Annotated in this window: 99 protein-coding genes (1 of these 99 running past the window's edge); 44 read left to right on the forward strand and 55 right to left on the reverse strand. The window is 69.0% G+C overall.

Going from position 1 to position 113,459, the window contains the following annotated elements; genetic code table 11:
* Window positions 1–29: 29 nt before the first annotated feature.
* The 5 genes from Q664_RS61995 to msrB form a co-directional block, all read right to left on the reverse strand.
* On the reverse strand, window positions 30–1,904 hold the full coding sequence (locus tag Q664_RS61995; RefSeq protein ID WP_043388330.1) for a sensor histidine kinase: 1,875 nt from the start codon (window positions 1,902–1,904) through the stop codon (window positions 30–32).
* Between the two features lie 10 nt (window positions 1,905–1,914).
* Complete coding sequence (locus tag Q664_RS00015) at window positions 1,915–4,230, reverse strand: hypothetical protein (RefSeq protein WP_152621807.1); 2,316 nt, start codon at window positions 4,228–4,230, stop codon at window positions 1,915–1,917.
* A 15-nt stretch (window positions 4,231–4,245) separates the two neighbouring features.
* A complete protein-coding gene (locus Q664_RS00020) occupies window positions 4,246–6,504 on the reverse strand; it encodes an Ig-like domain-containing protein (protein ID WP_152621808.1) in 2,259 nt (752 codons plus the stop codon).
* A 132-nt stretch (window positions 6,505–6,636) separates the two neighbouring features.
* Window positions 6,637–7,131, reverse strand: coding sequence for a DUF6748 domain-containing protein (locus Q664_RS57180; RefSeq protein ID WP_043388334.1), 495 nt, complete (start codon window positions 7,129–7,131; stop codon window positions 6,637–6,639).
* An 86-nt stretch (window positions 7,132–7,217) separates the two neighbouring features.
* Window positions 7,218–7,682, reverse strand: coding sequence for a peptide-methionine (R)-S-oxide reductase MsrB (gene msrB / locus Q664_RS00030; RefSeq protein ID WP_052517474.1), 465 nt, complete (start codon window positions 7,680–7,682; stop codon window positions 7,218–7,220).
* Between the two features lie 274 nt (window positions 7,683–7,956).
* Between msrB and dnaN the strand changes: the two genes are divergently transcribed.
* The 3 genes from dnaN to Q664_RS00045 all read left to right on the forward strand — a co-directional run bounded on the left by dnaN (window position 7,957) and on the right by Q664_RS00045 (window position 13,522).
* Entirely contained in the window at window positions 7,957–9,063 is a 1,107-nt protein-coding gene (dnaN, locus tag Q664_RS00035) for a DNA polymerase III subunit beta (RefSeq protein WP_043388335.1), read from the forward strand.
* Between the two features lie 30 nt (window positions 9,064–9,093).
* Entirely contained in the window at window positions 9,094–10,287 is a 1,194-nt protein-coding gene (locus Q664_RS00040) for an acyltransferase family protein (protein ID WP_052517475.1), read from the forward strand.
* A 91-nt stretch (window positions 10,288–10,378) separates the two neighbouring features.
* Window positions 10,379–13,522, forward strand: a complete 3,144-nt coding sequence (locus tag Q664_RS00045) for a sensor histidine kinase (RefSeq protein ID WP_043388337.1) — start codon at window positions 10,379–10,381, stop codon at window positions 13,520–13,522.
* 4 nt (window positions 13,523–13,526) lie between these two features.
* On the opposite strand, the gene Q664_RS00050 is transcribed toward Q664_RS00045, so the two are convergent.
* The 5 genes from Q664_RS00050 to Q664_RS00070 all read right to left on the reverse strand — a co-directional run bounded on the left by Q664_RS00050 (window position 13,527) and on the right by Q664_RS00070 (window position 20,401).
* The gene (locus tag Q664_RS00050; protein ID WP_043388340.1) at window positions 13,527–13,928 is read right to left on the reverse strand and encodes a hypothetical protein; all 402 of its coding nucleotides are present in this window, start codon (window positions 13,926–13,928) and stop codon (window positions 13,527–13,529) included.
* A 44-nt stretch (window positions 13,929–13,972) separates the two neighbouring features.
* Window positions 13,973–15,253, reverse strand: coding sequence for an EF-hand domain-containing protein (locus Q664_RS51330; protein WP_052517476.1), 1,281 nt, complete (start codon window positions 15,251–15,253; stop codon window positions 13,973–13,975).
* Window positions 15,254–15,319: 66 nt separating this feature from the next.
* Entirely contained in the window at window positions 15,320–15,787 is a 468-nt protein-coding gene (locus Q664_RS00060) for a hypothetical protein (RefSeq protein WP_043388341.1), read from the reverse strand.
* Between the two features lie 364 nt (window positions 15,788–16,151).
* Window positions 16,152–19,949: an nSTAND1 domain-containing NTPase gene (locus Q664_RS00065; RefSeq protein ID WP_063934633.1), complete on the reverse strand. Its 3,798-nt coding sequence runs from the start codon at window positions 19,947–19,949 to the stop codon at window positions 16,152–16,154.
* Window positions 19,946–20,401, reverse strand: a complete 456-nt coding sequence (locus Q664_RS00070; protein ID WP_043388343.1) for a response regulator — start codon at window positions 20,399–20,401, stop codon at window positions 19,946–19,948. The genes Q664_RS00065 and Q664_RS00070 overlap by 4 nt, the downstream gene beginning before the upstream one ends.
* A 165-nt stretch (window positions 20,402–20,566) precedes the next feature.
* Between Q664_RS00070 and Q664_RS00075 the strand changes: the two genes are divergently transcribed.
* The gene (locus Q664_RS00075) at window positions 20,567–21,454 is read left to right on the forward strand and encodes a hypothetical protein (RefSeq protein ID WP_152621809.1); all 888 of its coding nucleotides are present in this window, start codon (window positions 20,567–20,569) and stop codon (window positions 21,452–21,454) included.
* Here the strand turns inward: Q664_RS00075 and Q664_RS00080 are convergent.
* The 9 genes from Q664_RS00080 to Q664_RS00115 form a co-directional block, all read right to left on the reverse strand.
* Entirely contained in the window at window positions 21,442–22,131 is a 690-nt protein-coding gene (locus Q664_RS00080; protein WP_043388348.1) for a TetR/AcrR family transcriptional regulator, read from the reverse strand. The genes Q664_RS00075 and Q664_RS00080 overlap by 13 nt on opposite strands.
* A gap of 88 nt (window positions 22,132–22,219) precedes the next feature.
* The gene (locus Q664_RS00085; RefSeq protein WP_075207263.1) at window positions 22,220–23,026 is read right to left on the reverse strand and encodes a hypothetical protein; all 807 of its coding nucleotides are present in this window, start codon (window positions 23,024–23,026) and stop codon (window positions 22,220–22,222) included.
* 53 nt (window positions 23,027–23,079) lie between these two features.
* Window positions 23,080–24,006 carry a hypothetical protein gene (locus tag Q664_RS00090; protein WP_160174294.1) on the reverse strand — a complete coding sequence of 309 codons (927 nt, stop codon included), beginning with the start codon at window positions 24,004–24,006 and terminating at the stop codon, window positions 23,080–23,082.
* 38 nt (window positions 24,007–24,044) lie between these two features.
* Window positions 24,045–25,109, reverse strand: coding sequence for a cysteine synthase A (locus Q664_RS00095; protein ID WP_043388357.1), 1,065 nt, complete (start codon window positions 25,107–25,109; stop codon window positions 24,045–24,047).
* Between the two features lie 188 nt (window positions 25,110–25,297).
* Entirely contained in the window at window positions 25,298–26,302 is a 1,005-nt protein-coding gene (locus Q664_RS57185) for a hypothetical protein (RefSeq protein ID WP_152621811.1), read from the reverse strand.
* 78 nt (window positions 26,303–26,380) lie between these two features.
* A complete protein-coding gene (locus Q664_RS57190; protein WP_152621812.1) occupies window positions 26,381–28,621 on the reverse strand; it encodes a tetratricopeptide repeat protein in 2,241 nt (746 codons plus the stop codon).
* 468 nt (window positions 28,622–29,089) lie between these two features.
* A complete protein-coding gene (gene yjjJ / locus Q664_RS00105; protein ID WP_043388360.1) occupies window positions 29,090–30,400 on the reverse strand; it encodes a type II toxin-antitoxin system HipA family toxin YjjJ in 1,311 nt (436 codons plus the stop codon).
* A gap of 164 nt (window positions 30,401–30,564) precedes the next feature.
* Window positions 30,565–32,139 carry an aromatic amino acid hydroxylase gene (locus tag Q664_RS00110; protein ID WP_043388362.1) on the reverse strand — a complete coding sequence of 525 codons (1,575 nt, stop codon included), beginning with the start codon at window positions 32,137–32,139 and terminating at the stop codon, window positions 30,565–30,567.
* A gap of 68 nt (window positions 32,140–32,207) precedes the next feature.
* On the reverse strand, window positions 32,208–33,143 hold the full coding sequence (locus Q664_RS00115) for a LysR family transcriptional regulator (protein ID WP_043388364.1): 936 nt from the start codon (window positions 33,141–33,143) through the stop codon (window positions 32,208–32,210).
* Window positions 33,144–33,393: 250 nt separating this feature from the next.
* On the opposite strand from Q664_RS00115, the gene Q664_RS00120 reads away from it, so the two are divergent.
* Both Q664_RS00120 and recF read left to right on the forward strand, forming a co-directional pair.
* Complete coding sequence (locus Q664_RS00120; protein WP_043388366.1) at window positions 33,394–34,611, forward strand: ATP-binding protein; 1,218 nt, start codon at window positions 33,394–33,396, stop codon at window positions 34,609–34,611.
* Window positions 34,612–34,658: 47 nt separating this feature from the next.
* Window positions 34,659–35,825, forward strand: a complete 1,167-nt coding sequence (gene recF / locus Q664_RS00125; RefSeq protein ID WP_043388369.1) for a DNA replication/repair protein RecF — start codon at window positions 34,659–34,661, stop codon at window positions 35,823–35,825.
* A gap of 131 nt (window positions 35,826–35,956) precedes the next feature.
* Here recF and Q664_RS00130 read toward each other — a convergent pair whose 3' ends face one another.
* The 3 genes from Q664_RS00130 to Q664_RS00140 are packed head-to-tail and all read right to left on the reverse strand — an operon-like array spanning window position 35,957 to window position 38,576.
* Window positions 35,957–36,694: a hypothetical protein gene (locus tag Q664_RS00130; RefSeq protein ID WP_043388371.1), complete on the reverse strand. Its 738-nt coding sequence runs from the start codon at window positions 36,692–36,694 to the stop codon at window positions 35,957–35,959.
* 3 nt (window positions 36,695–36,697) lie between these two features.
* Window positions 36,698–38,257 (reverse strand): AAA family ATPase, encoded by a 1,560-nt coding sequence (locus Q664_RS00135; RefSeq protein WP_200883637.1) that lies wholly within the window; start codon window positions 38,255–38,257, stop codon window positions 36,698–36,700.
* A gap of 22 nt (window positions 38,258–38,279) precedes the next feature.
* Window positions 38,280–38,576, reverse strand: coding sequence for a YiaA/YiaB family inner membrane protein (locus tag Q664_RS00140; RefSeq protein ID WP_043388374.1), 297 nt, complete (start codon window positions 38,574–38,576; stop codon window positions 38,280–38,282).
* Between the two features lie 116 nt (window positions 38,577–38,692).
* Between Q664_RS00140 and Q664_RS00145 the strand changes: the two genes are divergently transcribed.
* From Q664_RS00145 to Q664_RS00160, 4 genes are all read left to right on the forward strand, one after another.
* Complete coding sequence (locus Q664_RS00145; protein WP_043388375.1) at window positions 38,693–39,571, forward strand: LysR family transcriptional regulator; 879 nt, start codon at window positions 38,693–38,695, stop codon at window positions 39,569–39,571.
* A gap of 561 nt (window positions 39,572–40,132) precedes the next feature.
* A complete protein-coding gene (locus Q664_RS51335) occupies window positions 40,133–41,857 on the forward strand; it encodes an eCIS core domain-containing protein (protein ID WP_160174295.1) in 1,725 nt (574 codons plus the stop codon).
* 155 nt (window positions 41,858–42,012) lie between these two features.
* Window positions 42,013–42,225: a hypothetical protein gene (locus Q664_RS00155; protein ID WP_043388512.1), complete on the forward strand. Its 213-nt coding sequence runs from the start codon at window positions 42,013–42,015 to the stop codon at window positions 42,223–42,225.
* A gap of 12 nt (window positions 42,226–42,237) precedes the next feature.
* Window positions 42,238–44,259 (forward strand): ATP-binding protein, encoded by a 2,022-nt coding sequence (locus Q664_RS00160; RefSeq protein WP_043388378.1) that lies wholly within the window; start codon window positions 42,238–42,240, stop codon window positions 44,257–44,259.
* 17 nt (window positions 44,260–44,276) lie between these two features.
* Here the strand turns inward: Q664_RS00160 and Q664_RS00165 are convergent, their stop codons facing one another.
* The 19 genes from Q664_RS00165 to Q664_RS00250 all read right to left on the reverse strand — a co-directional run bounded on the left by Q664_RS00165 (window position 44,277) and on the right by Q664_RS00250 (window position 63,364).
* A complete protein-coding gene (locus Q664_RS00165; RefSeq protein ID WP_043388380.1) occupies window positions 44,277–45,863 on the reverse strand; it encodes a hypothetical protein in 1,587 nt (528 codons plus the stop codon).
* A 12-nt stretch (window positions 45,864–45,875) separates the two neighbouring features.
* The gene (locus Q664_RS00170; protein WP_043388383.1) at window positions 45,876–46,520 is read right to left on the reverse strand and encodes a phage tail protein; all 645 of its coding nucleotides are present in this window, start codon (window positions 46,518–46,520) and stop codon (window positions 45,876–45,878) included.
* A complete protein-coding gene (locus Q664_RS00175) occupies window positions 46,499–48,172 on the reverse strand; it encodes a LamG-like jellyroll fold domain-containing protein (protein WP_043388386.1) in 1,674 nt (557 codons plus the stop codon). Before Q664_RS00175 ends, Q664_RS00170 begins: the two co-directional genes overlap by 22 nt.
* On the reverse strand, window positions 48,147–51,224 hold the full coding sequence (locus tag Q664_RS00180; protein ID WP_043388388.1) for a baseplate J/gp47 family protein: 3,078 nt from the start codon (window positions 51,222–51,224) through the stop codon (window positions 48,147–48,149). Before Q664_RS00180 ends, Q664_RS00175 begins: the two co-directional genes overlap by 26 nt.
* Window positions 51,225–51,230: 6 nt before the next feature.
* Entirely contained in the window at window positions 51,231–51,620 is a 390-nt protein-coding gene (locus Q664_RS00185) for a GPW/gp25 family protein (RefSeq protein ID WP_043388392.1), read from the reverse strand.
* A 36-nt stretch (window positions 51,621–51,656) separates the two neighbouring features.
* Complete coding sequence (locus tag Q664_RS51340) at window positions 51,657–53,393, reverse strand: VgrG-related protein (RefSeq protein WP_052517478.1); 1,737 nt, start codon at window positions 53,391–53,393, stop codon at window positions 51,657–51,659.
* A gap of 10 nt (window positions 53,394–53,403) precedes the next feature.
* Window positions 53,404–54,171, reverse strand: coding sequence for a CIS tube protein (locus Q664_RS00195; protein ID WP_052517479.1), 768 nt, complete (start codon window positions 54,169–54,171; stop codon window positions 53,404–53,406).
* Complete coding sequence (locus tag Q664_RS00200) at window positions 54,168–55,346, reverse strand: hypothetical protein (protein ID WP_152621814.1); 1,179 nt, start codon at window positions 55,344–55,346, stop codon at window positions 54,168–54,170. Before Q664_RS00200 ends, Q664_RS00195 begins: the two co-directional genes overlap by 4 nt.
* Before the next feature lie 9 nt (window positions 55,347–55,355).
* Window positions 55,356–55,889, reverse strand: coding sequence for a phage tail protein (locus Q664_RS00205; RefSeq protein ID WP_043388400.1), 534 nt, complete (start codon window positions 55,887–55,889; stop codon window positions 55,356–55,358).
* Between the two features lie 10 nt (window positions 55,890–55,899).
* On the reverse strand, window positions 55,900–56,076 hold the full coding sequence (locus Q664_RS57195; RefSeq protein ID WP_200883638.1) for a DUF6760 family protein: 177 nt from the start codon (window positions 56,074–56,076) through the stop codon (window positions 55,900–55,902).
* A complete protein-coding gene (locus Q664_RS00210) occupies window positions 56,073–56,441 on the reverse strand; it encodes a hypothetical protein (protein ID WP_043388402.1) in 369 nt (122 codons plus the stop codon). The genes Q664_RS57195 and Q664_RS00210 overlap by 4 nt, the downstream gene beginning before the upstream one ends.
* Before the next feature lie 7 nt (window positions 56,442–56,448).
* A complete protein-coding gene (locus tag Q664_RS00215; RefSeq protein ID WP_043388404.1) occupies window positions 56,449–56,889 on the reverse strand; it encodes a phage tail protein in 441 nt (146 codons plus the stop codon).
* 32 nt (window positions 56,890–56,921) lie between these two features.
* Complete coding sequence (locus Q664_RS00220) at window positions 56,922–58,058, reverse strand: phage tail sheath family protein (protein WP_160174296.1); 1,137 nt, start codon at window positions 58,056–58,058, stop codon at window positions 56,922–56,924.
* A 72-nt stretch (window positions 58,059–58,130) separates the two neighbouring features.
* Complete coding sequence (locus tag Q664_RS00225; protein WP_043388407.1) at window positions 58,131–59,303, reverse strand: phage tail sheath family protein; 1,173 nt, start codon at window positions 59,301–59,303, stop codon at window positions 58,131–58,133.
* A 41-nt stretch (window positions 59,304–59,344) separates the two neighbouring features.
* Window positions 59,345–60,076, reverse strand: a complete 732-nt coding sequence (locus tag Q664_RS00230; RefSeq protein ID WP_084609429.1) for a carboxypeptidase regulatory-like domain-containing protein — start codon at window positions 60,074–60,076, stop codon at window positions 59,345–59,347.
* On the reverse strand, window positions 60,073–60,738 hold the full coding sequence (locus tag Q664_RS00235; protein ID WP_084609430.1) for a Pvc16 family protein: 666 nt from the start codon (window positions 60,736–60,738) through the stop codon (window positions 60,073–60,075). The genes Q664_RS00230 and Q664_RS00235 overlap by 4 nt, the downstream gene beginning before the upstream one ends.
* A 154-nt stretch (window positions 60,739–60,892) precedes the next feature.
* Window positions 60,893–61,945, reverse strand: a complete 1,053-nt coding sequence (locus Q664_RS00240) for an eCIS core domain-containing protein (protein ID WP_268811359.1) — start codon at window positions 61,943–61,945, stop codon at window positions 60,893–60,895.
* A gap of 61 nt (window positions 61,946–62,006) precedes the next feature.
* A complete protein-coding gene (locus tag Q664_RS00245; RefSeq protein ID WP_043388414.1) occupies window positions 62,007–62,189 on the reverse strand; it encodes a hypothetical protein in 183 nt (60 codons plus the stop codon).
* 92 nt (window positions 62,190–62,281) lie between these two features.
* Window positions 62,282–63,364, reverse strand: coding sequence for a hypothetical protein (locus Q664_RS00250; protein WP_235216496.1), 1,083 nt, complete (start codon window positions 63,362–63,364; stop codon window positions 62,282–62,284).
* Window positions 63,365–63,543: 179 nt separating this feature from the next.
* Between Q664_RS00250 and Q664_RS00255 the strand changes: the two genes are divergently transcribed.
* On the forward strand, window positions 63,544–63,903 hold the full coding sequence (locus Q664_RS00255) for a hypothetical protein (RefSeq protein ID WP_043388415.1): 360 nt from the start codon (window positions 63,544–63,546) through the stop codon (window positions 63,901–63,903).
* Between the two features lie 65 nt (window positions 63,904–63,968).
* On the opposite strand, the gene Q664_RS00260 is transcribed toward Q664_RS00255, so the two are convergent.
* Window positions 63,969–64,343, reverse strand: coding sequence for a hypothetical protein (locus Q664_RS00260; RefSeq protein WP_052517481.1), 375 nt, complete (start codon window positions 64,341–64,343; stop codon window positions 63,969–63,971).
* Window positions 64,344–64,534: 191 nt separating this feature from the next.
* On the opposite strand from Q664_RS00260, the gene Q664_RS00265 reads away from it, so the two are divergent.
* The 10 genes from Q664_RS00265 to Q664_RS00310 all read left to right on the forward strand — a co-directional run bounded on the left by Q664_RS00265 (window position 64,535) and on the right by Q664_RS00310 (window position 75,030).
* Window positions 64,535–65,053: a hypothetical protein gene (locus Q664_RS00265; RefSeq protein ID WP_043388418.1), complete on the forward strand. Its 519-nt coding sequence runs from the start codon at window positions 64,535–64,537 to the stop codon at window positions 65,051–65,053.
* A gap of 74 nt (window positions 65,054–65,127) precedes the next feature.
* Window positions 65,128–65,895, forward strand: coding sequence for an MlaE family ABC transporter permease (locus tag Q664_RS00270; RefSeq protein WP_052517498.1), 768 nt, complete (start codon window positions 65,128–65,130; stop codon window positions 65,893–65,895).
* 1 nt (window position 65,896) lies between these two features.
* Entirely contained in the window at window positions 65,897–66,715 is an 819-nt protein-coding gene (locus Q664_RS00275; protein ID WP_043388419.1) for an ABC transporter ATP-binding protein, read from the forward strand.
* Complete coding sequence (locus Q664_RS00280; RefSeq protein WP_043388421.1) at window positions 66,712–67,962, forward strand: MlaD family protein; 1,251 nt, start codon at window positions 66,712–66,714, stop codon at window positions 67,960–67,962. Before Q664_RS00275 ends, Q664_RS00280 begins: the two co-directional genes overlap by 4 nt.
* A 110-nt stretch (window positions 67,963–68,072) precedes the next feature.
* Entirely contained in the window at window positions 68,073–69,515 is a 1,443-nt protein-coding gene (locus Q664_RS00285; protein WP_052517482.1) for a ferritin-like domain-containing protein, read from the forward strand.
* Window positions 69,516–69,549: 34 nt separating this feature from the next.
* On the forward strand, window positions 69,550–70,953 hold the full coding sequence (locus Q664_RS00290) for a hypothetical protein (RefSeq protein ID WP_043388424.1): 1,404 nt from the start codon (window positions 69,550–69,552) through the stop codon (window positions 70,951–70,953).
* Entirely contained in the window at window positions 70,950–71,822 is an 873-nt protein-coding gene (locus Q664_RS00295) for a hypothetical protein (RefSeq protein WP_043388426.1), read from the forward strand. The genes Q664_RS00290 and Q664_RS00295 overlap by 4 nt, the downstream gene beginning before the upstream one ends.
* Entirely contained in the window at window positions 71,806–73,194 is a 1,389-nt protein-coding gene (locus Q664_RS00300; RefSeq protein WP_052517483.1) for a radical SAM/SPASM domain-containing protein, read from the forward strand. Before Q664_RS00295 ends, Q664_RS00300 begins: the two co-directional genes overlap by 17 nt.
* Before the next feature lie 5 nt (window positions 73,195–73,199).
* A complete protein-coding gene (qhpG, locus tag Q664_RS00305) occupies window positions 73,200–74,651 on the forward strand; it encodes a flavin-dependent monooxygenase QhpG (protein ID WP_043388429.1) in 1,452 nt (483 codons plus the stop codon).
* A gap of 46 nt (window positions 74,652–74,697) precedes the next feature.
* On the forward strand, window positions 74,698–75,030 hold the full coding sequence (locus Q664_RS00310) for a MazG nucleotide pyrophosphohydrolase domain-containing protein (RefSeq protein ID WP_043388430.1): 333 nt from the start codon (window positions 74,698–74,700) through the stop codon (window positions 75,028–75,030).
* A gap of 2 nt (window positions 75,031–75,032) precedes the next feature.
* Here Q664_RS00310 and Q664_RS00315 read toward each other — a convergent pair whose 3' ends face one another.
* Window positions 75,033–76,283 (reverse strand): hypothetical protein, encoded by a 1,251-nt coding sequence (locus tag Q664_RS00315; RefSeq protein WP_043388433.1) that lies wholly within the window; start codon window positions 76,281–76,283, stop codon window positions 75,033–75,035.
* Between the two features lie 22 nt (window positions 76,284–76,305).
* The gene (locus Q664_RS00320) at window positions 76,306–77,238 is read right to left on the reverse strand and encodes an AraC family transcriptional regulator (protein ID WP_052517484.1); all 933 of its coding nucleotides are present in this window, start codon (window positions 77,236–77,238) and stop codon (window positions 76,306–76,308) included.
* Between the two features lie 166 nt (window positions 77,239–77,404).
* Here Q664_RS00320 and Q664_RS00325 point away from each other — a divergent pair, with 166 nt between their 5' ends.
* Window positions 77,405–78,142 carry an SDR family oxidoreductase gene (locus Q664_RS00325; protein WP_043388435.1) on the forward strand — a complete coding sequence of 246 codons (738 nt, stop codon included), beginning with the start codon at window positions 77,405–77,407 and terminating at the stop codon, window positions 78,140–78,142.
* Between the two features lie 38 nt (window positions 78,143–78,180).
* On the opposite strand, the gene Q664_RS00330 is transcribed toward Q664_RS00325, so the two are convergent.
* The 4 genes from Q664_RS00330 to Q664_RS00345 form a co-directional block, all read right to left on the reverse strand.
* Window positions 78,181–78,435, reverse strand: a complete 255-nt coding sequence (locus Q664_RS00330; RefSeq protein ID WP_043388437.1) for a hypothetical protein — start codon at window positions 78,433–78,435, stop codon at window positions 78,181–78,183.
* Between the two features lie 74 nt (window positions 78,436–78,509).
* Window positions 78,510–78,836 (reverse strand): hypothetical protein, encoded by a 327-nt coding sequence (locus tag Q664_RS00335; protein WP_043388440.1) that lies wholly within the window; start codon window positions 78,834–78,836, stop codon window positions 78,510–78,512.
* 166 nt (window positions 78,837–79,002) lie between these two features.
* Window positions 79,003–80,472 (reverse strand): ELWxxDGT repeat protein, encoded by a 1,470-nt coding sequence (locus tag Q664_RS00340; RefSeq protein WP_043388442.1) that lies wholly within the window; start codon window positions 80,470–80,472, stop codon window positions 79,003–79,005.
* A gap of 204 nt (window positions 80,473–80,676) precedes the next feature.
* Window positions 80,677–81,795 (reverse strand): Kelch repeat-containing protein, encoded by a 1,119-nt coding sequence (locus Q664_RS00345; protein ID WP_052517485.1) that lies wholly within the window; start codon window positions 81,793–81,795, stop codon window positions 80,677–80,679.
* A gap of 135 nt (window positions 81,796–81,930) precedes the next feature.
* Here Q664_RS00345 and Q664_RS00350 point away from each other — a divergent pair, with 135 nt between their 5' ends.
* Genes Q664_RS00350 through Q664_RS00365 form a run of 4 tightly spaced genes read left to right on the forward strand, consistent with a single transcriptional unit; the run spans window position 81,931 to window position 84,736 of the window.
* On the forward strand, window positions 81,931–82,701 hold the full coding sequence (locus Q664_RS00350) for an SDR family NAD(P)-dependent oxidoreductase (RefSeq protein WP_043388444.1): 771 nt from the start codon (window positions 81,931–81,933) through the stop codon (window positions 82,699–82,701).
* Between the two features lie 34 nt (window positions 82,702–82,735).
* Window positions 82,736–83,266 (forward strand): hypothetical protein, encoded by a 531-nt coding sequence (locus Q664_RS00355; protein ID WP_043388445.1) that lies wholly within the window; start codon window positions 82,736–82,738, stop codon window positions 83,264–83,266.
* Between the two features lie 55 nt (window positions 83,267–83,321).
* Entirely contained in the window at window positions 83,322–84,005 is a 684-nt protein-coding gene (locus Q664_RS00360) for a hypothetical protein (RefSeq protein ID WP_200883639.1), read from the forward strand.
* The gene (locus Q664_RS00365; RefSeq protein ID WP_043388446.1) at window positions 84,002–84,736 is read left to right on the forward strand and encodes a hypothetical protein; all 735 of its coding nucleotides are present in this window, start codon (window positions 84,002–84,004) and stop codon (window positions 84,734–84,736) included. Before Q664_RS00360 ends, Q664_RS00365 begins: the two co-directional genes overlap by 4 nt.
* Before the next feature lie 24 nt (window positions 84,737–84,760).
* Here Q664_RS00365 and sitI6 (Q664_RS00370) read toward each other — a convergent pair whose 3' ends face one another.
* Together sitI6 (Q664_RS00370) and sitA6 (Q664_RS51345) are read right to left on the reverse strand one after the other, a co-directional pair.
* Window positions 84,761–85,504 (reverse strand): SitI6 family double-CXXCG motif immunity protein, encoded by a 744-nt coding sequence (gene sitI6, locus Q664_RS00370; protein ID WP_043388448.1) that lies wholly within the window; start codon window positions 85,502–85,504, stop codon window positions 84,761–84,763.
* A gap of 22 nt (window positions 85,505–85,526) precedes the next feature.
* Entirely contained in the window at window positions 85,527–86,213 is a 687-nt protein-coding gene (sitA6, locus tag Q664_RS51345) for a SitA6 family polymorphic toxin lipoprotein (protein WP_052517486.1), read from the reverse strand.
* A 218-nt stretch (window positions 86,214–86,431) separates the two neighbouring features.
* Here sitA6 (Q664_RS51345) and zwf point away from each other — a divergent pair, with 218 nt between their 5' ends.
* The 3 genes from zwf (at window position 86,432) to Q664_RS00390 (ending at window position 89,408) form a co-directional block, all read left to right on the forward strand.
* A complete protein-coding gene (gene zwf / locus Q664_RS00380) occupies window positions 86,432–87,865 on the forward strand; it encodes a glucose-6-phosphate dehydrogenase (protein WP_084609433.1) in 1,434 nt (477 codons plus the stop codon).
* A gap of 100 nt (window positions 87,866–87,965) precedes the next feature.
* The gene (locus Q664_RS00385) at window positions 87,966–88,547 is read left to right on the forward strand and encodes an HdeD family acid-resistance protein (protein ID WP_052517487.1); all 582 of its coding nucleotides are present in this window, start codon (window positions 87,966–87,968) and stop codon (window positions 88,545–88,547) included.
* A gap of 42 nt (window positions 88,548–88,589) precedes the next feature.
* A complete protein-coding gene (locus Q664_RS00390; protein WP_235216497.1) occupies window positions 88,590–89,408 on the forward strand; it encodes a class I SAM-dependent methyltransferase in 819 nt (272 codons plus the stop codon).
* A 37-nt stretch (window positions 89,409–89,445) separates the two neighbouring features.
* Here Q664_RS00390 and Q664_RS00395 read toward each other — a convergent pair whose 3' ends face one another.
* The gene (locus tag Q664_RS00395; protein WP_043388452.1) at window positions 89,446–90,333 is read right to left on the reverse strand and encodes a hypothetical protein; all 888 of its coding nucleotides are present in this window, start codon (window positions 90,331–90,333) and stop codon (window positions 89,446–89,448) included.
* 371 nt (window positions 90,334–90,704) lie between these two features.
* On the opposite strand from Q664_RS00395, the gene Q664_RS00400 reads away from it, so the two are divergent.
* Window positions 90,705–93,839, forward strand: a complete 3,135-nt coding sequence (locus Q664_RS00400; RefSeq protein WP_043388544.1) for an ATP-binding protein — start codon at window positions 90,705–90,707, stop codon at window positions 93,837–93,839.
* Window positions 93,840–93,857: 18 nt separating this feature from the next.
* Here Q664_RS00400 and Q664_RS00405 read toward each other — a convergent pair whose 3' ends face one another.
* Entirely contained in the window at window positions 93,858–96,590 is a 2,733-nt protein-coding gene (locus tag Q664_RS00405) for a M1 family metallopeptidase (RefSeq protein WP_043388454.1), read from the reverse strand.
* A gap of 465 nt (window positions 96,591–97,055) precedes the next feature.
* Between Q664_RS00405 and Q664_RS00410 the strand changes: the two genes are divergently transcribed.
* The 8 genes from Q664_RS00410 to sitI6 (Q664_RS00445) all read left to right on the forward strand — a co-directional run bounded on the left by Q664_RS00410 (window position 97,056) and on the right by sitI6 (Q664_RS00445) (window position 103,115).
* Window positions 97,056–97,493 carry a GNAT family N-acetyltransferase gene (locus tag Q664_RS00410; RefSeq protein WP_043388457.1) on the forward strand — a complete coding sequence of 146 codons (438 nt, stop codon included), beginning with the start codon at window positions 97,056–97,058 and terminating at the stop codon, window positions 97,491–97,493.
* Window positions 97,494–97,550: 57 nt separating this feature from the next.
* A complete protein-coding gene (locus tag Q664_RS00415; protein WP_043388546.1) occupies window positions 97,551–98,699 on the forward strand; it encodes a pyridoxal-phosphate-dependent aminotransferase family protein in 1,149 nt (382 codons plus the stop codon).
* A 35-nt stretch (window positions 98,700–98,734) separates the two neighbouring features.
* Complete coding sequence (sitA6, locus tag Q664_RS51350; protein WP_481954989.1) at window positions 98,735–99,415, forward strand: SitA6 family polymorphic toxin lipoprotein; 681 nt, start codon at window positions 98,735–98,737, stop codon at window positions 99,413–99,415.
* A gap of 3 nt (window positions 99,416–99,418) precedes the next feature.
* Window positions 99,419–100,135 carry a SitI6 family double-CXXCG motif immunity protein gene (gene sitI6 / locus Q664_RS54330; RefSeq protein WP_075207265.1) on the forward strand — a complete coding sequence of 239 codons (717 nt, stop codon included), beginning with the start codon at window positions 99,419–99,421 and terminating at the stop codon, window positions 100,133–100,135.
* 69 nt (window positions 100,136–100,204) lie between these two features.
* Window positions 100,205–100,885 (forward strand): SitA6 family polymorphic toxin lipoprotein, encoded by a 681-nt coding sequence (gene sitA6, locus Q664_RS00430; protein ID WP_052517489.1) that lies wholly within the window; start codon window positions 100,205–100,207, stop codon window positions 100,883–100,885.
* A 21-nt stretch (window positions 100,886–100,906) separates the two neighbouring features.
* Entirely contained in the window at window positions 100,907–101,623 is a 717-nt protein-coding gene (gene sitI6, locus Q664_RS00435; RefSeq protein ID WP_043388554.1) for a SitI6 family double-CXXCG motif immunity protein, read from the forward strand.
* A 70-nt stretch (window positions 101,624–101,693) separates the two neighbouring features.
* Window positions 101,694–102,374, forward strand: a complete 681-nt coding sequence (gene sitA6, locus Q664_RS00440) for a SitA6 family polymorphic toxin lipoprotein (RefSeq protein ID WP_052517490.1) — start codon at window positions 101,694–101,696, stop codon at window positions 102,372–102,374.
* A 24-nt stretch (window positions 102,375–102,398) separates the two neighbouring features.
* Complete coding sequence (sitI6, locus tag Q664_RS00445; RefSeq protein WP_043388461.1) at window positions 102,399–103,115, forward strand: SitI6 family double-CXXCG motif immunity protein; 717 nt, start codon at window positions 102,399–102,401, stop codon at window positions 103,113–103,115.
* A gap of 22 nt (window positions 103,116–103,137) precedes the next feature.
* Here the strand turns inward: sitI6 (Q664_RS00445) and Q664_RS00450 are convergent, their stop codons facing one another.
* Window positions 103,138–103,716, reverse strand: coding sequence for a hypothetical protein (locus tag Q664_RS00450; protein WP_043388463.1), 579 nt, complete (start codon window positions 103,714–103,716; stop codon window positions 103,138–103,140).
* A gap of 33 nt (window positions 103,717–103,749) precedes the next feature.
* Window positions 103,750–105,846, reverse strand: a complete 2,097-nt coding sequence (locus Q664_RS00455; protein ID WP_152621820.1) for a serine/threonine protein kinase — start codon at window positions 105,844–105,846, stop codon at window positions 103,750–103,752.
* A gap of 309 nt (window positions 105,847–106,155) precedes the next feature.
* Between Q664_RS00455 and Q664_RS58765 the strand changes: the two genes are divergently transcribed.
* Genes Q664_RS58765 through Q664_RS00475 form a run of 4 tightly spaced genes read left to right on the forward strand, consistent with a single transcriptional unit; the run spans window position 106,156 to window position 110,043 of the window.
* Complete coding sequence (locus Q664_RS58765) at window positions 106,156–107,580, forward strand: sensor histidine kinase (protein ID WP_052517491.1); 1,425 nt, start codon at window positions 106,156–106,158, stop codon at window positions 107,578–107,580.
* The gene (locus Q664_RS00465) at window positions 107,577–108,029 is read left to right on the forward strand and encodes a response regulator (RefSeq protein ID WP_043388468.1); all 453 of its coding nucleotides are present in this window, start codon (window positions 107,577–107,579) and stop codon (window positions 108,027–108,029) included. The genes Q664_RS58765 and Q664_RS00465 overlap by 4 nt, the downstream gene beginning before the upstream one ends.
* On the forward strand, window positions 108,026–109,675 hold the full coding sequence (locus Q664_RS00470) for a hybrid sensor histidine kinase/response regulator (RefSeq protein WP_043388470.1): 1,650 nt from the start codon (window positions 108,026–108,028) through the stop codon (window positions 109,673–109,675). The genes Q664_RS00465 and Q664_RS00470 overlap by 4 nt, the downstream gene beginning before the upstream one ends.
* Window positions 109,672–110,043: a response regulator gene (locus Q664_RS00475; RefSeq protein ID WP_043388472.1), complete on the forward strand. Its 372-nt coding sequence runs from the start codon at window positions 109,672–109,674 to the stop codon at window positions 110,041–110,043. The genes Q664_RS00470 and Q664_RS00475 overlap by 4 nt, the downstream gene beginning before the upstream one ends.
* Before the next feature lie 17 nt (window positions 110,044–110,060).
* Here Q664_RS00475 and Q664_RS00480 read toward each other — a convergent pair whose 3' ends face one another.
* A complete protein-coding gene (locus Q664_RS00480; protein WP_043388475.1) occupies window positions 110,061–110,825 on the reverse strand; it encodes a GNAT family N-acetyltransferase in 765 nt (254 codons plus the stop codon).
* A 99-nt stretch (window positions 110,826–110,924) separates the two neighbouring features.
* Here Q664_RS00480 and Q664_RS00485 point away from each other — a divergent pair, with 99 nt between their 5' ends.
* Window positions 110,925–111,383, forward strand: a complete 459-nt coding sequence (locus Q664_RS00485) for a hypothetical protein (RefSeq protein WP_043388477.1) — start codon at window positions 110,925–110,927, stop codon at window positions 111,381–111,383.
* Between the two features lie 126 nt (window positions 111,384–111,509).
* Window positions 111,510–113,459, forward strand: partial view of a DNA topoisomerase (ATP-hydrolyzing) subunit B gene (gene gyrB / locus Q664_RS00490; protein ID WP_075207267.1) — the 5' portion only. 504 nt of this gene lie beyond the right edge of the window; only the first 1,950 of its 2,454 coding nucleotides appear in the window; it begins with the start codon at window positions 111,510–111,512; its stop codon lies beyond the right edge, outside the window.

A 113,459-nucleotide genomic window follows, 5' to 3' on the forward strand; every position in this document is an offset into this window, starting at 1 on the left:
CTGCTCGCTCAGGCCGGCGCTCTCGCGAATCAGACCAGGCCGCTCGAGGCGGGCGCCGCGGGCAGCACGAGGGTCACCGTTGTCCCCACTCCCTCGACACTGTCCAGGGTGATGGTGCCGCCGTGGTCCTCGATGACACGGTGGCATACGGCCAACGACAGGCCCTTCCCCGTCCACTGCTGCTTCGTGGTGAAGAAGGGGTTGAAGATGCGCTCCAGGTGCTCGCGCGCAATCCCTCGGCCCGTGTCCTTCATCTCCACCCGCACCACCTCCGCGTCCACCACCTGCGTGCTCAAGACGAGGTTGCGCTCCGGTCTGTCCCTCATGGCATTGAGGGCGTTGCCCAGCAGCCGGCCCAAGACATCTCCCAATGCCTGGGTGTCGCCCAGCACCTTCACCTCTCCCGGGTGGAAGCGGCAGTCCACGTGCACCCCCACCTGGCTCAGCTCCGCGCACCGTGACTCCAGTACGCGCTGCAGCATCCGGTGCAGGTCCAGCGGCAGCCGCCCCAATTGCTGGCGCTCGGAGAGCAGCTGAAGCTCTCGGACGATGCTGGCGATGCGTTGCGCCTGCTGGTGCACCGTGCCGAGCATCCGGTGCGAGGGGTCCTCCTTCGGCAGATCCATCAGCATCAGCTGCACGTTGCCCAACACCGCCGCCAGTGGGTTGTTCATCTCGTGCGCCATCCCCGCCGCCAGGTCTCCCATGGCCGCCAGTCGCTGGCTGCGCGAGAGCTGCACCTGGGTCTGTTGAAGCTCCCGCGTGCGCTCCTCCACCTGCGCCGCGAGTTGCTCGTTGAAGCCCAGCAGCTCCCGGTGCGCCTGCTCCAGCGCCTGCCCCATGTCGTTGAATGCTCGCGCCAGGTCTCCCAACTCGTCCCGGCGCTTGAGCGAGATCCGGTGGGCGAGGTTTCCCCGGGCCAGCGCGCGCGCGCCCTCGGCCAGCCGGGCGATGGGACGGGCCAGCGCTCGCGCCAGCATCAGCGCCAGTGCCAGCACTCCCAGCAGCGTCAGGCCCAGCACTCCGTAGGTGCTCCGCGCCAGGGCATGCAGCGGCGCGAGCGCGGCCTCGCGCGGACGGGCCACTACCGCCACCCAGCCCAGCTCCGGCACCGGACTGTAGGCCGCCAGCCATGCACGCCCCTCCTCCTCGTACGCCGCCAACCCCGTCTGCCTCGCGCCCACCGCCCCCGGCAGCTTCCCGGTGAAGTCTTCATGACGCTCGCGCTCCGGCTCACCGTCCAGCAGCAGCCGGCCCGCTCCATCCAGCAGGAAGACGCGCTCGTCGCCCACGCCTCGCGCGGCCAGCCGCTGGGAGAGTTCCTCCAGGCCCAGTTCGGCGGCGAGTCCTCCCGTCCGCGTCCCCGGGGCTCGCGCCGCCACCACCACCGCGGGCCGGCGTCGCACCCCTGTCAGGTAGGGCGCGGAGATGGCGTACGCTCGGCCCTCGGGCACCTGCGACAACAGCTCCGACGCCCGTCGCTGGAAGTCCTCCACCTCTCCGGCTGCCACCGTGTCGTGGCGGCGGAACTGCGGCTCCTGCCGCGCGAAGGCCTCTGGATCATCCACGAAGACGGAGGCCGTCAGCTGGCCCCGGGCGTCGAAGAGCCCCACCTGGGCAATGCGGTCGCGCCGCAGGAAGACCCGGATGAGGAACTCCTGGGCCTCCGACGGGCCCAGCTCGAGCGGCTCCTGGTGCACCAGCGCTCCTCCCAACTCCGTGGCCAGCGACAGGACATGGGTGGCCGCATGCTCGGCCTCGGCCAGGGCGGTACGCCGGTGCTGCTCGGCCACCGCCTCCGAGAGTGCCCGCTCCGCGTCTCGCCAGGCCAGCAAGCCCACCGCCAGGGTGGGCACCGCCGCGGTGACGATGAGCAGCAGCAGCAGCCGGGTGCGGATTCTCATGGGCTCGGGCTCATCGATGCTTGGGACAGCTCAGCTGCAGGTTGAGGCACTGTCTGACCGTCTTCCTCGCGTCCTCGCTGTCGGTCACGATGAGCTCCAGACAGGATTGCGGCTCGCGGCCGGCCACGTCGCTCCACGTGACATTGGGAAGGGTGACGGTGCCTCCCGTGAAGGCGGGCGTGGTGCTCGGGCTGATGGTGCCGAACGGAGAGAGCGCGAGCCGGGCCGCCCCCGAATAGGACGTCACGGCGTTGTTCCAGTTGTCCACGGCTTGCAGGCTGAGTTTCCAGCGGTCCGACGACGTGATGCAGGGCGGCACCTGCGCCTGGAACCGCACGACAGGACCCGGATTCACGGCGAACGTGCCGGGCTGCTGTCCCTTGGCCGTGCCGGATACGACGCTCAGCCGTGTGCTGGGCAGCGCCAGCAACACCGTGACGTCCACGTCGGCCTGGCCCTGGAAGCCGGAGAAGTGCGCGGGCGCGAACTGGTGCGCATGGACGCCCTGGGCATCCAACTCCAGTTCGTGCACGTCCCGCGTGGTGTTGCCGTAGGTATCCACCGCGCGGATGCGCACCCGGAAGGGCACTCCCGCCGTCTGGGCTCCGGTGGTGTCCTCCACCACGAAACGCTGCGTGGCTCCGGGCAGCACGGCGAAGCCTCCCGTGGTGGCTCGCAGCGCTCCCGGGCTCGTGGCGGTCCCCTCCACCAGGCTGATGCGCGTCTCCTCCACCGCGGCCGTGAGCGTCACCGGAAAGGTGATGGCGCCCGTGAAGGTGCCACTCGTGGTGGGGCTCAGCGCCCCCTCGGGAACCCCCGAGGCGGAGAGCGTCACGGACAGCGGCGTCTCCGCCCGGTTGCCGAAGCGATCCAGCGCCTCGAGCGTGAGGAGGAAGGCCTCGCCCGCCCACCGCGGCCCCACCACCGGCGACACCGCCAGGTGCGTGGGGAGCCCCGCCTGGATGGTGAACTCCGGCGTGGCACCCCGCACGTTCGACGCGTGGGGATCCTCCGCCACCACGGATACCCGCTGCACGCGGGAGAACTCGGCGTTGAACGCGGCCATGCCCACCTCCATTTCAACCTCGCCGGGCGAGAAGCCCGGGTCCGGTGGCAAGGTGTCCAGCCGCACCGTGCCGGTGTACGGCGTGCGGTTGTTCCAGGCGTCGAGCGACGTGAGGATGAAGCGCTCGGGGACTCCCGCCTGCAGGGGCCCGGTGCCGGTGCGCAGCACCTCGAGGCGCTGGGTGGTGCCGGGTTGCACCGCGAGGCTCACCGAGTGGGGTGTCAGCGCGCCGTACGTGTCCCGGTTGAAGCCGCTGGCCGACAGCCACACCTCCGCCCCGCTCCGCGTGTCCTTGTAGAGCAGCGGCAGGCGGCCCTGGGCGCCCTGCAACACGAGCGTGAGGTCCGGGTGGTAGGGGTCGCCCTCACTGACGGCCAGCCCTCCCGCGGACGAGGTGGTGCGCAGCGTCAGCTGGATGCCGGTGGCGGGCAGCGAGGCCGGGCCTCCACTGGAGTCCAGCACATCCACGGTGAGGGCCACGGGCTCTCCGGCCACCAGCGGCGAGGTGGGCACGCGGGTGAAGCGCACCGCCGTGGGCGGGCCGAGCCGTCCCACCGCCACCGTCTGGGCAATGGAAGGCAGGTCATGGCTGCTGGACTCCAGCGTGTGATAGCCCGGTGTGGTGTCCCGGTAGAGCACGTCCACTCCGGACTCCCCCGGGGCGAGCGGCACCTCCAACTCGCGCCACGCCTCGTCCTCCTGCCCGAGCCGGGTGAAGTGGCCCGTCTCCGAGTCACTGGTGATGTGCAGCACACGCGGCGTGGGGGTGGGGGCGGGCTGGCCCGAGGGATCTCTCAGCTCGATGCGGATGGGCTCCGTCCACTCCCCCGGGCGGGCCGCGCGCATCGAGGTGACGAAGACGAGCCGGTGCACGCCCCGGTCGATGACCTCGAAGGCCTCGGAGAGCGTGGAGGAGCGGCCCTGGGCGTCGGTGACGGTGACGTCGTGGCGGCCAGGCGGCAGGGTGGCCGGGGCGGTGGCCTCCAGCGCGTCGCGTGAGCGGAAGCGCACGCCATACGCGCGCTCGGAGCCGATGCGCACCTCGAAGCGGTTCTCCAGCGAGGGCGGGGTCTCCGAGCCCAGGTCCACCGCGACGTCCGGCGCGAAGGCGCCACTGAGCAGCAAGCGCTCGGGCGTGCCGAACGCGGTGCGCTCCGGGGACACCGCCTGGAGGCGCGGTGTGTCCGGCGAGGCGCTGCAGGAAATCACCCAGGCCAGCAGGGCCAGGGCGAGGGGGTGCATGCCAGTACGGGAACGCATCCGAGCCTCCATTCGTCAGAGCGCGAAGCGGTAGCCGAGCGAGGTGGAGAGCCCGCCAATGGGGCCCTGGAAGGTGCCGCCCTCGGGGAGCCGGGCGAGGCCATAGCGCCCCTGCCACAGGAGCTCCCCGGGGCCGAGCGAGTACGCCACCCCGAGCCGCACGTGGCCGCCGAAGGCCGGGGAGAACTGGCGTTGTGAGCCCGGGTCCAGACTGATGCGCCAGTCGATGTGGACGAGGTGCGCGTCGAGCCCGGCTCCCGCGTAGCCGGACAGCGCGCCCGTGACGGGGACGAGCCAGCGCGCCCCCACGGACACGGTGGTGGTGAGGGCCCGGGCGCTCAAATCGAAGGGCTCGTGCGCCGCGCTCTCTCCCCGCAGCGAAAAACGACCCCAGGCCATCCGCACCGAGGCGCTGGCGGCGAGCCGCTCTCCGAGCGCGTAGGGGCGCACGTCTCCCTCCAGCTCCAGCGAGGGCTGCATCAGCCGGCCCAGGTTGCTCTGCGCCCCAAGCCTCACCGTGAGTCCCCGGGGAATGCGCGAGGCGAGATGGAGGCGCGCATCCCCCCGAGCCTCGCGCGCGGCGGCCAGCACCGTGGCCACTCCTCCTTCGCACCGGGCGGGCGCATGGAAGCGGGTGACGAACTCCCCTCCACCCAGCGAGGCCACACGCTCGAAGCGTCCGTGCTCGGCCTGGGTGCCCGCGGCGCTCAGCGTGATGGGCACGCCGTCCAGCGGATTGCCATACAGGTCCTCGACCATCAGGTGCACCTGCGTGCTGTCCCTCCCGTCGCAGAGCACCTCGTTCTTCTCGGTGCGCACGCGCATCCGGGCGGGCTCTCCGGGGACGAGCCGCACGGTGGTGCCGATGCTCTGCTCCTCCCACCTCACCTGGATGCGCGCCTCGCCCGTCTGACGGACCGACTCCAGCTCCACGGTCGCGCGGCCCTCGCGTGTCGTCACCGAGGAGGGGAGCCGGCCGAGCGTGGTGGACAGGACGAGCACCGTGCCGTCCGGCGCCGGCAACCCCTTCGCGTCGCGGGCGGAGATCTTCAACCCCACCCGGGAGAGGCCATCCGCCGGCAGTTCGTGCCCGTTCCCCTCCATTCCACCCAGTTCCAACGTGAGGCGGGGAATGGGAAGGAACGTCACGCTCGACGAGACCGGTGGCGCGCCGTCGATCCACGCCACGAACCGTTCCTCGCCTCCACCGGGAGGGGAGCGGTAGCGCGCGAGGTAGGTGCCATCTCCCTGGTCCTGGACCGGCCCCACCTCGCCGAGCGTGGCCTGGAGGCGCACGGGCTCTCCAGGCAGCGCACGTCCCCGCTCGTCGAGGGCGGACACGTGAACGAACGCTCCCGAGGCCCCTCCTTCCAGCGTTTCGACCTCGAGGGCGAGGGTGGGCTTCACTCCGGCCCGCAGCTCCACCCGGACGCTGGAGGGCTCGCCGTTGCCAGCCTGGGCCGTGAGCACCGCCTCGCCCGGAGTGGCCCGGGGCGGGGGCACGAATGTGCCCAGGTGGACGCCCGGGCCGAGGCGCCGCGCCTCGAAGGTGCCTCCCGTCCGCGAGAAGCCAGGCGCGGCCTCCAGCGGCTCGCCGCGGCTGTCGATACCGAAGGCCCATACGCGCAGGCCTCGCTCGCCATTGGCCTCGAGCGAGGACTCCTCGGCGAGCAGCAGCACCGAGGGCCTGGGCGACACGGGCAGGGGCATGGGCCATTGCCGCGCGGGCTGGCCGGGCGCGGCGGCCGAGACGGTGGCCTGCGTCACGCCAGGCGAGAGCAGGACGGGCACCTCGGCCTGGCCGGTGGCGTTGGCGCGCACGGGCCCGTGGAGGGTGTCCCCGATGCGGACCTCCACGCGGCCCAGGGGCGGCAGCCCGGAGAGGGGCAACACCTGGCGTCGCTGCACCTCGAGCACCACGGTGGCGTGGGCTCCCGAGGACGGCGACACGGCGGCGCACAGGATGGGCGCGAGTGTGTCGGTGCGGGGCGGGACGAAGGAGGCCTGGAGCGTGTCCGGGGCGGAGCGCCGGGCCGCGAGCACCCGGCCCGCGCTGCACGCGAGGCGCACGTCCGCGGGCAACCCGGGCGCGGAGACGGTGAGGGTGGCTCGGGTGTCACGCCCGGAGAGCAGCTGGCGCGGCGAGGCCTCCAGGCGCAACGGGGAGGCCGCGCGGCCGGGGCTGGCACCCAGCAGGCACAACAGGACGAGCGGCCCGAGGCTCCACCCGGCCCCGCGCCCGCCTTGGGGTGTCACCACCGCTCGCCCCGTCATCCCGGAAGCGCCCCCAGTCCTTGAGAGAGTGAGGGCAGGATACTCCTTACACAATGGACGTGGGGCGTGCGGCCAGGCGAAGTGACTTCCGGGGGACGGCGCGGGACGAAGCCCCCCGGGTGGGAGCTGGGACTACTGTCCCTCGACGACCCGGCGGATGCGCAGCACCGTGGCGGCGCCAGCGGGGCCCGCGTTGGGCACCGTGTCCAGCGTGCCTTCCACCTTGAGGCCGGGGTTCCCGTTGGCGGCCTCCATGATGCTGTTGCGCTTCTCGTCGCTGACGCCGAGCGCGGCCGTGTCCACCTCGTGCACCTGGATGGGCTCGTCGCCGGGCCGGTCCGGCCGGGTGGCGATGAAGTACGGGCAGGGCGTGGTCATGCAGCGCACCCCGCTGTTGCGGATGAAGAAGACGGCGGGCCCGCGCTCGGCGGAGGGCGCGGCGGCGGTGCCACCCGAGGGCGACTCGGGAGCGGGAGCGGGCTTGTCGGTGGTGGGCTTGTCCATGGGCGCGGAAGCAGTGCCGCCGGACTCGGCGGCTCGGGGGGTTTCGGGGGTGTTGCCTTTGCTGCAACCGGCGAGCAGGCCAAGGGCAAGGGCGGCGGTGAGCAGGGGCTGACGGAAGGTCATGAGACGGGCTCCGGAAAGGGAGGGCGCGCAGTCTCGCCGCCTCCCGGGACAGATGCCACTTCCGACGCGCGGCCGGCCCGCCTCATTCACGCGGGCGCCCCGACGTCCTCCTCCATCGCTTGCTCCTCCAAGAACCCTTCTTCCAGGAGCTGCTCTTCAGACTCGAACGCCAGGGCCGCCGAGTTGATGCTGTAGCGCAGCCCGGTGGGCGGAGGCCCGTCGTCGAAGACATGACCCAGGTGGGCGCCGCAGCGGTCGCATGCCACCTCCGTCCGGATGCGCAGGAAACTGGAGCGGTCCTCGTGGTGGGCCACGTGGCCGGGGCGGATGGGCGCCCAGAAGCTGGGCCAGCCCGTGCCCGCGTCGAACTTCGCCTTCGAGGCGAAGAGCGTCTGTCCACAACCCGCACAACAGTAGAGGCCCCGGGCAGGGTGGTCCACGAAGGCCCCGCTGAACGGTGCCTCGGTCTCCCCCTGCCGCATCACCCGGTACTGCTCCGGGGTGAGATCCTGTCGCCACTCGTCGTCGGTCTTGTAGACCCTGTCGTGCATGGCGTTCTCCTCACTCGCTCGACCCTCCCTAGTGATGGGGGCGGAGGTGCCGGGAAGCACCAACCGGTTGGCGGGTCGGTAGGTGTGGCTCCCACCTGTACGCCAGAGGTCGGGGAGTGGGCGCAAGTGCCCGTTCGGCCGAGTGCTGGACGAAGGAGCATGACCGCAGACGTCAGGTTCGTTGACGGCCTACTGCCCCCGGGCTACATCCGCCCGGAGCGGCCGAGGGGCCGCGACTCTTTCCCGTACCCCTGGTTCTTCAAGGACCCCCGAGATGGAATTCCGCATCGCCGCCGACGAGCTGAAGAAGGCCCTCTACCGCGCCCAGGGCATCGTGGAGCGCAAGACGACGATGCCCATCCTGGCCAATGTGCTCGTCACGGCGCACAAGGCGGGGGTGACGGTCACCGCGTTCGACCTGGAGATCGGCATCGTGTCCGAGCACCCGGCCGAGGTGGTGAAGCCCGGCGCGGTGACGCTCAGCGCCAAGTACGTCTTCGACATCGTCCAGAACCTGCCGGACGCCCACGTCACGCTCAAGAAGCTGGCGAACAACTACGTGGAGATTTCGTCCGGCTCGGCGCACTTCAAGATCGTCGGCACGGCGCCCGAGGAGTACCCGAAGCTGCCGCGCGAGGAGAGCGCGCCGCTGGTGCAGGTGACGGGCAACACGCTGCTGGAGATGATCAAGAAGACGCAGTTCGCCATCTCCACGGACGAGACGCGCTACATCCTCAACGGCGTGTACTTCGAGCCGCAGCAGGGCGGCAAGGTGCGGATGGTGGCCACGGACGGCCACCGCCTGTCCCTCATCGAGCGCGAGCTGCAGGGCGACTTCAAGCTCAAGGGCGGCGTCATCATCCCGCGCAAGGGCCTGTTGGAGCTCAAGCGGCTGCTGGACGAGGCGCCGGACGCGGAGTGCCAGCTGGGGTTCGCGGAGAACTCGGCGCTCTTCAAGAAGACGGGCCTGACGATGGTGATGAGGCTCATCGACGGGCAGTTCCCCGAGTACCAGCGCGTCATCCCCAAGGAGGGCGAGAAGGCGGTGCTGGTGCCCAAGACGCGGCTGCTCGAGGGCCTCAAGCGCATCGCCCTGCTGAGCGCGGACAAGAGCTACGCGGTGCGCATCGGCCTGGCGGAGAACCAGCTGCTCATCACCGCCAACAACCCGGACCTGGGCGAGGCGAAGGACGCGCTGGAGATCGCCTACCGGGGCAACGCCATCACCATCGGCTTCAACGCGCGCTACCTCATCGACGTGCTGACGGTGACGGACACGGACGAGGTGGCCTTCGAGCTGGGTGACGAGCACAGCCCGGGCGTGCTGCACGCGCCGGGGGACCGGAGCTTCACGGCGGTGGTGATGCCGATGCGCGTCTGAGCGTGAGCGCCTGTTGCCAGTGCTGAAGACATGAGTGACCAGGCCCCCAGCGCCGAGCCTCTCCCGCGGGTGCCGGGCTCGCGCAACACGGGCCTGGACCGTGCGCGGGCGGTGGCCACCATGGCGATGGTGATGGGCCACACGCTGGACGCGGTGCTGTCGGACGCGGCGCGCCATGGCGTGGGCATGGTGACGTACTGGTCCCTCCGGGCCGTGACGGCGCCGCTGTTCCTCTTCGTGGCCGGCTGGGCCTTCGCGACGACGGTGCAGCGCACGGGCGCGCATGGCTGGGGCGTGCTGCGCCGGTACCTGCCGCGCGTGGGATTGCTGCTCGGCTGGGGTTACCTCCTACGTTGGCCCGGCTGGGGGCTGCCCCTGCTCTTCGCCGGCGACGAGACGGTGTGGCGGCACTTCCTGGCCTTCGACGCGCTGCACGGGGTGGCGGCGGCGCTGCTGATGGGCGCGAGCGTGCTGTCGGTGCTGAAGGGACGGACGGCGCGGATGAGGGCGTTGGCGGCACTGGCGGTGCTCGTGCCGCTGGCGAGCCCGTGGGTACGCGCGACGGTGCTGGCGGGTGGATGGCCCCTGGCGCTGGAGCAGGCGCTGGCGAGCAGGACGTCCAACTTCCCCATCTTCCCCTGGTCCTCGTACTTCTTCATGGGAGGCCTCGCGGGGCTGGGGCTCGCGGAGGTGAAGCGGGTGCCGCATTGGTTGTGCCTGATGGGCACGGGCACGGGCATCCTGGCGCTGATGTCGCTGTGGGGCGGAGACCCCCGGGTGAGCGACCCGACGCTGGTGGCGTGGCGGGTGGGGTTGCTGTCGGTGGCGGCCGGGGTGGCGATGCTGCTGCCCTCGAGACTGGACCGGTGGATGGCGCCCGTGGGACGCGCGTCGCTCTGGGTCTACGTGGTGCACCTGCCCCTGGCGTACGGCTGGTCCAATGTCGCGGGCCTGGCGTCCCGGCTGGGCCGCTCGCAGGACGCGCTGCCCGCGCTGGGACTGGCATTGTCCGTGTTGACGGTGTCGCTGTTGATCGCCCTGCCAGCGAAGAAGCTCCACGGCCGCTGGCGGAAGCGCGACCGTGGGTCCGCCCGTCCGGGTCCACATCCGGAACCCGCCGCCCCACACGGTGAGTCCACCCCTCGCCCTCCGGGAGAGGAGCCCCTCGTCGTTCAAAGGGGGGGCAAGCCCCCCGGGGTGAGGAGTCCGAGGCTCCCAGGTTGAGCCCGTAAGGCCGACCCGTGCGTCTGTGCTAGGCTGAACCTCCGGGTCCGAGGACACGGGCCCCGCTTTTCCTGAGAGGTAACGGGAGCCCATGCCGTCGTACCGGATCGCCACGCTCCTGACGCTGGGCCTCACGGTCCTGCTGTGGGGGAGGGAGGCTCGGAGCGGAGAGCCTCCGGGGCGCATCGGCTTCCGCAGCTACGGCACGGAGTCCGGCATCGAGAACCACGACATGTCCTGCGTGCTGCAGGACGCGGCGGGGTTCGTCTGGGTGTGCGCCGCGGATGCGGTGTACCGCTTCGATGGCGAGCGCTTCGAGCGCTTCGGGTTGGACGCGGGGCTGCCCTCGTCCAGCGTGAGGGACGAGACGCTCGACTCCCAGGGCCGGCTGCTGCTGGCCACGCAGAAGGGCGTGGTGCGCTGGGACGGGAGCCGCTTCGCCGCCGTGCCGATGACGGGCATCCCCACGCAGGTGTGGAGCATCCGCGTGGACGCCGGAGGCCGGCTGGTGGCGGGCACCGAGCAGGGCCTGTACGTGGAGGTGGAGCCGGGGCGTTTCGTGCCGATGCCGGGATGGCCGGGCGGCCCCGCCATGGTGCTCTGGACGGATGCCTCGGGCGCGCTCCAGGTGGGCTCGGGCTCGCGCGTGTTGAGCCGGGATGTGGCGGGGCGCTGGCTCATCCATGAGGTGCCGGGGCTCCGCAATTCCGTCACCGACCTGGTGCGGGACGGACTGGGCCGTCTGTGGGCGGGCAGCGAGGGCTGGCTGGCCGTACAGCCGCGCGAGGGCATGTCCTTCGAGGAGCGCTCGCACCTCATCCAGGGGATGATGGGAGCGGGGCGCCGCCTGCGCGTGGGCCAGCGCGGACAACTGCTGGTGCCCAACTACCGGGGCCTGCTCTCGGTGGAGGGCGAGCGGGTGGAGTTGCACCGGCTGGGCCTCTCGGAGCGCGCGTCGCGGATGCGGGACGTGCTGCATGACCGGGAGGGCACGCTCTGGGTCGTGAGCCTGGGCGTGCACCGCTCCCTGGGCCGGGGGTTGTGGACCGTGCACGACATCTCCACGGGGATGCACTCGAGCATGATCTGGGGCCTCACCCGCGATAGCCACGGGACGTTGTGGGTGGGCACGGATGATGGGCTGGCGCGGGCCTCGTCCGCGGGCTGGGTCCACGTTCCCGCGCTGCGCGGGTATTCGCTCAAGAGCCTCGAGGAGGGCCCGGACGGTGCCCTGTGGGCCGCGGGCAACCCGGAGGGGCTCCACCGCTACGAGCCCTGGAGTGGGAAGGTGCGGACGTACGGTGTGCCGGAGGGCCTGCCAGGGCGCTACACGTTCGATCTGCTGTGGGAGCCGGATGGAACGCTGTGGGCGGCCACCAGCGCCGGCCTGTTCCGAGGCGTGTACCGGGACGGGGACTGGGCCTTCGAGCTGGTGTTGCCGCACAGCCGGCGGACGTTCTTCGGTGGCGTGGAGCGGGACGGGACCGGGAGGCTGTGGGCGGCGGGGGATGGGCTCTACGTGCGCGAGGGGGGCGTGTTCCGCCGCCTGGGCTCCGCCGAGGGGCTGCGGGACGAGCGCGTGCGCTACCTGGTGGCGCGGCGCGACGGCCGGGTGTGCGTGTCCTACGTGGAGCCGCTGGGGCTGAGCTGCTTCACCTACGAGGCGGGGCGCCTCACCGAGGTGTTCCTCCTGGACCGGAGCACGGGGCTGCTCAACGGCGTCACGTACATGGTGGGGGAGGACGCCGCGGGCCGGCTGTGGGTGGGGACGGGAGCGGGCGTGCACCTGGTGGGCGAGGACGGAATGCTGGAGCACTTCGGGGCCACCGGAGGGCTGCCGGGAGATGACTGCAGCGGCAACTCCTTCCTGGCGGAGGAGGACGGCACGGTGTGGGTGGGCACCTCGAGCGGGCTGGGCCGCTTCCAGGGCGCGCGCTACACCGGCCCGGCCGCGCCACCGCGGGTGGTGCTGCTGAACACGCGGCTCGGGCCGCACGAGGTGTCCGGCTCCGAGGTCCAGGGGCTCGCGGCGGAGCACGGAGACACGACGCTGTCGGTCCGGTTCGCCGACCTGGGCTCCCTGGACGAGGGGCACGTGGACCATGACGTGCGCCTGGTGGGGATGGATGACTGGCACGCGGTGCCGGGCCGCTCGGTGCGCTACAGCACGCTCCCCGCGGGCAGCTACCGCTTCGAGGTCCGCGCCCGCAACGACTGGGGGCCCTGGGGACCGGTGACGGGCTTCGACCTGGTGGTGCATCCCGCGTGGTGGGCGTCCTGGTGGGCGCGGGGCCTGGGCGTGCTGCTGCTGGGCCTGGCCGTGGCGGGCGTGGTGCGCTGGCGCGTCATCGCCCTGCGGCGCACGAACCTCGAGCTGGAGCGTCTGGTGGCGGCCCGCACCGCCGAGCTGGACCAGGCCCGCCAGAAGGTGATGCAGGCCGAGAAGCTCTCCGCCATGGGGCAACTGCTGGCGCGGCTCTCGCACGAAATCAACAACCCGCTCACGGCCATCCACACCAACCTGCCGGTGGTGCGCGAGTACTTCGATCAGCTGTCCGTGGTGTTGCGGCGTTGCCAGGCGCGGCTGGAGGAGCACCCCGAGGACGTGGAGGAGGTGAAGCGGCTGTGGCGGGAGCAGGACGTGGAGTTCCTGCTCCAGGACACGCCGGACGCGCTGGAGGCGATGCAGCACGCCACGGAGCGCATCCGCGGAATCCAGGCGGATTTGAGGGCGTTCCTGCGCGGCGAGGGCCCGAGGCTCGAGCCGGGAGACCTCAACGCGGTGGTGCGCGAGACGGTGGAGATGGTGCGGCGCTCGCTGCCCGAGGGGACGCGGGTGGAGGTGCGGTGTGGCGAGCTGCCGGTGTTCTCCTTCCACCGGGGACAGATGGGGCAGGTGACGCTGAACCTGCTGCGCAACGCCCTGGACGCGCTGGGCGGGAAGGGCGAGGTGCGGGTGAGCACGTCCGTGCGCGGTGGCATGGCCGAGCTGGTGGTGGCGGATGACGGCCCGGGCATTCCCCAGGAGCTGAGGGCCCGCATCTTCGAGCCCTTCTTCACCACGAAGGACGTGGGGAAGGGCTCGGGGCTGGGACTGGCCATCTGCCGCCAGCTCATCACGGAGAACCACGGCGGGACGCTGGAGCTGGACACGTCCGTGGAGCGCGGCGCCTGCTTCCGGGTGCGGCTGCCGTTGGCCGGGGCGGACGAGACCGCCGAGCGCAAGGTGGCGTGAGGGCTCAGCGCGGGGGAGCGCTCGTGGACGCGGCCTGTACGGCTTCCAGCAGGGGCCCCATGCCCATCGCCTCCACGCGCTCCCTCATGTAGCTCATGCACTCGAGGACGATGGACGGTGGCGGGTTGGGCGCGGCGGGGTCCTTGGCGTAGTGCGCGAGCACCTGGCTGAAGTCTTCGGCGAGCGTGGCCTGGAAGGGGGCCTGGGACTCCATCGCCAGCAGCGCCGCCCTCAGCTTGTTCAGCAGCCGCTGGAGGCTTCCCCTGGCGGAGGGCAGCTGCTTGCCGAGCTCCGCCAGCAGACGCTTCCGCTTCTGGCACAACGCCTCCGGCTCTGGCTTCAGGTGGCCCAGGAAGGCCTTCACTTCATCGGGTAGATCCGCGGGAATCTCCTCGGGTTTGAACATGGCGGGCTCCTCGTTGGAGGTTGGAGAGGGAACGTCGGGGAAGGTCAGTACGAGCCACAGCCCGCGGCCTGCATCCGCCGCAGGACCTCGACCAGCTGGAAGATCTGCCAGGCCTGCTGCATGGCCTCGTGGTGCACCGGGCTCTGCCCCGCCTGCTGCGCGCCGTGCGTGGAGGCGGGCTTGCGCGTGCTGTACGACGAGCTCATGTCCGCCTCGTTGTAGCGGGTGTTCAGCTTGCGGATGCCGTGCTTCTCCAGGTCCACGAGCTCGCCCTTCTGGGTGATGCCGTCGCCGTTGCGATCCTCCCAGATCTTCAGACCCGCCAGCTCCGAGCCCTTCACCTGCCCATCCCCGTTCTTGTCGAAGTAGTGGGCGAGCTTCTCGTAGCCGTTCTTGAACGTGTTCTTCCCGTTCAAGTCGACGTGGCCGAACAGCTCTTTGCCGCTGGTGATCTTCCCATCCCCGTCCACGTCCCACACCAGCATGCCGTCGCCACCGGTCTTCGAGTCCCAGGGCTTGGTCCACTCGTTCTGGTTCTGGTTGCCCCAGAAATACAGGGGCTTGTTCTTGTTGGTGCCGTCGCGCTTGAGCTCGCCCACCAGCATGCCGTTGCTGTCACGGAACTCGGCGCGCATGTTGCTGCCGAGCCCCAGGCCCATGTCGCCGCCACCCTTCTTCCAGGCCTTGTTGGACTGCAGCTTCTTGAGCTGCTCGGCGCTCAGCGACTTCACCAGCTTGCCGTCCTTGTCGAAGACCTTGGCGGTCACCCCCGCCCCCAGCGCGGGCGCGCCGTTACCCGGGCGCCGATTCAGGCTCTTGGTCGACCACTGGCGGTCCGAGGGGTTCAGGTCGAACCCCTTGACCGTGTTGCCCTCCAGCTTGCCATTGCCCTTGATGTTGCTGCCGGTGATGTCCGCCTTTCCGTTGCCGTTGAGGTCCAACACGATGGGCGACTGCTGCTTCGTCTTCGTTCCCGATTTGGTATCGAAGAACACGTCCCACATCTTCCCCTTCCCGTGCTGCTGCGGCTCCGTGGGGCAGGGCGGCGGTCTCGAGGGGCAGGGCGACGGCCGCTTGGTGCAGACCTGGGTGCTTTGGAAGGCGCTGAAGGACTGCAGCATGGAGATGGAGTTGAAGAGGCCGCCCAGCGTGTTGAGCGGGCGGTTGGAGGGGCACTTCTGGTAGGCGCCATTCAGCCCGCCCAGGGCCGAGGAGGAGAAGACGGCCGAGCTGAAGGAGAAGCTGGCGAAGCCGCCGCCTCGCGACGAGAAGCTGGCGGAGGCCTGGGACATCGCGAGCTGGAAGCTCTTTTGATTGATGAACATGGCGGAGTTCCTTTCCGTGAAAGGGATTGGATGTGGGGATTGTCGCTCGCGGGGCGCTGTAGGGCTTCAGCCCCGAATGCTGCCGAACCTGTGCTGCATCTGGAGCTCGTGCTCCTGCCGGTCCTCTTCCTCGGCGTCGGCCAGTGGCGGGTCGGGGAGTTCATCCACCACCGCCAGGAGGGGGCTCATGCCAATGGCCTCCAGGTACGAGCGCACGTGGTTCATGCAGTCGCCGATGATGTCGGGAGGTGGAATGACGGCGCCGGGGTGTTTCATGTAGCTGTCGAGCGCGGAGGAGAGCTCGCTGGCGAGCCGGGCCTGGAACGGAGCGTCGGGCCGCAGCGACACGAGCACCGCCGCCACCTGACGTTGGAGTTGCTGGAGCGCCTCGGTGGACGACTCCTGCCGGGTGGTGAGCTCCGTCAGCAAGCGCTCGCGCTCCTGCGCCAACGCCTCGGGGGCGGGCCGCAGGTGGGCCAGGACGAGCTTCACCTCATCGGGCACGTCATGGGGGATCTTCTTGGGCTGGGGCATTGTGGCTCCTCGGCTCATTCGGCGAGAGGCCGGCCCTGGCCCGACATCCCATCCTCAACCGTCTTGTTCGAGAATGGAGGGCCATCGCGCGGTCGCAATCCGCTGCCGAATCAGGTGAAGGGGTGACTCTGGCAGGGTCGGCATGCGAGGGAGCGGCGGCAAGCCAGCGCCTCAGACCCTGGAGTCGCAGACGAAAGTCCTACAGCGAGCGCGAGTCATGCCCTCGAGTTCAGCCCGCCTCCCGGGCGCGCTCTTCACGAACTTGTCCAACTGTTGGACAAGTTCGGCGAGACCGTGCCCGGAGGGCTCCCTCCTGCTCTCGCGCTGAGAACAGACCCCTGCGCGGACTTTTCTTTCGGATGGCTCAGGAGGCGTCCGCGCACAGCCGCAGGCCGACGCTCAGGTCGCGGAAGCCGGGCTCGGGTGTCTCGCGGTTGGGGGAGCGCCCGGTGCTGGCGCCGAAGTAGTAGCTGCCCCCGCGGGCCGCCGAGCGGCCGGGCTGGAAGATGGAGTCGGTCCACTCGAAGACGTTGCCCACCATGTCGTCCAGGCCGAAGGGGCTGCGCGACTCCGGGTGGCTGCCCACCTCGTCCGGGCCGAAGCTCGCCCCCACCTTGCCGTATGTCTCGTCGTAGTTGGCCTGGTGGGGCAGCAGCACGTCCCCGTGGGGGTACTCGCGCTCGTCCGCGCCCCGGGCGGCACGCTCCCACTCCAGCTCGTTGCACAGCCGCGCGCCGGGGACACGGCCCGTCTGGGCCAGCCACGCCGCGTAGGCCTTGGCGTCCGCGTAGTCGATGGCACCCACCGGCAGCCGCCGCCAGTCCTGCTCCACCCTGTTCGGCCGGGTGGTGTAGCGCAGGGGCTCCCCCTCGGGCGCCGCGTACGTCACCCCATTGGGATGGATGCTCAGGTGCCAGCGCCCATCCGCCAGCCGCTTCAACTCCACCTCGGCGTTCAACGAGGCCACCTTGGCGCCGTGCGGCGTGCGGCGGGTCCGCTCCTCGGGCGGCAGTGCCTCCAGCCAGCGCACGTATTCGCCATACGTCACCTCGGTGCGCGAGATGAGGTACGGCCCCGTCTCCACCTCGTGCAGCGGCGTCGTGTCGAAGAACTGGCGGATGTTCTCGTCCGCGGCGGTGCCGAAGAGGAAGGTGCCGCGCGGCACGTAGACGAAGCCCTCGGGGACGCTGGCCGTCTCGGGCAGGGCCACCTCCAGTGTGCGCTCGGGGCCGGGCTCGGCCCGCAGCACGTGGCGCACCGGCGCATACCCGGGCGCGCTCAGCTCCACCACCCAGGTGCCCCGCTCCAGCGACAGCCCTTCCACGGGAGTGGTGCCCGCCTGGCGCGCCGCGGTGAGCACCCGCCGCCCATCACTCGTGGGCTCGTAGCGCGCCAGCGTCACCGTGGCGCCGGCGGGCCGCGTCCGCACCTTCACGTGCAGCGGCGCCTCGAAGCGGGCCAGCCGCTCGCCCGGGGTGTCGTAGAGCCGCAGACGCTGCAGCAGCTCGTCTCGCTCGCCGGGGCGGAAGGTGCGCTCGGCGAGCCGGGCGCGCTCCGCGAGCACGTCGGCGAAGGCGCCGCGCATCTCCTCGCGGCCCGGGTCGAGCACCAGCGCCTTCTCCATCTCCTCGCTGGCCCGCGCGTAGGCCTGCTGCGTCCCGGTTTGAATCCTCAGGGCCTCGGCCCACCGGGGCCGGGCCTCGTCCAGCTTCCCCGCGTCGAAGAGGGCGAAGGCCTCCGTCCGGGCCGCTTCCAGGGCGCGGTTCCGCTCCCGGGCGTGCTCCAGGCGGGAGCGGGCCTCGCTCAACTGCGTGCGCACCTGGCCCTCCAGCTCGTACCAGGCGTGGAGGCGCAGGCCGGCGTACACCAGTGCGAGCGAGGCGACGAAGCCCGCGGCCAGCATGCGCGTGAGCAGCCTCCCCTGGCGCACGCCTCCGCGCGAGGCCTCGAGGAAGGAGGCCTCGCGCGGGGTGAGGCTCTCCGGAGCGAGGCCGCCGACCTCGGCGAGGCGCCGGGCGCCCCACAGCGCCTCGCGTGGGCGTCCCATCCGCTCCCACTCGGCGGAGGCGTGCTCCAGCCGGGCGTGGAGCTGACGGGCCTCGTTCGCCTCGGCCAGCCACTGGGCGAGCGTGGGCCAGCCGGTGAGCAGCGCCTCGTGGGCGATGTCGAAGGTGGTGCCCTCCTCGGTGCGGCGCACCATCACGAGCCGCGCGCGGATGAGCGCCTCCAGCGCGGCGCGCGAAGCCGGGTCCTGTCCCAGCAGCTCGGCCTCGGTGCGGCGGGCGCGGGTGCCGTCCACCGTGACGAGCCGCATGAGCAACTGCCGCGCCGCCCCCTGCTGGTCCGGCAGCAGTTGGGCGATGACGCCATCCGCGTACCGGGCGAGCGCGCCACTGACGCCGCCGAGGGCCTCCAGCGCCGCGGCGGGGATGATGCCGCGCTCGCTGTCCCTCGCCTCCCACAGCTCGGCGAGGGTGAACTGGAGCAGGGGCAGGCTGCCCTCGGCGCGCAGGGTGGACTCCACCAGCGTGTCGATGAGGGCCTCGGACTCGAAGTGCGCGCCCTTGGCCCGGGCGGGGCCCGTCACCACCTCGCGCACCTCGGCGCGGCCCAGGGGGCGCAGCAGGTAGAGGGCACGCGACAGGGCCTCGCCCAGGCCGGGCAGCGCGCCCAGGCGGGTGAGGAAGTCGCTGCGCGAGGTGGCCAGCAGCCGCACGCCCGTCACTCCCGAGGCGAGCTGTCCCAGCAGCTCCGCCATGAGCGCGGCCTCCGTGGGCTCGCTCAGGGTGACGAGCTCCTCCAACTGGTCCACGTGCAGCACCACGCCGCGGCGGACGCCCTCGCCGAGGGCGGAGCGCAGGGCGCGCACGAGGGTGGTGGGCTCGGCGCGGGCGAGCTGCTCGAGGCGGGCCTCCTCCTGCCCGACATGGGGCGCGAGCGCGGCGGCGAGGGTGGCCACGGGCCGGCGGCCGGGCACCATGCGCGCCACGCCCCAGGACAGGCCGTCCTCCAGCGCGCCCTCGCGCACGTGGGGCAGCACGCCCGCCAGACACAGCGAGGACTTGCCCACGCCCGAGTCGCCGGTGACGAGCACGAAGGCATTGGCGCGCAGCCGCTCCAGCACGGCGCGCACCTCCTGCCGGCGGCCGAAGAAGAGGGCGCGGTGCTCCTCCTGGAAGGCATTCAGGCCGCGGTAGGGGTTGCCCTCGGGGATGGGCGGAGCGGTGTCCCTGGCGCGCAGCTCCTCCAGCGCCTCCAACAGCGCATCGGCGGAGGCGAAGCGCTCGGTGGGCTCGCGGCGCAGGCAGCGGTCCACCGCCGCGGCGAAGCGCGGGTCCACCCCCGGAGCGGCCGAGAGCAGCGGACGCGCCTCCTGCTCCTGGAGCACGTGGGGCAGCTCCTTGAGGGGGACATGGCGGAAGGGGCCCTGGCCGGCGGCGAGCTCGTGGAGCAGGGCCCCCAGCGAGAAGAGATCCGAGCGGACCGAGGCCGGCTCTCCCCGCCAGGACTCGGGGGACATGAAGTAGGGCGTCCCCACCACGCTGCCGTGGGGGAGGGTGGGCAGCTCGAGATTCCCGGAGGACTCCGGTACCTCGGGCGCGGACGCGGGCGCGGACGTGGAATCCGGGGCGTCGCCCGGGGCCTCGGGAGGCGCGTCGAGCAGCTTGGCCAGGCCGAAGTCGAGCAGCTTCACCTCGCCGGACTCATCGAGGATGGCGTTGGCGGGCTTGATGTCGCGGTGCAGGACGTTGCGGCGGTGGGCGGCGGCGAGCCCGCGCGCCAGGCCGATGCCGATGTCCAGCACGCGCTGCCAGGGCTGGGGCCTGGGGAGCCGGTCCAGGCTGGTGCCGCGGATGTACTCGGAGACGAGGTAGGGCAGGTCCTCGAACTGGCCGGCGCGGTAGAGGGTGGCGACGTTGGGGTGCTGGAGGCGGGCGGCGGCGCGGGCCTCGACGAGGAAGCGCGAGAGTGTCTCGTCATCGAGCGCGGGGATGAACTTCACCGCCACGGTGCGCTCGAGCAACGTGTCATGGGCGAGGTAGACGTGCCCGGTGCGGCCCCGCCCGAGGGGACGCAGCAGGCGGTACTCGTCGAACTCGCGCGGCGGCTGCCAGGCGGCGCCGGGAGCCGGGTCCTGGGGCGGCGGGAGCGGAGGGCTCACCGCGAGCGGGGCTTGCTGCCCGTCTTCTGCAGGAGGGCGCGAATCTTGTCGGCCACCGTGTCGGGGAGGGCGGGCTTGGAGACGAACTCGTCACAGCCCACCTCCTTCGCCTTCTCCGAGTGCGTGGCGAGGACATGGCCGGTGAGCGCCATCACGGGGATGTGGCGGGTGCGCGCGTCCTGCTTGAGCTGGCGGGTGGCTTCCCAGCCGCTGACCACGGGCAGCGACAAGTCCATCAGGATGACGTCCGGATGGTTCTGCTGGGCGAGCTGGAGCGCTTCCTGTCCATCCCGGGCGGTCTGGACCTGGTAGCCGAGGAACTCGAGGTACTCGGCGTACATCTCCCGGGCGTCGTCGTAGTCATCCACGACGAGCACCTTGCAATCACCCGGTTGGTGCTCCGAGGGGGCTTCGGGGGCTTCGGTCGGGGGCAGCTTTCGAGCGGAATCCATTGGACCTGGGGGGGCTTGCCACATTGTGGACCCAACACCGGGAAGGGGCAATCCCCACACACTTCGAGTGTTGGATGAAACAGTCCGACGTCCGGGGGGCTGGACGGGAGCCTTGCCAGGCGGAAAATGGGGACTGACCGATTGGAAAGTGCAACGAGGTTCCCCATGGCCGACGCAATGGTGTCCACGACGTCCCTGCGCCCCAGCTTCTATTCTCCCATTCCCGAGTCCGCGCGGGAGGATCTGCTGCAGGCGTACCGGCAGTTCCTCGAGCGCCGCAACGGCGACATGAACTTCGAGCGGGGCTTCTCGCTGCGGGAGGACTGGCTGCGCGAGGCGGCGAGCTGGGACAGCCCGTACCAGGGGAAGGTGGATGGTGGCGCCTTCAACCGGGCCTACGCGAGCTTCGATGCGGTGAAGGAGCTGTCCCTCCAGGAGGTGGCGCTGCTGACGTTCGTGAAGGCGAACGCGGGCGAGGCCTACGGGGTGGAGGTGGTGGGGAAGGCGCGGCAGAAGCGCTACGACATGACGAAGCTCTTCTTCCAGATAGAGAAGCTGCTGGGCTTCGAGGAGACGTACCACACGCGCATCCTCATCGGCGCCACGCAGCACTTCGGCGTCAAGGTGGAGGGGGCGTGGAAGCCGCCGCTGCGGCTGCGGCTGCTCATCGGCACGCTGGCCCACGCGCCGGGCCTCTTCTTCCATCCCATCCTGCTGGCCTCGGAGATCGCCGGCGTCTTCTCCTTCAACTGGATGCTGCAGCGGGTGGGGGAGATCTTCCGGGACCAGCCCGCGGTGCGCGAGTCCATGGAGCAGCGGCTGATTGAAATCCTGGTGGACGAGGTGGGCCACGTGGCCTTCAACCGCATGGCGGTGGGGCCCACGGGCCTGGATGTGGCGCGCCGCCTGGCGGTGGGCGTGCTGGAGGGCGTGTCCGGTACCACGCCGGAGTACAAGGCGCTCGGGTTGAACGAGGACGTGATGGGCAAGCTGGCGGGCTTCGACCTGCACCAGCTGCCCGAGGAAGTGCTGCGCCGCGCCTACTTCGTCTGACGGCGGGAGGAGGCGGGACGCGGAGGGCTCTCGGGCCCGGGGCTGGCCTGGGTGAAGAGGTAGCGCTCGATGATGCGCACCACCTCACCCAGCCGGCGCTCGCGCCACTCCGCGTCGTTCACCCCCGGCCAGCCCTCCAGGGGCAGCAGGGCGAAGGTGGTGAGCAGCAGCGTGCCGACGTGCGCCACCGCGGCCTCGGCATCCAGCTCCTGGCGGATGTGGCCCTCCTGCTGGCCCTGGCGCAGCGTGTCCGCCATGAGGCGCAGCCACGGCTCCACGCCCTGGCTCAGCCGGGAGACCTGTGTGCGGTCCCCATCCAACAGCTCGCGCAGGATGACGCGCGCGGCGTGGGGATCCGTGTCGAAGAACTGGCGGATCTGCGTCATGGCCCGCTCCAGCCGCTCCTCGCCCTTGCCGGAGAAGGCGCCGAGCAGCAGCAGGAGGTGGCGGTTGGAGTGCTCGATGAGCGAGGCGACGACGGCCTCGTGGAGGGCCTCGCGGGAGGGGTAGTGGTAGAGGAGGGCCTGCTTGCTGATGCCCACGGCCCGGGCCACGTCGTTGACGGAGATGGCGCCGAAGCCGCGCCAGGCGATGAGGCGGGTGGCCTCCTGGAGGATGCGCTCGCGCGGCTCGGGGGAAGGGGCCTTCCTGGCCGCGCGAGGCCCGCGCGTCTTCACGTCTCCTGCTCCGGTGGTGTCTTTGCGCCGCATGGCTCGGGCGTGGGAAGTACCTCAGGGCGCGGCGGGAGCGGAAGTCCGTTGCTCGCTATTGTAGATCGAGTTGCCGGTCCCAGATGTACAGCCGCTGGAGTACGGCCCCCGGGCGTACGGCGGAGATGCGGTCGAACTCCGCGGTATCCAGTGTGGCGAGATGCTCGCGCCAGGCGGAGGAGTCCATCACCACTTCCGGGTGATTGAGGTGGTTTCTATCCGCGAAGGGAAGGATACGGGGAAACTGTCGCATGATGGCCTCGATACAATCCTCTCTCGTCGCCCGGGCCATGCGCTCCGAGGCCACGGCGAAACGGGAACGGACTGAGGCTCCTCCCTCGGGGCACCAGGTATTCATGGCCCAGCCGCAGGCGTCTGTCATGAGCTCTTCCAGGGTCATGAACCTGTTCAGCGATTGATGGAGGTATCGCCCGTGTTGGAGTGAATCCCAGAAGCGAAGCACGGCCTGCAGGCGCAGCGCTGTGCGTTCAGCGCTCTCTGGCGCATTGCCAGAAAGCGCGAAGTACAGTGCTCCCCACGCGGTTTCACGAAAAGTAACCTCGTACAGTTGGCTGAGGTGGCGATGGTTCTTCTTGTCCACGTCGTACAAGCTCATCATTACCTCCGAGACCATGTACAACCGCCAGGCTGGGAGATGGTCTTGGAAGTCGACGACGTTGTGGGTGAACACCAGTTCTCCAGGGGCGACCGTCCGTAGTTCACGTGGCTGGGGGAGGGTCTGGCTGAGTTGATACTGTTTTGCGCAGCGGCGCCCTTCCGCTTTGGCTTTGCTGTTGATGGCGATGTAGGGGCCGTGCAGGAATGATGGCAGTTGGAGGGTGGTGCTTTGGAGCGGTTCCATGGAGTGGGCGTTCTCGGTTCAAACGGAGCGTAGCGGTTGCACAGCCAGGCAAGTCACATGCCCGATGCCTTGGGCAGACGTGCGGGGCTCGCGGAGGGAGAGGGCTTCGAGGAGAACGGGAGGACCTTTCCTCCCGGTTGCGCGGTACCACGGTCGCTGGACGTCGCAGTGGAGATGACGATCATCGCCACTTCGCCTATGATATCGATCGCCGTCCCAACGGTACTGCTGAGCGTGGCGACACGTTCTCGTCTGTCAATCATGCCCTCGGCTGCCTGGGCTACCCAGCCGCCGTACTGTTTCAGTTCTTGCTCGGAAATCTCTACCCATTGGCCTGCCTGATACGCAGCGGCGTTCGAGTCGAAGCGTTCCTTGCTATGGGTCCAACGATACTGGGTGACCCCAGGTGTCGTGGTGCACCACTCCAGACGCCAGATGTACTGCCCCTGCGCGAAATGGATCAGAATCTCGCCTTCGAATGTCTTCCCGCCCGAGAATCTACGTGCGGGCGTCATGATGGTTCGGTTCAGTGCGAGCAGATAGGTCTGGATTTTTTGGATGCCATCCTGAAGCCCCTTTTCGTTATGGGGCTTTACTTCGAAGATTGTTGATGTGCCGGCGTCTGTGATGTCCGGGCGCATTGCGAGTTCTTCTTCAGACAGGAGCGACCAATCTCCGAGGTTCTGTTCGGACAGGATTCGTTTGACGGTGTCCTTGTTGTAATAGACTCTGTTTGTCGGATGTCTCGTGCGATAGATGTACGCGATGAGCCGGTGCGAGGCATTGCCGAGGAAGAGCTCCCATGGCACCTGGGAGTCCGGTTTCCGGCCGGGAACCTTGTAACCCTGGAGGGCCTGGGTGGAGGGGTTCTCGCAGACAGACGGGCGGTTGCGCGGGGCCGTGCCGACCGCTGGGGCTTGGGGGGCCGGGGGCTCCGCGGAGGCGAGTCCCACCCACGCGGTCGCCAGTATCAGTCCCATCAGACGGGCGAGGCCCCTGGTGCGTGAGGCGCGCACAGTCAGGGGGCCTTGGCGAGCAGCACGCCGGGCAGGAGCGAGCGGGCCGAGGGGGCGTCGGGGTCGCGCTCGAGCCAGGGGGGAACGGGGAGGCCCTTGGAGCGGAGGAAGGTGGGGTTGAAGAGCTTGCTGGCGTAGCGGTTGCCGGAGTCGCACAGCACGGTGACGAGGGTGTGTCCGGGCCCGAGCTTCCGGGCGAGGCGGATGGCCCCGGCGACGTTGATGGCACTGGAGGCGCCGAGACAGAGGCCCTCGTGCTCGAGCAGCTCGAAGAGGACGGGGAGGGCCTCCTCGTCGGGAATCTGGAAGGGCTCGTCGATGGGAGCGCCCTGGAGGTTGGCGGTGATGCGGCCCTGGCCGATGCCCTCGGAGATGGAGGAGCCCTCGGACTTGAGCTCGCCGTGGGCGTAATGGTGGTAGAGGGCGGCGCCCATGGGGTCGGCGAGGCCGATGACGATGTGGGGGTTGCGCTCCTTGAGGGCCATGCCGACACCGGCGAGGGTGCCGCCGGAGCCGACGGCGCAGATGAAGCCGTCGAGGCGGCCGCCGGTCTGGCGCCAGATTTCGGGGCCGGTGGTGTCGAGGTGGGCCTGGCGGTTGGCGACGTTGTCGAACTGGTTGGCCCAGATGGCGCCGTGGGGCTCGCGGGCGTCGAGGGCCTCGGCGAGGCGGCCGGAGACCTTCACGTAGTTGTTGGGGTCCTTGTAGGGGACGGCGGGGACCTCGAGGAGCTCGGCCCCGACGAGGCGGAGCATGTCCTTCTTCTCCTGGCTCTGGGTGTCGGGGATGACGATGACGGTGCGGTAGCCGAGGGCATTGCCGACGAGGGCGAGGCCGATGCCGGTGTTGCCGGCGGTGCCCTCGACGATGACGCCGCCGGGGCGGAGGCGGCCGCGGGAGATGGCGTCACGGATGATGAAGAGGGCGGCGCGGTCCTTGACGGACTGGCCGGGGTTGAGGAACTCGGCCTTGCCGAGGATGGTGCAGCCCGTGAGCTCGGAAGCGCGCCGGAGCTTGATGAGGGGCGTGTTGCCGATGGCCGCGATGACGTCTTGATGGAAGTGCATGGAGCTCCTTCAACGGCCGTCATTGTACGTCGAGTTCCCTGTCCCACCCATACAGGCGTCCGAGCACGGCACTCGGGCGTACACCGGAGATGCGGTCGAATTCCGCGGCATCCAGCGTGGCGAGGTGCTCGCGTCAGGCGGTGGAGTCCATCACCACTTCCGGATGATTGAGCGAGTCTCAACCGATATTAGAAGTTGGTTTTGCGCTCCGTTCTTCGGATCTTTTTTCGCCCCTCACCCTGCTCGATGGCTGCTAACCGCTCTTGTATTGATTTCTGTAGCTTGACGTTGTCGAGCATGAAAACGGAAACGGCCAAGACCTTGCTCTCCCGAGAGAGAGAGTCGTCAAATTGGGTGTTGATACGTACGCGTACTGCCAAGCCACATTCGTCCCCTACTCTGAAGTCGTAGCCTCTGAGCTTACTGGCAACAGAGAGCATCATCGGAAAACAATTCATCTCCGGTCTGGAGTCGAATGCTTCGAGCGAGAACATCCCCCCTCCGAGACTGGCGAGTTCTCCCATGGAATCATATGAATATCCCATGCCGACATAATGACCCAATTCCGACTCCGAATACGCCGTCGGATATCCATACTTCATGATCAAGGTATCTCTCAACTTGGCCGCACTGGGCGCATTGCTTATTGGCTTGGTTGAGATGAACTTGCTGTCATCGTGATGAATGTAAGATCTGTTCAAATACACGCCCACGATGTACTCCTTCCCTGGGAGGCCACCTACAAAGAGATGTATGTTTTCATGGACTGAATCCCAGCACACCCTGGTGGGCTTTTTCCGAAAACGTTCCCAAATCTCGCCGTTCCGACACCCCTTTCGGCTGGGAAGTTCATAATCACCATCTTGGGCAACAACGGCGCCAATGACAAACTTGCCTTTGATTCCCGCCGAAAAGGCACCAAAGGTCATTTTTTGGTAGAGCAGGTTCTTGTTGTATTTTCTCAGCCGGTGCATCGCATTCTTGAAGGGCATGCCTACGCGGATGCCAGCCACATCCGGAACAACCATGCCTTGGGCGCGGAGCGGGAAATTGCCCAGGATTAATTCACTCTCTTTTTGTCCTGACTCTTCTTTCTGTTGAGCATCTGCCGGCTCCTCTTGCGCGGTTGCTGGTGCTGACCAAAGAAACATCGCCAAATAGCTTGAAAAGACAAGTATGGATTTGATTTTCATCGAGTGCTTCTTTCTCTAGGTGCTTGCCTTGTGGGGGGGGGCTGGGTGGAGAGTGCGTGATGGGATTGAAGGGCGAATCTATTGATGTCCGAGTTGATGGATGTCAGGTGCTGCTAGACTCTTGAGCGCGAGGCCCAGGTTTTTTTGTGTCTCTGCCCATTCATGAGGCTGAGCCTCTTGTGTATAGATCGTCAGTGCCGTGCGATGTGCGTCTACCGCCCGCATCAGGTTCGTTCGACCAGTTGGCCCTCCTTCCAATCTGCCAAGTGCTTGAAGTGCAACGCCCATGCTATTATGCGCCTTGGCCCTCAACAGTGGATGGCTTGTCCTTGTGAGTGCCTTCAGTGCATCTTGATGTGTATCAACAGCCTCTCGCAGTAACTCGACTCCATCATCACCTCCCTCAATCTCGCCAAGTGCCGTCAATCCCTGGGCTAGATCAATGGTCACGGTTGCCCACTGGTTCGGGGTGATCTCTCGGGTGTAGACGGTTAAGGCAGCACGGTAGGCATCAACGGCTTCTTCCAGCCGTATTTGTCCATCTTCTCCTCTGTCTATGTGGCCCGTTTCCTGCAGGACTTTGCCGAGATTGTGCTGAACGTCAGCCCAGCGCCAGGGTGACTCTTCTTGCTTGATTGAGTCTAATACCTCCTGGAGCGCCCCCACTGCGGCCTCCAGCATCCTTCTGCCGTCTCGGCTTCCGGTTCTTACCCCTAGGTCCATGAGTGCCACGCCCATATTGCGCCGGATTTTCGTCCAATCTTTTGGGGATGTCTCCAGTGAGATGACGCTGAGTGCTACTTGATATGCCTTCACTGCTTCATTCAACATCGACCGCTGCTCGTCGACGTGTTTTGAGGTAAGTGCCGCATGGTGATATATTTCACCTATGCTGTTTTGCGTCTTCGCGAAGTGGTGTGTTGAGGATTTCCTCCCAAACAAATCCAGAGCCGAACGGTACGCGTCAATCGCGCTTTCGAGGGTCTTTCTTCGTTTTGTTTCCTCCGGTTGCCTTCTTCCCAAGGTTCCAAGAGCACATCCCAGATTGAACTGGGCCTCGGCTAATTCCGCATGCATTGCCTCACTCGTCGTGTAAATGCGTATTGCAGACTGGATTAGGTCGACCGCCTCGCGCAGTCGTATCATCCCCTCTGCTGCATTCTCAGTGTCTCCCAGATTTCTTAGGGCGATGCCCAGTTTGCTTTGTGTCCAGGCGTGCTCTTGTGTGAAGTTTTTCTGAGGCGAATACACTTGTAGTGCCTCTCGATGTGCTGTCACCGCATCTTTGAACCATTGCCTGCTGTCTTCTTCCATGTGCTCAGCGCAGATCTCTCCTAGCGAGACCAGCGCATTACCTAAGTTGTTTTGAGTCCTGGCCCATTGCTGTGGAGATGCACTCTTTGTGTATACGTTCAGCGACTCTCGGAACGCATCTATTGATTCTTCTGTCAGTTTCCGCCTAACGCTTTCTTCTGTCTCTTCCTCGCCAAGGGCTTTTGATGCAAGCCCCAGTTCATTTTGTATCCTTGCCCATTCGTAGGGGGTAGAACGACGCGTATAGACCTCCAGAGCGGCACGAAATGCAAGTATAGCATTTGCAATGTGCTGCTTCCGAGCATCGCCGTTCGCCCGTTCTCCCAGGGCTTTGTTCGTCGCCCCAATCCTCCCCATCAACTCAGCCCAGATTGTTGGATTCTCGTCCCGCCGCGCGTGGTTCAATCCTTCCTCATATGCAACCAAGGCGCGCTCAAGCTCATTGCTCCCCAGTAGTGCGTCCCCCTTGACGACGCGGCTCTTTGCCAACGCTTCTCTTCTCCTCATTCCTTCCGGTTTGTCTATTTCGCGTTGCGCGGCCCGGTCCGCGTAGTCTGCGGCCTTCTTCCAGTCCCCTCTTGCCAATGCTGCCTGTGCAACCCTTCTCTCTTGGTTCTTGCGCTGTTCCGCTTTTTTCTCCCATTGTTCAATGCTCTTCTTGAGCTTGTCCGGGACAACCCTGTCTGTCGCCGTTGGCTTTCCCTCCCAATCAAGTGTCCCGAGTCCTCCGCGTTCAACCATGTGCTCGATGTACTCGTCGTCTTCAAATTTCGGCGAATTCTCAGGAAGAAGTAGGATTTCTATGATTTCTTTGTCTAGGTCGGAAGGGATTCGTTCCTTCCCATTTATGGGTTTCCATATACGGTAGCCTTTAAGGGTTGCGGAGATCGTGATTGGGTCTCCCGCCTTCAGTTCCGGCGGAAGACGTAGCGTGAAATCTCCCACCTTGCGATTCGTGACGCAAGGATTTCCCTCTCCGACGAGCCTCACTTCGACAGGAAGCATGGGCGGTTGTGGTATTCCTCTCTTATTGAGTATTAATACCTGCCCTTTTAGCTGTCGTAGTTCCGCTTCTGCTTCCTTGGGCCATATGGCCCACAGTGCCATCATTAGTGCAATTCTGCTTGGCGTTTTCATTGTTCTTTAGACAGCCTCTCGGTGCTGCTCGTGGTGAGTTGATTGAGAATGTTCGGCAGATGTCCCGCCCCATGGATGTGCGCGATGGGTTGGTGGGAGGCGTTGCTCAAGAAGAACTCCCAAGGCCTCTGGGCGTCCGACTTGCGGCACCTTGTGCCCTTGGCGGGTTTGGGCCGTCAGAGTCCGCCAGCCCCTCCAATGGGAGAGACTCCTGGCGCTTAGGCGTCGCATTCTACGCTCCCGTTCAATCGCGTCTGGGTGGAAGTGCATCAAGAGCTCGCCGCCAGAACGCTAATGCCCGTGCCCTCATGGGTTCAAGGTACCCATGTGCTGGAATCAGAGGGGAACTCGCTCCCGAAGTGCCTCCAGCACGTTCCGGCTCTGGTGCGCCAGGGTCCGGAAATCCTCGCCGAGCGCCCCGCAGTCGATGACTCGGGTCCAGAAGTCCTGGGCGTGGCGGGCTGCGTCCGCCCAGACATCCAGCGTATCCGCGCTCGGTGGCGCGGGCTCGAACGGGCGAGCGACGACGGTCGTACCCGAGGGGGCGAACAACATCGGGAGCATGTCGTACGCAGGGGCGAGGCGCAGCGTGCCGTCTTCCTGCTCCAGGAAGCTCACGTTGCCGAAGTGGCGGTCCGTGTTGCCGATGAGCTGTCCGAAGACATCGAGCCAACGGATGCGCCGCGCGTCCTCGGCTCCAATGAGCTTCTTCTCCAGCAGCTTCGGCGTGACGCGTGTCCAGGATGCGCCACGGCCGGAGTCGCCGATGTACTCGTGGTCCAGGGCCTCGAGCGATACCACTCCGCGTCTGCCTCTTGCTCCAACCCTGTCGAAGCGCTCGGCCTCCAGGAACCGGAAGCCACGCTCGTCGAACCACTGTGTCCTGGCCGCGTCGAGCCCGGCCTCGTGGACGACTTCGAGCGCGAGGCTTTCGCAGATGAGCAGCTCCCTCCACCTGCGAGCGACCGCGCCCGCATCATCGCTCACGAACTTGATCAGGACGTGCCGGCCTTCCGAGTACGTCAGGAACTTGGGGTGTTCCCCTCCGGCGGAGGAGCCCGGCTGCTCCAGGGCCGAGCGGCGAGCGAGGTCCGGGTAATCCCTGCGAGCAGTGGGGGCGAGTGTGCTCGCGAGCCATCGGTTCAGGGACTCGTCACCGAGGATGAGATTGCCGACGCAATCCTCGCCGCGGCGTGCCAGCGCGATGAGGCGATGGTCATCGGTCCAATCACCCAATCGGGATGGCAGCTCCAACTCGGGGTATTGCGCGCTGAACGTCCGTCCGACATACCCCTGAGGGCTCATGTCGGAGGCGAAGGGAGGCAGCCCCTCGAACAGCGTCCCCGTTCCCCCTGGAACGCTGAGCCAGTGTCGTCCCCCTTCGAGGAGGTGCAGGGCTCCGAACGGCTCGACCTTCCCCGCCTCACTGACCCGATAGAGGGGGAGTCTTGTTCCAAGCCCTGGAAGCGCGCGCGTCCGCGCATATCGGGTCGCGCGTGCCTGCCCCATCCGGCACACGCGGTCGCCCGCGGCCTCGATCAGCCGGGATACGGTCGGCTGGGACACGCCCAACTCCCGAGCCAGGTCCTTCGCTTGTGCCTCGCCCAACCGAGCGAGCGCCCCAAGCATCCGTTCGAGGGCATCCATGAATAGAAAGATGAATAGAAAATCAGAGATACACGGGCCGTAACCACCTGAAATCTAAGGGTTGATACGTTCAGATGCAATGAAGCGTGAATAGAAAAGGGCCTGAATCACCCCGAAGGGGACTCAGGCCCTCTGTGCTCCCGGGAGGTGGCTCCCGGCGGTACCTATGCCCGCGCGGACTTCTTCAGCTCCTCGACCTCGACCTTGAGGAGCCAGTCATCCCGGAAGTCGGTGGCGGCGTTGGAGATCTGCTCCAGGCGCGCGAGGTGGATGCTCTTCGACTCGCGCATGGTGCGCACCTCGCGGTAGAGCGCCGCCAGCGACGGGTGCAGTGCCGTGGCCTTCTTCTCGCGGGCCTTGGCCTCGCCCTCGCCCTCGGCGAAGGCGTTGAGCTCGCCGAACCAGCGGTCCCACGTGCCCGGGTCCGCCGGCCCACCGGCCACCGAGGGCAGGCCCGTGCTCAGGAACAGCATCGCCACGCTGGGCAGCTCCACCGGGCGGCCATCCAGCTCGCCGCGCAGGCTGAGCACCTCCCCCCCGCCCACCGCGAAGCCTCGCAGCTTCAGTCCGCTGGCCAGCTCCAGCTTGAAGGGCCCCTTGTCCGGCAGCGTCCCCTCGCCGAATGCCACCAGCGCCAGGCCCGGCCACGGCTTGCTCCCGTTCTTCCCCTCGCGCGACACCATCACCGGGCCCTCCAGCCGCACCAGCGCGCTGTTCAGGCCCTCGGCCACCGGACGCACCCCGGGCAGCGCCTCCACCACGCGCGCCGTGATTTCCCGTCCATCGGCCAGCACCAGGTGGTTCACCGTGCGTGCCTGGATGGCCTCGTTCAGCCCGTAGTCCCCGCCGCGCTTCCAGGCGAGCGTCGCCTCGAACCCGCTCAGCACCTCGAACAGGTGCTCGAAGTCCCGCGCCACGAAGAGCTGCGGTTGCATGCGGGTGATGTCGTACTCGGTGTCCGCGCACGCCACGCTCAGCGGTACCTTCTTCACCGCGTCCGTGAGGCAGTGCTTCGCCTCGCCGATGCTCGACAGCAGGCCGGCGCCGTAGATGCGCGGACGCTCCAGGTCGCCGATCATCCCGTACTCGGCCGTCCACCAGTAGAGCCGCGAGGCGCGGGTGCTCTCGCTCACGTAGCGCCGGCTCTGGTTGGCGGCTTCCAGGCGATCCTGGGCGTGTTGAATCTCCTCCGGCGTCGCGCTGGGGTCCTCCTTCACCACGCTCAGGTTGCGGATGGCCTGGAAGACGGCCTCGTCCTCCACCGTGGCGATGGCCTTGAAGCCCACCAGCCCGCAGCGCTTGAGGTACTCGGAATAGCGCGCGTTGGCGATGATGGGCGCGTGGCCCGCGCTCTCGTGGACGATGTCCGGCGCCGGCGTGTACTGGATGTGCTCGTGGGTGCGGATGTCCGCGGCGATCGCCAGCACGCCCAGGGCCTGCAACTCGGTGAACACCGCGGGCGGGATGAAGCCGCGCACGCTCACCGCCGCCCAGCCCAGTTTGGACAGCTTCTCGTTCATCTCATCCAGGCTGGGGATGCGCTCCAGGCCGATACCGGTGGCCTCCAGGCCCTCCAGGTAGACGGAGTGGGCCTTGTCGGACAGGTGGCTGCGCAGCTGACCGAGGATGTGCCGCCACACCGCCTGGTCCCTCGGCGTATAGGCGTCGTAGTCCTGACTCACCACGTAGCGCCGCAGATGCGCGGGCAACCGGGCAATGGTCCGTTCAGTGGGCGTCATGGGGGCTCCTCCGTGGTGAAAATCTACGCACGAGGGGCCTCGACGGAAATCCGATAAAAACCGACGTCTTATTCGATTTTCCGCCGTTTTGACGCGAGGCGCTGACGCAGCCCGCCAAGGACGATCCGCGCCGCCTCGGAGCCAGGGCCGCCCGAGGGACGGAGTGTCACCACCTCGACGAATTGGGGCTGCTCCTCGCGCAGGGGCCAGACGGAGAGGTCCTCCGGGAAGGAGCGCAGCAGCCGCAGGTCGGGGGCGATGGCGCACGCGTGGTAGGCGCGCAGCAAGTCGAAGAGGTGCAGGAAGCTCTGCACGCGCGACACCTCGCGCACGGTGACCTCATGGGCGGCGAAGCGCGCGCTGTTGGCGCTGCCGTACGGGTCCTCGCGCTGCCAGTCCACGAAGGGCTGGCCCTCCAGGTCTCGCACGTGGAGGGTGCGGCGTGCGCCGTGGCGTGAGGACAGCTCGCTGCCGGGGCCGGCGAGCACGACGAAGGGCAGGTTCAGCAGGGGCTCGGCCTCGACGCCGCGGTGCGGGGGCAGCGGGGTGAAGTCCACGGCGAGGTCCAACTGGCGCGTCTGCACCTGGCGCACGAGCTCGAAGGTGCCGCCGAAGCTGACCTCCAGCTTGATGCCGGCCCGGGCCACGTCTCCGGCGATGCCGGCGAGCAGGAAGTTGGAGAGCGTGGGGTTGAGGCCCAGGCGCAGGCTGGCCTCGGCGCTGGCCAGGTCCCTCAGGCGCTTGAGGTCCAACTGGTGGAGGGGCGTCTGGGTGCCCTCGTAGAGCTTCTCACCGCGGGCGGTGAGGTGGAGGCGGCGGCCGGGGCCCCGTTCCAACAGGAGTTGACCGTCGGCGAGCGTCTCCTCGAGGGCGCGGATGTGCTCGCTGACGACGGAGCGGGCCACGCCCAGGTGCTCGGCGGCGCCTTCGATGCTGCCGGACTCGACGGCGGCCGCGAAGGACTCGAGCCAGACGAGGTGCCGGGGGAGCTTGCGCGGGGGCATCTCACCTACCCCAGAGAATGCCCAGCCTGAACTCCAGGGCATCGAAGGGCTCGGCACGAATCAAGGCATCCTCCGCGGATGAGGCGAGCAGCGTGTCCATGTCTGGAACCTGTCGCCCGGGTCCGACACTTCTTCCCATGCACCGTGCCGGGCGTCGAGTGTCGGGCCGCCTCATCGTTCACTCGTCACCCGGGGAGGACGCCGGGGGGGCCTGCCACCGCGCCCGGGTGTCCCTATATTGGATGCCACCGTGGCCACCCATCCGGACAACCTGCGAGCGCGGCTGGAGGAGCGCGCGGATCTTCTCGAAGCCACCCGTCTGCGCTACCGCGCGCTGCACAAGCTGCTGCGGGCCTTCTTCTGGAAGGACCGGGTGCGGACGAACCTGGAGCTGCTGCGCGAGGTGGCGCTGGCCCAGCCCCAGGTGGACGCCACGCTGGACTCGGTGGCCCGTCGCGCGGAGGCGGAGGGCTGGCCGGCGGGCTCGGCGCCGATGAAGCTGCTGGCCGAGGTGTACCGGTTGCGCGAGGCCATCGCGTGGGCGGTGGAGCGGCGGCTCATCGCGAAGAAGAAGCCGGAGCTGCTCGGCGAGGCGCTGCTGAAGCTGGAGGAGGAGGTGTTGGACGCGGGGCCGCTGCTGGGGCGGCGGTTGTGGGCCCAGGCGGTGGAGATATTGCCGCGCAACCTCACGGAGCTGCGGGCCGCCTGCGCGGCGGCGGAGGTCCTCGAGCGCGTCTTCAAACGTCCGGTCCCCGAGGGGGCACTGCCCTTCGACGCGGCGGAGGTGGACGAGCTCCGGCGGGCGTTGCCCCTGGCGGACGAGGCGCTGGCGGCGCTGTGGGCGCGGTTGGATCGCTTCGACGGCACGGGCCGGGTGAGGGCCTTCCTGGAGAAGGGGATGAAGCGGGCGCCGGTGCACCCTCCGCGCAGCGGACCGGAGCTGTTGCAGCACGCGGCCTTCTGGCAGGACCTGGCGCGAGCGCGGCTGAAGGCGCTGCTGGAGTCGCGGCTGTCGCCCGTGGTGCCGCGGGAGGAGGAGTGGCCGGAGCTGCTCGGCTGGCTGGTGGAGCGGGAGGGCCCGGCGCGGGCGCGGCTGGCGGCCTCGGAGGTGCTGAGCGAGGGACGGGCGGGGCTGCTGGAGGTGGCGGCGGAGCTGTCGGCGTTGTCCCGGGCGCGTCCGGTGGGGCCATGGAACGAGGAGGCCGCGTGGGTGCGGCTGTGGACGGCGGCGCAGCGGGCGAGGTCCGAGACGGGCCCGGACGCGGAGCGGCTGCGCGAGTCGCTGCGCCTCTTCATCCGGCTGCGAGGGCAGGGGCAGATGCCGGCGCGGCTCTTCTCCCCGGAGCGGAACACCCTCGTCCGGCCGGGGAGCGGACAGGCGGGGAGCGAACCGGAGGATCTGCCGGGGCTGGTGCAGCGGGCGAGGGAAGCAGCCGGGCGGCCTCGGGAGGGGAGGGTGTCAGGGTAGGGCTTTAACCTGGACGCACCCGTGTACGGATGGGAGAAAGGCCTCCCGTGCGGCTGCTGGCACTCCACGTTCAGGACTTCCGAAACCTTGGCCAGGTGACCCTGGCGCCGAGTGCGCACGCGTCCATCGCGGTGGGGCAGAACGGCCAGGGGAAGACGAATCTGCTGGAGGCGCTCTACTTCCTGGCGACGCTCAAGCCCTTGCGAGCGGGGCGGCTGTCGGAGCTGGTGAGGTGGGGAACCTCGTCGGCGCGGGTGACGGGCCGTTTCCTGCTCAAGGGAGCGGAGCGGGAGATTTCGGTCGAGGTGGCGGGAGGGGTGCGGCAGGCCTTCGTGGACGGGAAGAAGGCGGCGAGCCTGGAGGAGTACTTCGGGGGCGTGTCGGTGGTGGCCTTCACGCCGGACGACCTGGAGGTGGTGAAGGGAGGGCCGGAGTCGCGCAGGGCCTTCCTGGACCGGGCGGTGTTCAACCGTTTCCCGGCGTTCCTGAGGGAGAGCCGCGAGTACGCGCGGGCGCTGAAGAATCGCAACCGGCTGTTGAAGTCGGGCCCGGTGGATGCGGCGTACCTGGAAGCCTACGACGAGACGTTGGCGAAGACGGGAGCGCGAGTGTACGCGCGGCGGCGGGCGCTGATGGCGGAGCTGGCGCCGAGGGCGCAGGCGACGTTCGCCTCCATCGGGCGGACGCCGGAGCCGGCGGCGTACAAGTACCACCCGGCGCACCTGGGAGACGTGGACTTCGCGAGTGCGGACGAGGCGGCGTTGGCGGTGGCGCTGAAGGAGGCGCTGGCGGCGCGGTCGCGGAGGGACCTGGACCGGGGCTTCACGTCGGTGGGGCCGCACGCGGACGACGTGACGGTGACGCTGGGGGCGAGGAGCGCGCGGGCGTACGCGAGCCAGGGTCAGCAGCGGGCGCTGGTGTTGGGGTGGAAGATCGCGGAGATCGAGAACCTGGAAGCGGCGATGGGGTTCCTGCCGTTGCTGCTGTTGGACGACGTGTCGAGCGAGCTGGACCCGGAGCGCAACGCGTACCTGATGAACTACCTGGCGGCGAGCGGGGCGCAGGTCTTCCTGACGACGACGGACGCGGGGCTGGTGAGGGGAGCTGCGGCGCAGGACACGTTGTGGCTGGGAGTGCGGACGGGAGAAGTGACGAGCGTGGTGCCGGTACAGGAGCCCCCGGCACAGGCGCAACACGCGGACGAGCCCGCGTAGAAAAATCACCGTAGAACCATCACCGTAGAACAATCACCACTGAGCCCAATCTCCCCTCGCCCTCCGGGAGAGGGACGGGGTGAGGGTATCGAGCCTCCCAGGTTGTCCCCGTGGCAATTCCCTCGGCCGCGCTAATCCCAGTTTCCCCAGCGTCCCATGCGCCCGGCGGTGAGCAGCGAAGTGGGAATGCTGCTCACGATGACGAGCACGGCCAGGTAGAGCCCGATCAGCCGGAGCGGCTTGTTGCCGAAGCTGACGAGGAGGACGGTCAGGGCAACGACACCGCCGCCGGCCCTCCAGCGCATGCGCGAGGAGGGAAGGAGCCGCAGCAGGCCCACGGCGAGACACGGGTCGAAGAGGGGCTGGAGCCGGCCGATGAACGAGCGCTCCTTCTCGAGCGCCAGCTGCAACTGCTCCATGTACCGTTGCTTCTCGGCGAGCTGCTCGGCGGTGGCCTCCTGGTGGGCCTTCTGGAGGACCTGCATCTGCTCTTGCGTCTCGGCCTCGGCCTGCTCGCGGGCCCGGGCGCGCTCCACGTCGTAGGCGAGCTGCTCGGGGGACTGGAGGTCCGCGCCGCACCTCGCGCACTCCCGGGCGAAGCGGCCGTTCTCCGCCTCGCACCGGACGCAGCGCGGAAACTGCTGTCCCCGCGTGGGCTCGGCATCGAGCGCCAACGGCGTCTGCCCATGGAGCTTGAAGCGCTCGACATGGGCCTCGGGGACGGAGACGGAGGCGGGTGTCTCGGTCGTGCCAGGACCGGCCACGGACTCGAAGCGGCCACCGTCCTGCAGCCGCACCTGTCCGTCGGGGCCGGGCTTCTCTCCGCGTGCGCGCTCGAGGTGGAGGAACCGGGACTTGTTGGTGGACATCGCCTATTCCTTCTTCGAGCTGGTGGACGATGAGGCGGGACGGGTGCGCCCGCGGGCCCACTCGCGCAGCCGGACGATGTCATCGCGCATGGTGATGGCGAGCGGGACGGTCTCCTGGAGCGCCCCGGCGATGTGGCGCTGCTCCAACTCCACGCCATGGCCGAAGGCCTCGTAGAGCGCGGCGATGATGGCCTGCTCAATCTCCGCGCCGCTGAAGTTCTCGGCCAGGCTGGCGAGCGTGTTCAAATCGAACGTGGCCGGGTCGCGCTTCCGCCGCTGCAGGTGGATGCGGAAGATGTCGCGGCGCTCGGCGGCCTCGGGCAGGTCGATGAAGAAGATCTCATCGAAGCGGCCCTTGCGCAGCAGCTCGGGGGGAAGACCTTCAATGCGGTTGGCGGTGGCGACGACGAAGACGGGAGACGTCTTCTCCTGGAGCCAGGTGAGCAGCGTGCCGAAGACGCGGGCCGTCACGCCGCCGTCCGTGGTGCCCGAGGAGGCAACGCCGGACAGGCCCTTTTCAATCTCATCCACCCAGAGCACCACGGGGGCGATGCTCTCGGCGACGCGGATGGCCTTGCGGAGGTTCTCCTCGGAGGAGCCGACGAGCCCGCTGAAGATGCGGCCCATGTCGAGCCGCAACAGGGGCAGGTTCCAGTGCGCGGCGATGGCCTTGGAGGTGAGGCTCTTGCCGCAGCCCTGCACGCCGAGCAGCAGCAGGCCGCGGGGCTCGGGGAGGCCGAACTGGCGGGCGCGCTCGCCGAAGGCGGCGGTGCGCTGGGTGAGCCACTGCTTGAGGTTCTGCAAACCGCCGACGTGGCCCAGGTCCTGCTCCGGCGGGTAGTACTCGAGCAGCCCGCTCTTGCGGATGACCTGGCGCTTCTCGTCCTGGACGCGGCGGATGTCCTCGGCGCTCAGCTTGCCGTCGTGGGCGATGGCCTTGGCGAAGGCATTCTCCGCCTCCGACAGCGTGAGGCCCTGGGCCGCCTGGATGAGCTGCGCGGCCTGCTCGCGAGACAGCTCGATGGTGGCCTTGTTGCCCCGGCGCACCACCGCGACGATCTCCTTGAGCAGGTTCATCAGCTCCTGGAAGCCGGGCAGGGGGACGTCGAGGACGGACACCTCCTTCTCCAGCTCGGGGGGGATGACGAGCGTGGGGGAGAGGAGGATGACGGTGGTGAAGGTGCTCTTGAGTGCGTGGGCGAGCTCGCGCAGGGCGCGCACCACGGACTTCTCTTCCAGGTAGGGGTGGAAGTCCTTGAGCACGACGAGCGAGGGCTCGGCGAGCTTCTCGATGGCGGCGAGCGCGTCGATGGGGTTGCGGGTGTCCTCGGGGAGCGCGGGGCCGCGGGAGCCGCCGAGGTAGCGCAGGCCCCGGGTGATGGACCAGGACAGCAGCACCTTGCCGTGGGCGCGGGCCATGTCCGCGAGCAGCGAGTCCACACGGTGCTCCTCCCACGACACCAGGTAGAGGAGCGGGTAGCGGGCGCGGATGAGGATGTCGAGCTCCTCCAACCAGGGAGCGGAGGAGGACCCGGGGCGGGGGAGCGCGGGACTGGACACCATGCCCTGGGTATATCAGGCCGGTTTACTTCAGGGCCACGGGGTCCACCTCGGCGAGCAGCTTGGTGACGCGGGCCTCGTCGATGCGGGCGGTGAGACGGTCTTGCTCGTGCTGGTCGCGCACCGTCTTGGACAGGCTGAAGGTGGAGCCGATGCTGAAGAGCAGGCCCATGCCCAGGAAGGCCTTCTGCCAGCCGTCGACGGGCAGGTGGTAGATGCCGATGGCCATCACACCGATAGCCAGCGCGAAGGAGAGCCAGGCCTGGATGATCCAGGCGCCACTGTGGGTGGGCTGCACGGCGGAGGTGTTGGGGCGGGCCATTGTGAACCTCGTTCGAAGGGCGCTTCCGGTGGAAGCGCGTTGACGAGACACAGAATGCACCCGTTCATCGCAAACCGCATGGAACTAATGGCTCGTCCTTCGATAACATCCAGTGAATGATTCAGCTCCAGCGTCTCGAGGGCTTCTACTGGGTGGCGCGTTGCGAGGGGTACGCCCGTGCGGCTCGCGCCTTTCCGTATCCGATCACCCAGCCCGGCGTGCACCAGCAGGTGAAGCGGCTGGAGTCCGAGCTGGGCGTGCGCCTCTTCGAACGGGTGGGCAAGGATCGCGTCATCCTCACGCCCCAGGGCCGCGTGCTCTACGAGTACCTGGCCCCCTTCTACGAGGGCCTGTCCTCGATGGAGCGCTCGTTGCGCTCGGGCACGGTGGGAGGACGGCTGCGCATCCACGCCTCGGGGCACACCCTGCGCCACCTGCTGCCACCGTGGCTGCGGCGGCTGCAGGGCCAGCGGCCCGACATCGAGGTGGCCCTCTTCGAGGCGAAGGTGCCCGCGGTGTCCCTGGTGCGCTCGGGCGAGGCCGACCTGTTGGTGGACCACCTGCCCGAGGTGCCCGCGGACCTGGAGGCCCGGCAGGTGGGCAAGACGCGCGCCTTCCTCGTGTTCCCGTCCAACCACCAGCTCGCGCGCAAGGGACCGGTGAGCCCCGAGCCGTTCCGGGACGAGCCCTTCATCACCTACAGCTCGGATCCCCAGTTGAGGGATCTGCAACTCGCGGCGCTCTCACATTACGGCGTGGTGCCGCAGCGGATGTACGCGGCGGATTCGTCCGAGACCATCCTCGGCTTCGTCGCGGCGGGGCTCGGCTACTCGCTGCTGGCCTCGTTGCAGCCTCGCGGGCCGCAGGTACCCGGCGTGGTGGCGCGGCCTCTCACCGAGCCGGCGCGCGAGTTCCCCATCTACGTGGCCTGGCGCAAGAGCTCGCAGCGCAATCCCCTCATCGACGCACTGTTGGGACTCGCTCCCAAACCCTGAGGCCGGCCACTTCCAAGGTGGGAGGGGGGATACGAACTCCGGCACTGAATCGAGCGAGGGAGCGGGCAAGAAATCGAGGGAGCGGGAAAGGGCTGGAGGCGAGGTTTACCTTCCTGGGGATGACCCCGAAGGGAGTGCCTGGCCCTGGAAGCAATCCCGGGGAGGATTCGTTCGAGCGAGGATGATTCGGACATGAGCGTCGCAGGACACGCGAATCGTTTCAGAGAAGCCGCCAGCGCCCATGCGGCAGCGACAACGCGGCGGTCATTCCTCGTGCCGGAGCGACGGGATGCGGAGATGGCCGCTCCGGGAGCAGGCGGGGCGGTTGCTTCCGGCCCGCGACCGGAGGCTCCTGGCCCCTCGTATGGCCCCGCGGACATTCCGGTCCGCGCTCCGGCGAGACTGACCGTGACCGCTCCGGGAGATGGTCACGAACGGGAGGCGGATGCGCTTGCCCGCCGGTTGGCCTCGGTGATGGACTGCCCGGCCGGGGGTGAGCAGGCGCCCCTCCTCGCTGCTCGTGTGTCGGCAACCTGGCCCGGACGTGCGCGGCGGAGCTCCGTGTCTTCCTCTCCGGTGGGGACCTCCCTTTCACTCGCTCCCGCCGAGGAGCACGCCCTCGCGCAGGCGCGCGGAAGTGGCATCCCCCTGAAGGAGGAGCTCCGCCACTCGATGGAGCAGGCGCTCTCCACGCCCCTGGGTGACGTCTCGCTGCACACCGATGACCGCGCCGACGCGCTCGCCCGCTCACTCAGCGCCCGGGCCTTCACCCTCGGGCGGCATGTCTTCTTCCGGCGCGGCGCTCTCGAGCCCGCGACCCGGCGCGGGCGGGAACTGCTCGCCCACGAATTGACCCATGTCGCGCAGCAGGCGGGCGCCGCTGGCGGCACGGATTCATCCGCCGGAGGAGGGCTCGTCCAGCGGATGTTCGTCAAGGACACCGGCGAGCAATACAAGAACCACAAGCGAGCGCACTGGTATTCGAGCTTGGATGCCGAGGAGCGCGCGGTCGCCGATGAGATGCATTTGAACAAGGGCACTCGACACAAGGCATCCGACGCGAAGAAGGCCGTGCAAAAAGAGGTGGCGCGGCGGAAGGGAGCGGCCGGCTCCACCGCCGTTGCAGGCCCCTCTTCGGGCACCCCGGTCTCCGCCTCGTCTCCGGGCGCTGCCTTCAGTGGGGGGCTGGGATACGACTCTGGTGTCTACGATGTGCGGCACGTGAGCGAGGACTTCAAGAAGACCGGGCCGAAGCCGAGCGTGTCGGCGGTCAACGCGTTCTACTCGGGCATGCTTCTCAAATCACTCAACGAGGCGAAGGAGAGGGACCTGAAGGCACTGGACGTGGACTCCTCGGACTCCGAGGCGGAGGTGGGCCAGGATCCCGCCCGGCAGAAGGTGCGAAGACGCTACAAGGCGAAGCAACTGTCCGCGCTCACGAGGACGCTCTTCCCCCTCACCCCGGGGGAGATGCAGGTCCGTGAAGTGCTCGGCCAGAAGCGCAAGCGGGACAATGAGGCGAATAGCGATTATCAGATATACGAGCAGGACACCCGCGAGGGGTTCGCCCAGGTAGGCGAGCAGTTCAAGCAGACCAATGTGCGCCACAACCCCTATCTGCGGCGTGCGTTCCGCAAAGCCGTCGCTCAAGGAGATGTCAAGAAAGGGGGCTCGGAGACCTACGAGAAAATCCAGGGAAGGATTCGCACGAAGTTGCTTGGGATCATCTCGAGCGATCACGAAAAGATGACGTGGCGCAGGGAGGACTTCGCGGATGAACAGACCTGGAAGGCGTTTGGGTTCCTGCGAGAGAATGTCATCTCGAACTCCGCAGTGGGGGACTCGTATTACAGCCGTGTGGAGTCCGGCGCGGACACGAAGGGTTCGAGTGGTCGCATGGCCTTTCACCACGGCGCGTGGAAGGAGTCGATGGGTGGAATATTCCTGCCATTTGCCACTATGCCCTCCAACCTGATCGCACTGAACGATTTCCGTGAGTTGCTGAACCCGAAGAAGCTCAAGTTGCTCGAGGCCCAGGGCAAGAGCCCGCCGCCCGCGGGCGCGCATGATCTCTTCGGCCACCAGGCGTGTGGCTTCCGGAAGGACCAGCGCAAGGACTTCTCGCGGTCGCGGGGAGGAGGCCAGTTCAAGGACATCGACCTCGAGGCGGTGTACTACGTGCTCAGGCCCAGCCTCGAACCCCGTACGCCCAAGAAGCTCCTCTACTCGGCTTCCGATTCCACCAGTTCGGCGATGTCGAACAAGAAGAGGAAGAAAGGGGGGTGAACGGTTCCGCCGTCACGGTCCCACTGCGCCATGTCGAGGAGGGCGGGTGGCGCGCGAGGACAAGAGCATCCTGGCTTCCCGGAGGGCCAGGGTTGGCGAAGCTCCGCGGACGAGGCTATATCTCGCACCTTCCGCACCTCATGGAGCACCGGAAGATGAGACAACAAATGGAGGAGCGTCTCGCCCAGCTCAAGTCGGAGCTGCAAAACGGCGAGCGGATGATGTCGGAACTGAGCTCGAAGCAGTTGACGCTCCAGCAGACCCTGTTGCGCATCAGCGGTGCCATCCAAGTGCTCGAAGAGCTGCTCGCACAGTCCGCTTCCATCCCGCCGGGGTCGGGTTCTTCCTCCTGCGCTCCAGCGGAGTGATATGGACGTTGTATGAGTTGGGAGCAGCACAACCGGGCCTTCCTCTCCGCCTGCCTCCAACGGGTGCGGCACCTGCTGGAACGGCACGTGGAGGCGCCAGCGCCCGCTCCCTCCTTCCTCCCCCAGGACGAGGACGTGGAAGACTGGCCGGAGTGGAAGGGGGAGCCGGAGCGCCCTCCCGCGCTGCGCGCGCTGTGCGAGACCCTGGGCCTCTCGGCCTTCGAGCGGGACGTGCTGCTGCTGTGCGCCGGGCTGGAGCTGGATGCTCGCTTCCCCGCCCTGTTCGCCCGGGCCCACGCCGACGCTCAGCGCACCTGGCCCACCTTCTCCCTGGCACTGGCCGCCCTCCCCGGCTCGCACTGGGATGCGCTCGCACCCCAGGGGCCGCTGCGGCGCTGGGGGCTGGTGAGCGTGGGCACGGGCATCGCGCTCGCCTACGCGCCCCTCAAGGCCGATGAGCGCATCTGGCAGTTCCTCCTGGGCATCGACGGACTGGATGAGCACCTGGACCGGCTCCTCCAACCCCCGCCGGAAGCGGGCCCGCTCGTAGCCTCCCATGAGCAGCTCGCCCGGCAGGTGGCCGCCACCTGTGCGAGTGCCTCGGCGGACGCGCGGCCGCCCATCGTCCAGCTCTGTGGCCGCAGCCGGCACGATCAATCCGCCGTCGCCGCGCGCGCCTGCGAGCTGCTTGGCCTGGAGCTCCACTGCCTGCCGGCGGAGAACCTGCCCGGCGAGCCGGAGGCGCTGGAGCGGCTGGCCCGGCTGTGGAGCCGGGAGACGGTGCTCGCCCCGCGGGCGCTGCTGCTGGATTGTCATGAGTTCGAGACGGGTGAGGGCGCGCGCTCCCTCACCGTGCAGCGCCTGGCCGGCTCCCTCCAGGGCCTGCTCTTCCTGGCCAGCCCCGAGCGGCGGCCCACGGGAGCCCGGCTCTCCGTGCTCCATGACGTTCCCCTGCCCCGGCCGGAGGAGCAGCGCGCCCTGTGGGTGGACGCCCTGGGCCAGCGCCTCGACGCCGAGGCCGCACGCGCGCTGGAACCCGAGGGCGCCATCGACGCCCTGGTGAACCAGTTCGATCTGGATGGCGCCGCCATCCGCTCGGCCACCCTCCAGGGGCTGGGTCACCTCCTGCTGGAGGAGCAGCCCCGGCCCGAGCAGCTCGCCAACGCCCTGTGGACGAGCGCCCGGAGCGCGTCCCGCCACCGGCTGGAGGCGCTGGCGCAGCGGCTGGAGGTCCGCGCGGACTGGGAGGACCTGATGCTGCCCGACTCCCAGCGCCAGCACCTGGGCGAGCTCGAACTGCACCTGCGCCACCGGGCGCTCGTCCACCACACCTGGGGCTTCTCACCGGCCGGCTGGCGCGGCACCGGCACCAGTGTGCTCTTCTCCGGCCCCAGCGGCACCGGCAAGACGATGGCCGCCGAGGTGCTGGCCAGGCGGCTGGGGTTGGAGCTCTACCGCGTCGATTTGAGCGGGGTGGTGAGCAAGTACATCGGCGAGACGGAGAAGAACCTGCGCCGGGTGTTCGACGCGGCCGAGTCCGGCGGCGCCGTGCTGCTCTTCGACGAGGCGGATGCCCTCTTCGGCAAGCGCGGCGAGGTGAAGGACAGCCACGATCGCTACGCCAACCTGGAGGTGAGCTACCTGCTGCAGCGCATGGAGTCCTTCCATGGGCTGGCCATCCTCACCACCAACCGCCGCTCGGCGCTGGATCAGGCCTTCCTGCGCCGGCTGCGCTTCATCCTGGACTTCCCCATGCCGGGCCCGCGGCAGCGGCGGGCCCTGTGGGAGCGGGCCTTCCCACCGGGCACCCCCACCCAGGGCCTGGAGCCCGCGCGTCTGGCATTGCTCGAGGTCTCCGGCGCCGTCATCCGCGGCATCGCCCTGCATGCCGCCTTCCTGGCCGCCGGGGAGGCCCGCGAGGACAAGGCGGAGGCCACCGTCCGGCCCCGTCACGTGCTCGCCGCGGCCCGCCGCGAGCTGGAGAAGCTGCAGCTGCCCTTCCCCAGCCACCCGGAGCTCGAAGGCTGGGAGTGAGCGCGCCGGCCCGGAGGCTACGACGGCCCCACCGCGATGAAGTGGAAGGCGAATGGTGAGTATTTTCCATTATAGCCTGTCCAGATTGTGACGCCGCCCGTCGTGATGGAGTGGATCAACGCGTTGTTCGTCATGTCTTCACCCCCCTCCACGTTGGCGACGACGGTGGGTTTGTCCTTGAAGGGCGAATCGAATGTGATTGTGTATGCAGGGCCGTCTGGAGTCACGCTGAAGCCGTTTCCGGCGGCCTTGGTGCCATCCCGACTGACGGAACCGCGGATGATGCGGACGGACTCGGGAAGCCCGGGCACCTTGAGGTCGCCGGGGAGGGAGACGGGACCGGTGAAGGTGGTCCCCCCCTCGGCCCATACCTTCACCCTTCGCTCCGGCACCGTCTTGCCCGCGCCGACGAGGTCCAGCCCCTCTGAGAACCGCTGGTAGCCGATCTTCCCGGCGCTGTCTTCCTTTCCGGGCACCCCCGCGCCCAGCTCGAGCAAGCCATGGAGGCCGATGTCGCCCGCATCGTCCCAGGTGAGGGCGAGGCGTGTGGCGTTGTTGGTCGTGCCAAGCCCTCCCCCGCGCCAGCCGAAGAGAAACGGGCCCCCCAGCCCGAACTCATCGTTGACTCCAACCAGGCGCAGGCCGTGGTAGTTGTCGTCATCTCGCAGGTAGAGGGGTTGGCTGGAGAGGCGAAGCGGGCCCTTGAAGGTGGTGCCCCCCTCGGCCCATACATTCACCTTTCGATTCGTGTCGTCCGTGCCCGCACCGACGATGTCCAGCATCTCCCTCGAGAGCAGCTGATAGCCGACCTTGCCGGCATGGACCTGCTTGCCGGATACCCCCGCGCCCAGCTCGATATAGGACTTCTCGGCGTTCAGGCGCAGCTTGCCCGTTCGATCCCCGTCGCCGAGTGTGAGGAGTGAGTCGTTGCTCAGCACGAGCAGCTCCCCGCCGTTCTCGTCCATCACCCGGAGCGGCGGGCGGCCGGGGACGGCCTTGACCTCGAGCTGCGCCACGGACAGGCCCCCGTCCAGCACGGCGTGGGGGCTGTCGCTGCTCGAGCGCAGCGTGAGCGCCTTCCCACCGGGCGCGGAGAGCCGCAGGCCCGAGTACAGGCGATTGTCCATCTTGAGCTCGGCCACTGTTCCGTTCGCCGAGACGGTCAGCTCGGCCAGCAGCAGCCGCCCGTCGGTCACCGCGCCACCTGGTGCCTCATGGAAGAGGTGTGCGGACTCGTCGAAGCGGGTGTCCCCGGTGGCGCCCTTGTCTGCCACCTGCTGGTCGGAGGGGACCTCCCGATAGACGAGGTACACCCCCCGCTTGCCCTGGTCCTCGCGGGTCAGCGTCAGCGTCTGGGGCGTGGCCACCAGCAGGTGCCGGCCCTGCTCGTCCACGGCCGTGCCCGCCTTCACCGTGACGACGGCATCCTTCGCCGTCACCTCGAGCCCCTCGCAAATACCCGACACGTGCAGGAGCCGATCATGCCGGCGCTGCCGATCGATGTGGTACTTCTGCTCGTCGATGAAGTCCTGCTCGGACAGGAACTGGTTGTTGAAGTAGCGCGGCCGCTTGGTGACGTACTTCGGCTGGTCATAGTTCGCCATGGTGCGCTCTCCCTAGAGCTTGACGTCCCTCACGGTGCTCGAGCCGAGCAGCGTGTTCTTTCCCAGCGTCAGGCGGTGCTCGCCCGAGGTGATGAGCTGCATCGACGGGTACCGGATCTCGAGCCCGTACCAGGTGTGCGCCGGCTTCTCCTGCTCGATGATGGCCCGGGCGATGCGGAACTTGCGCGCCAGCAGCGTCGGGTCCGCCTCGGACAGCGGGAACGACACGCGGAAGTAGTGGGGCGTGTCCTCGTCCTCCTGGAGCTCGATGTCCGTCTCCTGGCCCAGGTAGATGCCCAGCATCTTCTTGAGCCCGGCCGGCGTGCCCCGCAGCCGGTACAGGGCGGGGATGCCGCGGATGAAGCGGCGGCGCGTCTCCTCCTCCCAGTCGTCTCTCAAGCTGGTGGCCACCCAGCCCGCGAGCCAGGGCAGGAACTCCGCGGGCGCACGCTCGCTGGCGCTCTCGCCCCCCCCGCCGGGCTGGAAGCAGGTGTGGATGCGGTCCAGGAGCTGCTCGAAACCCGGCGGCTCCTGGTTCGAATCCAGCCCGCTCAGGATGCGCTCGAAGGCGAGGAGGAAGCGCCCGAGGAATGGGTCGGCCTGGAAGACTGCGGGCAGGTGCTCGAGGTAGCGGCTCACGGGCTCGTCGGTCGCCATTGGCCCCCCACGAAGTCGAAGGTCTCGAAGGTCAGCAGTCCGGGGAGGGGCAACTCGGGCGTGAGCAGCCGCAGTGTTCCATCGGCCAGGAACCGCGTCGTGTCACCCGTGACGGAGAGCATCACCCCGTGGGCGGTGCCTCCTCCCTCCAGGCACTCGCCGGGCGTGCCCACGAAGGCCACGCCGGCCACGCCGCTCAACAGCTCGTAGACCTCGGAGACGTAGAGGTCGCGCCCGAAGGGCCAGCCCTTGCCGTCCCGGCCGCCGGTGAGGGGGTGCAGGTAGCGCTGGAGGGCGCGCGCCGCGTCGGCGGTGATGGTCTGGGGCAGGGCGTCCGAGTTCAGGTAGAGCTGCGCCTTGAGGTTCACGCGCACGAAGACCGGGCCCAGCACGTGGTGCTTCGTGGTGAGCAGGCGGCGCTGGTCGAGGAAGGCGTGCAGGTCCCGCAGCAAGGTGCTGGAGGCGTCCAGCGGCAGCGTGGCATCGCGCCAGGTGTCCTGGCACTTGCCGAGCACTCCCCCCTGCTTCAGGTTGCGCACGCTCGTGGCTCCAGGGCCGTCGTCACAGGGGAAGCACGCGAGCAGCGTCTCCTCGTCCCCGCGCGGCGGGCGCTTGAGCTCATCGGCGAGCTGGCCCGCCGTCCGTTCGGCGTGCCACAGGCAGACGTCGCTGATGAAGCCGCTGAAGGAACGGACGTCACCCGCCCGCTCGGCGGATCCAGTGCCTCCCAGGCGGAAGGGCCGCGCGGCGGTGCTCTCGGGGAGCGCCCCTGGCACGGCCACCTCGGCCACGAAGCGCCCGCCCAGGTGGAGGCGGAGGTGGCTGTGGCTGGCATCCGCCTTCCTCAGCCAGGTGACGGCGGCGTGGTTCCAGACACCCGCTCGCACCGTGTCCTTCGCCGGCAAGGGGACCCGGGTGCCCGGCACGGAGTACGAGAGGCTCCCATCCGTCTCCAGGACGAGCGCGCTCCCCTCCGGGCCTCCCCACGAGAGCAGGACCTGGCGTCCCCTGCCCACGTCCAGGGGGTAGAGCCAGGCGGAGAAGGTGAGGTTCCCCTCGAGCGCCTCACCGTAGCCGCCGAGATCGACGAAGGAGCCCTGACCATCGAACGCGAGCAGGACGGCGGGCTCGGGAGGCGCGGGCACCGGCCCGGCCCGGCCCCGCGCCCAGCGCGCGGGCCAGGGCGCGTCCGGCACCACCACCACGCTCACGTGGCCGGGGGCGGCGCGCGTGGGGGACTCCAGCAGGTTGAGCTCCGCCACGCAGTGGGCCCGGCGAACGCGGGGGCCGGCGCCCCGCCTGTCCTCGAGCACCAGGCGCTCGAAGTCCTCGGGGGTGACAGCCCGGTAGCGCTCGCGCAGCTCGCGGACGGTGTCGCGGATGGCCACCTCCAGAGCCTGCGTCGAGGTGTCCTCTGGATTCCAGTCCGGCCCGTTGAGCAGCTTCAGGAAGGTCCAGTAGCTGCGTTCCGGTACCTGGTCCAACCGGTATACCGTCAGCTCCGTGAGCCAGGCGAACATCTCCAGGAGCGTGATGCCCGGATCGGACGGGTTGTGGTCCGTCCACTCCGGGGCGAGCATGGGGATGAGGGCGCGCGCCTCCTCCACCAGCCCGGCATGGGTGAGATCATCGAGCCGCGGCAGCTTGAGCACTGTTCAGTCCTCCCGGTTCTCGAGGGTCACGCAGAGGTCCTCCATCCGCGAGTAGATGAGTACGTCCTGCGGGAGGACCTTCTCCGGGGACTCCACGCTCACGCTCAGGGTGGTGACGCGGTCCACGCCCGCCAGCGCCATGAGCAGCGCGTACAGCTCCGAGCGGTGGGGCCTGCGGCCGAAGTCCCAGCCCTCGCCCCGAGCCCCCCCGTACTGCGGGTGGAGGTAGCGCGCGAGCGCCTGCTGGACGCGGTCCCGCACGGGCTCGGCGTCCTCGGGTGAATCGGGAATGACGGAGACGTCGACCTGGACCCGGGCCCACACCGGGCCCGTCACCTGGAGCCGGGCCGCGGGGGGGCACCGCTCCCGGACGAAGCCCTCCACCCGGGCCAGCAGCTCGGGGCCGGGCACGGGCTGGGGCTCGATGCTGGAGGGGACGACCACGAGCAGCACCTGTCCCTCGCGCTCCACCTTGCTCCTGTCGGGGGTGAGCTGATCGACGGGCTGGAACGAGGGGGGGGATGACCAGGACGCGGGCCACGTCGGGCGAGGCCTCGCGGGCCAGATCCGCGAAGTCCTCCACCGTCACGGCCAGGCCCCGGTGGCGCAGGGCGCGCGAGCCGCGCTCCTTGAGGCGCCCGAGCTCCTCGAGATCCGCGCCGCCGGAGGCGGGCGCCGGGTTGAGCACCTTGTCCACGTACGGCACCGGGGCCTTCAGTCGCGTCAGGAGCCCGGCGGACACGTTGCCTCGCGCCCCGCCTCCGGAGCGGTACCAGGCCAGGCGAATCCCGTCGCGCCCCACGGGAGGAATCCGCCCCTGCCGGCCATTGCCGAAGCGCACCTCACCCGTCTGGTGATCGATGACGTAGTGGCGCTCCCGCGGCCCCGAGCCCCGCAGGTCCGGCACGGCATGCCAGCGTACCCACACCTCGGGGGGCCCGCCACGCTCGTCCGGCACCAGGGTGATGGCGTCCGGGCCCTCCAACGCCTCGAGCTCCGCCTGCTCCTGGGGCTCCGGCAGGGCGGGCTCACGCACCTCGAGGCGGGGGCCGGGCAGCACCGGGGTCCGCGTGGCGGTGAAGCGCTGCTCCGGCTCGCCATTGCTCGAGCCCAGCACCTCGCACGTCGCCGTCGTCGCGTGGCTGGCCCAGACGGTGTTGGTCAGCACCCGGCGCAGCCGCACGTGCTCGCGGACCCCGCCCTTCCGCCAGCGGACCCGCAGCCAGTAGCGCTCCTGGCCGAACTCGAGGCCTGGCGCGAAGTCCGCCGGACCGATGAACCGCAACGCTCCGCTGCGGCCGAGGGACTGGGTCTCGTCCTCCGCTCGCAGCGGGACCCAACCTCTCGTGCTCCGGTACTCCCACGCGAGCTGGAGCGGCTCGTCCGCGCCGGATGGCTCCTCCCCTGGGGTGCGCGAGGGCGCGAGCACCTCGTCCGGGTGCGGCGGAGACAGCTCCACGTGGAGCAGGATGGGGCGGTTGGGGAAGGGCCGGTCGAAGCCCAGGTAGAGCGAGGGGCCTGGATCCTCCGAGAGGACGAAGGGCTCCACGCCGTCTCCGGGCGCCGCGAGCCGGGCCGTGCAGTCCTCGTAGGCACCGTCGTTCAGCAGGAGGCAGGCCTCGGGGATGCTCGTCAGCGTGGAGCTGTAGCTGAGCTTCAGGGACTGGATGGAGGGCGGCATGTAGGTGGCCGGCTTCACCGTGGGCGGCTTCCCGTCGGTGGCGTCAATCCGCATGTCCTCGCCATAGCCGCCTTCCACGAGCCGTACCCGCAGCCAGCGGTTGCGGCGCCCGCCCACCTCCGTCTCGCCGAGCTGCTCGGGCAGGGTGAGCTCCACCGAGCCGGCCTCCGTGAAGGCCCTGCTCTGGTCCGTGAAGGGGCGCTCCTTCCTCGCGGGCGTGGAGCCGCTCGTCGTGGACTCGCCGAGCTTGAGCCAGGTGCTCCCGTCCCAGAGCTCCCAGGAGAGCCTTGGATTCACCCTGGCGTTACTGTTCTCGTGCGGCGGCGGGCGGGTCAGCGTCACGGTGAGGGTGACCTCGCGGCCCGGCTGCGAGAACGCCTCGCCGCTGGCCACGGCGAACGTGTCGTTGAATCGGGGCCGCTCGCCCAACGGGTAGAAGTCCTTGCTGAGATCGAGCGCCACCGAGTTGAAGAGGGCCACGTCCGGTGCGAGTCCCTCGCGCTTCACCTCGATGCCCGCCTCCACGCCCACCAGGCGCGGCAGGTCCTCCGGCTCCTTGTTTTCAGCCAGGGGTCTCCGGATGAGCCGGCCCTGGAGCCATCGGGCGGAGCGGCCGTTGAGCTCACGAATCGCCGGGGCCGAATCGAGGTTCAACGACCAGGTCGTGCCGCTCTTCTGGGGGACGAGCGGCTGCCACCGGGCTCCATCCCAGAAGGACCACTCCATCTCCACCGTGGGCTTCTCCTTCCATCGCAGGTCCAGCCAGCGCTTCTGGATGCCGGGCAGCGTGAAGAGCGAGTCGCAGGAAAGGAAGATGCTGTGCTCGGCCAGTCCGTAGCCCTTGAACGCCTGGAAGTCCTGGGGCTCGGCGCCGGAGAGGGGGCTGTGGTCGGAGACGCGATCCACCTGGAAGGAGCGCTTGGAAGTGGCCTCCCCCTCGAGCCGCCGATCGCGGACGAACAGGGAGGTGAGCCGCGCCCGCGTCAGGACGAGCGAGCGCTCCGTCTCGAAGACGATCTCCTCGCTACCCTCCGGTACGGCGCCCGCGCCCACCTGGGTGCCCGCGGGGACGAGCCCCTCCGAGGCCTTCTCCGCCAGGGAGAACGTCAGCGCGGCCCGGGCGGGACGAGGCGGCAGCCGTTGGGCCCCGAGCAGGTCCAGGAAGGCCAGGTGGTGCTTCTCGGGCACCTGGTTGAGGCGCTCGAGCGTGTGGCTCATCATCCGCGCGAAGATGCGGATCAGCGCCGAGCCGGCGTCCTGCCCGTTGGGAGCGGGACGCCAGCCCGAGTAGGTGCCGGCGAGCTCCTCCAACTGGGCGACGAGATCGCCATAGGAGCGGGAGTCGAGCCTGGGCGGCGGAAGAGGGGCCATCGCGTGTCAGCTCACATAGAAGGGGTAGACGAAGTTGAACCGGCTGTTGGTGCCGCGCACCACGTAGGTGACGGTGATGAGGAGCCGGCCGGGCTCGTCCGCGTCGGGCCGCACGTCCACGCCGTCCAGCTCGATGCGGGGCTCCCACAGCGTGAGTGCCTGCGTCACCTCGCTGGCCAGCCGGCCCCTCGTCCCCGCGCCGATGTTCTCGAAGACCAGGGCGTGGATGCCGCAGCCAAAGTCCGGACGCATCGCCCGCTCGCCGGGCGCGGTGGAGAGGATGAGCCAGATGGACTGGCGGATCTTCTCTTCCTCCTGGCTCATGGCGATCTGTCCCGAGCCCGTGTCGAGCATCACGGGGAAGCTCCAGCCTCTTCCAAGGAAGTCCGTGGCCATGGGGTTCCTCCTACCGGGCCTTCACCCGCCCGGGCATCACATCACCTCCAGTGCGCCGTCGTTCACGGTGACCCTGGCGCCCTTGACCGCGACCTCTCCCGCGTTGGACCGCAGGGCCACGCCCTGCCGGGCCTCGAGCGAGAAGTGGGCGCACTCCACGCTCAGCGCTCCTCCGCTCTTGAGCGTCATGTTCCCCTGGCTCTCCAGGGAGATGGCCCCCCGGGCCTGGATCTTCAGCTCCTGCTCCACCTGGAGGCTCATGGAGTTGGCCGCCGAGTCGATGAGGAGGAGGTTCCTGCCCGTCTTGTCGCTGAGGATGACCTTCTCCTTTCCTTCCGTGTCGTCCAGGGTGAAGGTGTGGCCGCTGCGCGACTTGAGGACGCGCAGGTCGTTCTTGCCGTCGTCATTGGCGGCGGGCGGCTTCGCCTTGCCGTTCCAGACCGAGCCGATGACGTAGGGCGCGGTGATGTCCCCGTGCTCGAACATGACGAGCACCTCGTCGTCCACCTCGGGCGGCAGGAAGAGGCCCCGCTCGCCGCCGGCCATGGGCGTGGCCACCCGGGCCCAGCCCGTCTCCAGGTTCGGGTCCAGCCACGGCAGCATCAGCTTCACGCGCCCCAGGCCGTCGGGATCCTTCGTGTTCGTCACCCGCCCCACGACGACGCCGTGGATGCGGCCCGAGGACTCGTCGGCGGAGACCAGCTCGTCCGGGCAGTCCGGGAGGTGCGTGCCCCGCGCGCCGCCCTGCACGTCGAAGCGGGTGCGGTAGCCCTCGGTGCGCGAGTACACGTGCATGGCCTGGGTGACCTGGTAGACGCCGCTGAAGCGCTCGCCCATGCCGGTGAGCCGGACGAGCTCGCCCGCCCGCACCCCGGGGGTGCCGAAGCAGGACCCCGAGCCGGAGACGGCACCCGCGAACAGGCGCTCCAGCTCCGCCAGGGCGAAGGCGTCCGCGTCGGCCTGCTGGTCCACGGCCCGGCGGGTGAGGATGCGCACCTGACCGCCGTGGAGCTTGTCGCGGCCCATCGTCCCCACCCGCTTGCCGAGGCTGGAGGCCCTGGCCGTTCCCACCACCCGCTCGGCCTTGCTCACGTCCATGCCCCGTACCTCCACCGCGCTGACCAGGGAGGCGGCGGACAGCCGCGGCGAGAACTCGAGCAGCCCCGTGTCCAGGGAGAGCGTCAGCGTGGGCGAGGCCGAGTCACTCCGGTGCCGGAAGTGGAGCGTCTTGCCGTCGATGGACAGCGCACAGCTGGCCTCGCGGGCCAGCATGTGGAGGAAGGCCAGATCCGACTGGTTGTTCTGCACCACCCGCTCGCGCTCGAGCGTGACGCCTGTCACCTGGGCCTGGAGCCCGTTCTGCTGGGCCACCTCGCGGGCGATCTCCGCGTGGGAGCGGCCGACGAAGGCGCGCGTCTTCTGCCCGCGCGCCATGAAGTGGCGGGCATCCAGCCCCGACACCACCAGGGAGGGCGGCTGTCCGGCCGAGGCCGTCAGCTCGAGGTCGGTGATCTCACCGTAGAGCAGCGAGGTGAGCTGGCCGGAGTAGCCCATGGAGATCTCCACCTTGTTGCCCACGGCCAGCCGCGCATCGTCCACCCAGGTGTACTGGAGCGTGTCCATGTCCCAGGTGAGCAGGCGCAGGGTGAAGCGGCCGGACATGCCCACGGTCTGCTCGACGGTGACCTCGAGCACGTCCTCATCGAGCTCCGGGGGCAGCGGGCCGTTGTCGATGGTTACCTTCAGCTGGGGGAGCGGGGATGGGCTCAGCATGGTGTGCCTCTCACTTGCTCAACGGGGGAATGGTGAGGACGCGGCCCGGCTCCAGGCGGCCCGGTGCCTCGATGCCATTGGCGCGGGCGATGGGGCGCCACAGCGACGCATCGTTGTACTCCTCGTAGGCGATGCTGCTCAGGGTGTCGCCGCGGCGCACGACGCGCTTGCTGGCCACGTCCGCCGAGTGCACCTCGCGCGCCCGCAGCTCCTGGGCGGTGGGCCTGTGCCTGAAGGTGCAGGACAGGGTCGCCCGCACCGGCGTCCCATCCGCCATGAAGTGGGTGAAGGTCTGGTGGAGCTGGGTGAGCACTCCGTGCAGCAACTGGTACTCGCCCCACATGAGCTTGCAGAACGGAGGGCGGTGCAGCTCGCGGTTCACCCGCGCCAGCCCGGCGAACTGGTCCGTGTATTGGACCACGTCCGTCCCGGTGGAGGCCTCGAGCTCCGCGGGTGCCCTGCCCGCCAACCTCCCGAGCCCGGAGAGGGCGCCGCCCGCAGGGGGGCCCTCATAAGTATCGAAGAAGAGGTCCAGCGTCAGCGCCGCCGGGTTGCTGCTCTCGAACTCGAAGGTGTGCGTCGGGCCGGACGGCGAATGGGTCGATTCGAAATTCCAGTCGACGCTCTGCTCGTAGACGAGCTGGCTGGGGTTGAAGAGGGCCTGGAGTTCCCCGCTGAAGGCGTTGGCCTGCCGCTTCTCGTAGAGGATCTTCAGCTTCTGCAGCGAGCCGCTGCTGGAGAGGGAGGGGCCCGGGGCGGAAAGACGTTGGATGCTCATCGCGGCTGCCCTCTTCTGATGCGGTCATCCGCCAGTTGGCGCATCAGCTTGCGCTGGACCTTGTCGACCAGCTCATCGACGTCGAGCCCGCGCGGCGCGGAGGGCTCGCCGGGAGGCGGACCTGGGGGCGGCGTGACGGGGATGACAGGGGGAGCACGCGGCGTGGCGGCCTGGGACGCGGGCATGGGCTCCGCCGCGGAGGCGCCCGGCGAGGTGTGGCCCGAAGTGCCGGGGGGACCTCCCGAGGTGACCGCGGAATGCACCAGCGGCGTGCCGGTGCCCTTCCAACTGGAGCCGCCGCTCCCCGGCGGACTCGGGGAGACGCGGGGCACCTGGAGCACGGGCTCGGAGCGGGCCCCCGCGGGCCGCGCCTCCAGCGCGGTGAGGCTCCTCGCGCCCGGACCGGGCGGCTGCGACCCGGGGGGCGCGGCGTGCGCCGTGGAAACGAACGACACGCTCCGCTCCTGGACGAGCTGGACGAGGGGATGCGAAGCGCCGGGCCCTGCGCCAGCGGGCACGGGGCCGCTGCCCGGCGGAGCTGGCGAGGGCCGCTGCGTGGACAGGGGCCTCACCCGTGGCCGCTGCGCGGAGGGGGCGCGCACCTCGGGTCTCGTCGTGGAGACGGAGCGCACCTCGGGTCGCGGCACGGAGAGTGAGGGAGCCGGCTCATGCTCCGGCGGGGGACGGGCCCTCTCCGTGCGCTCGGGAGACGGGTTGGACGGACGAGCGAGGGACGGAGCCGGGAGGTGTTGCCACACCGGAGGCATGACGGCGGGCGGCGGCGGAGCGGGAGGCCGGGGGGAACCCGGCCGGACGCGAGGCAGGGACGTGGGGCTCGGACGCTCGGGCCGCGGTGGGGCCTCGCCAGCTGGAGCCTCCCGCGTCACCACCGTGCGCACCTCCGCCTCGGGCGTGAGCCACACGGCGTGCACCACGGGCACCTGCCCCTGCCCGTGGCCCTCGTGGATGCGATGGCGCCGGGCCAGGTAGCCCAGCAGCGGCAGACGGCCCCCCATCGCCTCGATTCCCGCGAGAATGCGCCGCGACAGCTCCAGCGGCACGAGCGCCGGCTCATCCCGGTGGCGCAGCAGCCGGCGGAGCAGCCTTGGATCCAACGCCTCCGGTCTGCTCTCCAGGGGAGGCGGGCGCGAGCGCGTCTGGGTGGGTTCTCTCATCGCTCCGGCTCACTTCCCCAGGGGGGAGGCGACCCGCCCCCCCGAGACGACCGTGCTGAGCAGGGAGCGCGAGAGGCCCCGGTGGACCAGCTCCAGGCGCTCGATGGCCACCTGGGTGTCCTGGCTCGCGTCGAACGCCGGCCCGGACCACTTCACCGGCAGCGCGTCCTTGAAGTCCCACCACATGACGGGCAGGCGCTGGGCGTCCAGCAGCATGATGGTGCCGCTCCTGCGCCAGATGACGCCACGGCGCGTCTGGTCATACCAGTTCCACAGCATGTCCAGTCCCGTCAGCCCGTGGGAGAGCACCAGGTTGGGGTACGTCGTCTGCTTCAGCACCTTGTGCACGTAGCCGCTGACGCCTCCCTCCACGAAGTCCTCCACCTCGATGGTGCTCTCCAGCCCCTGCACCTGGCTGAAGCCCCCGGTCAGCAGCCCCTCCAGCTCCACCAGGAAGTTGCAGCCCAGGTACGGATCCAGCCGCTTGCCTTGCGCACCGGTGACCAGCGCGAAGGCGGCATTCGTGCCTGCGGGGATGCTCATGCCGTGCTCCTCAGGACTGGCGGGCGCGCCCGGCCAGCTCGTTGATGCGCTCGTTCATGCGCGACACCTCCGCCACCCAGCGCTGGCGCTCGCGGTGCTCCAGGGCCATCACCTGCTCGTAGGACCAGTGCAGGTAGTGCGACAGGAAGGCTACCTCCTCGAACAACCGCTCCGAGGGGTAGCTCACGATTCCCCCACGGGGCTGGCCTCCACCTCGAACTCGCCCTGGCAGTGGGGGCAGGCCACCCGCAGCCGGGCATGGCCGCTCTCGTTGATGCGCCGGTAGAAGTCCTGGAGGTAGAGCAGGTCCCCGGACAGCAGGCCCTCGAGCGTCTTCGGGTTGATGAACTCCACGCTCCCCAGCCGGGTGATCACCCGGGACAGCAGGATGATGACCAGGTAGCCAGGGTTGGACTGGACGCGCGCGTCCTTGAGCGGGGCGATCTCATCCAGCGCAGTGGACAGGCGCATGATGCCCTCGCGGTGGACCGCGCCGGACTCGTCCCGGTAGCCGAGCGGGAGGGTGAAGGGGAACTCGGTCGTCGTGTTCATGGGGCCTCTACCACTTCTGCACTTCGATTCCCTCGTGGGTGAGCTCCAGCGTCTCGATGCCGAGCTCGTCCGTCGTGGCGTCGAAGCTGGGGCCGGACCACTTGGAGGGCCAGGCGTTGCGCACGTTCCAGCGGATCTTCTCCGCGCCCGTGTCATCCCGGAGGATGATGGAGAGGGTGCGGCGCACCGGGGCTCCCTTCGAGACGCCCTCGCGCCAGTCCCACAGCGCCCGGTCGTCGGTGATGCCGCGCTTGAGGGTGATGGTGGAGAACGAGAGCAGGCTGGGAATCTCCCGGTGGCCGAGCGTCGGGTCCGTGCCCTCGCGGTACTTGGAGGAGTTGGTGCTGCTCTCCAGGCCCGAGCACTCCTTGAAACCCATGCGGGTGATGCCGTCCAACTCCACGGCGAAGTTGTAGCTGCCGAAGGGATCCTTGCGCTCCATTGCCATGTGGGGCTCCTTGAAGAAGAAGGGACGGACGCTCAGCCCGGTGTCACCACCGCCGTCCCGGCCGCGTCGTGGATGAGGTGGATGACGATGAACTCACGGGGCGTGGCGGGCGCCAGCCCGAGCTCGACGACGAGCCGCCCCTGCTCCCGGGACGCGGGCGGATTGTTCTCGGCATCGCACTTCACATAGAAGGCCTCCTCCGGCGTGGTGCCCTGGAAGGCGCCCCCGAGGTAGAGCTTCTCGAGATGCCCGGTCAGCTCCCGGCGCACCCGGACCCAGAGCCGCAGATCGTGGGGCTCGAACGTGACCCAGGCCATGGTGCGCACCAGCCAGCGGCGCAAGGTGAGGAACAGCCGCCGGACGTTGAGGTAGCGCCAGTCCCGAGCCGCGCTCAGGGTGCGGGCGCCGAAGGCCCGGATGCCTCGTCCGGGCAGGGCGCGCAGGCCGTTGATGCCCTGCGAGTTGAGCGCCTCGGGGCGCGCCAGGGCGTGCTCCACGTCCAGGGCGCCCTCGAGCAGCTCGTTGGCGGGCGCCTTGTGGACTCCGGCGCGCCGGTCCGTGCGCGCGTAGGTGCCCGCCAGGTGGCCGCAGGGCGGCACGAAGGCCAGGCCCCGCCCGTCGCTCCGGCTCACCTGGATCCACGGGTAGTACAGGGCCCCCAGGCCCAGGAGCTCCGGCGCGTCCGCGAGCTGGCCGAGGAGTGTGTCCTTGTACGTCTTGAACGATGACGGGCCCGAGAGCATGTCGCGCTCGTCCGCGCCTTGCGGCGAGTCCAGGAGGGCGAAGCAGTCCCCGCGCTCGCCGCAGAACCGCAGCAGCCGGGCCTGGGCCGCGGCGAGCTCGTCCACGCCGGCCGAGTCAGGCAGCAGGCAGGGGCCGCAGACCAGGTCCACGTCCTCCTCGTCCTTCAGCGTGGCGAGCCCTTGCTCCAGCGTCCTGCCTTTGCCCAGCGGAACCACCCAGCACTGCTCGCCACCATTCTCGAAGAAGCCTCGCACCGCGCAGGCCAGGTAGAGGGGGGCGTCCTTCCACCACGCCTCGAGCTGGCCCGGGCGCGTGAGCTGCTTCCAGTCGAGCGGGGCCGGGCCCTGGGTGAAGGCCAGGAAGGCGGGCACACCCGTGCGCAATACGCCGGCCGGCGGTCGCTCCTCGACCGGGGCGAGATTCACTCCGGGGGCAGGGGCTTGCATCGACATGTCTGGCATGGGCCGGCCTGGGTGGGAGACGTGGGGCGCGGCGCGCTATTGGCTCGTGGGCCCGGACCACTGGCCGATCTTGAAGATGACGAACTCGGCGGGCCGGGTGATGGCCACGCCGATCTCGGTGATGACCCGGCCCACGTCGCGCTCCGCGGGCGGGTTGTTCTCCGCATCGCACTTCACATAGAAGGCCTCCTCCGGCGTGGCGCCGAACAGCGCTCCGGTGCTCCACACCTGCGTCAGGAAGGCCCGCGTGTTGCGGGTGATGCGCGCCCAGAGCTCCGGGTTGTTGGGCTCGAAGACGGCCCACTGCAGGCCCCCATCGATCGAGTCACGCAGGTAGCAGAAGAGGCGGCGGACGTTGACGTAGCGGAAGTCCGCCTCCGAGCTGTCCGCGCGGGTGCGCGCGCCCCACACCTTGATGGTGCCATCCAGGTCGCGGATGCAGTTGATGCCCTCCGGGTTCAGCCCGTCCTGAAGGCTGGTGCTGATGGGCCATCTCACGTCCAACGCGCCGCGCACGGGCTCGTTGGCGGGAGCCTTGTGCACCCCGCGCGTCGCGTCCACGCGGGCGTAGATGCCGGCCACGTGGCCGACGGGGGGCACGTACTTGAGCCCCTTGGTGAGCGGATCGTCCTGGGTGGCCGGGTCAAAGACCTGGAGCCACGGATAGTAGCAGGCGGCGTAGCTGGACCTCTTGGAAAGAGGCGGACTGTCCGGGGGCGTGGCCTCCTTGTTCAGGTTGCCCGGAGCCGTTTCTCTCGGACCGTCGATCAGGGCAATCCGCTCCTTCATGTTTTCGCAGTGCGAGATGAGGCTTTCCTGGGTGGTCGCGTCCGTGGCGCCGGGGGCGGCCACCATGGAGATCTCTCCAATGGCCTCGAAGCGCTCGAGCACCTCTTTCACGTCCGCCACGTTCTTTGCCCGGGCCACGTAGCAGCGGGTGCCGCCGTTGTTGAAGAACCCGTAGACGGCGTGGGCCAGGTTGCTGTGCCCTCCCTCGTTGGAGAAGTCTCCGAAGAGGCTCTTGAACTCCGTGAAGTGGGTGCAGAGCACCGCCCCGGTGGGAGCCACCAGCGGCTTGCCGTCCGGGCCGGGTGGGTCATTCTTGTAGATGCCGATGAATCCCGCGGTGCTGGTGCCGGCACCCTCGATGGGCATGACGCTCGAGGGCGTCTGCTCCACATAGACACCTGGCGATGCGTAGTTGGCCATACATGCTCCTCCGTGTGCGCTTCAGGTTGGCGTCCCCGCGCTCAGCTCTTGCTCGAGCCCTCGGGCGGAGGGCGCCTCAGTAGCAACTCCAGGTGCTTCACCACTCCTCGCTCCAGGCGCACCGCGAGACGCGCCGGCGCGAACCCCCGGGCGGACACCTGCAGGGTGCGTGCACCGGGCTCGAGCCCATGCAGCAGGAAGCGGCCCTCCGCGTCCGTGAGGGCGCTCTCGCCGCTGCCCATCACCCGGACCCGGGCCATGGCGAGGGGCGAGGGGGACCCGCTCGTGCCGTCCACTTCCCCCGCGCCGCGGACCACTCCTTCGGCCGCCGTGGGGGGCAGGGCGAGGAGGGCGAGCGGGAAGGGGCCGCGCCGCGAGGAGACCTCGAGTCGCAGCGATGCCGTGCCGTAGCGGGTGGCGGCCTGGGGCAACCGGGCGCTCAGCGTGTAGAGGCCCTCGGGCAGGTCCACGAAGTGGAAGGTGCCGTCGGGGAGGGAGCACGTGCGAGCGCGTGGCGCCCCCGCCAGGCCCATCCGCCAGGCCTCCGGGCCTTCCGTGATGACGAGCTCGGCCCCGGCGATCACCTTCCGTGTCCGAGCATCCACCACACGCCCCGCAATGCTCAGGCGGTGGCCGCGCACGGCGAGTGGCATGAGGCCCGGAGGCAGGGCGCTCGCTCCCGGAGTCACTGGGGTGGCTGGAGCGCTCGCCACCTCCCTGGCCCTGGTGGACTTCCGGGTACTCCTCGAGGTCTTCGGACTCCTGGTCGTCATGAGAGCCCCACCTCCTGGACGACGTGGCCCATTTCCTCGGAGGGACGGAGGTCGAGGCTCAGCGTCAGCACATAGTGGAGCGTGGCGCGGGGTTTTCCCTTCAGCGCGTGCCATACCTCGAGACCGTACTGTCGGCTCGTGGCTTCCAGGGCCCGGGCACGCACGGGAGGCTCATGGTCCTTCAGGCTCCCCTGGACGAGCTCCGCGGGCAGTTGACGGTAGCACAGCAGTACCCGGAGGACGGCTCCCAGCAGGTGGTGCTCATAGAGCTCGGGATTCGGCACCCCGTCCCGTGCGTACACGGTAATCAGGTAGTGGCAGTCCACGCGGGCCGGAGCGGGGCGCTTGCGCACGGAGCCATCATCCTGACGCTCCAGCTGCGGCTCGCAGCTGCGCAATCCCCGGTTCTCATGCACCTCGAAGAGGAAGAGATTGACCGCCGGCAGCACCAGCGACTGTGGCGGAAAGGACTCGTCCGGTGTCATGAAGCTCACGGACACCGGATACTCCCCGCGCACGAACTCCTCGGGCAGCTCCCGCGTGAGCAGCACTTGGAGTGTCTTGTCGAGATCCTGAAGAATGATCGCCCCCAGACGTGACGCTCGCGCCCGGCTCGAGTCGAGGTCGCCCGTTCCCGGTGAACCCTCCATTTTCCGGAGCATGGCTGTCAATGCGATGGTTCCGGGCGCGTGGATGAGAGGGTTGTGCTGTCAACTTCCGCGGCAAGGTCTGTCTCGAAATCCACAGAACATCCAACAGCGCTCGCCGCGCCCTCGTTCTCAAGCCCAGGTGCCGTGCTCGACCCTGTCGGCACATTCAGTCGGCGGTTCGCTGCCGCTTCCTGCTCTTCTGTTCTTCGTTTTCGCCCTTGCGTTTCCGGTTGCGGTTGACTTTCTCGCGGCCTATCGCTGCCAGGTAGATGGAGCTGATCGTGTCGTCATCGTACGCGCTGATGTCTGTAAGGATACGCCCCCCCGATGCATGGGTCTTTTCAATCTTTTTCTTGTTCTTGTCCCCGTACGTGACTTCGAAATGATAGTCCTCATCCGCGGGCTCCGTCCGGATGTTGAGCTGCTTCTCTGCCGCCAGGCGCTTCAGTTTGGACTCGCCCTTTCCCTTTCTTCTTGTCTTTTTTGCTAGCTTCTCGAACGCTTTGAGGTCTTCTCTTTTGTTGAAACAATAATCCACCTTGTTGCTTTCTTGCTCCACCTTTGGACCGCTCGGGTGCTGCTGTCTGATCCGCCCACTCAAGTCCCCTTTCATGAAATACAGGGTCGCTTCCCGAGCGTCTGCCTTGGTCACGAACTCCAAGTTTTGCACTGTGAATAGTGACGGCCTCGTCGCCGGCTGTTTGCTGGCGTGCCTTACTGCTTTCTTGAGTGCATCGAAGTCCTTGAATTCATGCTTGGTGTTCGAGCGTATCCAGGTGCGAAGCACTTTCTGCGCCTCGGGCTTGTTTTCGATTCCGAGTTCCTGCTTTATTCCTGGTGTGAGTTTTTTGATTTGTGTTTGTATCATTTTGGTTTCTTTGGCGCTGACGGTGCGCTGGACGGCGTTACTCCGCTGGCCTTCAGCCCTGGTGCGCTGCCCCGCTGCGTTGGTTGCGGTGAATGGGTCCAGCAGTCCTTCCGCCGATCGCCCCGCTACCACGGCATCGGCAACGGCGTCAGCATGGCGCTCGTGCGCGTCCCCGTCCTTCCCAATGCCACCGGAGGGGCGGGCGCCCGCACGCTGCTGCACGACGTGCGCGGCCTCGTGTGCCGCGGTGCGGAGGTCGGGTTTGCCGCCGAAGACCACGTGCCCTCCGGTCGTGAAAGCGCCCGCCCGCATGGCTGCGGCGCTGCGCTCCGCGGACTCGCCGAGGTACAGCGTGGAGTGCGGCTCGCGCGTGTACGGCTGGCCCCGGTTGCGGTGGCCGCCCTGAGGCCGGCTACGGCCGCTCGGCCTGGCGGGCCACCGCCTGCTTGTCCGCCTCGGGGGCCTGGGTCTTCTCGCTCTTTGGCTTCTCCTTGATGATGCCCAGGCTGTTGCTCCACCACTCCGGGCACAGAAGGACGAAGAGGCCTCCGAACACCACCATTCCCACCAGGGAGACGACGATCACCTCACTCATTCACTCCTCCACGTCTTCCTGATTCAACGACGGCCACGGTCCTCTACAACACCGGAGACTGGGCGGACCATTCAGGTTCGAACTCCTACAGGCTACCAGGGCCGCAGGCTCGTGGCCCACAAGTAGAGGGCGGTCTCCAGCGGGAACTTCCCCGGCTGGGAGACGTGTTTCTGGATGCCCCCGAGCACCGCCGTGGTGCGCAGGGCCGTGTGCCACCCGTCCAGCTCCTCCGAGGCCCGCGTGGCGGCGATCGCCAGCGCCGTCGCTCCCTGTCCGTAGCCGCCGAGGATGGGCCCGCTCGACGCATCCGCGCCCCGCTCCACGCCCCGGGGCCACTCGCGGCAGGCCGCGGCGCTCGGGAAGAGGGGAACGTGCTCGCAGAAGTCCTTCAACAACACACCGGCGAAGGTGCTCGCCGCCGGGGCCCCGCTCATCGCCAGGAACGCGGCGGTCCAGGCCAGCACGGTCCCTCGCGGGGTCTTCTTGAGGATGCGCCCCTTCGCATCCACCTGCGTGGGAAATCCGCCCGGTGACTCCGAGAGCTTCGCCAGGTGCGCCACCCACCGCTCGCCCGCGGCCCGTGACGCCTCGCTGCCCCGCAGCCTCCCATGCAGCAGCAGCCCCGAGGCCGCGAGCGCGTTGTCACAGGGCCAGATGCTCTCCCCGAAGCTCGGCAGCAGCGGCTGTTTCGCGAACGCCTCCGCCGTCTGGGCCGCGAGGGCGTCGAAGAGCGTCCGGTGCTCCTCGCTCGCGAGGCCCGCGCGCTCCACCCCCGCGAGCATCAACAGCAGGAACCCCCGGTACAACACGCTGCGCGGCAGTGAGTGCCCGGCCACCCGCGTGCTCCCGGTGTTGCGGAAGGGCGAGCGGGCCCGTCCGAGCGCATCCGTGAGCAGGGCCCCCAGCCGCTCGCGGACATCCGGTGGCGCCTTCCCCTCGAGCGAGGCCTGCACGAGGGCGAAGGACAGGAAGGCATCACACGCCACCTGGGCCTCGGAGAACGGGTGCTCCTTCAAACCCAGCAGCTTCCCCGAGCACCCCGGGCCCACCACCTGCCGCTGGAGCGCATCCAGGTCGACGCTCTGCCCATCGGCCAGCTCCAGCGTCGCCGCGGACATGGCCCTCCCCGGCAGGAGCAGCGACAGGACGAGCACGAAGGCGGCGAGGCGAGGCATGGGGGCTCCGGGGCGCGCGGCGTTACAGGACGCCCAGTATGCGTCCCTCGAGGCCACCGCGCGGTCCGGCCGGAGAGTCCTGTGAATTCAAAGAATCCTCCAGTTACGACGCGGCATGTCAGGCCCGGGTGGTACGTCGGGTCCATGGGACGGCGCGTCCCATTCCCTGGAGGAGTTTCGTGAAGAAGATGTCGATGCTGCTCGCCGTGCTCACGCTGGTTCCGGCGCCCGCCCTGGCCGCCGACTACAAGTGCCAGGGCAACCGGGTGGAGAAGGGCGGCAGCACCCGGTACACCGTGCGCGCCTCGGGCCCGGACATTGTCATCGAGAAGGGTGGCAGCACCCGGGGCAGGGCCGTCAAACGCGGCGATGATTACGCCGTCGAGGTGGGCGGCAGCACCCAGGCCACCATCGAGAACGGCCGCATCTACAAGGGGGGCTCCACCTGGAGCTCCGTGGGCGAGGCCCAGCGCGTCTACGACTGCCCGGACATCGTCGCCGCCACCCTCTGGGTGCTCCAGCAGCAGGGCCAGCTCTAGACGTCTTCCAGGTTCCTCGTCTCCTCTCCGGCCCGCCGTGGGTGTCACGGCGGGCCGCCGTGTCTTCACGCCCGCCGGCGCAGGCGGAAGCGCCGCATGAGCGGGGTGCTCGGCCCCGCGGCCTCCTGTGTCACGTGCTGGAAGTAGGGGAAGCGGAACTCCGCCCACAGCACCAGGTAGGCCACGCCGAACACCGCCGTGGCCACCACCCACCACCACGACACCGCGAAGGCCAGACTCACCAGCGCCGACAGCACGCACACCACCCCGATGCCCAGTGCCACCTCCCGCCGCCGGGGCGACTCCGACATGGCCAGGCCCATGGAGACGAGCGACATCGCCAACAGCAGCCACGCCAGCCCGAAGGCCTCCCGGGCATACAGGAGGGCAATCGACAGCAGGAACAATCCCAATCCGAACAGGCCCAACCCACCGTCCATGAGGTGCCTCCTCCTCCGGATTTCCCAGAAGCAAGGGTTCAGGCCCTAACATCCGCATCTGTTCACCATTGGAGGAACGCTCGGCGCGGCGTGCGCCCGGCACGTCCGGCAGCCCTCCGCGTGGCGGGCATTCAACCTTTCATTCCCGCGACAACTCACCGCCTCTTGCATGGGTGCCTACCCTCGCGGCGATGAGCAGGGCTGTCCTCCGCCACGTCCTTCCGCTGTCCTTGCTGCTCGCCTCCGCCGTGGGTTGCCACCGCGGGGTGCGCTTCGAGAACCAGGTGTTCTCCAAGCCTGGGGTCCGCTACCGGCTCGGCGCGCTGCCGCCCGGCTGGGCGCGGGTGAAGCTGCCCAACAACGACCTGGCCTGGTACACCGGGGAGACGGGCCACGCGCTCTCGGTGAACTCCACCTGCCGGGAGCACGAGGACGCGCCGCTGGACGTGCTCACGCGCCACCTCGTCATCGGCTTCACCGAGCGGCTGGAGGTGGAGCAACAGAAGGTGGTGGTGGACGAGCGCGAGGCGTTGCGCTCGCGCTTCCGGGCCAAGCTGGATGGGGTGCCGGTGGAGCTGCTCTTCCTGGTGCTCAAGAAGGACCAGTGTGTCTACGACTTCACCTACGTGGCGCCGCTGGGGCGCTACGAGGAGCGGCTCGAGGGCTTCGAGTCGTTGGTGCACGGCTTCCACGCGGAGGACGCGTCATGAGCACGGGTGCGGATCTCCACCACCCCCGGGCCCGCCGGCCGGTGGAGGCCTCGCAGGCGGGGGCCATCAACCCGATGGGCGGCTCCTTCCTCCAGCGCATGGGGGAGCGGCTGGAGCGGCTGGGCTCGCTCGTGGTGATGACGGGCCAGGTGGCGGTGCGCGCGGTGAGCCCGCCGTATGCGCCGTCCGCGCTCGTCTACCAGATGGAGGCGCTGGGGGTGCGCTCGCTGCCCATCGCCCTGCTGACGGCCATCTTCGCCGGCCTCGTCATCGCGCTGCAGTTCGGTTACTTCCTGGCGCGCTTCGGCGTGCAATACACGGTGGGCCGGGTGGTGGTGCTCACCCTCTTCCGCGAGTTGTCCCCGGTGCTCATCGCCCTCACCGTGGGAGCGCGCGTGGGCTCGGGCATCGCCGCGGAGCTGGGCTCCATGACGGTCACCGAGCAGGTGGACGCCATCCGCGCGCTGGGGGCGGACCCCTTGCGCAAGCTGGTGGTGCCCCGGGTGCTGGCCTGCCTGCTGCTCACGCCCGCGCTCACCGTGCTGGCGGACGTCGTGGGCATGGTGGCCGGCGCCCTCGTGGTGAACGTGCAGTACAACATCAGCTTCCATCTGTTCTTCCAGGGAGCGATCGACGTCGTGCTGATGAGCGACTTCCTCTCTGGCGTCTTCAAGGGCTTCGTCTTCGGCGGAATCATCGGCGTGGTGGGCTGCTTCAAGGGGCTCACCGTCGAGGGCGGCACCGAGGGCGTGGGCCGCGCCACCACGCAGACGGTGGCCATCACCTCCGTCTCCGTGTGTCTGGCCGACTTCTTCATCACCAAGCTCACCCTGTCCCTCTGAGATGCTCTTCCGTCACCGCACGTCTCGTCTGGAATTCCAGCCGCCCACCCGGGGCGAGGAGCTCATCCGCTTCGAGCACCTGAAGAAGTCCTTCGGGCCCAAGCGCGTCTACGATGACCTTCAGCTCTCCGTGTACGCGGGCGAGACGCTCACGGTGATTGGCGGCTCGGGCACGGGCAAGAGCGTGCTGCTCAAGTGCCTCATCGGGCTGCTGCGGCCGGATGAGGGACGCATCGTCTTCGAGGGGCAGGAGCTCACGGAGTTCCGCGAGGAGGACTTCATCGACGTGCGCCGGCACGTGGCGATGGTGTTCCAGGGCTCGGCGCTCTTCGACTCGCTGACGGTGGGGGAGAACATCGCCTATCCGTTGCGCGAGCACTTCCCCCACATGCCGCCGGAGGAGATTCGCGAGCGGGTGGCCCGGAAGCTGGAGCTGGTGAACCTGCCGGGCATCGAGGACATGAAGCCCGCGGACCTGTCTGGCGGCATGAAGAAGCGCGTGGGCCTGGCGAGGGCCATCGCCACGGACCCGGAGGTCATCCTCTGGGACGAGCCCACCACGGGGTTGGACCCCGTCACCACCGAGAACATCAACCAGATGATTCGTTCCATGCAGAAGCAGCTCGGGTGCACGTCCATCGTGGTGACCCACGACATGATGAGTGCCTTCACGGTGTCCGATCGCATCGCGATGCTGGCCAACCGGCGCATCGTGCAGGTGGGGACGCCGGAGGAGATGAAGGCGTCCACGGTGCCGGAGGTGCGGGCCTTCCTGGACGCGCGGCGGCAGGAGCTGTGGACCCAGGAGGAAGCGCGATGAGCCTCTTCAGCACCACCTCGGCGGAGAAGCGCCAGGCGCTGCGGGTGGGCGCCTTCGTGGCCATGGCGCTGGCACTGGCGGGCCTCGTCGTCTTCCTCATCGGAGAGGAGACCCGCCTGTTCCAGAAGGATGTGGAGTACCGCACCTACTTCGAGAACGTGGAGGGCCTGTCCGAGGACTCCCCGGTCTGGCTGGGCGGCCTGGAGGTGGGCCGGGTGGCCGGTTTGAACTTCCCCTCGAGGCCCGGGGAAAGGCGGCTGGAGGTGGTGCTGCGGATGAGCGCGCAGCATGCGTCGCGGGTGCGAGGGGACTCGGTGGCGCGGCTGTCGAGCATGGGCGTGCTGGGCGACAAGGCCGTGGACATCACCATCGGCTCGCCAGAGCAGAAGCCGCTGGAGCCGGGGGCGGAGATTCCGAGCGCGGGCGGCGCGGACATGTCCTCGCTGTTGCGCAGCGCGGCGCAGGTGATGGATGACACGGTGGCCGTGAGTCACGCGGTGCGCGGGTTGGTGGAGTCTCTCGCCAGCCCCCAGATGACCGAGGACCTCGCCTTCAGCATGAAGAGCCTGCGCAAGCTGCTCGAGGAGGTGGAGACGGGAGACGGCGCCCTGCACGCGCTCATCTATGACAAACAGACGGGCGACGAGGTGAAGCGGTTGATGGCGAATGCCTCGCGCACGGCGCTGCGGATGGAGAAGGCGCTGGGGCACGTGGAGGGGCTGCTCGACGAGGTGGAGAACGGCGACGGCACGGCGCACGCGCTCATCTACGGGAAGGAGGGCGCCAAGGCGCTGGGCGAGCTGGGCGCGGCGGCGGGGCAGCTCGCGATCCTCATGGAGGACGCGAGGAAGAACCCGGACGGCACGGTGCACCAGCTGGTCTACGGGAACGCGGGCAACATGCTGGCGGACCTGGGGAGCGCGGCGGCGGACATCAAGCAGATTACGTCCATGGTGGCCAGGGGCGAGGGCTCGCTGGGCGGCATCCTGAAGGATCCCACGGTGTACGAGGACCTGCGGGAGATCGTGGGAAACGTGCGGCGCAACAAGGTGCTGCGCACGCTGGTGCGCTTCGCCATCAGCAACAACGACAACGTGCAGTACGTGGGCCGGCCCATCGAGCCGCCGAAGGACGACGAGTCACGGACGGGAATCGGTGGCGCGGGAGAGTCCTCGCCGGACGCACCGAAGACACCGCTCATCCTGCCGTTGCCGCCGCCCGTGCCTTCGGGCTCGAACCCTCACTGAACGACAGGTCTTCTCCGAAAACGTAATCGTGGATTGACTTTCACCAGACACGGATGGTCTCGTGAAAGCGCTGCATCCACGACGTCGCGGGAGGGGACATGCGTTCACGGATGAGCAGGCGTCTGGGCTCGGTCCTTCGGTTCGGGCAGGCTCCAGAGGTTCGCACCCTGGCGGCCAACGCCATGAAGGGGACGAAGCTCCTGGTGCGCACCGAGCCCGAGCTTCCCCCCGGATATTCCTGGCACGACTACGCGGTGCTGTTGCTCCACATCGCCGCCGAGGTCGAGCATGCCCTGATGGTGCAATACCTGTACGCCGCCTACTCGTTGGGCGGGCCGCAGGTGCCTCCGAAACACCGCGACCGGGTGCGGCACTGGCAGGAGGTGGTGCTGGGCATCGCCAAGGAGGAGATGGGCCACCTCATCACCGTGCAGAACGTGCTGCGCCTGATTGGCGGGCCGCTCAACCTCGACCGCGAGGACTACCCGTGGGGCAGCGAGTTCTACCCCTTCGACTTCACCCTCGAGCCGCTGACGAAGGATTCCCTCGCCCGCTACATCTTCGCGGAGGCGCCAGCCGGCTGGGACGACGCGGAGGCGCGGGAGATCAAGAAGCGCGCGGGTGCCTCCGGCCAGACGCTGCACCGCGTGGGTGAGCTGTATGACCGGATGCAGAAGATTCTCGCCAACCCCGAGTACGTGAAGGACGCGGACTTCCAGGCCGCCACCACGACGTTCCAGGCCTCGTGGGACGAGTGGGGACGCGGCTACATGCGCGGCGCCCGGGGACAGAGCACCACCACCCGCCGCCAGAAGACCCCCGATGTCATCGTCCGGCCGGTGAGCACCCGCGACGAGGCCGTCGAGGCGCTGGCCGCCGTGGGCAAGCAGGGCGAGGCCCGCTTCTTCGACCCGGACGTGGACGAGGAGTCGCACTTCCGCCGCTTCCTGAACATCTATCGGGACTACCCCGAGGGCGAGTGGGTGCCCACGCGGCCGGTGCCCATCAACCCGAAGACGGAGCTGGACCTGGACGCCAACCGGGTGGTGGTGAGCCCCCTCAAGGCCACGTCCCGCGCGGCCGCTGCGGCGGCTCCGGGCGTCACCATCACCCACCCCGAGACCTCCCGGTGGGCGTACCTGTTCAACCTGCGCTACCGGATGCTGCTGGTGAACCTCTCGCACGCCTACGAGCTCGCTGGCGCGCTCGGCCAGGGCGACGCGCTCACCGCGCGCGGACTGCTCATCAACCGCACCTTCGGCGAGATGTACAACGTGCGCTCCCTCTCCAACATCCTGGTGGAGCTGCCGCTGGATACGTCGGGCTCGGGCAGGGTGGCCGGGCCTCCCTTCGAGATGCCCTACTCGCTGGACCTGCCCGCCACGGAGGCGGACCGCTGGCGGCTCCACCGCGACCTGCTGGAGTCCTCCCAGCACCTCACGGCGGAGCTGCTCAGGGAATACCCCCAGCGGCACACCGACTATCTCCGAGCCCTGGAAGACCTGGACGCGGAGGCCCTCGCGAGCGTCCGCAAGATGATCCCGAAGTCCTGAGCCGCACCCGCTCCGCCTCACCGGAGGAACTGGCGTGACCATCAAGGAATTGCGAATCCTTCCCCCCCTGGCCATCGCGCGTCTTGGCGCGGCCTCGGAGCCGCTCGACAACTACGAGCTCGCGGTGGACCCCGAGGATCCGCTCGGGTTCCGGCGCCTCGAGCCCGCTCCCACCTTCCGCGTGGATCCGGTCTCGGGCGCCATCTCCCAGGCCTTCCTGCCCGAGGAAATCCGCTTCAAGTCGCCCGAGGGTCTCATCCGGCCCGTGGCTCCGTTCCTGGAGGTGTGGGCCGTCACCTCGAAGGACAGCCTGGTCCCCCTCACCCTGGAGCTGCTCGCCGAGAACGGGCTGGGCCCCTCGGACGTGAAGTGGGAGGTGCGCGTCGGCAACATCAAGATCTTCCGGCGCACCGGCGAGCGCAACGACAAGATCCTCGCGAGCACCGGGCGTTTCTCCGACCACGCCATCCATGAGCTGGAGGGCCAGTGCCGCAACTTCCGGACGGGCAAGGTGCTGCCGCTGGGCGCGGTGCGCTACATCCGGCCCACCGAGGAGTTTCCGGAGATCCGCCTGCGCTTCACCCCCGCCCACGGCAAGGTGTACGGCTCCAGCCCTGACCTGAAGGGCGCGGACGGCAAGCCCACCCCGGACAAGAACATCGCGGACGTCCTGTACGACCCGAAGAAGGGCAAGTGGCAGGGCTACGCCGAGAGCGCGGGCCCGACGCTGACCATGCCCGCGCAGATCTACGCCGGCTTCTCGCGGACCACCAAGGAGGGCGTGCAGGAGCAGGTGAGCTACGGGTACATCGACGACGAGTGCGATGGCCTGGTGCATGTGCAGCTCAAGCTCAAGGGCGCGGCCGAGCCGCTGAAGGCCTTCGCCCGTATTGGCGCGGGGCCGCCCGCCTTCGCGCCGGACAGCTTCCCGGTACGCACGGTGGAGGATGACCTGGAGCAGGCGCTCCACGGCCCCGAGGCCAACCCGCGTGACGCCTCGCTCGAGGCGGCCGAGGACATCGTCCGGCGGGCCTTCGAGACCATCCGGTTGATGAACACCGCGGTGATGAATGGCAACACGGTGAATGGTCAGGTGGACGTGGCCAGCACGATGGTGCGCCAGGACACGGCGGACACCGGCCGCCTCTTCGAGCCCATCATGGCGCCCTCGCTGGTGGACAACCTCACCATCAAGTCCCTGCACCAGAACGTCTTCACGGCGCTGCGCAGCGGGGCGGCTCCGTGGTTCTCGGACGTGCTGCGGCGCCACGACGAGGTGGGAGACCTGAGCAACAAGGGCCGCCGCAAGATGCCCGCGCTGATGCGAGGCGCGGACGGGCGAGCCCTGGCGCTCACCCGCCGGCAGGTGGACATCATCCGCAAGGCCGCGCGCAGGGCCCAGTTCCAGCAGTCCAAGCCGGGAGGGGACGAGGAATGAAGAAGCTCGATCCGAAGAACCTGTCCGCGCAGCTCCGCTACCGGGCCGCCGGCAATCCTCCCGGCACGCTGCCCTCGTCCGCCATCTCCAACTGCTTCCCCGGGCTGGAGTTCGACTTCCGCAACGTGTGGCGCCGCATCTTCGTGGGCATCACCCTGCACGAGGCGGACAACTACGTGCTCGACGCGGAGCCCCGCTTCAAGCACCTGGTGGGCCACCGGCTGTTGCGCGTGGACGGACAGCCGCTCGTCGTGCCCGTCATGGGCCCCCAGCGCCCCGGGGCGGATCCCATCCAGCTCACCAGCTCGGCCAACCCCGAGGGCGTCACCTTCATGGAGTGGTCCAACGCCCTGGCGGAGCTGCTGCAAACCAAGGCGGGCAAGAAGGTCCGGTGTGAATTCACCGTGAAGGAGTCCCCGCTGCCCGCCGCCCTCCCCACGGACAAGAAGCCGCTGCTCGTCGAGGAGCTGGAGTTGCGGCCCTTCTTCGCGAAGGGTGAGCAGGGCCCGCTGGCCGTCATCGCCGAGGAGCTGGCCGAGCCGGGCGAGCTGACCCAGGGCCTGTGCTCGCCGTGGCAGAACGACTACCGCGAGTGCGCCTGCTACTACTGGGCCGCGAGCCGCCCGGACTACGTGAACGTGGAGCAGGGCCCGCAGGGCACCAGCGTGGGCATCAACTGGCTCCAGAAGGACCGCGGCCCCGAGGCTCCCCAGCAGTACGTGCTGGACAACCGCGAGGACACCCGGCTCGTCTCGTACGACGACCTGTTCCGCCACTGGCAGGAGTCCCTGCACTTCCAGGTGGAGGGGCACGACCAGGACGTGGTGACCCTGCCGGAGGGAGGCCCCCCGGATGCGCGCTCCAAGTGAGGTGCTGGCCGCTCCACCGGCCACCTCCGAGGCGCGGCGGCTCTTCTCTCTGTCCGCGCCTCACGCGCCCTCGGTGCACCTCTTCCAGACGGAACAGGGCCACCACCTGCTGGTGGTGAATGGCAGCCGCCTCTTCGACGTGGACGCCGAGGTCTTCGAGTCCCTCGACCGTGCGCGGCTGGCGCGGGACGAGGCCTCGCTGCAACGGCAACTGGAGGAACTGGGCGTCTCCGAGGCGCCCTTCATCGACGACCAGCCGGTGGAGTCTCCGCCGGTGCGGGCGCTCTCGCTGGCGGTGGCGCAGAAGTGCAACCTGGGCTGCACGTACTGCTACGCGCAGCAGGGGGACTTCGGCGGCCCGGCGCGCAACATGCCGTTGCGGACGGCGCTGGACTCAGTGGAACTGCTGCTTCGCGACGTGGGCCAGGGAGAGCGCGTCAACCTGTCGTTCCTCGGCGGGGAGCCGCTCTTCAACCGGAGCGTCATCCGGGCCGCGACGCAGCGGGCCCAGGAGCTGGCCCGGGCCCGGGGTGTCTCGCTGACCCTGTCGCTCACCACCAATGGCACGCTGCTGAACGCAGAGGACGCCGACTTCCTGGAGGAGCACGGCTTCGCGGTGACGGTGAGCCTGGACGGGCTCCAGGAGACGCATGACCGGCTGCGCGCCTTCAAGGGCGGCCAGGGCAGCTTCGCGCGGGTGATGGAGAACGTGGCGCCGTTGCTGTCCAGGCAGCGGCGGATGCAGGTCTCCGCGCGCGTCACCGTCACGCCGCGCAACCTGGCGCTGCGCGAGACGCTCGATGCCTTCGTGGACATGGGGTTCCACAGCGTCGGCTTCTCGCCCATGCTCAGCTCGCCCACGGGCCGTGACGAGATGGGGCACGCCGAGCTGGAGTTGATGCTCGAGCAGATGGTGGCTTGCGGACGGGAGTTCGAGCGGCGGCTCATCGCCGGTCAGCGCTACCCGTTCTCCAACATGGTCAATGCCATGCGGGAGATTCACAAGGGCACTCACCGCCCCTATCCCTGCGGCGCCGGCGCGGGCTACTTCGGCGTCTCCGCCAGTGGCGAGCTGGCCGCGTGCCATCGCTTCGTGGGAGACGAGGAGGGCGCCATGGGCGACGTGGCCACGGGGGTGGACCGGACGCGGCAGGCGCGCTGGCTCACGGAGCGCCACGTGCACCGCCAGGAGCCGTGCCGCTCGTGCTGGGCGCGGTACATGTGCAGTGGCGGGTGCCACCACGAGGTCATCCAACGGGGACGCCCGGCCTGCGACTACATCCGCGGCTGGCTGCACTACTGCCTGGAGGCCTACAGCCGGCTGTCCCAGGCTCGGCCGGACTACTTCGGCCTGACTCCCGCCGCCGGGTGAGTGGCGTGGACACCCGGTTCGAGACGGAGGTCTGCGTCATCGGCGGAGGGCCGGCGGGGGCAGCGCTCGCCTTGCGGCTGGCGAGGCTCGGCCATGCCGTCTGCGTGGTGGAGCGCCACGCCTTTCCCCGGCCCCATGTGGGCGAGTCGCTGACGCCTGGGGTATGGCCCCTGCTCGATGCGCTCGGGGTGGTGGACGAGCTGTGGCGGGGAGGCTTCCTGCCCGCGCTGGAGTCGCTCGTGTGCTGGGAGGAGCCCACCGGGAGGCGCGTCCGTGGGCGGGCGGGGGAGCCCGGACTGCTGGTGGACCGGGGACGTTTCGATGCGCTGTTGCTGGGCGCGGCGGCGTCGGCGGGTGTGCGGGTGCTCCAGCCGGCCGTGGCGCAGCGGCCCGAGCGGACCGAGGAAGGCTGGGAGCTGCCGGTGCTTCACGAGGGACGGCGGCTCGTCGTGTCGGCGCGGTTCCTCGCGGATGCGAGCGGACGGACGGCATGCCTGGGCGGCCGGAAGCAGATGGTCTCCGCGCGCACCCTGGCGTTGTATGGCTATTGGCGGGGGGAGACGCCTCACGGTCCGGAGACCCGCGTGGAGGCGGGGCCGGACGGCTGGTATTGGGGCGCGCACCTGCCGGATGGCACCTTCAACGCCATGGCCTTCGTGGACCCGGAGCTGCTGCGCGAGCGGGGCATCGGGCGGAGGACGCTGGAGTCCTTCTACCGGGAGCTGCTGGGCCGCTCGAGCCTGTTGGAGGCCTGGACGGCCCCGCGCCTGGTGGGGAGCGTGCTCGCCTGTGACGCGACCTGCTACCGCGACACCGTGCCCATCGAGCGCGATTGCCTCAAGGTGGGCGAGGCCAGCTTCTCCATTGATCCATTGTCCTCCTCGGGGGTGCAGAAGGCGTTGCAGACGGCCCTGAGCGGCGCCGTGGCGGTGCACACGCTGCTCTCCCGGCCCGAGCACGCGGAGGCCGCACTGCGCTTCTACACGGAGGACCAGCGCTCCTCGGCCGAGCAGCACGCGGCCTGGGCGGCGGGGTACTACCGGGACGCGAGGCGCTACCAGGAGAGGGCCTTCTGGAAGCGGCGGGCCCTCGCACCGGCCGCCATGGCTCCGCCCGAGGTGAGGCCGCCCCTGTCGGAGGACGGACTGAGCCACCGCCGCTGGCGCCTGGCGGGTGACGCGGCCCTGGTGGACACGCCCTGCATCGTCGGAGACGTCATCGAGCTTCGCCGGGCCGTGAGTCATCCCCGGCTCGGAAGACCCGTGGCCTACCTGGAGGGGGTCGAGCTGGCGCCCCTGGTGGAGTGGCTCGGCCAGGCGCCGGGTGAGGGGCTGACGATGCCGCAACTCGCGGACACGTGGGCGAGGCGGATGCCGTTCCGGCGGAGTGTGGCCATCATGGGCTGGCTCTACCGTCAGGGACTCCTCACCGAGGTCACCGCGCACGGTCCCCGCTGAGCACCGTGGTTGACAGCCGGGAGGCTCGCCAGCGAGGAAGGAGGGCATGATCACCCTCCCCGAGAACGCGTCGATGAAGGACTACCAGCGGTACATCCACGAGCTCGAGACGATGCATGGATGGCTGAAGGTGGACCTGGTGCACAACTGCTTCCTCATGGGCGAGGAGCTGGGCGAGCTGTTCAAGGCGGTGCGCCGCTACAACAAGCTCTTCGACGAGGGACAGGGCACGCCCACCGAGCAGGCGAAGGCCAACCTCGCCGAGGAACTGGTGGATGTCTTCAACTACCTGGTGGCCATCGCCAACCGGGTGGACGTGGACCTGGAGCAGGCGTTCCGCGAGAAGAACGCCAAGAACCAGCAGCGCACCTGGAGCTGAGGCTACTCCCGGCGGAGCACCAGGACCTGACGAGCCCGTCCCGGGACCGAGCAGTACAGCCGGAACACGTCCGGAGCCTCCAGGGGCTCCGCCAGGGATTGGCACCAGTGCAGCAGCTCGCGCAGGGAGGCGTCGTCCTGGAGCCGCAAGCGCTCATCGGTTGCGACGCGGTGGCGGATGCGGGCCAGCGCCGCGGCCGAGACTCCGGCCAGTGTGCCCGTGCGGGTGATGAAGTACAGGCGGCGCAGGAAGGGGCCCTGGCCGGGCTCTCGCCGGAAGTGTCGGAAGGAGGCGCGCGCGAAGACGAAAGGCTCGCCGTCCTGCTCGTGTACGGCTTCACGGTCGAAGTGCCCGGAGCGGAAGTAGCGGGTCCGGTACTCCTTGGGGTCGTAGTGCGCGGTATCCCCCGTGAACCAGGCCAGGTTCTCCTGGCGGCGGCGGAAGCCGTGGGCCACGTCATTGAGGTTGCGTTTCACCTCGACCAGGGCGAGCACCTCCACCGGCTGCCCGGGGCGGAGCGGCTGACGGATGAGCAGTTGGTCGAGCTCGGTCCGCGCCGCGCCGAGCCCCACGCCCGTGAGCACCCGGAGGCGCGCCGTGGCCCCGGTCCGTGCGCTCCCGAGCAGCTCGGGCACGATGTGTTGCCACGTCAGCGCGAGGGTCTGTTGCTCGAAGTCTCCACCCGAGTGTCCGGACCGGTGCCCCTGGTCCCGCAACAGCTCGGCCAGCTCGGCTTCCGCGCGCTCCAGCCCGAGGCGTGAGCGGAGTTGCCTCGACTCCTCACGGATGCGGAGCAACTCCTGACGCGGAAGGCTCTCCTGGGTCAGTCGTGCCTGCTCGTGTTGAAGTGTCTGCTGTCTGTCCTGGAAGCCCGCGAGCTTCCGCCGCAGGCCTGGCTGTGCTTCCGGCTCGGCCCGAGCGAGCGCGGCCCCCAGCCCGGCGATGGCTTTTCCAGCCTTGGTGAGCTCCTCTTCTATCTGGAGCAGGCGTGCGAACTGGGGAGAGGCCTCGTCCGCGGCGGTGGCGCGACGGCAGGTTCGCTCCAGCGCGCGGAGCTCGGGATGGGCCCGCCGCAGGTCGCGGATTCGAGTGCGTTGAACGAAGGCGGGATCCGACTCCCAGAAGGGCAGTTGGTGGGCGAGCCAGCGCCGGAAACCCTCCAGGTCGAGGCCACGGAGGTCCACGGCCTGCCGCAGCAGGCGGCGCAGCTCGCGCGTTCCTCGGGCAACGGGGAGTGCGGAGGAGGAGTCCATGAGGGATCCGCGGAGCCGTCACTCAGGACGCGAGCTGTACTTCCTGGCGCTGCCGCAGCCGCCGCTGGTCCCGCGCGGGCGGTGCCCCGAACAGGCGGCTGTACTCGCGGCTGAACTGGGAGGGGCTCTCATAACCCACGCGGAAACCCGCCGTGGCCGCGTCGACGTCCTCGCTGAGCATGAGCCGGCGAGCCTCCTGGAGCCGCAACTGCTTCTGATACTGCAACGGGCTCATGGCCGTGACGGCCTTGAAGTGGTGGTGGAGCGAGGACGTGCTCATGTGCACCTCGCGCGCGATGTCCTCGATGCGTAGCGGCTCCGCGAAGTGCTCCTTGAGCCAGCCGATGACCTGGGCGATGCGTTGCGCCTGACTGTTGGCCGTGACGATCTGGTTCAGCCGCCAGCCGTGCTCTCCCTTGAGCAGGCGATAGAGAATCTCTCGCATGGCGAGCGGGGCCAGGGCGGGAATGTCCTCGGGCGTGTCCAGCAAGCGCACCAGCCGGAGCACCGCATCCAGCAGGAGCGGGCAGGTGTCTCCAAGGTACATGCCTCGTGCGGACGTCCGTTGGGCCGGTGCGGGCAGACGTGCCTGGAGGAGCATGTCGGCGAGCTCTCCCGGATCCAGGTCGAGCCGGAAGCAGAGATAGGGCACCTGGGGCGTGGCCTGCAGCACCTGGCCCGTGATGGGAAGGTCCACGGAGACGACGAGGTGGCGCGAGGCGTCGTACAGATACACGTCCTCGCCCACCATCACCCGCTTGCTGCCCTGGGCGATGATGCACAGGGCGGGTTGATGGAGGGTGTGGACCGGCTCACCGGGCCGTGAGGAGCGGATGAGGCCCATGCGCTCGATGGCCGTCGGGTGCACGCCGTCGCGAGGAGCGAATCGTTCGATGGCCTCGGCCAGCTCGGCCATGCGCGGGTTGCGTGAACGCGGGTTCTGCGGGGTCGCCATGCCCTCAACCTACTCCTGCTCGGGCGGCTTTTCCTGGCCGCTTGCAGGATCAGGCAAGAACCCGCCGGGAATGGGCTACCGGCCTTTTTCCGCCCCGTCTATTGATTGCTCACTCCCGGCACCCACTCGCCGGGGAGTTTTTAGGACAACCATCGAGGAGCGCATCATGTCTGGAATCAAGGGAAAGGTCATCGTCATCACCGGAGCGAGCAGCGGCATTGGCGAGGCAGCCGCTCGCCTGCTGGCCCGGAGTGGCGCGCACGTGGTCCTGGGCGCCCGGCGCACCGACAAGCTCGAGAAGCTCGTGGGAGCCATCAACTCGGAAGGCGGCTCGGCCCGCTACCGGCCGCTGGATGTGACGCGCCGGGAGGACGTGGAGGCGTTCGTCGAGTTCGCGCGGGCCACGTTCGGCCGCGTGGATGTGATCATCAACAACGCGGGAGTCATGCCGCTGTCCAGCCTGGAGGAACTGAAGGTCGATGAATGGAACCGGATGATCGACGTGAACATCCGGGGCGTGCTGCATGGCATCGCGGCGGGTCTGCCCGTGATGAAGAAGCAGGGGCGTGGGCAATTCATCAATGTCTCCTCCATTGGGGGACACAGGGTTTCGCCCACGGCGGCCGTGTACTGCGCGACCAAGTTCGCCGTGAACGCCATCTCCGAGGGGCTTCGCCTGGAAGCGGGGAGCGACATCCGGGTGACGGTGATTTCTCCGGGAGTCACCGAGTCGGAGCTCGCCGACAGCATCACGGACCCAGCGGCGCGTGAGCGGATGAAGGAGTTCCGCCGGATCGCGATTCCCCCCGACGCCGTCGCCCGGGCCATCCTGTATGCCATCGAGCAGCCGGACGACGTCGATGTCAGCGAGGTCATCGTGCGGCCGACCGCCAACAAGAACTGACTCCCTGGAACTCATCCTGGAGGAGTTCGCACCAGCGGTCAGGCGGCCAGGCGCTGGCCGCCTGCCGTCACACGCACGGCAACGGGCTGCAGGCGGGCCGCCGTCGGGCTGAACGCCATGGCGCGGGCCGTCCGGTACAGGAGGTGGGTGGTGACCGCGATCGAGCCCACGAACGCCACGAACGCGAAGATCGCCTGGCCGTAGCGGATGTCGAGCAGCAGCGCGGCGATGGTGATCGCGTAGCCCAGCGCGTACATCACGAAGCTCTTGAAGGTATTGGGCGGCGTCGTCATGAGAAGTGCTCCATGCTGTGTGGGGGTTCCCTTACACAGATGGGTCCACTTCCCGGTTGTGACGGGAATCTTCCCTACCAATGCGCGAAAAATGAAACGAGCAGGGCGGCCAGCGCCATGATGCCAATGACGGTGAGGGCCGCGGGCGTGCCCCGGAAGATGGCGCCGAGATTGTCCGGCTCCCCGCGGTGGTCCCCGTGCGGCGTCCGCTCGACGATGGTCCGGTCGATGAGCAGCACGGTGAGGCTCGCCGCGAGCCAGACGCCCACGGCCAGCCAGGGCACCGAGCGCATCAGGTAGCCCAGCACGACCGCCACGGTCGCGATGGCATACGCGATGGTGTACGCCACGAGTGTCCGGGTTCTGAAGTAGTTGCTGGGGCGGCTGGTTCCGCGGACCATGGCGCACTCCTCTCCCGCCGCAAACGTGGGGCGTCACCAGCAGGCGGGCAATCCCAGGCGTGACGGAGGCTCGGGGCCTCGTCACGCCTGTTCGCCTCCTGGGCGAGCGGCGCGGCATCCCCGGGCTGGAGACGTCCGGAGTCCCCCCGGGTTCTCGTGTCCGGCCCTACCGGCAGCGATCCTCGGGACGGAAGGGCAGGGCCCACAGCTCGCGGCCGTGCGCGCCGTCATCCGCGCTGAAGAAGACATCCCAGCCGGAGCGGATGAAGCCGCTCGGACTGGAGCCCGTGGGCCCCGGGACCAGCTCCGTGAGCGCTCGCGTGCCGCGTGGCGTGCCATCGCTCACCCATGCCTCGCGGCCCTTCCCCGCCGTCTCCGCGCTGAAGAAGAGCGTGCCCTGGATGGCCGCCAGCTCCGTGGGAGACGAGCCCGGTGCGCCCGGCTCGAGCTCCTTGAAGAGCCGCGTGCCGCCAGCCGTCCCATCGCTCACCCACAGCTCGCGCCCGCGCACGCCGTCGTCCGCGGCGAAGAAGAGCCTGCGGTTCATCACCTTCAGCGCGCCCGGCCGGGAATCTCCCGGGCCCGGGTGGATGTCCTCGAGCACCCGGGTGCCCCTCGTCGTGCCATCGCTCACCCACAGCTCCTCGCCCTCGGGTTCTCCCTCCACATCGCTCCTCGCCCTCCCGGCGCTGAAGTAGAGCTTCCCGTTCAAGGCCGTCAGGTCATGCGGATAGACCCCGCGGAAGAAGCGCAGCTCCCTCGTGCTCCCCATCGTCCCCCGCGTCACCCACAGGCTCGCCTCTCCCTCGTCGTTGTCCACCAGGAAGAACACCCGCTCGTTGCCCACCGGCGTCATGCTGAAGACGACGTTGTCCTCGACGGCCTCGAAGACCGGGGTGGCTCCCGGTACGCCCACGCTGCGCCAGAGCTTCACGTCGCGGCCCACGTTGGCCACGAAATAGAAGGCATTCGGCGTGCGCGTCATGCGGCGCGGGCTGGACCTGCCTGGCTCGTCCGGCTCGAAGATGTCGCCGCCCGGGTACAGGTCCTCCAGCAGGAAGGTGCCCGCGGCCGTGCCGTCGCTCACCCACAGCTCGCGGCCGTTCACCCCGTCATCCGCGGCGAAGTAGACCCGCCCATTGAACTCCACCAGGTCGCTCGGGCCGAGCTCCAACGGCGAGGCATGGATGTCCTTCACCAGCCGGGTGCCCGCGGCCGTGCCATCGCTCACCCACAGCTCGCGGCCATGCACGCCGTCGTCCGCGGTGAAGAAGACCCTGCTGCCCACCACGGTGAGCTCGTTGGGCTCGGAGCTGTCGAGCCCCGGGCGGATGTCCTTCACCAGGAAGGTGCCCGCTCCCCCCGTGCCGCTGCTCACCCACAGCTCGCGGCCGTTCACGCCGTCATCCGCGGTGAAGAAGAGCCCGTCCTCTCCGCGCACCAGTCCCTCCGGCTCCGAGCCCGGCGCGCCGGACCGGATGTCCCTCAGCAGGCGCGCCGTGTCCGTGCAGGGCTTCCAGGTGACGCTCGCCTCCCGCGTGGAGATTCCCTCGTCCGCGGGGGTCTCGTCCTCGAGGGGAACGGCACAGCCCGTGGCGAGTGCCAGCAGGGCCGGAAAGGCTCTCCAATATCTCATCGTGTGCAGCTCCTGAGTGCGGCTGGCGCCGCGTGGGGCCGCAATCTGCTCACGAGAGCCGGGTTGCCCACCCGTGCACGGGTGCGATGGGCGGTCGTGCATCGACAGTCATGCAGTCGTGCGCGCGGTGGCGCGCACAACCGGACGCGAGCCACCGGGCGGGCGAGTGGGCGCCCTCCCGGTGGCCTGCCTCACTTCGTCCGCTCAGCGCGTGAAGCGTTCCACGGAGCGGGGGCCGCTGCTGTTGCCGCCCACGAACAGCACCTCGCCCGTGTGGAGCAGGGTGGCCGTGGGGGACGTGCGGCCCTGCCTCATGTTCGTGGTGGGGGTCCACGCGTTCGTCTCGGGGTCGTACACCGCCGCCTGGCCGATGGCGTCCGTCACCAGCACTTCACCCGAGTAGAGAATCGTCGCGGAGAAGAGGGGCGTCATGTCGTACGGGAAGGGCGGGCCGAGGGTCCACTGGTTGTTGAACGGGTCGTAGAGCTCCACCGTGTTGCCGCCGTCGATGCCGCCGACGATCAGCACTTTGCCCGAGTAGAGCCGGATGGCGCCGTGGCCGTGGCGGGCCCGGGCCAGGTTGCCGGCGGGTGAGAAGGTGTTCGTGGCCGGGTCATAGAGGCTGACCTCGGAGGAGGCGGTGCTGGTGCTCGACCACAGGTAGCCGCCGCTCACCAGCACCTGACCCGAGTAGAGCACCGTCAGGGTGGCGCGGCTGCGCGGGGTGAAGGCGCCCGAGACGCCGCTCCACGTGTTCGTGGCCGGGTCGAACACTTCCGCCTGCGGCCCGGTCCAACGGGTGGGGGTGTTGCCACCCACGACCAGCACCTTGCCCGAGTCGAGCAACGTGGCGGTGTGGTTTCCACGAGGCGTGTTCATGGGGCTCGCGGAGCTCCAGGTGTCCGTGGCCGGGTCGTACAGCTCCGCGTTCAGGGTCCAGTCGCCCCAGGTTCCGGCATGGCCGCCCGTCACCAGCACCTGTCCCGAGGGGAGCTCCGTCGCGGTGTGGAGGGAATGGGCGTTGAGCGGAGACGCCGTGCGCCGCCACGCGTTCGTGTACGGGTTGTACACCTCAGCTCCGCTGCCATCGACGACGAGCACGTCACCCGGACCGTTGAGCAGGGTGGCGGTGTGGCCTCCGGAGTGCGCGAGCAGTGATGAGGCATTGCTCGTCCAGGTGCCCACCGGCGTGGTCAGCGCGGCCTCGTGGGCCTTCAGCGTGGCACCAGGCGCCTGTGGGGGCGGCGCTCCGGTTTCGGGTTGGCATCCACCGGCCATGGATGCGAGGCCCGCCAGCAACAACGACAAACGGGTCGTCTTCATTGTACCCCTCCCTATGGGTAGCGTGCGGTCTGGGGGTTGACCGCGATGTCAGTGTAGCGGGTGCCGGGGTGTGCTGCTCCGCGTCTGGCGGATTGCCCTGATTCCGAGGCAGGCGCCGGGATAGAAGGTGTTGCCATGGATCTGGAATTGAAGGGCAGGGCGGCACTCGTCACGGGCAGCAGCAGGGGGATTGGCCGGGCCATCGTCACGGTGTTGGCTCGAGAGGGGGCGCGTGTGTGTTTGAGCGCGCGCGGCGCGGAGGGACTGGAGCAGGCGGCGGCGGAGCTGCGGGCGTCCGGTGCCGAGGTGGTCACCGTGGTGGGTGACGTGGCTACACCGGAGGGCGCGGCGGCGGCGGTGGAGGCGGCGGTGAAGGCCTTCGGGGCGCTGGACATCCTCGTCAACAACGTGGGCGGCAGTGGGGGCGCGGGAGCCTTCGACGTGGCCACCGCCGCGCAGTGGAAGGACGTGGTGGACCGCAACCTCATGGCGTCCGTGTGGTGCAGCCAGCACGCGGTGGAGGCGATGAAGGCCCGGGGCGGCGGCTGCATCGTGCACATCAACTCCATCTACGGCCGCGAGTACGGCACCAGCGCGCCCTACACGGCGGCCAAGGCGGGCCTGATGGCGCTCACCAAGGAGATGGCGTTGGATCTGGCGCGCCACCGCATCCGCGTGAACGGGGTGGCGCCGGGCTCCATCCTCTTTCCCGGGGGAAGCTGGGACCGGCGGCGGCAGGCGCTGCCGGAGAAGGTGGAGAAGATGGTGCGCGAGGAATTGCCCTGGGGCCGCTTCGGCACGCCCGAGGAGGTGGCGGACGTGGTCGTCTTCCTGTGCTCCGAGCGGGCGCGGTGGGTGACGGGGGCCACGGTGCCGGTGGATGGTGGACAGGGCCGTGCCTTCTGACTCGGGCGGGGCGCCGCTCGTGTAGAGTGCGCGCGTGCTGAGGCTCTACAAGAAGGAAGGCGACACGCTCCGCTACTGGGAGGCCTGGGTGAACGGGGACACGCTCACCGTTCACCAGGGAGTCGTGGGTGAGATGGGGGAGCAGCGGGACACCCCCGTTCCGGCGGACGAGGACCCGGACATGGTCATCGCCCAGGCCGCCGAGCCGCTCGTGGACCAGGGGTATGACGAGCCGGATCCAGAGGCCATGACGCCGCTCGTCATCCAGTACGCGCTGCAAGGAAAGGGCTCGGGGCAGGACTTCCAGAAGCGCCACTCGGTGGAGGAGGTGCTCACGGATGCGCTGGGCTGGACGGGCAACGGCGAGGTGGAGGGCGGCGAGACGCAGCCCGGGCGCATGAATGTCTTCTGCCGGGTGATGGATCCGGACATCGCCGTGCGCACCTTCCTCGAGGTGCTCGACGACGAGGAGTTGCTGGAGGGGGCGATCATCGCCCTGGTGCCCGAGGATGGGGTGTCCCGGGTGCTCTGGCCCGAGGCGAACACGGGCCCCTTCCGCGTCTGAATCGGACGGGGGGGTGGATGGATCGCCGGGGCTTGGACGGGGCAGACTGCCGTTCGTGACCTCGCGTCTCCCCTTCGTCCTGTTCCTGCTCACCCCGGCCGTGGCGCTGGCTGGGATGCCGAGCTACCTGCTGTCGGAAATCGCCTCGCAGCGCTTCGAGGCCATCTCCTTCTTCCTGGCGCTCTTCCTGCTGGTGACGCTCGCGGTGCGGGCCCTGTGGAACCGGCTGGGGCGCGACGTGCCCCGGCTGCCGAAGCTCGGTTTCGGCTCGGCGCTGGCGCTGGTGTTCCTGTGGGGGTTGGGCTTCCAACTCGTGCTGTCGATGATCGCCGGCGGGCGCGAGCTGATGACGCCGGGAGCCTGGGAGAAGAAGGGCGTCACCTATCGGCTCAAGGAATCGGAGCTGCCCTCGGAGAAGGAGCTGGTGCTCCAGGCGCGGCGGCAGCGATTGGAGGAGCTGCGCGTGGCGCTGTGGGCCTACGCGGCCGGGCACGGGAGGGCGTTTCCCCCGAGTGACTTCGTCCCGGAGATTCCCGAAGAGCGCTGGAAGGTGTTGGGCGGCTCGGGTCTGCACTTCGTCTACGTGAGCGGGCTCGAGGCGGACGCGCCCGCGACGCCGTTGGCCTACGAGCCGGGCCTCTTCGGCCCCGAGCGGTGGGTGCTCTTCACGGATGGAGACATCCGCCAGATGCCCATCGCGTCCATCCACGAGGCGCTCGCGGCGGGAGGCACCCCGTGAAGGTGACGAAGATCTCCGGATGGGTGCTCGGCGTGGTGGTCCTGATGATGTTGTTCACCTGCTCGGGCCAGGTGTGGCTGATGCAGGTGCCCTGGTTGCTGGTGGTGGGGTGGGTGGACTTCCTGCTGGGGGTGGTGCCGGGGGTGACGTGGCGGTGGGACGCCATCGCCGAGACGGTGGCGGTGGTGGCGGTGCTGGGCGTGGGCTCGCACCTGTTCCTGCGCCGGCTGTGGCGGCAGCTGCGCCCCGAGGACACGCGAGCGTGGCCCGTGCGCTGGAGTGTGTCGCTGGTGGCGCTCCTCGTGTTGCTCTTCAGCGCGACGATGGCCACGGTGGGGATCGGCCACCACGTGGGTTGGCTGGCGTCGGGCCGGGCGCCGCTGACGGAGAGCTCGTGGCGCTTCAATCCCAGGCACATGGAGTGGGACAACGAGGGGCTGTGCCAGGATGCGATGGACCTGTCCAGGTCTGGTGTGCCCGATGCGCGGATCGCCCAGGTGCTGCTGAGGGGAGACGGGGTGACGCGCATGAAGGCCGAGCGGCTGCACGTGGTGCCCTGGCGGGGGGCCGGTGGTGAGGCGGGCTTCCTCGTCTTCCCGCGCGATCCCATCTCGCGCGAGCGCGCGGGCGGCGTGCACTGTGGAGGCGGCGTGGAGCAGGAGTCCTTCCAGGCAGCGGAGTTGCCGAAGCTGCTCGCGGGGCCTCGGGTGGCCGCGGATACGGCGCCGTGAGGCGTTGGCCGGCTTCGGCGAGCTTTACTTCACCGAGGCGCGCTTCTTGGGGCGGGAGACGGGCACGGGCTTGAAGACGACGCCATCCAATTCGAGACGCTTGCAGGCCTTGGCGAAGCGCTCGGTACAGACGATGACGGTGGAGAAGTCCTCCAGGCGGAACACGTCCAGGTGACTGGGGAGCGTGGCCGCGTCCAGCAGGAGGTCCTCGGGCAGGGAGAGCGCAACGTGGCCACAGCGTGGGCAGGGAGGGGCGCGATCAGGGGGAAGGCAGTCCGCGTGCGCGCGGCCCACGGGGAGAAGTTCCAGTTCGAAGAGCTCGGGTGCGTTGCGCTGGCGGAACCGCAGTTGTGTGGGGCAGCCCTTGAGCCCTTGCAGTCCTTCAGCCAGGAGCTTTTCGAGGGCTTCGCGCTGGGCCAGCAGCCACCAGGGGTAGGACGTCACGAGTTGACCAAATCGGCCGAAGGCCGTGCCCACGATGGGGCCAAGATTCGTGCCCGGTTCCAGCAGGGCGCCCGGGGGCAGAAGCGGACGTACCAGCTCACACAGCCGCTCGTACTCTTCGATGGGTTCGGCCCGAGGTTCCACGAAATCAGCGAGCGAGGCCACCTCGGACAAGTCCACGGATGGATAGGCTCTTGAGTTGTCACCCCATGTGACCCCGCAGGCAGCGCAGGTGTCGACCCCCGGAAGCCCCCACTTGTGGGAGCCGGTAATGGCTCCCGTGTAAACAGGGGCTCTGTCTTCTTTGACAGTGAAGAATTTCATCGGTGTTTCCTCGTTGCCCAGCTCAGTCACAATAGTAGGGCACGAGCGGACGCTCATGGACTCCAAATCGTGACATCAGCTCGAACGCGAACTGCCAGATTCGCTCCGGAGATGTAACGGAGTTCTCGTACTGGAACTGCCGCCAGGCCTCGTTCCACTGACCGCCTTTGGAACCCCCGCTATGCAGCCACCGGTGAAAGCTCTTGGGAAGGCGAAGCGTGAAGGCATGAATGTCGATCTTGTTGCGCTTGAACCATCTGGCCAGCTCCTGCGGGAAGATGTGGTGCTTTTCCATGGGCTCCCGTGCGGTGATGCACGGAGGGCGGAGTGCCAGGGCCGCGTACCGGCCGCGGATGTTCCAGTTGTGCCAGGGAATCTCGAAGACAGGTTCCGTGCCCAGGGGGGCGACCAGGGGACGTCCCCACCAGCGGCTGGGGTTGGGGGCCGGAAGCGGAAGGCGAGCGCCGTTCGCCCACGCCAGGAGCACCGGAGGAGCATCCGCTTCCACCACGTCCTGGCACCGCCACAGGGCACAGCGCTCCTCGTCGCACAGCGGCACCATGCAGCTCGGGTCCGCTCGGGCCTCCTCCCAGGAGGCCACCGCGTCCAACGGCTCTTCTTCCTCGCGCACGGCGGAGGTCGAGGTGGCACAGGCACTCAACCCTACACAGAGCAGTGCGATCCAGGTCTTGAGGGGCGGGAAGCTCATCCGCCCACTGTACTGGCGGATGAGCGCCAGCCCTTCACTTCTCGCCGTCGAACACCCGGGAGCGAGCAGGCGAGCCAGGGCCGCTCGGCCGTCCTGTCTTCGCTCGGGGACTCGTGGGCTCCGGCGGGCGCCCCCGGGTGACACCGCTGCCGTGTCACCCGCCTGGTGCACAGGTTGACGAAAGCACCCACGTGGAGAAGAAGGGAGGAAGGTGAGCCATGGCCGCCGCACCCATCTCGGACGCACTCGTCTTCTTCGGGGCCACGGGGGACCTCGCGTACAAGCAGATATTCCCCGCGCTGCAATCCCTGGTGCTCCGCGAGCAACTGACGTGTCCCATCATCGGCGTGGCCAAGGCGGGCTGGGGGCTGGAGCAGTTGCGCGAGCGGGCGCGCGCCAGCCTCCGGGAGCATGGCATGTTCGACGAGGGGAACTTCCAACGCTTGTGCCAGTTGCTGCGCTACGTGGACGGGGACTACCGCGACCCGCGGACGTTCACCCGGGTGCGTGAGGCACTCGGGAACGCATCGCGTCCGCTGCACTACCTGGCCATTCCACCGAGCCTCTTCGCCACGGTGGTGGAGGGGCTGGCCCAGGCGAGCTGCCTGAAGCAGGCGCGGGTGGTGGTGGAGAAACCCTTCGGGAGGGACCTGGCCTCCGCGCGCGCCCTCAACGAGACGCTGCACCGCTTCCTGCCCGAGTCCGCCGTCTTCCGCATCGACCACTTCCTGGGGAAGGAGCCGGTGCAGAACCTGCTCTTCTTCCGCTTCGCCAATGTCTTCCTCGAGCCCATCTGGAACCGGCAGCACGTGCGCAGCGTGCAGGTGACGCTGGCCGAGCGCTTCGGTGTGCAGGGGAGGGGCGCCTTCTATGAGGAGGTGGGCGCCATCCGCGACGTGTTGCAGAACCACCTGTTGCAGGTGATCGGGCTGCTGACCATGGAGGCGCCCTTCTGCTCGGACCCCGAGAACCTTCGCGACGAGAAGGCCCGTGTCTTCAAGGCCATGCGCTCGTTGGATCCATCCAGCGTGGTGCGGGGCCAGTTCCGCGGCTACCGGAGCGAGCGGGGCGTGTCTCCCTCCTCGCGGGTGGAGACGTTCGCCGCGGTGCGGCTGTTCATCGACTCCTGGCGGTGGGCGGATGTGCCCTTCTACATCCGCGCGGGCAAGTGCCTGCCCGCCACCGCCACCGAGGTCTTCGTGGAGCTCAACCACCCGCCGCGCCCCATCTTCGAGGAGCCCACCCTGGCCTCCCCCAACTCGGTGCGCTTCCGGCTCGGTCCCGACGTGCTCATCTCCCTCGGTGCTCGCGCCAAGCGGCCTGGAGGGGCCATGCGCGGCGAGGATGTGGACCTGGTGGCCATCCAGCACCGGGGCGGGACGATGAAGCCCTACGAGCGGTTGCTCGGCGATGCCATGCGCGGAGACGTCTCGCTCTTCGCGCGCCAGGAGACGGTGGAGGAGGCCTGGCGGGTGGTGGACCCCATCGTGGGAGGTGCCACTCCGCTCCACGAGTACGAGCCCGGCACCTGGGGCCCGCACGAGGCCGACGCGCTCATCGCTCCCCATGGCCGCTGGCGCTCCGTACCGGGCGCGGCGGAGCACTCCGAGGCGGCCCACCACGAGGAACCAGCCCCGGCGGCCATTCATTAGCACCGGCGCCAGGAGGGGAGGGGAGCACGAGAGGCTTGCCGGTACCGGGGAGCACTCCCAGGTTCGTGGTGATGCAACCCGGTTTCCCGAGAGGCTCGTCATGCCCATCACCGACTCCAACCGCACCTCCACCCAGAATCCCCGCACCACGGCGGGCCTGTGGGGCGGTCCCTTCGTGGTGGGGCTGCTCCTGACACTGCTCGGCGTCGTGGCGTTGGGCGCGGTCGTGCTCACCAGCCTCTTCTCGGTCATCTTCTACGGCGCCATGCTGGCGGTGGCGGGCGCCTTCGAGATCGGCCACGCCTTCCGCATCCGCAAGACGGGGCCCTTCTGGATGTTCCTGCTGGGAGGCATCCTGTCGCTCGTGGTGGGCGCCATGCTGATGGCCCGGCCGGGCATCGGGCTGGTGGCGTTGACGCTGCTGATGGCCGGGTACTTCTTCGCGAGCGGCCTCTTCCGGGGCATCACCTCCCTCTCGGACCGTTACGAGGGGTGGGGATGGGACCTGGCCTATGGCCTGGTGTCCGTGGCGCTGGGCGTCATCATCTTCGCCCAGCTGCCCACCTCCTCGTTGTGGGCGTTGGGCATCGTGGTGGGCGTGGAGATCCTCTCCCGGGGCATCGCCCTCATGGCGGGCGCGCTCGCGGTGCGTGGGGTGTTGCACCGGCGCATCCCCGCGTGAGCGGAGGGACTCACGAGCGGGCGCCCTTCCGGGCGTCTGTCCATGAGCGGCACCTCGGGCTACTTCGACGAAGACGCGGGGCACGCCCGACATTACGCTCTCCTCATGCTCGGTGACGCCTTCCTGCTGCTGCATACGGATCTGCCTCGCGAGGGACCTGGGAGCGATGAGTGCACCCGCGAGGCGCTCCGCCGTTTGCGACCGCTTCTTCCTCCAACTCCCCGGGTGCTCGACCTGGGGTGTGGCCCCGGCAGGCAGACGCTCGTGCTGGCGAAGGAACTCGGCACGTCCATTACCGCCGTGGACTCGCACGAGCCCTTCCTGAAGCGGTTGGAGGCCGAGGCGGCGGCCCAGCGACTCGGCGGCCTGGTGCGCACGCGGCGCGCGGACTTCGCGGCGCTCGAGGACGCCCCGGGCAGCGTGGACCTCATCTGGTCCGAGGGCGCCATCTACATCCTGGGCTGGGGCGCGGGGTTGCGGCGGTGGCGCCCGGTGCTTCGCGAAGGAGGCCTGCTGGCCGCCAGCGAGGCGACGTGGCTCACCGACTCGCCTCCCTCCGAGGCCGCCGACTTCTGGCGCGAGGCCTACCCGCGCATGGGCACCATCGCCTCCAACAGCGCCACGGCGCGCGAGGCCGGCTTCGAGGTGCTGGACACCTTCGTGCTGCCGGCTCCGGCGTGGTGGGACGAGTACTACCATCCGTTGGAGGCACGCATGGCCGCCCTGCGCGAGCGCGCCCGCGGCGACGCGGACCTCTCCACCGCCATCGCCGAGACGGAGCGGGAGATAGAGCTCTACACCCGCTACGGCGCCTCCTACGGCTACGTCTTCTACCTGCTCCGGGCCCAGGGCGGGCGTTGAGGCGCGCCGGGCCCCGTGCCGTGGAAGCCCACGTGCTTCAGCGGCAGGGGCCGCAGTCCAGCGCGCAGTCGTCGTAGCGGTTGCTGCTGCCACAGGACTCGGTGAACTGGCAGATGCCGTCACCGCACACGACGACGTCCTGGGTGCGCAGCCGGGTGGTGATGGGGCGGTAGCTCCTGCCGTTGCGGGTGCAGCGCGTGTAGTACGTCCCGGTGGGGTCCAGCGTGCAGCTCGCCTGACAACCGCCGATGTGGACGAGGGGCGGGCATTCGTTGCTCCCCTCGAGCGCGCACGCCCTCAGGCTGCTCTGCCACGGGGCCAGCGGAGCCTGGTCATTGCCGACGAAGAAGCCCTCGCTGGTGAACATGTTGCCGAAGAAGCACGCCTCGCGCACCGAGAAGTCCGAGAGCTCCGTGTCCGTGTAGGGAATGAGTTGTCCCTGCGCGTTGGTGCCCAGCACGGAGACGCCCACCGAGCGCCCGAACTTGTTGACGAGCGCCGCGACGCACGCGGTGACGACCTGCTGCTCCTCCACGGTGGCCGGCGCGCCACCGGACCAGCCCGGCGCCAGCCCCAGGCTCCCGGGCCACGTATAGGTGAACCACCCGTCCGAGAAGGTGCGGTACTGCCCGGCCGGTACGGCGCAGCGGACCAGGTACTTCATGAAGAGGCTCGTCGTCAGCGGGCCCTGCTGGAACCATGAGGTGAAGGTGCTGCTGGCCAGTCCGTTGAACGCCAGTCCATTGAAGGCCAGCCCGTTGAAGGCCAGGCCATTCATGGTCAGCCCATTCATGGTCAGCCCGTTGTCGTCCTCGAGCCCCTGGATGGAGGTGCCCACGTCCGGAGGAGGCGCGGGGGCTTCCCCGTCCACGGGGCCGCAGCCCACGGCGAGTGTCAGCAGCAGTGCTCCGCAAGTGCTCTTCATGTCCTTCCCCCCGGAGCCCGAGCGTGAAGTCTCCGCCCCGGATGGCGTGGTGCGAAGCGGGCTCCACGGAAGAAAGTGACGTTGTTTCTGTAACTCCGATACAGCCTCCAGCTCGGGCCGCACTGGAGCGTTGCCGGTGAACGTTCACCGCGTGGACTGGAAGACACCCCGGGAGGTTGTCGTCGGGCATTGGACGATTCGCGTTTTCCTGGCGTGGCCAGGGAGGGGCGAGGGGAGTCGGCTCTTGGCGGATGGTTCGCGTGCTCCGTGTGGTGGTGCACGAATGGAGGGTGGGGGGGGCGCGAAATTCCGGCCTCACGGTCATCATCATTGCAGGCGAGGGAGAGCGGGTGATGGGGAGCCTCCTGCACATGTTTCCAACACTCACCACCACGGACGGCCCGGGAGTCGGGGGGGCTTCGAGGCGGCGCTCTCCGTCCGTCGAGGCTCCCACCGGCACGGTGGCACTCGTCTTCACGGACGTGCAGGACTCCACGCGGCTGTGGGAGCGGTGCGGCGGTGGGATGCGGACGGCGCTGGAGGTACACGACCGGGTGCTGCGCGCGCTGCTGGCCGAGCACGGCGGTTACGAGGTGAAGACGCAGGGGGACTCCTTCCTGGTGGCCTTCACCTCGGCGGTGGAGGCGGTGCGCTGGTGCCTCGAGGCGCAGCGGGCGTTGTTGTGCGCGCCCTGGCCGGAGGAGTTGCTCGCCGAGCCGGACGCGGCGGAGGAGAAGGGGCCGGGCGGCTGGGTGTACCGGGGCCTGCGGGTGCGCATGGGGGTGCACCTGGGGGTGCCGGAGTGCCGTCTGGACGAGCAGACGGGGGAGATGGACTACGTCGGGAGGATGGTGAACGTGGCGGCGCGCGTGGCGTCGGCCGGCCATGGCGGGCAGGTGCTGGTGAGTGGGGCGGCCTGGGCCCGGGTGGAAGGGGAGTTGGCGGCGCTGGGCCAGCCCCGGGTGCACGCGCTGGGCGAGTACCACCTCAAGGGGCTCGAGGAGGCCGTCACGCTGGTGGAGGTGGGGCCCGCGGAACTGGCGGAGCGGCGCTTCGAGGCGCTCCGGGTGCAGCGGGTGCAGCGGGGCCAGGTGCCGGCCGAGACGGGGGAGTTGATTGGCCGGTGCGAGGAGCTGGCGGCGCTGCGGAGGTGTTTCGACACGCAGGCGCGGCTCGTCACGTTGCTGGGTCCCGGAGGCATGGGGAAGAGCCGGCTGGCCACGCGTTTCGGCAACCAGGAGCTGGAGGCGCGCACCTGGGAGGGCGGGGCGTGGATGTGCGAGCTCACCGACGCGTCGACGGTGGGCGACATCTGCCACGCCATGGGCCAGGCGCTGGGCGTCGCGCTCACCCGCAGCGGCGAGGACAGCGAGCCGGCGGAGCGGCTGGGGCGGGCCCTGGCCGGGCGCGGGGACGTGCTGGTCATCCTCGACAACGTGGAGCACGTCATCCAACACCTGCCGGCCACGCTGGGCCGCTGGCGCGCGCTGGCACCCCGGGCCCGCTTCCTCGTCACCTCGCGCGAGTCGCTGCTGCTGCCCGAGGAGCGCGTCATCGACCTGGAGCCGCTGCGGGTGCCCGAGGAGGGCGAGACGCGCCCGGAAATCCTGGGCCGCTGTGACGCCATGCGCCTGTTCGTCCAGCGGGCCCGGGCGGTGCGCGGAGGCTTCGAGCTGACGGAGGCGGAGGCCCCGTTGGTGGCGGACATCGTCCGCAAGTTGGATGGCATTCCGCTGGCCCTCGAGCTCGCGGCGGCGCGCACCAACCTGCTGGGCGTGTCGCAGATTCAGGAGCGGCTGTCCCGCCGCTTCGAGCTGTTGCGGGGCGCGCGGCGCGACGGCTCGGCGCGGCAGAGCACGCTGTGGGGAGCCATCGACTGGTCCTGGAATCTGCTGGAGCCGGCGGAGCGGGCGGCGCTGGCGCAGTGCTCGGTGTTCCGCGGGGGCTTCACCCTGGAGGCCGCCGAGGCGGTGCTCGTGTTTCCTCCGGGTGGGCCGGACGTGATGGAGATCATCCACTCGCTGCGCACCAAGTCGCTCTTGCGCACCTACGCGCCGGACGGGCTGCCCGGGGAGCTGCGGTTGGGGATGTACGAGAGCATCCGTCAGTACGCGTCCTCCCGGCTCGCGGAGCGGGGCGAGGGGCCGACGTTGGCGGCGCGCCACGCGAGCTGCTACCTGGCGATGGCCCGGCGGCTGAGCGCGCGGATGCGCGGGGAGGGGGGGGAGCTGGCCTTCCGCCGGCTGGCGTTGGAGCGCGAGAACCTGCTGGCGGCCTGTGACAACGCGCTGGCGGTGGTGCCCGCCACCGAGGGCTCCGTGGAGCGGGCGTTGGGCGCGCTGGTGGCGCTGGAGCCGGACGTGACGGCGCGGGGCCCGGTGGGGATTACGCTGTCCCGGTTGGACCGGGCGCTGGAGCTGGCATCCTCCTTGGACGTGGAGCCGCAGCTGCGGGCCGAGGCGCTCGCGGTGCGGGGCCGGACGCACCATGGCGCGGGCCAGCTCGCCGCGGCCTGGAGGGACCTGGAGGCGGCGCGCTCCGCCTTCGCTTCCCTGGACGCGGTGGACCGGACCAAGCGCGTACTGGTGGACCTGAGCATCGTGGCCCGGGACGAGGGAGACATGGGCACGGCGTGGGAGCTGGTGCAGGAGGCCCAGGAGCTGCCCTCTCTGGGAGACCGGTGGCTGGACGGGTACGCGGTGGGCAACCTCGGAATCCTGGAGCTGGGGCGGCACGGGGCCGGGGCGGCGCTGCCACACCTGCGCACCGCGCTGGAGCTGTTCCGCGCCGCGGGAGACGTGGCCTTCGAGGTGGGCTTCCTCACCAACCAGGCCATGGCGATTGGCGAGGGCGGAGGCACGTCGGAGGCGGTGGTGCTGCTGGAGGAGGCCATGGAGAAGGCCTCGCGCGTGGGAGACAGGGCGGGGCACGCGCTGGCGCGGGTGAACCTGGGCTGCTTCCTGCTGGACGCGGGCCGGGCGGCCGAGGCCCGCGAGCACCTGGAGGGCGCCGTGCGCATGGGCCGGCAGCTCGGCATGCGCATCCTGGAGGGCGTCGCGTTGGGCGAGCTGGGCCGGGCCCTGGTGGCGCTCGGAGCGCTGGAGTCCTCGCGCGCCCGCCTGGCGGAGTCCATCTCCATCCTGGAACGGGTGTCTCGCTGGCACGCGCTGCGCTTCACCGCGCACCTGGCCTCGGTGCAGGCGGCGCTCGGAGAGCTCGTGGCGGCCCGGGATGGTTTCGCCTCGCTGGAGGTGACGCCCGAGCTGCGCGACGACGCCGTGCTGCGCGAGCTCTCCTCGCTGCTGCGGGCCTCGCTGGACCTGGCCGAGGCCGCGCGGAGTGCTCCGGGCAGCGAGGCGGGGATGAAGTGCCTCGCGGAGGCTCGGCGGCGCGTGGAGCGGGCGCGCGGTGCTCCGGCGGAGGCGGCTTCGTCGGACCTGCGCGAGGCCCTGCGGGTGCTCGGCCGGAACGTGCTGGAGGCCCAGGGGGACACCGCCCAGGCGTGAGCGGTGTCCCGGGCGGCTTCAGCGTTGTGTCGGCGTGTTCACGCCCTTGCCGAGGCCGCGGATGAATTCCCGCACACTCGGCTGATGGCGGCGCTCCGCCTCGATGCACAGCTGAATGGACTCGAGCGCTCGGGCGAGCGAGCGGGGCCCGCCCTCGATCTTCTCCACGCGGGAACGCAGGAAGGACTCGGCCTCGGCGCGCCCCTGCTCGTCGCAGAGTCCTCCCACCATCGCGATGAGCTGGTTCAGCTCATCCGAGCGCATCCGGCTGGAGAGCGTGTCGAACTGGCTCCGGTAGAAGTCCCAGGCCTGGGCACGTGACTCGGGGATGGAGAAGACGGTGTAGAGGATGGACGTCGTCTCGCGCACGTCGAACGTGTCTCCGGTCACCAGGGAGAGGGCCTGCTTCACGAGCTCAGGGTCGCGGAAGACGCCGAGCGCGCTGAGCAGCCGGGTGCGCTCGGTGCGGTCCTTCGCCACGCGGGCCTGGGCGAGCACCGTGTCGAAGAGGGCCTTGTCTCCCCCCTCGCGCACGGCCACCCGGAGGGCGGTATAGCCCACCTCCGGGTGCACGGCCTCGCGGTCCGCCAGCCACGCGCGGCCGAGCTTGCTGCCCTCCTGGGTGAGGGCGGGGTCCCGTCCATTGATGACCACGCGGCCGAGCAGCAGGAAGCGCAGCTGCTTCACGTCATCGCTCTCGCCCGGCTTGGGCGTCCAGCCCACGGCGCGGGCGCGGGCGCCATAGGTGTCGCGCAGCCAGGCCTGGTAGCGCGAGCGTTCGGCCTCGGGGAGCCGCTCGACCTTGACGCCGGAGAGGAGCTGCGCGCCGCGCTGGAGGATGAGGCGCTGGGAGTCCGAGGCGGTGGCGGGGACGAGCTTCAAGGCCTCGCCGAGCGGCACGTCCCCCCGGTCCACGGCGGCCTTCACGTCGGCCAGGAAGGCGAGGCGCTCCTGGGTGCTCAGCGTCCCCGGAGGAACGGAGAGCAGCCAGGCGAGCTGCTCGCGCGAGTAGCTCACGCGGTAGTAGCCGGTGCCGCCGGCGTTGAGGAGGAGCCACGAGGGGCAACCCTGGACGGGCAGCTCCACCTCCGCCGTGGGGGTGGAGAGGAGCGTGCAGGTGCGCGTGGCGTCCTTGCCCTTGCCGGCGCGCAGGCACACGGGGATGTCCCACGTCCGCGCGGTGGAGCCGGTGGAGCCGGCGGGGAGGTAGCGCTCCTGGGAGAGCGTCAGCTTCGGCGCCGTGCCCGGCTTGCACTGGAGGCTGGCGGAGACGCGGGGGACGCCGGGCTGGTCCACGTAGCCGCGGAAGACGCGGGCCGCGTCGGGCCCGAGCGACTCACCGAGCGTGGCGAGGAAGCCATCCGAGTCCGTCACCGCCCATTCATGCTTGCGCACGTGGGTGCGCAGCGCGTCGCGCAGCCGCTCCGTGCCGAGCCAGCCCTGGAGCATGGAGAGCAGGGAGGCGCCCTTGGAATAGGTGGTGCCGTTGTCGAAGGAGCCGATGATGTCGTCGTTGGTGGTGATGGGCTTGCGGACCGCGGGCGAGGTGATGAGGGAGTCCGTCTCGAGCGCGAAGACGGCCGAGTGGGCCTGGCCCTCCAGCGCGTACTGCCAGGCGGGGTCGAACTGGCCGGTGATTTCGTGGTCGAGCCAGGTGGTGAGGGACTCGTTGAGCCAGATGTCGTCCCACCAGCGGCAGGTGACGACGTCGCCGAACCAGTAGTGGGCCAGCTCGTGGATGGCGATGTTCACATAGGACTTGCGGCGCTGGAGCGTTTCCTCGCCGGGGCGGATGAGGGTGAGGGGCTGGCCGAGCGCGACGATGCCGGGGTGCTCCATGGTGCCCCAGAAGCGGGGCACCACCGCCACGTCGAGCTTCTCGTACGGATAGGTCTGGTCGAAGAAGTCCTCGAGCAGGGTGATGATGCGCGGGGTGACGCTGGCGGCGTAGGCCGTCTCGGCACCGCGGCCCCTGGGGACGATGAAGCGCAGGGGAACGTGGGCACGGCCGATGGTGCCGGCGTCCACCAGCTCGAAGGGGCCCACCACGAAGGCGACGAGGTAGCTCGGCATGGGGCGGCTCTCGGCGAAGGTGACGCGCTTGAGGCCCCCGGGCAGCGGCTCCTCGGAGACGATGGCGTGGTTGGCGAGCGCCGCGTGCTCCTGCTTCACGGTGAAGCGCAGCGTCCAGGGCACCTTGAAGCCCGGCTCGTCGAAGCACGGGAAGGCACGCCGCGCGTCGATGGGCTCGAAGAAGGTATAGAGGTAGGACTCGCCGCCCTCTTCCACGGCGTAGATGCCCTGGCTGCGCTCGCGGTCCGCGCGGCCGGTGAAGGTGAGGACGAGCTGGGCCGGGCCGGTGCCGAGCGTCTCGGGGAGCAGCACGCCGAGCCGGCCCTCGGTGGCGGTGACGGCGCGGGCCTCCAGCGTGCGGCCGTTGACGAGGACGCGGGCCCGCGTCACCTGGAGCTCCCGCGCGTGCAGCCACACCTGACGTACCGCTTCACGGACGTCCAGGTCCACGGTGACGGTGCCGGCGTAGGTGGGCTCTGCGGGGAGGAGCGTCAGGTCCAGCGTGTAGCGCACCGGCCGCACGGAGTCGGGCAGGCGCAACCGTGGAGGCTGGGGCTCGGGCCATTCCGGGGCGGCGGCCACGGGCGTGGAAGCCGTGGGGGCCGCCGGTGGGGCCTCGGGCGCATGGGCACAGCGAAGGGAGAGGAGAGCGACGAGAGCGACAGGTAACCAGCGCATGGGGCGCGAGGTTACCCGCCCGAAGGGGTCTGCGTCCGAGTGAGGAAGCCGTCTTGGAGTCTCATGCTCTACCGACTGAGCTATCTCCCCCATGAAGGAGGGGGGAGAGCCGGATTCGAACCGGCGGCCCTGAGAGTGACGAGCGTGTAGGGCCTCCTCGGCCGGACGCAAATGCTGTCAGAGAGAAATTGAAACGCCCGAGTGGAAAAGCCGTTTGACTGCTCGATTAATAGTCGAGTGCCTTTACCATTTGGCTATTCCCGCGCATGGTGCGGGAAGTTGGATTCGAACCAACAGAGGTGCGTGTAAGACCTCTCCTGCCGGGCGCTTCAAAGCTATCGCGGGGGGTCGGGCGATGCCGCCGTCGTTCCCGCCTACACTTGAAGAGACGCGAGCCGCCGTCATGTCCTGACACGCTCTTTTCCGGGGGATTTTCCGGGCGCAGGGAGGCGCTACCATCGCGGGATGGACTCCCTGGACGCGTTGAAGATGACGGTGGTGGAGGAGCCCTCCAAGGAGGAGCTCCGGGGGCTGATTCGCGGCCTGGTGCGGTACAACGAGACGCGCGCGGTGCCGGAGAACTCGAGGGACCTGGCCGTCTTCGTGCGCACGGAGGACGGGAGCCTGCTCGGAGGAGTGATGGGCTATACCCACTGGGAGTGGCTCTTCGTGAGCCACCTGTGGGTGGACGAGCGCCTGCGCGGGCACGGCTGGGGCGGTCGGTTGATGGCGAGCATCGAGGACGCCGCGGTGCGGCGGGGCTGCCACTCGGCGCACCTGGACACGTTCAGCTTCCAGGCCCTGGCCTTCTATGAGAAGCAGGGCTACACGCGTTTCGGAACGTTGCCGGACTATCCACGAGGCGAGAGCCGCTACTTCCTGAGCAAGCGCCTGACGAAGTAGAAGGCCGCAGGCCACCAACCCCGAAGAGGAGTACCCGTGAGCGAGAGAGATCTGCTGATGATTCCTGGCCCGGTGGAGTTCGACCCGGAGGTGATGCGGGCGCTGGGAATGAAGACGGCCAGCCACGTGGCGCCGGAGTTCATCGCCATCTTCGGGCGGGCGCTGAAGAAGCTGCGCGAGGTGTGCCTGGCGCCGTCGGCGCAGCCCTTCGTGGTGGCGGGCAGCGGGACGCTGGCGATGGAACTGGCGGTGGCGAACCTGGTGGAGCCGGGCGAGCGGGCGCTGGTGGTGAACACGGGATATTTCAGCGACCGGATGGCGCTGCTGCTGGAGCGCTACGGGGCGGAGGTGGTGCAGGAGAAGTGCGCGCCGGGCGAGGTGCCGGACGTGGCGGCGGTGGAGCGGGTGCTGGCGAGCGGGCGCTTCAAGGTGATGACGGTGACGCACGTGGACACGAGCACGGGGGTGCTGGCGCCGGTGGAGGCGCTGGTGAAGGCGGCGGGCCGGCACGGGGTGCTGTCGGTGGTGGACGGGGTGTGCGCCACGGCGGGCGAGACGTTCCACCAGGAGGCGTGGGGCGCGGACGTGTACCTGACGGCGAGCCAGAAGGCGATTGGCGTGCCGCCGGGGCTGGCGCTGCTCACGGTGAGCCAGAAGGGGATGAACGCCTGGCGCTCGCGGAAGACGCCGGTGCGCTCGCTGTACGCGGACTTCGCCGAGTGGCTGCCCATCATGGAGGCGTACGAGGCGGGCCGAGCCGCCTACTTCGCGACGCCGCCCGTGAACCTGGTGTACGCGCTGGACGTGAGCCTGGGGCAGATCCTCCGCGAGGGGATGGAGGCGCGCTTCGCCCGTCACCAGCGCATGGCGCGGGCCTTCCGGGCGGGCTGGAAGGCGCTGGGGTTGAAGCTGCTGCCGGTGAACGAGTCCGTGGCGGCGAACACGCTGAGCGCGCTGTACTACCCGGAGGGCGTGGACGTGGCGATGATCGGAAGGGCGCGCGAGCAGGGCGTGGTGCTGGCGGGCGGACTGCATCCGGAGTTGAAGACGCGTTACTTCCGGGTGGGGCACATGAACGTGGTGGGCCCGGGGGATGTGCTGGCCACGGTGGGCGCGGTGGAGCGGGCGCTCGCGGCTGCGGGCCACAAGGCGCAGCCGGGAGTGGGCGTGGCCGCCGCCCAGACGGAACTGCTCACGGCGCGGTGAAAGAGGGGCCGTAGCGGTGGTGTAGGGTGGGCGGGATGAGAGTCGTGCCCTGGAAGAATTGGCTGGCGCTGCTCGGGTTGTTGCTGAGTGCGTGCGCGACGACCTCGGAGCCCGGAGAGAGTGGGTTCGCCGAGGACGTGGACCCCGTGGCCTCGTGGGAGGAGGCCTGGGAGGACCCGAGCTGTGTGGTGCCCCTGTGTGACGGGGAGCGCTGCGGGCTCTGGCGGTGCCAGGACGTGGAGGAGGTGGAGGAGCACCCGGTGGTGCTGGCCCTCGCCAACGGGAGCCTCCGTCCGCCGCCCAATCCGACCCGCTGGTGGGGACGGCCGCTGGCGGTACCTGGGGGCCGGGAAGCGGTCTTCGAGATTCCATGGCACAACTGGAACATCCGCGGGCAGTACGCGCCCCGGGTGCTCAAGCCCCCGTGCGTCCGCTCGTGGGAGCCGCTCGAGAAACATCACATCTTCCCTCAGGCGTTTGCGGGGTGGTTCAAGCTCAAGCCCGTCGACATTCACGCCTATACGATTCGACTGCCCAGGAGCTTTCATCAGTGGTTACACAGCGGTTCATTTCCAGGAGGGCAGTGGAACGAGGCCTGGCATCGGTTCAAGGACAAGAATGAAGACGCCACGACGGAAGAGATCTGGCGTTTCGCTGGCGAACTCATGGCTCGGTTCCGAGTGCATGGTCCACTCGTGTCCTACTACTGCGAATGAGAGATGAAATACTTCAGGGTCAAAGAAGACAACTCGTCGATCTACACCGGACGTATTGCGGGCAGACACAAGTGGGGGCTTCCGGGAATCCGCAACTGCCCTGCCTGCAATGCGTCATGGGGCACGGACACCAGATCGTACCCCTCCGTGGACTTGTCCCCTGTTGCGGCTCTGGCCGATTTCGAAGAACCCCGGGCAGAGCCCATCGAGGAGTATGAAAGGCTGTGCGAGGTGGTACGGCCTCTGTTACCGCCAGGCGCGCTGCTGCAACCCGGCGCGACCTTGGGTCCACTCGTTGGCCGAGCACAGGGCCGCTTCGGGCCTCTCGTGGCGCCATCCTCGTGGGCGTTGCTGGTGCAGCGCGAGGCGCTGGAGAAACTCCAGGCCGAGAGACTGCTGGGGCTCAAGGGCTGTGGCACTCAATTGCGCTTCCGACAGCGGAATGCGCCCGAGTTGCTCGAGCTGGAACTCCTTCCCGTGGGCCAACTACACCCGGACTGCCTGCCACCGAACCGCAAGCCTCCCTGTTCCCGGTGCGGTCGCCGTGGGCTCACGCGTCCCGATGACATGCTGCTAGACGCATCCACGCTTCCCGGTCATCTGGATGCGTTCCGGCTGGAGGACTTCTCCACCGTCATCGTGTGCACCGAGCGCTTTGTTGAAGCCTGTCGACGTCTGGGACTGGATGGCGTGAGCTTTCATGGTATTCCGATGGAGTGATGGGCTGGGCCATGACGAACCCGGGGGGCGTGTCGAAGCCGAGGAAGCCGGTGGTGTAGGGTGGGAGGGATGAGAGTCCTGCCCTGGAAGAGCTGGCTGGCGCTGCTCGGTTTGTTGCTGAGCGCGTGCGCGACGACCTCGGCGCCCGGAGAGAGCGGGTTCGCCGAGGACGTGGACCCCGTGGCCTCGTGGGAAGAGGCTCGGGAGGACCCGAGCTGTGTGGTACCGCTGTGTGACGGGGAGCGCTGCGGGCTCTGGCGGTGCCAGGACGTGGTGGAGGTGGAGGAGCACCCGGTGGTGCTGGCCTTCGCCAACGGGAGCCTCCGTCCGCCGCCCAATCCGACCCGCTGGTGGGGACGGCCGCTGGCGGTACCTGGAGGCAGGGAAGCGGTCTTCGAGATTCCGTGGCACAACTGGAACATCCGCGGCCAATACGCGCCCCGGGTGCTCAAGCCTCCGTGCGTCCGCTCGTGGGAACCGCTCGAGAAACATCACATCTTCCCGCAGGCATTGGCCACGTGGTTCAAGCGTAAGCCTATAGACATTCACGCCTATACCATCCGGCTGCCCAAGAGCTTCCACCAGTGGCTACACAGTGGGTCATTCCCAGGAGGGCAGTGGAATGAGGCATGGAGTCGGTTCCAGCGACAGAATGATAATGCAACCATCGAGGAGATCTGGAAGTTCGCGGGCGATCTCATGTCGCGGTTTAGGGTGAACGGTCCACTTGTGTCCTATTATTGTGACTGAGGCAGGATGAGGCGCCTCTCCATGGATTACTTCAGCATCGAGGAAGACAGGACGTCGGTCTACACGGGGTATATCAATGGCACCCACAAATGGGGCCTGCCAGGCATTCTCGGCTGTCCAGGCTGTAAGGCCAGTTGGAGTGCCAGTTCCAAATCGTACCCTTCGGTGGACCTCACACCAGTCTCCTCTCTGGCCGACTTCGAGGAGCCTCGGGCAGAGCCTATCGAGGAATACGAGAGGCTGCGTGAGTTGGTCCGGCCTCTGTTGCCTCCAGGGGCCTTGGTGGAGCCAGGGACGGAGTTGGGACCGCTCATGGGCAAGGCCCAGGGCCGCTTTGGCCCGCTCGTGACGCTCAACCCATGGGTGCTGCTGATGCAGCGTGAGGCGCTGGAGAAACTCCAGGCCGAGGGTGTACGAGGACTCAAAGGTTGTCGCACCCAGCTGCGTTTCCGCCAGCGCAACTCACCCGAACTGCTCGAACTGGAAATCCCTCCTCTGGGCCGATTGCATCCGGACTGCCTGCCCCCGGAGCGTAAACCCCCCTGCCCTCGTTGTGGCCGCAGGGGACTCACGCTTCCCGATGACAGGCTGCTGGACGCGGCTACTGTTCCCAACGACCTGGACCTGTTCCGGCTGGAGGACTTCTCCACCGTGATTGTCTGCACCGAGCGCTTCGTCGAGGCTTGTCACCGCCTCAACCTGGACGGCGTGAGTTTCCACTCCCTGCCGACGAAGTGAAGCGCTGGGCCATGGCTGAACCAGGGTGTCGTGTCGAAGCCGAGGAAGCCGGTGGAGTAGGGTGGGAGGGATGAGAGTCCTGCCCTGGAAGAGTTGGCTGGCGCTGCTCGGGTTGCTGCTGAGCGCGTGCGCGACGACCTCGGAGCCCGGAGAGAGTGGGTTCGCCGAGGACGTGGACCCCGTGGCCTCGTGGGAGGAGGCCCGGGAGGACCCGAGCTGTGTGGTGCCGCTGTGTGACGAGGAGCGCTGCGGGCTCTGGCGGTGCCAGGACGTGGTGGAGGTGGAGGAGCACCCGGTGGTGCTGGCCTTCGCCAACGGGAGCCTCCGTCCGCCGCCCAATCCGACCCGCTGGTGGGGACGGCCGCTGGCGGTACCTGGGGGCCGGGAAGCGATCTTCGAGATTCCGTGGCACAACTGGAACATCCGCGGGCAGTACGCGCCCCGGGTGCTCAAGCTTCCGTGCGTCCGCGCTCGGGAGCCACTCGAGAAGCACCACATCTTCCCGCAGGAATTTTCCCTGTGGTTCGTGAGCAAGGACATCGACCATCACGCCTTTACCATTCGTCTCCCCGCGAGCTTTCACCATTGGTTACACAGTGGCGGCCCTCGTGGCGGGCAGTGGAATGAGGCCTGGCGACAGTTTCGGAGGACGAACGATGGCGCCGGTCCGGCGGAGATCTGGCGATTCGCGGGAGAGCTCATGTCGCGCTTTGGCGTGAATGGGCCACTCGTGCCCTACTTCTGCTCGTGAGATATGAACAGGTTGCGCGTACGTATGAGCTATTTCAGTATTGAAGAAGACAAGGCATCGCAGTCCACGTGGGACATTCGAGCCGAGCATCAATGGGGGCTTCCAGGCATCCGCCATTGCCCCGGCTGTAATGCTTCTTGGGGGACTGATACCAGAGCATACCCTTCGGTGGACCTGAGCTCGATTGCGCATCTAGCCAGGTTCGATGAGCCCAGGGCTGCAGCGTTCGCCGAATACGAAAGGATGTGCGAGCTGGTACGCCCTCTGCTTCCTCCAGGAGCTCTGCTGCAGCCCGGTTCGGCTTTTGGCCCGCTCGTGGGCAATGCTCAGGGTCGATTCGGGCCGCTCGTGGCGTTCTTCCCGTGGTTGTTGCTGGTGCAGCGCGACGCGTTGGAGAAACTCCAGGCCGAGGGGGTGCAAGGACTCAAGGGGTGCCGCACCCAACTGCGGTTCCGCCAGCGAAACGCGCCTGAGTTGCTCGAGTTGGAAATCCTCCCCGTGGGCCGATTACACCCGGATTGCTTGCCTGCGGAGCGTAAACCTCCTTGCCCTCGTTGTGGCCGCGAAGGTCTCACGCTTCCCGATGACAGACTGCTGGACGCGGCTACTGTTCCCAACCACTTGGACCTGTTTCGGCTGGAGGATTTCTCCACCGTGATTGTCTGCACCGAGCGCTTCGTCGAAGCCTGCCGTCGTCTAGGCCTCGACGGTGTGGTCTTCCAACCCCTGCCCTCCGTCTGAGCTGTTCTTCAGCCTCATGCCGTCAGCGGAGCAGGATGTTGTAGATCACGGCGAGCCGCTCTATACGCTCTTCACCTCGCGACAGGACGAGTTGGTGGGGGGCCTTGTGGAGTCTGTGGAGATCCACGGTGCCCTGCAGCAGCAGGCGCAAGACTTCACCCGAAGAGTCAGGATCCTGCCAGACGCTGAGCCAGGACTCGTTGTTACCCAGGTACAACACTGCGCGCGTCATCTGCCTGGCGGCGCTGGCAAGAGAGTGCGTCAATTCAACCTGCAGCAGCAGGTGCGTTTTAGATGAATCCCGGGGGCGGATGCTGTGGACGACGATGACTCTTCGTAGACCTTGTACATCTGGTGTCCACGTGATGCTCCGGGTGATGTCCCAGACGGAGAATGGGCCGTCTGGCTCCATTCTGGAGAATGCCTCGATCGCGAGGCTACTCTGCTGGCCAGAGAACTCCTGAGGGTGCGGCTCCTGGACTGAGTCCGAGGAAGATCCAGTGGAAGGTTTATCCTGAAGAGATGGGTGAACATCCGGTGCTGCGGATTTTCCGAGGAGGAACCCCATCACCAAGAGCTGGCCGAGAGACATGGAGAACACGTGGGGATTATTTTCTGCAAGTGCGCGGAGCGCTCATTCGTGAAAACGACTCACGGCCTTGACCTGGACTCGCGGCAACACCCAGATGAAGCCTCCCGGGAAATCTTTCGTCGGGTCCCTTCCGAAGTGGGGAACCCCGGGCTTTCCGTCGTACCAGACCTCCATGCACACGGGGACCTGCACCGCATTGACGGCGAAGGGGCTGAAGTTGGTGAGACGGGTATAGACACGGTCTTCCACGATGATGCTCGCCCCGCCCAATCGGCCAAGTCTGCCGAGCCCACCCCAGTCGGAGCGGAGCTCGACTCCAGTGCCACTCAGTGGCACCGACATCTTCTCTCCAAGCTCGTTCAGGGGAACCCGAGACTCCTCCTGGTTGATGCCAGAGCCATAGACGGCATCATGGAGGCTCCCGATGGCAATGCCGTGCTCCTTCATGGACTTGATCGATGATGGAGGGCAGTCAAAGAGTTCCTCGGCGTCGTAGTAGATCCCAGTCTTGACGAAGTTCTCGTGGAAGGCCTTGTTGTGGACGGAGGTGCAGCCCGCCGCGAGGGCGGCGAGCGTGCCCATGCCCAGACAGGCACTGACGCTCGGCCGCGCCTTCCTGGCCTTGGTGGGAGAGGGCGGCTTCGGTGGATTCTTCTGTGACATGTCTTCCTCGCTGTGTCTGACGTTGATGACGGGCGCGGCAACGGCCTGTCCGTTGGGCGCCGCGTCCGCCACAACATGCTGCGGTTTCAGCGAGGGCACGACATCTGGGAAAAAAGCATCCCACCGTATGGGAAAGGCTTCGGGCGACATGAAAGGTTGGGTCCTCGCCACGACCTCGGAGGACATGTCCGCCCTCCAGGAGCTCAGGAGCCACAGCGCCGCGGCCAGCGCGAGGGCTCCCAACCCCACCGCGCCCAGGCGCCACCCGAACCCCGTCCGGGGATGAGTGACGGGCACCCGGACCGGGAGTTCCGCGCGGGGGGGCTCCGTCTTCCGTTCCGTGGGACTCCGCGCGGGCGCCATCGAGGGGCCCCTCGGGACCGGCACGGCGCTCGCCTCCCGCGTGGGCACCTCGCCCCGCCGCGGAGGCTGCCTCGCGAGCCTGCTCATCCGCAGCAGCAGATCCTGCCCCTCCGCGAGCCGGCCCTGGGGCCGGGTGGTGGCGTTGTGGGGCGCATGGGGCTCGAACAGCGGCTCGCGCCACGTCTCATCCGCCTCCGCCCCCAGCGTGGCCAGCACCGAGCGCACCTCGCCCGCGTCCGCGTACCGCGCCTCGGGTGACTTCTCCAGCATGCGCAGGCACAGGCGCTCCAGGGCCTCCGGTACCCACGGGTTGAGCTCGCGCGGAGGCGCGGGCTTCTCGTTGAGCACCGCCGCGCCGATGGCCAGGAAGTCCGGGCCGGTGAAGGGCAGCTGGTCCGTGAGCACCCAGTACAACTGCACACCCGCCGCCCACAGGTCATCCGCGCGGGTCGGCGAGTAGCGCACGCCCGCGTCGCCCATGTGGTGGCGGAAGAAGTCCCAGGCCTCGGGGCCGCGGTACTCCGGGGTGCCCGGGGGCAGCACCGAGCTCGTCAGCGTGGGCGCCCCCAGGTAGGCGCCCGCCCCGAAGTCCACCAGCACCGGCCCGCCGTCCCCGGCGCGCACCAGGATGTTGGAGGCCTTCACGTCCCGGTGCAGCACGCCCGCGTCGTGCACCGCCTCCAGCGCCTCCATGAACCCCTCCATCAGCTCCACCACCTCGAGCGCCGACGGGTTGCGCCCGCGCACGTGCTCGTCCAGGGGCAGCCCGTCCACGTATTCCATGATGAGCACGCGGACGCGGGGCTCCTCCTCCGGCCAGTCGACGTACCCCAGCAGCCGCACCACGCCGGGGTGCCTCATCCGGCGCAGCACGTCCACCTCCCGCTCCTCCCACCCCCGCGAGCGCTCCAGTGGCAGCACCTTCAGCGCGACGAGGCTCGTGGCGGCGTGTGCCAGGTACACGGTGCCGTAGCCCCCCGCGCCCAGGCGGCGCACCACCTCGTAGCCGGCCACCCGGGTGCCCGGGTCCAGCACGGGAGGGGGTTGCCGGCGGGGTCCGGGGCGGGCGCCGCGGCGGGCGGAACGGGAGGGGGACATCGGATTTTCAGCCATGCGGGTGACCTCCAGCGTCGTCCCCACACCGCGAGGCCGTGGCGCTCCCGCCGCGGGCGCCTCCCGGAGGTGAGCCGACACGTCATGCGGCCGGACACTACTCACGGAATCACCCCGCAGGCTACTGCGGAGGTCACCTCCTCTCGCGTGCCGGGTTCCACGGCCGGTGGGCGGGCCCCGGCCTTCCACGGCACCTCCCGCCTCCCGGGCGAGCCTCCAGCCCCTGCCCGCTCACCGTGGCCGGTGGCATGGCTTGAAGGGTCCCCTTGGGACCCCAACCTTCACGGTGACTTCCACCCCGGCCGCGTGATGCCCCTGACCGACCCCCTCCGTTTCCGCCGGCTGCTGCTGCGCGCCATCCTGCTTCCGGTGGGTCTGCTGCTGGTGCTCGCGGGCATCCTCCTGGGGACGGTGAATGGCCTCATCCAGGCCCAGGAGAAGGCGCGCCACTACCAGGAGGCCATCACCCGGCTGGAGCAGGTGCGTCAGCTCTTCATCGACCGGGAGACGGGCTTGCGCGGCTATCTGCTCACCGGCGAGCCCGCCTTCCTGGAGCCCTATCATGCCGCCGGGCAACAGCTCCCCAGGGCGCTCGAGGAACTGGAGCGGGGCCTCGCGGGGGCGCCCGGGCAGGGGACCTGGATGGAGGAAGTGCGCGGGCGCTGGCGGGAATGGGAGCGGGTGGCCGACGCGCAGCTCTCCCTCTTCCGCCAGGGGGGGGACTGGCTTTCCCTGGTGCGCTCGGGCGCGGCCAAGGCCCGCATGGACGCGCTGCGCTCGACGCTGGACACCATCCGCGCCGAGGAGCTCCGGCGCGCCACCCGCCAGGGCCTGGAGGCCGAGCGAGCGGGGCGCACCGTGCTCATCGCCGGCGGGCTGTGGACGCTCGCCGTGGGGGGGCTGCTGGCCTGGCTCAGCCGGCGTCAGCTCCTCACCCTGGCCCGCGGTTATGACGCCAGCCTCGCCCAGGTGCACGCCCAGGCGGACGCCCTGCGCGCCAGCGAGGCCCGGTTGGAGTCGCGCGTGGCCTGGCGCACCCTCGAGCTCACCGCCGCCAACAAGGAGCTGGAGTCCTTCAGCTACTCCGTCTCGCATGACTTGCGCTCGCCCCTGCGCGCCATCGACGGCTTCGCCCAGGCGCTGCGCGAGGACGAGGGCGAGCGGCTGTCCGCCGAGGGCCTCCGGCTCCTCACGCGCCTGCAGGGGGCCGCCACGCGCATGGGCCAGCTCATCGACGATCTGTTGCAGCTCTCCCGCGTCACCCGCGCCGAGCTGCGCCGCGAGCCGGTGGACCTCAGCGCGATCGCCACCTCCGTGCTCCAGGAGCTGCGCCAGCGCGAGTCCGGACGCGACGTGACGTGCTCGGTCCAGTCCGGCCTCTCCGTGCGGGGTGACCCGCGGCTGCTCCGGGTGCTCCTGGAGAACCTGCTGGGCAATGCGTGGAAGTTCACCAGCAAGCGCTCCGGGGCCCACATCGAGCTGTTCGCGGAGACGGCCGACGGGGTGACTCACTACGCTGTGCGCGACAACGGGGTGGGGTTCGACATGGCGTACGCGGGCAAGCTCTTCAGCCCCTTCCAGCGGATGCACAAGCCCTCCGAGTTCCCGGGCACGGGCATCGGGCTGGCCACGGTGCAGCGCATCGTCCACCGGCACGGCGGGGACATCTCCGCCCAGGCGGCCCCGGGCGGGGGCGCCACCTTCCGCTTCACCCTCCAGGAGGCACGCGCATGAGCAGCTCACGAATCATCCTCCTCGTGGAGGACAACCCGGACGACGTGGACCTGACGCAGCGTGCCTTCCAACGCGCGGGCGTCACCCATCCCCTGGAGGTGGTGGAGGACGGGATGGATGCGCTCGATTATCTCTTCGGGCGTGGGGTGTTCTCGCACCGGCGGCACGAGCCGCTGCCCTCCCTGGTGCTGTTGGACCTCAAGCTGCCGCGCCTGGGCGGGCACGAGGTGCTGCGCCAGATTCGCGCCGATCCACGCACCCGCTTCCTTCCCGTGGTCATCCTCACCTCCTCGGACGAGGAGAAGGACCTGGTGGAGAGCTACAGCCACGGGTGCAACAGCTACGTCCGCAAGCCGGTGAGCTACAACGAGTTCGTCGAGGCGGCGCGCCAGCTCGGCGTCTACTGGCTGGAGCTCAACCGCTCCCCGCTGCCGGGGGTGTCTGGATGACGAGGCCGCTCCGCGTCCTGCTGGTGGAGGACATCCCGGACGACCAGGAGTTGGTGGAGCGCGAGCTGCGCCGGGGAGGATTCGAGGTGTCCTGCCACAGGGTGCAGTCGGCCGAGGAGATGCGCGCGGCGCTCGAGCCCGGGGCGTGGGACGTCATCCTCTCGGACTACCGCCTGCCCGGCTTCGACGCGCCCGCCGCGCTGGAGCTCCTTCGCGACAGCGGCCTGGACATCCCCTTCATCGTCGTCTCGGGCAGCGTGGGCGAGTTCGAGGGCGAGGAGGTGATGAAGGCGGGTGCCCGCGACTACTTCTCCAAGGCGCTCCTCACCCGGCTGCCGGTCGCGGTGGCGCGCGAGGTGGAGCAGGCCCGGCTGCGTCATGAGCGCGCCCGGGCCGAGCGGGACCGGAACCTGCTGGCCCGCGCCGGGGAGGTGCTGGCCGGCTCGTTGTATCTGCAGGAGACGCTGGACAAGGTGGCGCGCCTGCCGGTGCCGGAGCTGGCGGACTGGTGCGCCGTCTATTTCTCCGAGGATGGAAGGCACCTCCGGGTGGCGTCCCTGGCGCACGAGGACCCGGAGCAGGTGGAGCGGGCCTTCGAGCTGGACCGGCTCTTCCCCCTGGAGCCGGAGGCCCCCTCGGGTCCGGCGTATGTGTTCCGGACGGGCGAGCCGCGGGTGGTGCCGGACGTCTCCCCGGAGCGGCTGGAGGCGGTGGCGCGCTCCCCGGAGCACCTGCGCCGGTTGCTGGCGCTGGAGTTGCGCTCCTTCGTCCACGTGCCCCTGGTGGGACGCATGGGCACGCTGGGCGTGGTGACGCTCGGCATCACCGGGAAGACGCGGCCGCGCTTCACGGAGGCGGATCTCCCCGTGGTGCAGGAGCTGGTACGCCGCGCCGCGCTGACGCTGGAGAACGTGCGCCTGTACCGCGAGTCCCAGGAGGCCATCCGCCTGCGCGACGAGTTCCTCTCGGTGGCGGCCCACGAGCTGCGCACCCCGCTCACCACGCTGGGCCTGCAGCTGGGCACGTTGGTGCAGCGGGCGCGGCGCGAGTCCTCCCCGGAGATGGTGGAGCGGCTGGACAAGGGCCTGCGCCAGGTGAAGCGGCTGGGCTCGTTGGTGGAGACGTTGCTGGATGTGTCGCGGCTGTCCACCGGCGAGCTGTCCCTGACGCTGGAGGGGGTGGACCTGGTCGAGCTGGTGCGCGAGGTGCTGGAGCGCTTCGCGGCGGAGTCCCGGGCCATGGGCTGCGCGCTGCGGCTGGAGGCGGCCCGGGAGCTCGTGGGCCAGTGGGACCGGATGCGGGTGGAGCAGGTGGTGGCCGGACTGGTCTCCAACGCGCTCAAGTTCGGGGCGCGCCAGCCGGTGGACGTGCGGGTGGTGTCGGACGGCGTGGTGGCGCGGGTGGTGGTGGAGGACCGCGGCATCGGCGTGCCGGAGGAGCAGCTCGAGCGCATTTTCGAGCGCTTCGGCCGGGCGGTATCCTCGCGTTCCTACGGGGGGTTGGGGTTGGGGCTGTACCTGGCGCGACGGGGGGCGGAGGCGCATGGGGGCCGGGTATGGGCCGAGTCGCGTCCGGGTGGAGGGGCCCGTTTCACCCTGGAGCTGCCCCTGCGTGCCGCGGGAAAGACGGTGGAGGAGTCCACATGATGCGTCCCTTGCTGGTGGTGGATGACGACACGGATCTGCGCGAGGCGCTCGAGGAGGTGTTGCGCGACGCGGGCCACGCCGTGGTGGGAGCGGGCAATGGCCGCGAGGCGCTGGAGGTGCTCTCGCGGGCCTGTCCGTTGCCCGGGCTGGTGCTGCTGGACATGATGATGCCGGTGCTGGACGGGCTGGGCTTCGCCCACGAGATGCACGCGGTACCCGAGTGGAAGGACATCCCCATCGTCATCTTCTCCGCCTCGGCGAGCAACGCGGCGGTGGCCGAGGAGGTGGGGGCGTGTGCCTACCTGCGCAAGCCGGTGGACGTGGAGGTGCTGGTGGAGACGGTGGGCCAGCACTTCCGGAGCGAGTGAGGGACGCGAGCGGGGCCTCAGCCGGCGCGGCGCACCCAGCTCGTCCACGGGCCCAGGTCCCGGTAGCCGAGCCGCTGGTACAGGCCATGGCCCAGCACCGAGGCCTGCAGGACGGCGAGGGTGCAGCCCCGGGCGAGCGCGTCCGCGTGCAGGCCCCGCATCACCAGCGCGCCCAGTCCCAGGCGGCGGGCCTCGGGGTGGGTGGCCACGAAGTAGATGCCCGCGGTGCCATCCCGCTCGAACGAGACGCCTCCGGCGAGCGCCCGGCCCTCCTGGCGCACCAGCACGGCGTACAGTCCGGAGGAGGCGTGGAGCCGGGGGCGCCAGCTCTCGAAGTAGCCGACGTGCTCCTGGCCGTAGCAGAGCGCGTTGAGCTTCATCACCTCGTGCAGGTCCTCCGGGTGTTCCAGCGTGGTGCCCGGGGGGAGCTGGGGCGGCGGGTGGGCCAGGGGGAGGGCCATGGTGGGGAGGCTGTCCTCGGCCCGGTGTCCGGCGCGGGCCAGCACGGCCTCCGCGGCGGTGTCCCCCGGGTACACGGGCACGCGCCAGGCCCGGACTCCCAGCTCGCGGTACCACGTGTCGAGCGGCCCGAGTGCCTCGGCGAGCGCGTGGGCGTCCGTGTACAGCACCTGCTGCTGGAAGAGCGGGGCCCCGTGGCCGGGCAGGGCGAAGGCTCGCACCCCGGGCAGGTCCTTCATCCGCAGCGGACCGCCCCGCGTCTGGAGCGTCTTGAAGCCGTGGATGTTGGCGCGCAGGCGCGTGGTGGGTTCAACGTCCGTCATGCGGAGCAGGGTAGGCGCTCCCATGCGCTCGCGGGTGGACAGCTGGCGTGCGGAAAATCCCCGGCCGGCCGTCCGGGAGGCTAGGGTGCGGATGCTCGCATGGAGCCCCGCTTCTACGCCTTCGATCCCCGTCCCACCCGCCGGGCCCTCTTCCTGGGGGCGTGCGTGCTCGCCATTCTCAGCGCCTGGGCGCTGGCGGATGCGCGGGAGGTGGGCAATGCTCCCCTGGCCGTGGCCCGGGCGGGCATCACGGGCGGGCTCCTGCTCGCCTTCGTCTTCGCCTGGCACAGACTGCGGCCACGGCCCGGGTGGGGCGTTACACTCAGTGCCAGGGGCGTCGCACTGGCGCGTCCCTTCACCGGTGGCCAGCTGCAGTTGTCCTGGGGACAGATCGACTCCGTGCGCCGTCTCGGCCGCAAGGAAGACATGCTCGGCCTGTTCCTGGACGAGGGGGGCAGGGTGCTGCTCACGCGACACTTGTTTCCCTCGCGCACGGCGTTCAGTGAGCTGGCGGCCGCACTGGAAGAAAGGAAGCCCGCCCCGCGTTTTGACGCGTAGCGTCGCGCGAGGCATTTCGTGAATCTTTTCGCTGCTTTGCGTGTTCTCAACACTCTTGTCCAGGGTGCCTCGAAGTGGTAGGCACACCTGTTCCCGCCAAGCGTCTTCCCGAAGGACTTTTCGCGCATGGAAAACATCCCCGCCCCCGGCGCCGCGACCACGCCGCCGCCCGCGGATTACGACACCGGTGCCATCACGAAGCTGGAGGGCCTGGAGGCCGTCCGGAAGCGCCCGGGCATGTATATCGGCGACACCATGACGTACGGGCTGCACAAGCTCGTCTACGAGGTGGTGGACAACTCCGTCGATGAGGCCCTGGCCGGCCACTGCACCGACATCGAGGTGGTCATCCACGTGGACGGCTCGCTGTCCGTACAGGACAACGGCCGCGGCATTCCCGTGGGTCCGCACCCGGACCCCAAGTTCAAGGGCAAGGACACCCTCGAGGTGGTGCTCACGGAGCTGCACGCCGGCAGCAAGTTCGGCAACGGCGCGTACAAGGTGTCCGGCGGCCTGCACGGCGTGGGCGTCACCTGTGTGAACTTCCTGTCCGAGTGGTTCAAGGTGCGCGTGCAGCGCAGCGGCAAGGTGTACGAGCAGTCGTACGCGCGCGGCGTGTCCAATGGCTCGCCGGTGGCCGTCGGCGAGACGGACAAGCGCGGCACGCTCATCTGGTTCAAGCCGGACACCACCGTCATGGAGACGGTGGACTTCAACTTCGACACGCTCAGCCAGCGCATGCGCGAGCTCGCGTTCCTCAATGCCGGCCTGCGGATCATCATCCGCGACATGCGCATCGGCAAGGAGCACGACTTCAAGTTCGACGGCGGCATCGTGTCCTTCGTCGAGTACATCAACAAGGCGAAGCAGTCGCTCAACGAGAAGCCCATCCACTTCCGCACGGAGAAGGAGGGCGTGTCGCTGGAGATCGCCCTGCAGTGGAACGATGGCTACGACGAGCGCATCTTCACGTTCGCCAACAACATCAACACCCACGAGGGTGGCAGCCACCTGTCCGGCTTCAAGGCCGCCCTCACGCGCACGCTCAACAGCTACGCGGAGAAGAGCGGGCAGTGGAAGGATCTGAAGGAGACGCCCACGGGCGAGGACGCGCGTGAAGGACTCGCGGCCGTCATCTCCGTGAAGCTGTCCAACCCCCAGTTCGAGGGACAGACGAAGACGAAGCTGGGCAACAGCGAGGTGAAGGGCCTCGTCGAGCAGATGGTGAATGATCAGCTCGCGACCTTCCTCGAGGAGAACCCCACCGTCAGCAAGAAGATCGTCGCGAAGATTGGCGATGCCACGCGTGCGCGGATCGCCGCTCGCAAGGCGCGCGAGACGGTGCGGCGCAAGGGCGTGCTGGACGGTGGCTCGCTGCCGGGCAAGCTCGCCGACTGCCAGAGCCGCGACCCCAGCGAGAGCGAACTCTACATCGTCGAGGGTGACTCCGCAGGCGGCTCGGCCAAGCAGGGGCGGGACCGGCGCAACCAGGCCATCCTTCCGCTGCGCGGCAAGATTCTCAACGTCGAGAAGGCGCGCTTCGAGAAGATGCTCACGAGCGCGGAGATCGTGACGTTGATCACCGCGCTGGGAACGGGCATCGGCCGCGAGGACTACAACCCGGAGAAGGCGCGCTACCACCGCATCATCCTGATGACGGACGCCGACGTGGACGGCAGCCACATCCGCACGCTGCTGCTCACGTTCTTCTACCGGCAGATGCCGGAGCTCATCCAGAACGGGTACCTCTACATCGCGCAGCCGCCGCTCTACAAAGTCACGCGCAACAAGAAGGACATGTACGTGAAGGACGAGCGCGGGCTGAACGACTACCTGCTGCGCATCGCCGCGGAGCACTCGCGGGTGGTGACGGAGGGCGGGGAGCTGGGCGGCTCGGAGCTGCGTGGGCTCTTGGAGAAGGTGATTACGTACGAGGAGCGCCTGGAGAAGCTGGCGGCGCGGCGGGATGCGCGGGTGGTGGACGCGCTGGTGCAGGCGGGCCGGGTGGACGCGGGGCTGCTGTCGGACGAGGCGGCGCTGCGGGTGCAGGTGGACACGATGGTGGCGTACCTGAAG

Source organism: Archangium violaceum Cb vi76 (genome assembly GCF_000733295.1).
Classification (GTDB): Bacteria; Myxococcota; Myxococcia; order Myxococcales; family Myxococcaceae; genus Archangium; species Archangium violaceum.

Bases quoted from the DNA above. Each gene is read 5' to 3' on its own strand.
- Q664_RS61995 (WP_043388330.1), bottom strand. From the start codon at position 1,904: ATGAGAATCCGCACCCGGCTGCTGCTGCTGCTCATCGTCACCGCGGCG.
- Q664_RS00015 (WP_152621807.1), bottom strand. From the start codon at position 4,230: ATGCGTTCCCGTACTGGCATGCACCCCCTCGCCCTGGCCCTGCTGGCC.
- Q664_RS00020 (WP_152621808.1), bottom strand. From the start codon at position 6,504: ATGACGGGGCGAGCGGTGGTGACACCCCAAGGCGGGCGCGGGGCCGGG.
- Q664_RS57180 (WP_043388334.1), bottom strand. From the start codon at position 7,131: ATGACCTTCCGTCAGCCCCTGCTCACCGCCGCCCTTGCCCTTGGCCTG.
- msrB (WP_052517474.1), bottom strand. From the start codon at position 7,682: ATGCACGACAGGGTCTACAAGACCGACGACGAGTGGCGACAGGATCTC.
- dnaN (WP_043388335.1), top strand. From the start codon at position 7,957: ATGGAATTCCGCATCGCCGCCGACGAGCTGAAGAAGGCCCTCTACCGC.
- Q664_RS00040 (WP_052517475.1), top strand. From the start codon at position 9,094: ATGAGTGACCAGGCCCCCAGCGCCGAGCCTCTCCCGCGGGTGCCGGGC.
- Q664_RS00045 (WP_043388337.1), top strand. From the start codon at position 10,379: ATGCCGTCGTACCGGATCGCCACGCTCCTGACGCTGGGCCTCACGGTC.
- Q664_RS00050 (WP_043388340.1), bottom strand. From the start codon at position 13,928: ATGTTCAAACCCGAGGAGATTCCCGCGGATCTACCCGATGAAGTGAAG.
- Q664_RS51330 (WP_052517476.1), bottom strand. From the start codon at position 15,253: ATGTTCATCAATCAAAAGAGCTTCCAGCTCGCGATGTCCCAGGCCTCC.
- Q664_RS00060 (WP_043388341.1), bottom strand. From the start codon at position 15,787: ATGCCCCAGCCCAAGAAGATCCCCCATGACGTGCCCGATGAGGTGAAG.
- Q664_RS00070 (WP_043388343.1), bottom strand. From the start codon at position 20,401: ATGGATTCCGCTCGAAAGCTGCCCCCGACCGAAGCCCCCGAAGCCCCC.
- Q664_RS00075 (WP_152621809.1), top strand. From the start codon at position 20,567: ATGGCCGACGCAATGGTGTCCACGACGTCCCTGCGCCCCAGCTTCTAT.
- Q664_RS00085 (WP_075207263.1), bottom strand. From the start codon at position 23,026: ATGGAACCGCTCCAAAGCACCACCCTCCAACTGCCATCATTCCTGCAC.
- Q664_RS00090 (WP_160174294.1), bottom strand. From the start codon at position 24,006: ATGGGACTGATACTGGCGACCGCGTGGGTGGGACTCGCCTCCGCGGAG.
- Q664_RS00095 (WP_043388357.1), bottom strand. From the start codon at position 25,109: ATGCACTTCCATCAAGACGTCATCGCGGCCATCGGCAACACGCCCCTC.
- Q664_RS57185 (WP_152621811.1), bottom strand. From the start codon at position 26,302: ATGAAAATCAAATCCATACTTGTCTTTTCAAGCTATTTGGCGATGTTT.
- Q664_RS57190 (WP_152621812.1), bottom strand. From the start codon at position 28,621: ATGCTTCCTGTCGAAGTGAGGCTCGTCGGAGAGGGAAATCCTTGCGTC.
- yjjJ (WP_043388360.1), bottom strand. From the start codon at position 30,400: ATGGATGCCCTCGAACGGATGCTTGGGGCGCTCGCTCGGTTGGGCGAG.
- Q664_RS00110 (WP_043388362.1), bottom strand. From the start codon at position 32,139: ATGACGCCCACTGAACGGACCATTGCCCGGTTGCCCGCGCATCTGCGG.
- Q664_RS00115 (WP_043388364.1), bottom strand. From the start codon at position 33,143: ATGCCCCCGCGCAAGCTCCCCCGGCACCTCGTCTGGCTCGAGTCCTTC.
- Q664_RS00130 (WP_043388371.1), bottom strand. From the start codon at position 36,694: ATGTCCACCAACAAGTCCCGGTTCCTCCACCTCGAGCGCGCACGCGGA.
- Q664_RS00135 (WP_200883637.1), bottom strand. From the start codon at position 38,257: ATGGTGTCCAGTCCCGCGCTCCCCCGCCCCGGGTCCTCCTCCGCTCCC.
- Q664_RS00140 (WP_043388374.1), bottom strand. From the start codon at position 38,576: ATGGCCCGCCCCAACACCTCCGCCGTGCAGCCCACCCACAGTGGCGCC.
- Q664_RS00145 (WP_043388375.1), top strand. From the start codon at position 38,693: ATGATTCAGCTCCAGCGTCTCGAGGGCTTCTACTGGGTGGCGCGTTGC.
- Q664_RS00155 (WP_043388512.1), top strand. From the start codon at position 42,013: ATGAGACAACAAATGGAGGAGCGTCTCGCCCAGCTCAAGTCGGAGCTG.
- Q664_RS00160 (WP_043388378.1), top strand. From the start codon at position 42,238: ATGAGTTGGGAGCAGCACAACCGGGCCTTCCTCTCCGCCTGCCTCCAA.
- Q664_RS00165 (WP_043388380.1), bottom strand. From the start codon at position 45,863: ATGGCGAACTATGACCAGCCGAAGTACGTCACCAAGCGGCCGCGCTAC.
- Q664_RS00170 (WP_043388383.1), bottom strand. From the start codon at position 46,520: ATGGCGACCGACGAGCCCGTGAGCCGCTACCTCGAGCACCTGCCCGCA.
- Q664_RS00180 (WP_043388388.1), bottom strand. From the start codon at position 51,224: ATGGCCCCTCTTCCGCCGCCCAGGCTCGACTCCCGCTCCTATGGCGAT.
- Q664_RS00185 (WP_043388392.1), bottom strand. From the start codon at position 51,620: ATGGCCACGGACTTCCTTGGAAGAGGCTGGAGCTTCCCCGTGATGCTC.
- Q664_RS51340 (WP_052517478.1), bottom strand. From the start codon at position 53,393: ATGCTGAGCCCATCCCCGCTCCCCCAGCTGAAGGTAACCATCGACAAC.
- Q664_RS00195 (WP_052517479.1), bottom strand. From the start codon at position 54,171: ATGAGCATCCAACGTCTTTCCGCCCCGGGCCCCTCCCTCTCCAGCAGC.
- Q664_RS00200 (WP_152621814.1), bottom strand. From the start codon at position 55,346: ATGAGAGAACCCACCCAGACGCGCTCGCGCCCGCCTCCCCTGGAGAGC.
- Q664_RS00205 (WP_043388400.1), bottom strand. From the start codon at position 55,889: ATGAGCATCCCCGCAGGCACGAATGCCGCCTTCGCGCTGGTCACCGGT.
- Q664_RS00210 (WP_043388402.1), bottom strand. From the start codon at position 56,441: ATGAACACGACGACCGAGTTCCCCTTCACCCTCCCGCTCGGCTACCGG.
- Q664_RS00215 (WP_043388404.1), bottom strand. From the start codon at position 56,889: ATGGCAATGGAGCGCAAGGATCCCTTCGGCAGCTACAACTTCGCCGTG.
- Q664_RS00225 (WP_043388407.1), bottom strand. From the start codon at position 59,303: ATGGCCAACTACGCATCGCCAGGTGTCTATGTGGAGCAGACGCCCTCG.
- Q664_RS00230 (WP_084609429.1), bottom strand. From the start codon at position 60,076: ATGACGACCAGGAGTCCGAAGACCTCGAGGAGTACCCGGAAGTCCACC.
- Q664_RS00235 (WP_084609430.1), bottom strand. From the start codon at position 60,738: ATGCTCCGGAAAATGGAGGGTTCACCGGGAACGGGCGACCTCGACTCG.
- Q664_RS00245 (WP_043388414.1), bottom strand. From the start codon at position 62,189: ATGAGTGAGGTGATCGTCGTCTCCCTGGTGGGAATGGTGGTGTTCGGA.
- Q664_RS00250 (WP_235216496.1), bottom strand. From the start codon at position 63,364: ATGCCTCGCCTCGCCGCCTTCGTGCTCGTCCTGTCGCTGCTCCTGCCG.
- Q664_RS00260 (WP_052517481.1), bottom strand. From the start codon at position 64,343: ATGGACGGTGGGTTGGGCCTGTTCGGATTGGGATTGTTCCTGCTGTCG.
- Q664_RS00265 (WP_043388418.1), top strand. From the start codon at position 64,535: ATGAGCAGGGCTGTCCTCCGCCACGTCCTTCCGCTGTCCTTGCTGCTC.
- Q664_RS00270 (WP_052517498.1), top strand. From the start codon at position 65,128: ATGGGCGGCTCCTTCCTCCAGCGCATGGGGGAGCGGCTGGAGCGGCTG.
- Q664_RS00275 (WP_043388419.1), top strand. From the start codon at position 65,897: ATGCTCTTCCGTCACCGCACGTCTCGTCTGGAATTCCAGCCGCCCACC.
- Q664_RS00280 (WP_043388421.1), top strand. From the start codon at position 66,712: ATGAGCCTCTTCAGCACCACCTCGGCGGAGAAGCGCCAGGCGCTGCGG.
- Q664_RS00285 (WP_052517482.1), top strand. From the start codon at position 68,073: ATGAGCAGGCGTCTGGGCTCGGTCCTTCGGTTCGGGCAGGCTCCAGAG.
- Q664_RS00295 (WP_043388426.1), top strand. From the start codon at position 70,950: ATGAAGAAGCTCGATCCGAAGAACCTGTCCGCGCAGCTCCGCTACCGG.
- Q664_RS00300 (WP_052517483.1), top strand. From the start codon at position 71,806: ATGCGCGCTCCAAGTGAGGTGCTGGCCGCTCCACCGGCCACCTCCGAG.
- Q664_RS00310 (WP_043388430.1), top strand. From the start codon at position 74,698: ATGATCACCCTCCCCGAGAACGCGTCGATGAAGGACTACCAGCGGTAC.
- Q664_RS00315 (WP_043388433.1), bottom strand. From the start codon at position 76,283: ATGGACTCCTCCTCCGCACTCCCCGTTGCCCGAGGAACGCGCGAGCTG.
- Q664_RS00320 (WP_052517484.1), bottom strand. From the start codon at position 77,238: ATGGCGACCCCGCAGAACCCGCGTTCACGCAACCCGCGCATGGCCGAG.
- Q664_RS00325 (WP_043388435.1), top strand. From the start codon at position 77,405: ATGTCTGGAATCAAGGGAAAGGTCATCGTCATCACCGGAGCGAGCAGC.
- Q664_RS00330 (WP_043388437.1), bottom strand. From the start codon at position 78,435: ATGACGACGCCGCCCAATACCTTCAAGAGCTTCGTGATGTACGCGCTG.
- Q664_RS00335 (WP_043388440.1), bottom strand. From the start codon at position 78,836: ATGGTCCGCGGAACCAGCCGCCCCAGCAACTACTTCAGAACCCGGACA.
- Q664_RS00340 (WP_043388442.1), bottom strand. From the start codon at position 80,472: ATGAGATATTGGAGAGCCTTTCCGGCCCTGCTGGCACTCGCCACGGGC.
- Q664_RS00345 (WP_052517485.1), bottom strand. From the start codon at position 81,795: ATGAAGACGACCCGTTTGTCGTTGTTGCTGGCGGGCCTCGCATCCATG.
- Q664_RS00350 (WP_043388444.1), top strand. From the start codon at position 81,931: ATGGATCTGGAATTGAAGGGCAGGGCGGCACTCGTCACGGGCAGCAGC.
- sitI6 (WP_043388448.1), bottom strand. From the start codon at position 85,504: ATGAAATTCTTCACTGTCAAAGAAGACAGAGCCCCTGTTTACACGGGA.
- sitA6 (WP_052517486.1), bottom strand. From the start codon at position 86,213: ATGAGCTTCCCGCCCCTCAAGACCTGGATCGCACTGCTCTGTGTAGGG.
- zwf (WP_084609433.1), top strand. From the start codon at position 86,432: ATGGCCGCCGCACCCATCTCGGACGCACTCGTCTTCTTCGGGGCCACG.
- Q664_RS00385 (WP_052517487.1), top strand. From the start codon at position 87,966: ATGCCCATCACCGACTCCAACCGCACCTCCACCCAGAATCCCCGCACC.
- Q664_RS00390 (WP_235216497.1), top strand. From the start codon at position 88,590: ATGAGCGGCACCTCGGGCTACTTCGACGAAGACGCGGGGCACGCCCGA.
- Q664_RS00395 (WP_043388452.1), bottom strand. From the start codon at position 90,333: ATGAAGAGCACTTGCGGAGCACTGCTGCTGACACTCGCCGTGGGCTGC.
- Q664_RS00400 (WP_043388544.1), top strand. From the start codon at position 90,705: ATGTTTCCAACACTCACCACCACGGACGGCCCGGGAGTCGGGGGGGCT.
- Q664_RS00405 (WP_043388454.1), bottom strand. From the start codon at position 96,590: ATGCGCTGGTTACCTGTCGCTCTCGTCGCTCTCCTCTCCCTTCGCTGT.
- Q664_RS00410 (WP_043388457.1), top strand. From the start codon at position 97,056: ATGGACTCCCTGGACGCGTTGAAGATGACGGTGGTGGAGGAGCCCTCC.
- Q664_RS00415 (WP_043388546.1), top strand. From the start codon at position 97,551: ATGATTCCTGGCCCGGTGGAGTTCGACCCGGAGGTGATGCGGGCGCTG.
- sitA6 (WP_481954989.1), top strand. From the start codon at position 98,735: ATGAGAGTCGTGCCCTGGAAGAATTGGCTGGCGCTGCTCGGGTTGTTG.
- sitI6 (WP_075207265.1), top strand. From the start codon at position 99,419: ATGAAATACTTCAGGGTCAAAGAAGACAACTCGTCGATCTACACCGGA.
- sitA6 (WP_052517489.1), top strand. From the start codon at position 100,205: ATGAGAGTCCTGCCCTGGAAGAGCTGGCTGGCGCTGCTCGGTTTGTTG.
- sitI6 (WP_043388554.1), top strand. From the start codon at position 100,907: ATGGATTACTTCAGCATCGAGGAAGACAGGACGTCGGTCTACACGGGG.
- sitA6 (WP_052517490.1), top strand. From the start codon at position 101,694: ATGAGAGTCCTGCCCTGGAAGAGTTGGCTGGCGCTGCTCGGGTTGCTG.
- sitI6 (WP_043388461.1), top strand. From the start codon at position 102,399: ATGAGCTATTTCAGTATTGAAGAAGACAAGGCATCGCAGTCCACGTGG.
- Q664_RS00455 (WP_152621820.1), bottom strand. From the start codon at position 105,846: ATGGCTGAAAATCCGATGTCCCCCTCCCGTTCCGCCCGCCGCGGCGCC.
- Q664_RS58765 (WP_052517491.1), top strand. From the start codon at position 106,156: ATGCCCCTGACCGACCCCCTCCGTTTCCGCCGGCTGCTGCTGCGCGCC.
- Q664_RS00465 (WP_043388468.1), top strand. From the start codon at position 107,577: ATGAGCAGCTCACGAATCATCCTCCTCGTGGAGGACAACCCGGACGAC.
- Q664_RS00470 (WP_043388470.1), top strand. From the start codon at position 108,026: ATGACGAGGCCGCTCCGCGTCCTGCTGGTGGAGGACATCCCGGACGAC.
- Q664_RS00475 (WP_043388472.1), top strand. From the start codon at position 109,672: ATGATGCGTCCCTTGCTGGTGGTGGATGACGACACGGATCTGCGCGAG.
- Q664_RS00480 (WP_043388475.1), bottom strand. From the start codon at position 110,825: ATGACGGACGTTGAACCCACCACGCGCCTGCGCGCCAACATCCACGGC.
- Q664_RS00485 (WP_043388477.1), top strand. From the start codon at position 110,925: ATGGAGCCCCGCTTCTACGCCTTCGATCCCCGTCCCACCCGCCGGGCC.